Origin of the sequence: Bradyrhizobium sp., from assembly GCF_022844465.1 — a bacterium.
Classification (GTDB): domain Bacteria; phylum Pseudomonadota; class Alphaproteobacteria; order Rhizobiales; family Xanthobacteraceae; genus Bradyrhizobium.
Map to the genome: position 1 here is coordinate 54572 of NZ_JALHLP010000008.1, position 113295 is coordinate 167866.

Genomic DNA, 113295 nt, shown 5'->3' on the forward strand with positions numbered 1-113295 from the left:
CAATGGCGCCGTCATTAGCGACATCGATCGGCAGTTCCTGGCGTTTCGGCGCTATGCCGGCGAGACGTCGGAAAATATGGAAGAGAATTTCGCCGCCGCCGACAAGACGCGCAAGATCGTGCGCGAGCGGCTTGACCAGGCATTGAAATCCGTCAAGAATCCCGAGCGGCTCGCAAAAGTGAAGGCAATCTCCGATCAGTTCAACGTCTATTCAAAGGATTTTGACAAGGTCGTTCCGATGCAGCGTGAGCAGGCAAAACTGGTCAAGGAGGTGCTCGATCCGGTTGGGCAGAAGTTGCGCATCGACCTCGAACAGTTGCAGAAGAACGCTGCCGCGCAGGCTGGCAACAGCAATATGATGATTCTCTCCGGCGAAGCCATCAAGCTGGTCATGCAGGTCCGTCTCAATGCCGACAAGGCGCTTGCCCGCCATGACGAGGCCGCCGTCAAGATCGCCGAAACCGCGTTTGCCAATCTCAAGTTGGTCCTTGCATCGTTCGACAAGGCAATCCCGATCTCGGATGCACGCAAGCAGTTTGATGATGTCAAGTCCGGCGCCGACAAGTTCCACGACGCCTTCGTCAAGGCCATGCACGACTCGAGGGAAGTCAATGAGCTTATGAATGGCGAGATGCGCAAGGCGGCTCGGATGATCGCCGCCGAAGCGGCGGCGATCAAGGAGAGCGAGACGGCAGAAGAGCATAAGATCGAGCATGAGGTGACCAGCCTGATCGCCTGGGCCAACACCTTGATCGTTGTTATCGCGCTTGGCGGGATGATTCTCGGCCTGGCCCTCGCATGGCTGATCGGACGTGCGATTTCGAAGCCGGTCGTCGGGCTGTGCGCCGGTATGCGCGAACTCGCCGAAGGCAATTTCCAGGTCGTGCTGCCTGGTCTCGGCCGCAAGGACGAGGTCGGGGACATGGCGCAGGCGGTCGAAACCTTCAAGCTCAAGGCGGCCGAGAAGGCGCAGCGCGAGGCCGAGGAAAAGACCGAGATCGACCGCAAGCTCGCGGCCGAGCGCAAGGCCGACATGCACAAGCTTGCCGACCATTTCGAGAGCGCGGTGGGCGAAATGATCGAGACCGTCGCCTCGGCGTCCACCGAGCTGGAGGCCTCCGCCGGCACCCTGACCAAGACCGCGGAGACCACCGAACAGCTTTCGACCGCGGTGGCCGCGGCCTCCGAGGAAGCCTCGACCAACGTGCAGACCGTGGCTTCCGCCAGCGAGGAGATGGCGGCGACCGTCAGCGAAATCAGCCGGCAGGTGCAGGAAGCCGCCAAGATCGCCGGCGAAGCGGTGGTCCAGGCGCGCGAGACCAACGAGCACATCAACTCGCTGTCGCAGGCGGCGACCCGCATCGGCGACGTGGTCGAGCTGATCAACACCATCGCGGGCCAGACCAACCTCTTGGCGCTCAACGCCACCATCGAGGCGGCGCGTGCCGGCGAGGCCGGTCGGGGGTTCGCGGTGGTCGCCTCGGAAGTCAAGACGCTGGCCGAGCAGACCGCCAAGGCGACCGGCGAAATCAGCAGCCAGGTCGCTGGAATCCAGGAAGCGACCCGCGGCTCGGTCGCCGCGATCACCGGGATCAACACCACGATCGGGCGAATCTCCGAAATCTCGGCCACGGTGGCCTCGGCCGTCGAGGAGCAGGGTGCCGCCACCCAGGAGATCTCGCGCAACGTGCAGCAGGCGGCGCAGGGCACCTCGCTCGTCGCCTCCAACATCACCGACGTGCAGCGTGGCGCCAGCGAAACCGGATCGGCGTCGGCGCAAGTGCTTTCCGCCGCGCAGTCGCTCTCGGTCGAAAGCACCCGGCTCAAGACCGAAATCGCCAAGTTCCTGGCGACGGTGCGCGCCGCGTAAGGCAAACCAGCGGCGACGCAGGACGGCGCAAGTCAGCGCCGCCTGCGTCGGGCGGCGTGAGTTTCGTGCCGCATCAAATCCAGGGGGGCTTCCCGTTCGGGTAGCCCCGAGTTGTGTCGTGTAGCCGGAGTAGGTCGATGACGTTGCGTCAACAATCAAAATCGATGAGCGGTTGGGCGCCACCCGGATAGCACCGTAGGACCCGCCGCTGGCTGAAGGCGGGGGCCATGACCACAGCATTTTCACGCAAGAGAAATATCGCCGCGGCGATCGCCGCCGGTTTGATCGCCTGAATAAGCCTGTCGCCGGAGCGCGCAGGGGCGCAGGCGAAGGAAGACCCGGCAAAAGCCGGCATGCCCGAGCAGTCGATCGGCCACAGCCTGCCGCCCGCGTTCGGCTCCACCATGGGGTTGCGGCCGTGGCTGGCGTCGAAGGGCATCACCTATCAGTTTGCCTATGTCAGCGAGGTGCTCGGCAATCCGACCGGCGGCCCGCAACAGAAGGCGGTCTATGGCGGCCGGCTCGAAGCCGCTGTCGACGCCGACCTGGAAAAGCTGACGGGCTGGAAGGGCGCGACCGCGCGCGTCAGCGGCTTCCAGCTTCACGGCCAGGGGCTGACGACGCATTATCTCGGCAACATATTTCCGATCAGCAACGTCGAGGCGCTGCGCGGGACAAGGCTGTTCGAGGCCTGGATCGAGCAGAAGCTGTTCAACGACACGCTGTCGGTGAAGTTCGGGCAGATCACCGCCGACTCCGACTTCCTCGCCGGCAGCGTTTCGGGAATCTTCATGAACGCCGCGTTCGGCTGGCCGGCGATCGCGGCGGCGGACATGCCGAGCGGCGGCCTCGCCTGTCCGCTCGCGGCGCCGGGCATCCGGTTCAAGTATGACGCGACCCCGAACCAGTCGTATCTGGTCGCGGTGTTCAACGGCGATCCCGCCGGAAGGGGCCCGGCCCACCTCAACCCGCAGCTGCGCAACCCGCACGGCCTGATCTTCCCCGTCAACGACCCGCCGGTGGTGATGACGGAGGCGCAGTTCAAGCACAGCGCGATCGGCCTGCCGGGCATGCTCAAGCTCGGCTGGTGGACCCATTTCGGAACCTTCGACGACAGGCGCTTCGACGGCAACGGCGTGTCGCTGGCCGATACCACGCTCAGCACCGGCAACCCGCGCCGCCACAGGTTCGATCACGGTATCTACAGCGTGGTCGACCAGCAGCTCTGGCAGTTGCCGGGCGGCCAGCCTGACCAGGGCATTTCATCGTTCTTCCGCGCCTCCTGGAGCCCGCCGGACCGCAACCTGATCGATCTCGACATAGATGTCGGGCTCACTTTCAAGGGGCTGGTCCCGCGCCGCCCGGACGATGCGTTCGGCGTCGCTATCGGCTTCGCCCGCATTTCCCCCGCGGTCCGGGCGTTCGACATCGACACCGCGCTGTTCACAGGCGTCCGCACCCCGTTCCGCGACTTCGAAGCGGTGATCGAGGCGACCTATCAGGCGCAGGTGTCGCCGGGCTTCACCATCCAGCCGGACTTCCAGTACATCTTCCGCCCCGGCGGCAATGTCGCCGATTCCACCGGCCTCCGCCCGGTCCGCAACGCCGCCGTGTTCGGCCTGCGCGCGATCATGCGGTATTAACCTCGCTTTCCGGAGGAACTTGCGACCGGCGTGAAGTCGGAACGAAGCGGGCTTCCATCCGTTGCTCCGCGGCATCACCCCTTGCCGTGTCGAGACATGCCGATGACCCGTCGTCACCTGACCATCCTTCAATGCAACGACACGCACGGCTATCTCGAGGCGCATCCGGAGGTGATGTGGGACGGGGCCGAGGTTCGAACCGAGATCATGGGCGGCTATGCGCGCATCCAGGCGGTCTTCCGCGAGGCGCGCGCGGAGCATCCCGGCGCGGTGCTGGCGTTCGACAATGGCGATACGCTGCACGGCACCTTCGCCGCTGTTCATTCCAGGGGGCGCGACTTGATTCCCTTGCTCAACGCGCTCGAGTTCGACGCCATGACGGCGCACTGGGATTTCGCCTATGGCCCCGATCGTCTGCGGCAGCTGGCGAGCGAGTTGCACTATCCAGTGCTTGCCGCCAACGCCACCCACAAGCAGTCCGGAGCGCCGGCGTTTCCCGCCTTTCGCGTGCTGGAGCGCGGCGGTTTGCGGATTGGCGTCATCGGCATCGCCGCCGTCGTCGACAAGATGATGCCGCCCGAGCATGGCAAGGGCCTGGCCTTTAGCTTCGGTGAAAAGGAATTGCCGGTCCTGATCGACCAACTGCGACAGCAGGAGCGCGTCGATCTGGTCGTGGTTCTCTCACATCTGGGCTTTCCGCAGGACATCAAACTCGCCTCTGCGGTTGACGGCATCGACGTCCTGCTCAGCGGGCATACCCACAACCGGCTCCATGAGCCGGTGCGGGTGAACGGCGCGATCCTGATCCAGTCCGGCTGTCATGGCTCGTTCGTCGGCCGCCTCGACCTCGAGGTCGAGGCGGGCAGGGTCATGGGCTGCCGGCACCGGCTGATCGCGCTCGACCAGGCCGTGCAGCCCGATCGCGAGATGCAGGCGCAGGTCGAGGCGGTCCTGGCCCCGCATCGCGAGATGTTGCAGGCCGTGGTCGGAACCACCGACCGCCTGCTGCACCGCGCTACCTGTCTTTCCGCGCCGATGGACGACTTCCTGCTCGCGGCGGTGGCGCGCGCCCCCGAAACCGGGGTGGCGTTCTCCAACGGCTGGCGTTACGGCGCTCCGGTCCCGCCCGGCAAGGTGACGATGAACGACCTCTGGAACATCGTGCCGGTCAATCCGGCGATTACCACGCTGGAAATGACGGGAGAGGAAATCTGGACGATGATGGAGGAGAACCTGGAAAGCGTGTTCTCGCCCGATCCCTTCAAGCAGATGGGCGGCTATGTGAAGCGCTGCTTTGGCGTCAGCCTGGGCGTCAAGATCGAGAACCCCGCCGGCCGCCGCATTCAGGATTGCTTTGTCGAGGGCCGCTTGCTGGACCGATCCCGCCGCTATCGCGTGGCCGCGATCACCGCGCAGAGCGTCCCGGCGAAATTCGGCACCGGCCGAACCGATCTGTCGACGGACGCGGTAGGCGCCATGCGGCACTATCTGCGCGGTTCATCGACGCCGGCAATCGGCTCGGAGCGGACGGTAGTGGCGGTCTGATCGCCGGTGGCGTCGGCGGCTCGATCGGTGTAGGAAGACAAACTCGCGCTGTCAGCGTGACGCATCTGCCTCCGTTGAAAGCAATCCGAATGAGCGAGCGACTTGAAACGCTGAAGAAGGCGCGCGAGCGCATGATCGAGGACCGGGACGCCCATGCCAAGGTGCTGGCGGCGCCGTTTGACCGCGACAAGGCCGAGCGCGCCCGCGTCAAGTTCCTCGAGATTCAGGTGCTGATCGACGCGCTCGACCGCGCCATCTGCGGCGCCGACCTGATCGCGTCACAGGACTGAACCGGGAGCGGAAGCGCCGCGCGACATTTGCGCCGTGCCGTTGCCGCTGTTCTTTGCCTCCTTCGGCCCGCACGTCAAGCGCATCGGCATTCTGAAGGCGATCTACCCGGGCCTGGTGGCGGCCGCAGTTTCGGGACGGGGCGGACTGCGGCGCTGACCTTTCTCTCAGGCGCGGTTGTCGCTGTGCTCATGCGCGAGCGTGCGGGCGCCCCCTTGATCTTGCGCAAGCGGCCAAACCGCTGGGCCGGTTAGAATGAAAATTCGGTGATCGGCCAACATTGGGGCGCGCCAGTGCAAAAAACTCTGACCAGAATCGTTGCGAGGGGATCCGCTCTGGCGCTTTTATCGAGCGCGGCATGGGCGCAGGCACCATCAGACGCCGACAGATACGCCTGTGGGCCACACATGATGTGGTGGGGCGGAGGAGGGTACGCGATGATACTCGGTCCGCTGTTCATGATCCTTGTACTTGCGGTGTTGATTGCTGCTGCAGCCCTTCTTGTGCGTTGGGTCGGCGGGCCATGGCAGGGCACTTCCCCATCGCATCACGCGCCGCCTGGCCGCACAGCCATCGATATTCTCAAGGAGCGCTTTGCGCGGGGCGAGATCGACAAGGACGAGTTCGAGCAGCGGCGCCGTGTGCTCGGCGATTGAGCTGTCTTCATTGGATGGTTGGTTGATGCAGAAATCCCATGCCAACCGAGCGCCCTCGGGCTGCGCCTGGCCATGCCCAGGGAACTGAATGGGTCTCAGGCCCGGCCTCCGTCCATGGCCGTTCCGCCAGCGGCAGCGGGTTCCATCGTGCGCGCGCCAAGCCTCAGAAAAGGGATGAAATCGTCGTCACGATCACGGCTCGTTCCTCGTTTCGACAATGATGGTTCGGGCTGGTTCGATTCTTATTCTGTCGGCGATGTCCCACGGCCCCACAATGTTTTCGGTTGGTCTCGTAATCTAACCACCGCGATCGATCTCGCAGACGAAGTCCTCGAACTTTCCGGCAGCGGTCCGGGGAATCTCGTCAAAATAAGCAAAGACGACACCGAAAGGAGCGTCGAGCTTTGTGCGAACCCATTCGGTCAACCGCGCTTCCTCGTCGGCCGCGAGCGGCTGCGGGACAGCTAAGCGAAATTCGATCAGATCGGGCGCCTTCTGGGCAAACTGATATTCCCTGATCGCGGGAGCGATCTCCAGCATGGTTGCAATGTTCGCCGATGACAGCAGCGGCCAACGTCGTTCGCCGGATGGCATGACCAGCATGTTCTGCGTGCGGCCGAGGATCCGCTGGATAACCGGTAATCCGCGCCCGCAAGGGCAGGGTCGGCCGACTTCGACGTAGTCACCTATGTCATAACGAATGAGCGGCATGGCGAGATTGTGCAGTGAGGTGACCAGAAGCTTGCCGACCTCGCCGGGCGCACAAGGTTGGCCCTCCTCATTCAAAACCTCAACCAGGACGTGCTCGGACTGGATATGGTAGTGCTCGTGATCAGGGCACTGCAACGCGATGTACCCGATCTCGCGTGTCGAGTAGACGTCGACGAGCGGCACCCCCCAAGCGTCGTGAACGGCGCTTCGGACCTCCGGCTTGAGGTTCTCCGCAATGGTGATGACCTGCTTGAGCTGCGGCAGCCGAACTCCGTGGTCACGACAATGATCAGCCAGCCGACGCGCGATGGTTGGGTGCGTCAACAGGTAGTCGGGATTCTGACGCCGCAGCCATTCGACCTGCTGTTCGACGGGTGTTGCAACATTAAGGCTGACCATCGGACCCGTCTTGAGGATCGTGGCGCTCGAATAGCCCCAGCTCTCGGCGCGGAGTCCGTCAGGATAAAGCGCTTTGCCCTGGCCGCTCTCGCGCAACGTCGCGAAGACCCCCTGAAGGTCGCGCCGATGCCAAAGATGGTCGCGAACCGTGAAGGCGCTCCACATCAGCTCCCAGAGTTGCGTGCGAACCGAGCGGATCGGCTTGCCGGTCGAACCCGACGTGTAGATCTCCCGCAACTCCCCGTGTCCCGGCGGCAGCGTTTCCGTGACCATGGTCTCTGCGGCGTCGGCCGCCTGAATCTCCGCCCGGGTGAGCGGAGCGATGCGCCGCCATACTTCTGGCCAGGTCTCGTCAGCGGGAAGGTCGCCGAGGCCCTGCAGTCGCTCGCGGTAGAACGGAACGTGGGTGCGGGCGTGGTCGAGGAGCGCATTGAGCTGGTTGCGCTGTCGTTGCGAAAGCTCCTGCGCAGACCACCACTGGCTTTGCTCGAGCTGGAACAGGATGGCCAGGAGGCTGGCGCCGTTCTGGGCCGGAAGCCCCGGCCAGGCGATCCCGCCGATCGCCGAGTTGACGGAAAGGGGAGGTATCATCGTACGACCTCTAGCGCCAATTCATTTTCGGTTCAGCCTGTCGCGGCCATTGTCAGCTGGTTGGGATGTTCAGCGGCCGGCTGGGGAACCGTCAACGCCGTGTTCCGTTATTCGGTTCGAGGTGGCGGAGCAGCGGAGACCACTATGAAGACCATACTCGTTAGCGCAACGCTGCTGAGTGTTCTCACGGCCAGTGCATCCGCGACACCTGCTGCGATGGGTCCTGATGCGCAGCTTGATCCTCCGGCGACGGGAGAAGGGGGCAACGGGGCGGGATCGGTCAAGCTCGCGAGCCTCGTCACCTCGACGTTCCTGTTCGTGCCGGATTCCGCGCAATCTCTGCTCGTCACGGTCGGTGAGGGCGGAGAAGGGGGGCGGGGACGCCGCTTCCGTCATCACCGCGGCTACAAATTTCACTATTACAAGCCTCATAGCTATCGGCTCGATCGGGGCTATCGACCCTACTATGCGCCGCGCCGCTACAAGCAGCCTTACTATTACTACCGGTACTAGGGACCGCGGCTGTACTTGATTCATAGTGAACTCGGACACACGCTCAGGTAGCTGTAGTGGCTGGGAACGGAGAGTCCCGCCCCGTGCTCGTGTTCTTGGCTGAATGGCCAGACAGCCCTGAGGATTTCGAGAGCTTGTCGCGATAGAGGCATGTTGTGCGGCTCGCGCATTTTCATTCGTCTGCCGGAGTTCGCTTTTTCAGGTCAACTTCGGTCCCGCGTCATCGCGCGTACGTCGCCTGGCCGCGCCATCGTGAGGATTAGAAATTTGAAGGCGGCTTGGGCGGAAGACAGCTCCAATAGCGGAGCGGAGGCGGTCAGCGGTGTCTCGCCGGCCGTTCGTCTCATTTCTCTTGAGGCCGTCAAGCATTTCGACGGGCTTAGGTTCTGTGCGGCCGCATCGTTCCTCTTCAAGTTGGCAAGGTACTCGTCTGCGACCGCGCCGAACGTGGTTTGAGCCGGCGGCTGAGTTGGCCAGCTTTTCGGGCTTCCTGCTCGGTGACGGGTTTATCCCCGCCGCGAGTTGTTCCTTGATCCGGTCGCGTTTTCTTCGTGCCTGCAGCAGCAGACGGAGAAAGCAGTGGTTTTTGAGAAACTATGAGACGCTATGCGAAGCGCTTCTGGTGCCCCTGGCCGGAATCGAACCAGCACTCCTTGCGGAACTCGATTTTGAGTCGAGCGCGTCTACCAGTTCCGCCACAGGGGCCCTCGGGAAAAGGCCGTGAAGCCCTGTCGCGAAGCCGGCGGAATATAGCGGGCGGCGCTCGCCCGTCAATGGCCGCGGGTCAGGTTGTCCTGCGTTGAGGGCGCGCGTCACGATACCGGGATTTCGCCTTCGTCGCTGCCATCCCAATAGTGGATGCGGTCGGCATGGACGTGGATCATCACCATGCCGTCGGTGTCGATCCCTTGCGGAAACCAGCGCTCCAGATCCGCCGTCCAATGATCGGCGAACGCCTGCTTGTCGCGGATGATGCGGGCCGTTCCCTGAACCGCTACGAACGGCGGCGGCTTGCCGAGCAGCCCCGCGCTGCCCTGGAACGACAGGGCGACCTGCGGATCGCGCGCGATATCGCTCAAGGTACGCGCGCTGTCCCAGCTGAAATAGAAGGAATCGCCGTCATATTCGACCTCGCCATTGTTGCTCATCGGCCGGGTCGCGAACCGGCCGCCGTCGGTGCGGGTCGTCAGCATCGTAAAGTCGATCTTGCCCATCGCCTTCGCCAGGTCTTTCAGGGTCATGTTGCTCATTTCTTGTCCTCGTCCTCTTGGGAAGGGCGATTGCAGGCTAGGATAACGCGGGAGTGGGCGCGGGGTTGCGAAGCGATCAGCCGGCGGGGCTTGCCGGTCCACCCCCGCGGATGTGATGGTGGTGCGCCTCGACAGGCCGGCGGCGGCGGGATAGGACGCTGTGGCCTGTTCTGAGCCTGCAGGGTGATGCGGAGAACGACCCGTGACGTCAGATGCCGCCGCCTATCCGCCGCACGCGCGCCATGCCGACGATCCCGTGCGGGTTGCCGCGCTGGCGACCGCGCTGGTAGCCGCCGTGACGCTGGCGGGCGTCTGGTTCTTCGAACTGGTGCTGGATATCCGCCCCTGTCCGCTCTGCCTCCAGCAGCGCTACGCCTATTATCTGGCGTTGCCGCTCGCGCTCGCGATCGCGTTCGCGGCTACCCGTGGCGCGCCGCGGTCGCTGCTGATCGCGGGTCTCGCCATCCTTGCGCTGGCGGCCCTCGCCAATAGCTCCCTTGGCGCCTACCATGCCGGCGTCGAATGGAAATTCTGGCAGGGCCCGACCGATTGCTCCGGCCCCGTCGTCGATCTCGGCAGCGCCGGCAACCTGCTGGAGCGTCTGGACACCGTCAGAGTGATCCGCTGCGACGAGGTGCAGTGGCGCTTCCTCGGCCTCTCGCTCGCCGGCTACAATGTGCTGATCTCGCTGTCGATGGCGGCGATCGCCGTGTGGGGCATGGCTGCGCCGCGGCGGGCGTAGCTTGCCGAGGCGCGCAAGCGCCGTTCACCGGGGAGATCACGTTACAAGCCGTCAACCCACTGCGCAGGGAAGGCCGGGTGCGAACGAAAGCAAACCTCGGGCGAAACATGCGGCGAGAATACGAACCCATATCCATCCGTCATCACCCGCGAAAACGGGTGATCCAGTATTCCAGAGACGCTTGTGATTCAATCGAAAAGCCGCGGCGTACTGGATCGCCCGCCTTCGCGGGCGACGACGACCTCTCTGTTTCGACAATTGTGGTTTACTTCGCGGAGCCTGCAATCGAACGCGCATTTGGGTTCGGTAGCTCGCCGTGATGGCCGTAGCCGGTCACTTCAAACCCCAGCCTCTCAATTCCGCGATACAAGCCATGCGCACATTTAGTTTCCTCCTCCCTCCATCGCGATCTATGGTCGGCGCCGATCAACCCAGGACTTCCCGGAGGAAACGAAGCCCGATGGCCGATGCAGCAAAATCACGTGACGAAGCGCCGGCGGCGCTGCCGACCTGGCCGGACGAAATCTACCACGTGCTCAAGGAAGCCGGCATCCGCCAGGTCGCCATGGTGCCGGACGCCGGCCATAGCCGCCTGATCCGTCGCTTCGAGGACGATCCGCAGACGCGCGTGGTGACGCTGACCACGGAAGAGGAGGGCGTGGCGATGCTGGCCGGGGCGTGGCTCGGCGGCGAGCGCGGAGTGCTTCTGCTGCAGTCCAGCGGCGTCGGCAACTGCATCAACATGCTGTCGCTGCCGGTGATCTGCCACATGCCGCTTTTGATGATCGTGACCATGCGCGGCGACTGGGGCGAGTTCAATCCGTGGCAGATCCCGATGGGGCAGGGCACGCGGCCCTCGCTCGAAGCCATGGGGGTGATCGTGACCAAGGTGGACGAGCCCCACCTCGTTGCGTCAGCGGTGCAGGGCGCGGCGAACCTCGCCTTCAACAGCTGGAAACCGGCGGCGGTCCTGATCGGCCAGCGCGTGCTCGGCGCCAAGAACTTCAAGGAGCTCGCCCGCAAATGACCAATCCGAACGCGCTTCTGCATCGCCGCGACGTCGTCAACGAACTGGTGCGCGACCGCGGCGACCTGCTTGTGATCGCCGGCCTCGGCGCGCCGAACTGGGACGTCTCGGCCGCCGGCGATCATCCCAACAATTTTCCGCTCTGGGGCGCCATGGGCGGCGCCTCCATGATCGGGCTCGGCCTGGCGCTGGCGCAGCCCAGGCGCAAGGTGCTCGTCATCACCGGCGACGGCGAGATGCTGATGAACGTGGGCTCGCTCGCCACCATCGCGGTGGAAGCGCCGAAGAACCTGACCATCGCGGTGCTCGACAACGAACGCTTCGGCGAGACCGGCATGCAGAAGACCCCGACCGCTTCCGGCGTCGACCTTGCGGCCATCGCTGTCGCTTGCGGCATCCGCACCTCGCGGATCGTTCGCACCATGGCCGAGGTGACCGAGCTGCGCGACCTCGCCCATGCGGGAAGGGCCACGGCCTTTGCCCAGATCAAGATCAGTGCCGAGGCGCTGGTGTTCGTGATGCCTCCGGCCGATGGCGTGATCCTGACCTCGCGTTTCCGGCAATCGGTGCTGGGTGACGAGGCGCTGTTCAATTGAGGGCCGCTGTCGCCATCGTCGGTGTGCCGTAATGGGCCTGCCGTCCGTCACGCCCCAACAGGTTCGCCGCGCGCTGTTGCTGCGCGAAGAGATCGCGCTGCTCGATGTCAGGCACGAGGCCGCCTTCGCCACCGGCCATCCGCTGTTCGCGGCCAACATGGCGACTGAGCGGATCGCGCTCGAAGCCGCCGCCCGGCTGCCGCGCAAGGACGTGCCGATCGTGATCTACGACGCCGGCGAGGGACTGACATCCGTGGCGGCCGGACGCCTCGCGGCGATGGGCTACCGAGACGTCCGCGAACTCGACGGCGGGCTGCAGGCCTGGGCGTCGGCGGGCTTTGAGCTGTTCCGGGACGTCAATTCCTACGCCAAGGCCTTTGGCGAGCTGGTGGAGGCGCGGCGGCACACGCCTTCGCTGGCGGCGGAGGATGTCGCCGGCCTGATCGAAAGCTGCGCCAACATCAGGATTCTCGATGTCCGGCGCTTCGATGAATACGCCACAATGAACATCCCGGGCTCCATCAGCGTGCCCGGCGCGGAGCTGGTGCTGCGCGCGGGCCGCGCCGCGCCGGATCCCGCGACCACCATCATCGTCAATTGCGCCGGCCGCACCCGCTCGATCATCGGGGCGCAATCGCTGATCAACGCCGGGGTCGCCAACAAGGTGGTGGCGCTGCGCAACGGCACGATCGGCTGGACCCTGGCCCGGCAAGACCTCGAGCACGGCGCCGGCAGGCGCGGCGAGATCGGCGCGTTCGAAGGCGCGGAGGAAAAAGCCCGCGACGTCGCCTATCGCGCCGGCGTTCGCCACATCGCCATGGCCGACATGGCGGCGCTGCAGGCGCAGGCCGGCCGCACGCTCTATCGCTTCGACGTCCGTTCCGAGGAGGAATACACCGCCGGCCATCTCGCAGGCTTTCGCCATTATTCCGGCGGGCAGCTGGTGCAAGAGATCGACATGGCCGCGCCGGTGCGCGGCGCCCGCATCGTGCTGACCGACGACCGGCGCGTCCGCGCCGACATGACCGCGTCCTGGCTGGCGCAGATGGGATGGGAGACTTACGTGCTCGAAGGCGGCTATGACGGCGCGCTGGAACGCGGGCCGCCGCTGGCCATCCCGAAGCCCGACCCCGCGCACCGCTACCGCCGCCCTTATGAGGGCACCGACGTCAAGGAAAGCGCCATGCAGGCCTATCTCGACTGGGAGTACGGCCTGGTCGAGCAGCTCCGCCGCGACGCCAGCCATGGATTCTTCGTCATTTGACCGGAAAGCAGCGGTGAGCCGGTCCACTGGCCAGGAATCACCGCCGGCCCACGCAAATAATGGGTGGTGCGCCGGCTGGTTTTCGCCTACAGCATCCCCATCTCAGTCAAATCCGTCAGGCCGCACGGCTGCGCTTTGTCGATCGCGCAAGCTTCGAGCCGTTCGGTTGGGATTCTGTCCCTTTTTCCGGCCGAAAGCGCCAACCCCAAGGTTTTCATCCCGTGACATTCCTGATCGCAAGTCCGCCGCTCGCCCGAGCCTTGGCGGAACGCAACTTCGACCGGCTGACCCAGGTTCAGACCGCGGTGTTGGCCGATGACGCCGCGGGCCGCGACCTGCTGGTTTCGGCGCAGACCGGGTCGGGCAAGACGGTCGCCTATGGCCTGGCGATCGCAACCAACTTGCTCGACGCCGCCGAACGGTTCGAGCGGGCCGCGGCTCCCCTGGCGCTGATCGTCGCGCCGACCCGCGAGCTTGCGCTTCAGGTCCATCGCGAACTCTCCTGGCTCTATCAACATGCCGGGGCGCGCGTAGTCTCCTGCGTCGGCGGCATGGACCCGCGCCGCGAGCAGCGCGAACTGGCGGCAGGGGCGCATATCGTTGTCGGCACGCCGGGGCGGCTGTGCGATCATTTGCGGCGCGGCCGGCTCGACGTTTCGGAACTGAAGGCGATCGTGCTCGACGAGGCCGACGAGATGCTCGATCTCGGCTTCCGCGAGGACATGGAATTCATCCTCAAGGCCACGCCGGACGATCGCCGCACGCTATTGTTCTCGGCGACATTGCCGCGCGGCATCGTCGCGCTGGCGAAGGCGTATCAGCAGGCCGCCTTTCGCGTCGAGGTCGCCGGCGACGAGGGCGGCCATGCCGACATCGAATATCGCGCCGTCAGGATCGCGGCCGGCGACGTCGAACACGCCGTGGTCAATACCTTGCGCTTCTACGAATCGCCGGGCGCGCTGGTGTTCTGCAATACGCGGGACGCCGTCCGACATTTGCAGGCGACGCTCTTGGAGCGCGGCTTCTCGGTGGTGGCGCTGTCAGGCGAACTGACGCAGAACGAGCGGACGATGGCGCTGCAGGCGTTGCGCGACGGCCGCGCCCGCGTCTGCGTGGCGACCGATGTCGCCGCGCGCGGCATCGACCTGCCGAACCTCGACCTCGTCATCCATGCCGATATCCCGAACGATCCCGAAGTGATGCAGCATCGTTCGGGCCGCACCGGCCGCGCCGGCCGCAAGGGTGTTAGCGTGCTGCTGGTGCCGCCGGCGCGCCGTCGCCGCGCCGAAGTGCTGCTCAATCTGGCCGGCATCGATGCCGCCTGGGGTACCGCGCCGCAGCCGGACGAAATCCGCCGGCTCGACCAGGAGCGGATGCTGAAGGACGCGCTGTTCTCGGAGGAGACGACCGCGGAAGATCTGATGCTGGCGCAGGCCTTGCTCGCCGAGCGCTCGGCGGAGGACATCGCCGCCGCGCTGGCGCGGCTTTATCGGGCGCGGCTGCCGTCGCCCGAGGACATTCTCGATCCCGCGCAGGGCAGCGGCCGCTCGCGCGAGGATCGCGGCCGGGACCGGGAGGGCCGCCCGCCGCGCGGCGAGGACCGCAGCGCCGCCCCGCGACCCCGGAAGGGAAAATCATCGCCGCGTCACGTCATGAGCGATGGCAGCGTCTGGTTTCGCGCCTCGATCGGCAGCCGCAAGAATGCCGAAGCGCGCTGGCTGTTGCCGATGATCTGCCGCCGCGGCGGCATCGAGAAGTCGGACATCGGCGCCATCCGCATCATGGACACGACAACCGAATTCGAGATTTCCGCCCGCGCCGCGGAATCCTTTGCGGTCAAGATCCGCCGTCCCGACAAGGAAGACAATATCCGCCTCGAGGCGCTCGAAGGCGGCCCGTCGCGCGAGGAGGTCCGCGAGCCGGCGTGGACACCGAAGCCGCACGGCAAAAGAACTGAGGGCTCCGACCGGGCAGGGTTTGACAAGAAGGCGCGTTACGATACGAAGAAACCGCACAAGCCGGCTTATGCCGGCAAGCCGCTGCGCGAAAACGCGGCGCCTGCCAAGGCTGCATTCGGCAAGAAGAAAAAGAAGTTCCGCACTTGACTGGATCATGACCTGAACGGCGCGGCCCGACACGTGAGATGAGGACCGTCATGAGCGTCTACCTTATCGCCCAGTTGAAGTTCACCCGCCGCGAACTCTATGACCGCTATCAATCGCGTTTTATGGGCGTGTTCGAGAAATTCAGGGGGAAGCTGCTGGTGGCGGACGCACACCCGATCGTGCTGGAAGGCGATTGGCCGCGCGACAAGGTCGTGATCATGGAATTTCCCGACGATGCCGCGGCGAAGGAGTTTCAGAACTCGCCGGAGTATCAGGAAATCTCGGTCGATCGCAAGGCGGGCGCCGACGCGATCGTTCTGACGGTGAGAGGTTTGTGAGATGTCCGCTTTTCCGACCTCCACCACCGTGTTCGATTCGATCCTGTTCCGCGATGCGTTCGGAACGCCTGAGATGCGCGAGGTGTTTTCGGATTTCAGCCTGATCACGCGCTATGCCGAGGTCGAAATCGCGCTGGCCAGGGCCGAGGCGCGCTGCGGGGTGATCCCGGCGCAGGCGGCGGAAGAGATCGCGAAGCGGACAGATGTTTCGGCGCTCGATTTCGACCTGCTGCGAAAGGAGACCGATATTGTCGGCTATCCGATCCTGCCGCTGGTGCAGCAGATCGCGAAGCAGTGCGGCGACGCCGGGCGCTACCTGCATTGGGGCGCGACCACGCAGGACATCATGGACACCGCCCTGGTCCTGCAGCTGCGCGCCGGTTTGAGCATCATCGAAGCCGACATCGCCGCGCTGCGCGGCATCCTCGCCGGGCTCGCCCAACGCTATCGCGATACGCCGATGGCGGGCCGCACCCATCTGCAGCAGGCGCTGCCGGTGACGTTCGGCTACAAGGCCGCGATCTGGCTGGCGATGTTCGACCGCCACGCCGCGCGCCTCGCCGAATTGAAGCCGCGCGTCCTGGTCGGCCAGTTCGCGGGCGCCGCCGGCACGCTGGCGTCGCTCGGCGGCAAGGGGTTCGAGGTCCAGCAGGCGCTGTGCGAGGAGCTCGGTCTTGGCGTCCCTGTCGCCACCTGGCATGTCGCGCGCGACGGGCTGGCGGAAACCATCAATTTCCTCGCGCTCGTCACCGGCTCGCTCGGCAAGATCGCGCTCGACGTGATGCTGATGGCCTCGACCGAGTTCGGCGAAGTCTATGAGCCCTTCGTCAAGGGGCGCGGCGCGTCCTCGACCATGCCGCAGAAGCGCAACCCGATCTCGTCGGAATTGATGCTGGCGGCGGCCAAGGGCGTGCGCCAGCACGCCGGCCTGATGCTGGACGCGATGGTGCAGGATTTCGAACGCGCCACCGGGCCCTGGCACGCCGAATGGATGGCGATCCCGGAAAGCTTCGTGCTCACCGCCGGCAGCCTGCATCAGGCGAAATTCGCGCTCGGCGGGCTCATCGTCGACGAGAACAAGATGGCTGCGAATCTCGATATCAGCCGCGGGCTGATCGTCGCCGAAGCTGTGATGATGGGGCTGGCGCCAGACCTCGGCCGGCAAGAGGCGCATGACGTGGTCTATGACGCCTGCCGCCTCGCCAACGAGAAGGGCAAGACGCTGGCGGACGCGCTTTCGGCGGACCCGCGGGTTTCACAACGCATCGACCGCGCAACCATCGACCGGCTGACCTCGCCCGGCAATTATCTCGGCCTTGCGCCTGAGATGGTGGACCGGGTGATCGCCTCCTGCGGGCGTTGAGAAGTCCGGCCGGTTCGCCTATCTCTCTGCCAACGACCGATCCAAGGAATTGCCATGACCGCTCACGCCCGCAATATCTCGACGCCGATCGATCCCGCGAAACTCGACCGCCTCGCCGAGGTCGCCGTCAAGGTCGGCTTGCGGTTGCAGCCGGGGCAGGACCTGCTGCTGACCGCGCCTTCGGCGGCGCTGCCGCTGGTGCGCCGGATTGCCGAGCACGCCTACAAGGCCGGCGCCGGCCTGGTGACGCCGTTCCTGTCGGATGAGGAGGTGACGCTGGCGCGCTACCGCCACGGCCGCGATGAGAGTTTCGATCGCGCCGCCGGCTGGCTCTATGACGGCATGGCGAAGGCGTTCAGCGCCAACACGGCGCGGCTCGCCGTCGTCGGCGACAATCCGATGCTGCTGTCGGGCGAGGACCCGGTGAAGGTCGCGCGCGCCAGCAAGGCCAATTCGATCGCCTACCAGCCGGCGCTGGAGAAGATCGTCAATTTCGAGACCAACTGGAACATCATCGCCTATCCGAGCCCGGCCTGGGCCAGGCAGGTATTCCCCGACCTCCCGGAGGATGTCGCGGTGGCGAAACTGGCGGATGCGATCTTCGCGGCCTCCCGCGTCGACCAGGAAGGCGCCGTCGCCGCATGGGAGAAGCACAACGCGGTCTTGCGCGAGCGCACCGACTGGCTGAACGGGCAGCGCTTCCACGCGCTGAAATACTCCGGTCCGGGCACCGACCTGACGATCGGTCTCGCCGACGGCCACGAATGGGAAGGCGGCGCGTCCATCGCCCGCAACGGCATCACCTGCAACGCCAACATTCCGACCGAGGAAGTTTTCACCACGCCGCATTGCCGGCGGGTCAGCGGCCACGTCGTCTCGTCCAAGCCGTTGTCCTACCAGGGCACCCTGATCGACAACATCCAGGTGAAGTTCGAGGAAGGCCGCATCGTCGAGGCAAGGGCGTCGCGCGGCGAGGAAGTGTTGAAGAAGGTGCTCGACACCGATGAGGGCGCGGCCCGTCTCGGCGAGGTGGCGCTGGTGCCGCATTCCTCGCCGATCTCCAAGAGCGGATTGCTGTTCTTCAACACGCTGTTTGACGAGAACGCCGCCTGCCACATCGCGCTCGGCCAGTGCTATTCGAAATGCTTCGTCGGCGGCGACAAGCTGACGCCGCAGCAGATCGCGGCCCAGGGCGGCAACAAGAGCCTGATCCACATCGACTGGATGATCGGCTCCGCCGAGACCGACATCGACGGCGTCCACGCCGACGGCAGGCGCGTCCCGGTGTTCCGCAAGGGCGAGTGGGCGTGAACACCAATCAGTCGAGCTTGAGCCGGTAGAAATCCGTCGCGGTCTTCGAGAACAGCGCCGTCTTCTCGGCTTCGCTGTAAGGCGCGGCGATCCGCTTGAAGGCGTTGAAGATCACCTGGTAGCTGCACTGGCCCTTATCGGGCGGAAAGTTGCTCTCGAACATGCAACGATCGGGCCCGAACGCCTCGATGCAGGTTTCGATATAGGGGCGCCATGCGGCGGCGGCTTGCTCCGAAGATGGCGGCTTCGGGCGCAGATGAAAGTCATAGCCGAGCAGGCACATTGCGAGCCCGCCGAGCTTGACGACGACATTCGGGCATTGCGCGATGTCGCGGATCGAGGCCTTCCAGAGCGGGAAGATTTCTTCGCGCCGGCCGGCATAGCCGCCGATGCCGATCGGTCCGCCGCAATGATCGAGCACGATTCTGGTTTCGGGGAAGGTGCGGGCGAGGTCGGCGAGTTCGCCAATCTGCGGGTGAAACAGCCAGGCGTCGAAGCTCAAGTCCAGCGGCGCGAGGCAGGCAAACCCCTTGCGGAAGCTGCTGTCGAGCAGCAATCCCTTCGGCCGCGTCGCATACATGCCGGCCACGTCAGGATCGGCGTCCCAGGCCGAGGAGTGCCGGATGCCGCGAAAGCGGCCGTTGCCGGCGACGATCTCGGCTTCCAGAACGGCCTTCGCGCCGTCGCCGAGCAGGAGGTTGGCGTGGCTGACGATGCCGGCGCAGATCGCGGCCTTGCCGTAGCCGCCGCTCGCGGCCATTGCCGCCACGCCATTGGCGAACTCGACCTCGCCGACAGGACGAAACGCTTCCGGCCCGTGCGCGCGGTACATCGAGCGGCAGTCGACATAGACGGTGGCGATGACGTTATGGCCGGAGGCGATATCGGCCACCATCTCCTCGATCAGGTAGCGCAGGCCGCCGCGGTCCCAGAGATGGTGGTGCGGATCGACGATCGGGCGCGCGGGATCGATGATCGCCTCGGCATGTTGCGCGAGCCAATCCTCGCGCGGATCGGCGTAGAGGCCGCTTCTGGAGGCAGGTGCAGTGCTGGCGGCCATTGGTTTCGCTCCCGTGATTACTGTTCTTGCGTCCCGTCACTGCGAGCCAACAGGTCGCACGAATGCGCGCCCGATGACAGGCTTCGCGAAGCAATCCATTCCTCCGCTTGCCGCGCGGTGGATTGCTTCGCTGCGCTCGCAATGACGGTATTATCGACGCAGTCGATTACACCCCATCCAGAATGATCACCGTCGGCGTGCCCGGCAGCGTGTCGCGTGAAATCTTCAACGTCCGCTCGGTGCGCTGGTCGATGACGAATTGCTGACCGATCAGGCGCATGAATTCATCGAGCGGGGTGGCGAAGCGGTGCATCGGCAGCACGACGGCCGAGCGCAGGCGCCTGGTGATGTCGGAGACGCCGTCGAGCGACATGGTGTAGGTGCCGTCGATCGGCACCATGACGATGTCGAGCCGGCCGATCGCCGCGAAATGGGAGTCGTCGAGCTTGTGGTGCAGGTGGCCGAGATGGCCGATGCACAGGCCCGCGACCTCGAAGATGAAGATCGAGTTGCCGTCCCGGATCATCTGGCCGGAGCCCTCGCCAAAGTAGCGGCGGATGTCGGTGGTCACGTTGCGGACAAAGACGTCGCCGACGCGGGTGGAAACCAGCGCCGGCTGTCCGTTGTCGCCCCAGCCGTGCAGGACGTGGGGAATCTTGGGATCCGGAAACAGCGTGTAGTGGGTGGAGTGCGCCCGGTTCATGGTGACGATGTCGGGCAGGCGGCCGGTCCGGTAGGCGCCGCTGAAATCGGTCGAGATCCGCACGCCGCCGGGCGTGTCGATATAATAGGTGGAATGCCCGGCATAGGTGATGGCGACCTCTTCCGGCCTGGCCGAGGCGTGCCGCAGGCTGACCGGCAGCGCGCGCGGGACGAGGTTCGCCATCGCCAGGCAGTCGCTGCGCAACGGCTGCTGGGCGGTCGCCGGAACCATCAGCGAACCGAGGAAGGAAAAAGCGACGGCAAGAAATCGCAGCATGACATGCCTCGTCTGCGGCAAAGGACGCGTCCGGCACCTTATCTTCGAAATTCGTGGACGTCATGATGACATTCACGCACCGCACCGGATGTACTTCATCGCGGGAGCAGCATGCCGTAGTGTGGGATTCAACCGAGGAGTGGGCTGTGGTCGAGAAAAACCCCGTGGCGGCAGCGTCCCGAGCTCCGTCGTCGAAACGGCTGGAACCGCTGCGTCAGGTCGATGCCGGCGCGCTCCGCATCGCCTATTACGAGGCCGGCCCGGCGGATGGTCCTGTGGTGATGCTGATGCACGGCTTTCCCTACGACATTCACGCCTATGTCGATGTCGCGCCGCAACTGGCCGTGCAGGGTTGCCGGGTGATCGTTCCCTATCTGCGCGGCTACGGCCCGACCCGGTTTCGCGACCCGGCGACGCCGCGTTCGGGCGAGCAGGCGGCGATGGGCATGGACCTGATGGCGCTGCTGGATGCGCTTGGTGTCTGGCGCGCGGTGTTCGCGGGCTATGATTGGGGTGGCCGCGCGGCGTGCGTTGGCGCAGCATTGTGGCCGGAGCGCTGCATCGGCCTGGTGTCGGGCAATGGCTACCTGATCCAGGATATAGCCCACGCCATGGCGCCGCTGCGGCCGGAGCGTGAGGCGCCATTGTGGTACCAGTATTATTTCCAGCTTGAACGCGGCCGTGCCGGCCTCGCCGCCCACCGGCGCGAGATCGCCAGGCTGTTGTGGCGGCAATGGTCGCCGAGCTGGGAGTTCGACGACGCCTGCTTTGAGCGCAGCGCGGTAGCCCACGACAATCCGGACTATGTCGAGGTGGCGATCCACAGCTATCGCCATCGCTTCGGCCTTGCCGAAGGCGATCCGCAATATGCCGATGTCCAGCGCCGGCTGGCGGCGCTGCCTGCCATCACCGTGCCGACCATTACGCTGGACGGTGCGGCCGATGGCGTCACGCCGGCGACCGACGGCGGCGGCAGTGCGCCGAAGTTCACCAACCGCAGAGCCCATCGCGTATTGCCGGGCGTGGGACACAATCTGCCGCAGGAAGATCCGCAGGCTTTCGCGGCGGCGGTGATGGAGTTGATCAAAGCGTAGACAATGTCCGATTCCGCCGTCATGGAACCGATCAGGGCGTAGGTCGGCTTTCCCGCACCTGCAGGATTTACTAAGGCAACAGCCGAGCAGACTGACCTTGTGCTTCCATCAACTTGACAGCTCGCTTGTCGAACGAAACGAAAGTGTCTGCGCCGAGCCAGCTTCCCTCGTAGGCGATAACGCCATCGGCGAAATCGCCGCCCGCGTCCAGGAAAGTCAGCCCGGCCTCTGCCGCCGGACGGTTCACTTCGACATTCTCGACATTTATCAGGTGCCGGATCGCGGTCGCAATGTCCCTTGATGGAATTTCATAACCCTGTGAAAGAACCCAAACCAACTCGCAAAGCGCCGGGGCGGAAATCGCAACCAGTTCAGCTCGCTTCAAGGCCGATTGCGCCGCTTTGCTCTGTGACTCATGGTCTTCAGTGATGGCTCGAACCAACACGTTGGTGTCGGCGGTGATCTTCATCGCTTGCCGGCCCACCCTCGCGCGGCGATCTTTCTCATTTCCTCGATCGTCAGCGATGGCCCACCTTTTCTCTTCAGGAGGCCGAATACATCCGAAATCTTGCCGGTTGGCCGGGCGGCCCTCACTTCTATCTTGCCGTCGGGGAGTTTGTTCACGGTAATTTTCTCGCCAGGATGTACGCCCAGATGTTCCAGCACGTCCTTGCGCAGTGTGACTTGACCCTTTGCCGTGACGGTAAGTGTGCTCATGGCAGACCTCAGGTTTCTCCGCTGGAAAATGTAAGGCAAAAGCGCCTTACATTCAAGCCCCTGATCAGTTGGTCGGCGGCGCGGTCGATGCTGATGAGGGGGTGTGCCGAGAAAACCATCGGCCGCGGATAGAGGATCACCGGCTTGGAGGGTGTGCGCTGGCCTGCACCCGTTCCCAGCGGTCGGCGTGCTGCAGGACGCACTGTTAACTTTTGTCACATTCTTGGCGGGCTGATCTTCCACGTCGCGGCCAGGATGGCGGCGGTCAGGGCGCCGCTGACGATGGCGGCGACCGGGATGGTCATCGCCAGCGCTGCGGTGGCGGCCCAGCCGATCGAACAAAACGCTTCGGCGAATGTCGCCAGCCGTGACGAGGTCTGGCGGCGGCGGAACTGGCTGCGTCTGGCCTGGACGCGGAACCAGAGCTGGATCGCGGCGGCCGAAACCGTCGCCACGATGATGCCGAGCGTGGTGACGGTCGCCTGCGTCACGGATGCAAAGGCAAGCGCAGCGACCAGCGGTGCAAAGATCACGCCGATGGCGATCAGCACCACTTCGATCTTGGCGCGGGTGAGGTGTGACGACGGAATCGGCGCGCTCGCAACCAGGTCGGCGGCGTCCTCGCCCGATATCGTCAGCCAGGCGAGCCCGCCGGCGAGTTGGCCGGCCGCCATCACGATCACAGGCGTGATCAAGACGATGGCGCCCGAATTGTCGGAAAAACTCACCCACAGCATCAGCGCCGGCGGAACCAGGTAGAGCAGTTGCATCAGGCTCTGCGACACCAGCCAGGGGTCGCGCCACAGCAGCATGAATTCCTTGGCGCGCAGCGTCCGTTGCCGCGAGCCGCCCCGGAAGGCCGTCGCTTGTGTCCCCCGCCGGGCAGGCCGCGCGGTCGCGGCGACGCTGACGACGGTGTCGGCGAATTTCGGCGAGCATACCGCCATCACGACGCCCAGCAGCACCAGGCTGCCGGCCAGCAGCAGCGACAGAATCTGTCCGTCGCCGATCGCCGCCCGCGCCGGCCACCACAGCGGACTGTCGGTCGCGGGGGCATAGGCGGCCGCCGCGTCCGAGGTCAGCACGGCAAAGCGCGACAGGGTGCCGTAGGAAAGGATCGCCGCGACCTGGAGCGCGATGACGAAGCCGGCGCCGATCACGGCGGCCACGATCTGGGCGACCAGGCGGGTGCGGCCGGGGCCGATCAGGCGAAACAGCAGCACCGTGATCGCGATCGCCACCGCTGCGGCGGAAACCCCGATCGCGATGACCACGCCGAACGCCGAGAACCATCGGATGCCGCCGCCGAACGCGAGGACGTCGATAAAGGGGGTGGACAGCAGCAACGCCATGCCGGTGACCGCGAGCGCGATGGCCGCGATCCGCACCGAGAACACGTTGGCGAGCCGGGCCGGCGACGACATGATCAGGTCGAGGTCGGCGCGCGCGTAGAACACCCGCGTCACGGATTCGATGGCCTGCGACAGCATCAGGGCCCAGGCCAGGAAAATGCTGGCTGTGATAATGACAAGTTCGGGCTTGGCGAGCGGAAGCTCGAGGTCGGCGAAGCGACCGATCACCGCATAGGCCGGCAGGTGCATGACGGCGGCAAACACGATCAGCGCGACGATGGCGCGCTTTCGCTTTCCACGCCCGCCGGTCATCATCGCCAGCCATTCGCGCCAGGCCAGCCGAATCTCGTGCCGGGCAAACCAGCTGAGCGCCGTGGCCGAACTCATGCGGCCGCCGCGCCGGCATCGACCAGCGAGATGAACACGTCTTCGAGGCTGGTGTCGGTGCGGCCGTTCTGCCGGCGCAGTTCGGCGAGCGTGCCTTCGGCCACCAGCCGGCCCGCGGCGATGACGCCGATGCGGTCGGCCATCCGCTCGGCGACCTCCAGAATGTGCGTCGTCATGATGACGGTGGCGCCGCAACGGACGCGTTCGCCGAGCAATTCCTTGACGCGGCGCGCCGACAGGGCGTCGAGGCCGGTGAGCGGCTCGTCCAGGATGATCAGCCGGGGGTCGTGGACCAGCGCGCCCGCCAGCGCAACCTTTTGCCGCATGCCCTTGGAAAACCCCTCGCATCGCTCGTGCAGATGCGGCTCAAGCCCGAGTGAGGCCAGTAGCGCGCGCGCCGAAGGTTCGGAAACCGCGGGATCGATGCCCCATAGCCCGGCGACGAATTCGAGATACTCAAGCGGCGTCAGCTTGTCGTAGATCATCGGCTCATCCGAGACCCAGGCCGTCACCTGCTTGGCGGCGACGGGATCGGCGAGCGCATCGATGCCCAGGATCGAGATCGAGCCGGCATCGGGCCGCATCAGGCCGGCGACCATCCGCAATGTCGTGGTCTTGCCGGCGCCGTTGGGGCCAAGCAGGGCGTAGAATTCACCGCTGCGAACCGTCAGGTCCAGCGCATCGACCGCGGGGCGGTCAAAACGCTTCGTTAACCCTGTCACATCGAGGGCTGAAACATCTGAGGGCATGATGACGGGGCGTTCCGGTTTCGCTGGTCGATGGCGCAACATGGACCGAAGAACTTTCGGCGGGGTGAATCCAGCGGCCCAAATCCCGCCGAACCGGCAACTTCCCGGGCTGCGGCTTTGTTGAAATTCTCAACAGGGCGGCAACCAGCGCTTTATTGACAGGCGTCGGCGCTTTGGGCTCAATGCAATCAGGACATGAGCGAGTTCGGCGTTTGGCGCCCGCCAGCGTGTAGACACAAGATGCGGTAGAGGCGATCGACAGAATCGCCCGGCATCGGGGGAGGGTTATCATGCTGGACTTCGTTCAGCAGCTGGTGAGTGGTATCGCGCTCGGCTGCGTTTACGGCCTGATCGCGCTCGGCTTTGTGCTTGTTTACAAGGCAACCGAGGTCGTCAATTTCGCCCAGGGCGACTTGATGATGCTGGGCGGGTTCTTCGCCTTCACGTTCATCGGCATACTTGGTCTCAACTACTGGCTTGGGTTCGCCGCCGCCGTCATTGCCATGGCCGGGTTCGGCATGCTGGCCGAGCGCGCGGTGGTTCGCCCGATTCTGGGCTACCCGCAATTTTCCATCATCATGGCGACGATCGGGCTTGGATACTTCCTGCGCTCCATCGTCGGAATGATCTGGGGCACCGACGATTTCAAGATCGAGACGCCGTTCAGCGACGGCGTGCTGCGGATCGGTGCGCTGGTGCTGGCCCATGACAAGCTGTCGGTGATCGCGGCGACCATCATCCTGTGCGCGTTGCTCTACCTGTTCTTCAACCGCACCACGCTCGGCACCGCGATGCGCGCCAGTTCGGAGAACATGCTGGCCGCCTACTACATGGGCATTCCGGTCAAGCGCGTGGTGTCGATCGTGTGGGCGATCAGCGCGGCGGTGGCGACCGCCGCCGGCGTGCTGCTGGCGCCCATCACCTTCATTCACTCCAATGTCGGCCTGGTGCTGGGATTGAAGGCGTTTCCCGCCGCGGTGCTCGGTGGCTTCGGCTCGATACCCGGCGCCGTGGTGGGCGGGGTGCTGATCGGTGTGATCGAAAGCATGGCCGGCTTCTACCTGCCGCAAGGCTGGAAGGACGTCGCGCCCTATATCGTTCTTCTGGTGGTGCTGCTGCTCAAACCCGAAGGCCTGTTCGGTGTCCATATGCGGAAGAAGGTCTGATGCGTTTCCTATTCAAGACGGATTACGAAGACGACATCCGGCTGTTTCCGCACAGCGGCCATTTCGTTTCATACGGCATCCTGCTGGCGTTTCTGGTGGTGGCGCCCTTCGTGCTTTCCAGCTACCTGGTCAGCCAGCTGGTGTTCGTCTGCATCTACGCCACCGTGGGCGTGGGGCTGATGATCCTCAGCGGCTTCACCGGCCAGGCCTCGCTGGGACACGCCGCCTTTCTGGCCATCGGCGCCTACACGGCGGGATATCTGCAGCAGTACGATGTCCCTTTTTTAGTCTATTTCCTGGCCGCCGGGTTGCTGACGGGTACGATCGGCGCGCTGGTCGGGTTCCCGGCGTTACGGCTGCAAGGCATCTACCTCGTCATTGCGACGATCTCCTTCGCCTTTATCGTCGAGGAAGTGCTGGCCCGCTGGGAAAGCGTCACCCACGGCAATGAGGGCATGCGGGTCAAGACCCTGAGCATGTTCGGCTTCACGGTGCCGCGCGACGGCCCGACCTTCTACTTCCTGTGCCTGGGGGTGTTGATTCTGGCCATCATCGGCACCCTCAATCTGCTGCGCTCGCCGACCGGTCGCGCCTTTCTCGCGATCCGCGACAGCGAAACGGCGGCGCGCAGCATGGGCGTCAACGTCTCGCTCTACAAGGTGAAGTCGTTTGCGATCAGCGCGGCGATCACGGGGTTCGCAGGCGTCCTGTTCGCGCACAAGCTGTCGTTCATCAGCCCGGAAATGTTCACGCTGCTGCTCTCGATCGAGTTCATCATCGTGATCCTGATCGGCGGCACTTTCAGCCTGCACGGCGCGGTGCTGGGTGCGATCTTCCTGGTCATGATCGATCCGTTCCTGACCTATCTCAAGGACGACCTGCCCGGCATCATCGCCGGCGTCGCCGCGGCGTTCGGCGCCGGCAGCGCGACCGTGGCGAAGATCCAGAGCAACGTCGCCGCCGTCGCATCCGCCAATGGCCTCAAGGGCGCGATCTATGGAGTGATCATCGTGCTGTTCGTGCTGTTCGAGCCGCTCGGCCTGTACGGGCGCTGGCTGAAGATCAAGTTGTTCTTCCAGCTGTTCCCGCTCTACAAGCGCGCCACCTTCAAGCGCCAGAAGATCTACGTGAAATCGGAGCGGAACCGATGAGTTACTTCCGCGCCGACAATTTGTCCCTGCACTTCGGCGGCCTCAAGGCGGTCGACTCGGTCAGTTTTGCGGTGGAGAAGGGCGAAATTCTCTCGATCATCGGCCCCAACGGCGCCGGAAAGAGCTCGATCTTCAACCTGATCTCGCGCATTTACCCGCCAACCTCTGGCAGGATATTCTTTGAAGATCAGGACATCACCCAGCAGCCGGCCTACGACATCGCGAAACTGGGCATCGCCCGCACGTTCCAGAACATCGAATTGTTCGAGAACTCGTCGGTGCTGAGCAACCTGCTGGTCGGCCGCCACCGGCATTCCACCACGCAGTTGTGGCAGGAATTCCTGTTCCTGCCGAGCGTGCGGGCGAGCGAGAAAGTCCACCGCCGCCGCGTCGAGCAGGTGATCGAATTCCTTGACCTCGAAGCCTATCGCGACAAGCTGATCTCCGGGCTGCCCTACGGCGTTCGTAAGGTGATCGAGCTGGCGCGGGCGCTGTGCTCCGAGCCGAAGCTGATCCTGCTGGACGAGCCGTCGTCCGGGCTCAACGTCGAGGAGACCACCGACATGTCGTTCTGGATCCGCGACATGAAGACCGAACTCGGCATCACTGTGCTGATGGTCGAACACGACATGTCGCTGGTGAACCGGGTCTCCGACCGGGTGATTGCGCTCAACTACGGCCGCGTCATCGCGATGGGGACGCCATCGGAGGTGCAGCGCCATCCCGACGTCGTTGCCGCCTATCTCGGCGCATGAGGATGATGCCATGAGCGCTGCCGACATCATCCTGAAGCTCAGCAATATCGAGAGCTATTACGGGCCGATCATGGCGATCCGCGGCATCAGCCTCGAGGTGCCGCGCGGCCGCATCGTCACCTTGCTCGGGGCCAACGGCGCCGGCAAGACCACCGTTCTCAAGACCATTTCCGGCATTCTCGATCCCCAGAAGGGCTCGATCGAATTCATGGGAAAACCGATCCAGAGCATGGAGGCCGACAAGATCGTGCGGCTCGGCGTCAGCCATGTGCCGGAGGGACGCGAGGTGTTCCCGTTCCTTTCGGTGCGCGAGAACCTGATGATGGGCGCCTATCCGCGCCGCGACCGCGACGGCGTCGCCGAGGATCTCGAGCGCGTCTATGGGTACTTCCCGCGGTTGAAGGAGCGGATCAACCAGCCGGCCGGGCAGCTTTCCGGCGGCGAGCAGCAGATGCTGGCGATCGGGCGGGCGCTGATGAACCGTCCGACCCTGCTTTTGCTGGACGAGCCGTCGCTCGGCCTGTCGCCGATCCTGGTGAGGGAAATATTTACCATCATCAAGCGCGTCAACGAGGAGCAGGGCATGTCGATCCTGCTGGTCGAACAGAACGCCAAGGTGGCGCTGGAAACCGCCCATTACGGCTATGTACTGGAAATCGGCCGGGTCGTCATGAACGACACCTGCGAGCGGCTGATGGGTTCCAAGGACATCCAGGAGTTCTATCTCGGCGCCAAGGAAGAGGGCGCCCGCGGCGAACGGCGCTGGAAAAAGAAGAAAACCTGGCGCTAACGGTCGCAGGCAAGAGCATGGCGTTCCCGGCGACTTCGAGCTAAATTCAGGCCCTGCTTCGAGAAAAGACCGGTTGGTAAGCTGGCGCCTGAGGCAGGCGATAGAGGGAGGAAGACAAGCATGGCCGGACCGGCAGTTGTGACGGTCGCCGACACGATCGCGAAGAGTTTTCTGCTCGCCGTGGAAACCCGCGGCGACCGCCCCGCGATCCGCGAGAAGAAATTCGGCATCTGGCAGCCGACCAGCTGGCGCGAATGGCTGCAGATTTCCAAGGACATCGCCTATGGCCTGCACGACATAGGCTTCAGGCCCGGCGACGTCGCCTCGATCATCGCCAACGCGGTGCCGGAATGGGTTTATGCCGATATGGGCATCCTGTGCGCCGGCGGCGTTTCGTCCGGAATCTATCCGACGGACTCGGCTGTGCAGGTCGAGTATCTGATCAACGATTCCGCGACCAAGGTGGTCTTTGCCGAGGACGAGGAGCAGCTCGACAAGATCCTGTCGTGCCGCGCGCGTTGCCCGACCCTGCAGAAGATCGTCGTGTTCGACATGGAAGGCCTGGGCGGCTTCATCGACCCGATGGTGCTGTCGCTGGCCGAATTCACTGCCCTTGGGCGCAACCACGCCCAGGGCAATGAGGCGCTGTGGGACCGGATGATCGACAGCCGTGGCGTCAACGACCTCGCCATTCTGGTCTATACGTCGGGCACGACGGGGCCGCCAAAGGGTGCGATGCATTCCAATCGCAGCGTGACGTACCAGATGCGCCATGCCAACGACCTGTTTCCGTCCACCGACGCCGAAGAACGGCTGGTTTTCCTGCCGCTCTGTCATGTCGCCGAGCGGGTCGGCGGTTACTACATATCGCTGGCGCTGGGGTCGGTGATGAACTTCGCCGAAAGCCCGGAAACGGTGCCGGACAATTTGCGCGAGGTGCAGCCGACCGCCTTTCTCGCGGTGCCGCGAATCTGGGAGAAGTTCTATTCCGGGACCACGATCGCGCTGAAGGACGCGACCGCGTTCCAGAACTGGATGTACCGCAAAGCGCTCGCCATCGGCCATCGCATGACCGAGTACAGGCTGCAGGGCGACACCCCGCCATGGTGGTTGCGGCTGGCCAATGGCGCCGCCTATTATCTGGTGTTCCGCAATATCCGTCGCATGCTCGGGCTCGATCGTTGCCGGGTCGCCTTTACCGGCGCGGCGCCGATCGCCCCGGATTTGATTCGCTGGTATCTGGCGCTCGGCCTCGACATGCGCGAGGTCTACGGCCAGACCGAAAACTGCGGCGTCGCCACGTTGATGCCGTCCGAGCGCATCAAGCTTGGTTCGGTCGGCAAGGCCGCGCCATGGGGCGAGGTCGCGATCTCACCGCAGGGCGAAATCCTGATCAAGGGCGATTTCCTGTTCATGGGCTACCTGAACCAGCCGGAAAAGACCGCTGAAACCATCGACAGCAGGGGATGGCTCCATACCGGCGATGTCGGCTCGATCGACAATGAAGGCTTCGTCAAGATCACCGACCGGATGAAGGACATCATCATCACGTCAGGCGGCAAGAACATCACGCCGTCGGAGATCGAGAATCAGCTCAAGTTCTCGCCCTACGTCTCCGACGCCGTGGTGATCGGCGACAAGCGGCCCTATCTGACCTGCCTGCTCATGATCGACCAGGAAAATGTCGAGAAGTTCGCGCAGGACCACGATATTCCGTTCACCAATTACGCCAGCCTGTGTCGGGCGCCGGCGATCCAGAGCCTGATCCAGCGCGAGATCGAGGCGGTCAACGTCAACTTTGCGCGGGTCGAGACCATCAAGAAGTTCTTCCTGATCGAACGCCAGCTGACGCCCGAGGATGAGGAACTGACGCCGACCATGAAGCTGAAACGCAGTTTCGTGAACAAGCGTTACGCGGCCGAGATCGAGGCCATGTACAGCGAACGGGCGGTGGCGTAGCCAAGCGGAACTTGAAGCAGTGTTTTCGGAAGCGGCGAAGGACCGAGACGGCCCCCCCTTCGCCCCACACGGGCCAACAAGGAGGATGTTGCAATGTCGAAATCGTTAAGGGCGTTGGGCCTTGCGGTGAGCGCCCTTGCGCTGACCCAGCTGCCGGCCGCAGCCCAGACCAAGATCACCAATGAAGGCATCTCGGCGACCGAGATCGTCATCGGCACCCACCAGGACCTGTCCGGTCCGATCAAGGTCTGGGGCGTTCCGGTGTCCAACGGCATGAAGATGGCGGTGGAGGAAATCAACGCCGCCGGCGGCATCCACGGCCGCAAGATCCGCATGATCCTGGAAGACAGCGGCTACGATCCGAAGCGCGCGGTGCTGGCGTCGCAGAAGATGGTCGAGCGCGACAAGATCTTCGCCATGGTCGGTCCGATGGGCTCGCCCACCGTGCTGGCCGCCCAGGACATCCTGTTCGACGCCGGCGTGATGCAGCTGTTCCCGCTGACGGCCGCCGAATTCACCTTCAAGTTCGATCCGGCCAAGCCGCAGGAAAGGCTGAAGTTCAACAATTTGCTGCCCTACGTCGAGAGCACGCGCGCGGCGGTCAAGTACATGATCGAGGGAAAGAACTTCAAGAAGCCCTGCATCATGCACCAGGACGACGAATACGGAAAGAACGTGCTTGACGGCTTCAACCAGCAGGTTGCGGCGATGAAGCTGACGGCGGCCTCCATCACCAGCTACAAGCGCGGCGCCTCCGACTTCAGCGCGCAGATCGCCAAGATGAAGGCCGATGGTTGCGACATGGTCGTGCTCGGCACGGTGATCCGCGAAACCATCGGCGCGATGGGCGAGGCCAAGAAGCTCGGCTGGGACGTTACCTTCCTCGGCGCCACGCCCACCAACGTGCTGGAAGTGCCGGCGCTCGGCAAGGATGCGGTCGAAGGCCTCTACGCGGCTTCCGGCTTCGAAATCCCCTACGAGGATACGGCGAAGGGCAAGGTCAAGGATTGGCTTGCCAACTACAAGAAGATGTTCGGCACCGACGCCAACACGCAGGCGATCATCGGCTACAACGCCATCATGACCTTTGCCTTCTACGCCAACAAGGCCGGCAAGGACCTGACCGGGCAGAAGATGATGGATGCGCTGGAATCCGGCGACAAGTTCCTCGATATCTTCAACTCGCCGCCGACCAAGTTCTCCAAGACCGATCACCTCGCCAATACCATTACCCAGGTCCAGCAGATCAAGAACGGCCGCTGGGTGCTGGTAAAGGAAGGCTTGATGTTCTGACGGAGCGTCTTGCTCCCAGGGCGAAGGGCTAACGACAGAGACTGAAACGACAAAGGGCTGCGCGACGATCGCGCAGCCCTATTGCTTTTGCGCTGTCATTCCGGGGCGATGCGAAGCATCGAACTATGGTGCGCAATTGCGCACCTGAGAATCTCGAGATCCCCCGATGCGCAATTGCGCATCTGAGGTCTGGTGCTTGCGCACCATCCCGGAATGACGCTTCGCGTCACTTCGGCCGCACCGCGTCCGCGGTGCCCTGGATGAAGGCCTGCAGCTTGGGAATGTCCTCCTCCTTCAGCTTGCCGGTGAAATCCGGCATTCCCTTGTCGCGGAACGGGCCGTTGAAAACGAAGTTCTTCAAATTGGCGATGGCCTCGGTCGAGACATAGCCGAGATTGCGGACATTGCCGCCCTTGTCGACGCCGGGCACGCCGTGGCATTGGGCGCAGGCGGCGACATAGATCGCGGTGCCTTCGGGAACATCCTTCGGGTCATACTTGATCCCCTTCAACAGCCCCTCGGTCTGGTACTTCACGAAAGTCGGCAGCGGCCCCTTGCCGCCGATCGCGAAAGTGTAGACCGTGCCCGGACTCTGCAATTCGGTCGCGCGTTGCGACATGCCGAATACGCCGCCCCAGCCGACCGCGATCGACACATATTGCTCGCCGTCGATCATGTAGGTCGAGGCCGCCGCGACCACGCCGGTGCCGGTCGGAGATTCCCAGAGCTTCTCGCCTGTGGTGGCATTGTAGGCGATGAAGCGCCCGTCGGCGGTGCCCTGGAACACCAGATTTCCGGCCGTGGTCAGCGTGCCGCCGTTCCACGGCGCGACGTGTTCGACGCGCCAGGCCTCCTTCTGCTTGATGGGATCCCATGCCAGCAGCCGTCCGAACGCCGGCGCCTTCGGCGGCGTGCCGTTCAGCACGAAGCCAACGTTCCATCCGGCCGCGGAAGCGAATTTGCCCGGCGCCTGGGCGTTATGGGTCAGGCTTTTCTCTGGCGTCAGGTTGACCGGCACGCCCTGCGCCGGCAGGTAAACCAGGCCGGTCTGCGGATTGAACGACATCGGGTGCCAGTTATGGGCGCCGTACGGGCCGGGAATGCTGTCATAGGGGGCGTCCCCGCGCGCCTCCTTGACTTCGATCGGGCGGCCGTTGGCGTCGTAGCCGGTCGCCCAGTTCACATCGACGAAGTTCTTGGCCGAGATGAACTTGCCGTTGGTGCGGTCGACGACGAAGAAGAAGCCGTTCTTTGGCGCATGCAGGATGACCTTGCGCGGTGCGCCGTCGATGGTGAGGTCGGCCAGGATCATCGGCTGGGTGGAGGTGTAATCCCAGTGATCGCCGGGGGTTTGCTGATAGTGCCAGACATACTTTCCGGTGTCGGCGTTCAGCGCGACCAGCGACGCCAGATAGAGATTGTCGCCGCCCGCGGGGCTGCGCAGGTCACGATTCCAGGGCGAGCCGTTGCCGGTGCCGATATAGACGAGATTCAACTCGGGATCGAAGGTGATGGTGTCCCAGACCGTTCCGCCGCCGCCGTTGATCCAGTACTTGCCGGCGGGATCCCAGGTCTTGGCCGCGGCCGCCATCGATTCATCCTCGAACGGCTTTGCGGGGTCGCCGGGAACGGTGAACCAGCGCCATGCCTGGTTGCCGGTCTCGGCGTCGTAGGCGGTGACATAGCCGCGCACGCCGTATTCGGCGCCGCCATTGCCGATGACGACCTTGCCGTTGAACACGCGCGGCGCGCCGGTGATGGTGTAGGCGGGTTCCTTGCTGATCAGCGTGTCCTTTTCCCAGGCCACCTTGCCGGTGACCGCGTCGAGCGCGACCAGCCGCCCGTCATAGACGCCGACAAAGACCTTTCCCTTCCACAGCGCGACGCCGCGATTGACGACATCGCAGCACCCCTTGTAGCCCTTCTCGCGGTCGATCTTCGGATCGTAGGTCCACAGCCGTTTGCCGGTGCGGGCGTCGATGGCATGCACCACGCTCCATGACGCGGTCAGATACATGATGCCGTCGACCACGACCGGCGTCGCTTCGACCCCGCGGGACGATTCGAGCGGATAGCTCCACACCAGCCCGAGATTCCTGACGTTGTCGGCGTTGATCTTGTTGAGCTTGGAAAAGCGGGTTTCGGCATAGTCGAGGCCGATGGTCGGCCAGTCATTCGACGTGGCGGTGTTGGCCTTGATCGATGCACCATCGACAGCGGAGGTAACGCTTCTGATATGGTCGGGCGAACCCTTGGCGGGAGCCTGCGCCAGCGCGCCGCCGCCGCATAGCGTAAAGCCTACGCCGATGGCGATCGCGGTCCGCGCCAGGCGATGTAGGGACAAGAAGGTTTCAGGAAAAAAGCGGCAAAACGAATCGACGCGCAACGATTGTGTCATCTCATTCCTCCCCTGATCTCTGTCGGATCTGGCGGGATGGTATGTCGGTGAGAACGACGACGTCAATCAAGGCGACATGCGCAAGCGAAAAGAGAAAATGGGCACCGTCATTTTTTTGCCAAATGGAAGGCCTGTGCATTTTCGGCTGCACCGCACCATGAACCCTCGCATCGAAGCGTGGCCCGCCAGCAATCGACCGACGCCCGCTCAATCAGGCTTCCGCGATTTTTCTCAATCGGTTGGTGCGGCTGTCGCGGGCAGGTCGGGGAGAGAACTTACGACGATTGGCGCCTCGGCCAGCAGGGGCGGGTCGGCGTATCGCATCACGCCGTGCTGATCGATGACGAATGTCGGCCGGAAGTTTCTGACGTCGGAATCCTCGACCATCGCCATGCGACGGTTGTCGAGCGTCAGCCAGCGTCCATCGAGGCGCGCGGCGGCCACCGCATGGTCCTCGCCGTGGATGGTGTCGTGCATCACCACAATCCGCACGTCTTCGGCGGCGATGCCGACCCGGCGCAGCGCGACGAATTTTGCAATCGCATAGTCTTCGCAATCGCCGCCACCGCGCGCCAGCGTGGCCAGCGGCGAAGTCCAGACGTCGATCTGGCCGTGCTGGGCGATGTCGCTTATCGGCCGGATGGCCAGATTGACCGCGCGGTTGATTTCGCCAAGCCGGGCGCGGCCGTCGCGGAGCCGCGCGGCCTCGACGATATCAAGGAATTTGAGCGCGGCCGGAGACACACAGCCGTCGCGGTCGCCCTCGCACAGCGCAAGCTGAACCATTTCGTCGTCAAGGCGGCGCTGCACGCCCAGCCATTTGTCGCGCAATCCGCCGCCGGCGAGGGAGAAAGCGGGAAGCCCGAACGGCTGGCTCGACCGCTGCACCAGGACGGCCGATGCGGGGCGCTCCGGCGTTTCAGCCCGGAGATTCGCCGGACCGAACCAGGCCAAACCACACACGACGATGCCCGCGCGCAGTGCGCGCGAATAGACCGAGAACCCCATCTGACACCCCTTGTCCGGGCATCGGCGGGCTGGTCATGCCTGCTCGTGACCGGATCATATCGCTAGGGGCAGGATGGCGGGAGGGGGCTTTTGAAGGGCTTAAAGGCAGGCGTTTCAGGCCCTAAAGCGCGAAACAGCGCCAATGACGCATTACTGCAACGTTGAAGATTTTATTGACCTGTTGCGCGCCGGCCCTAACTGCGCTTTATCCTTAACGTCCCGGCTGGTGACGAATAGTTTGCCGGCGCGCTCACGCTTCCAAGGCGGGGAATGACGTCTTACGCCAGCCATGGAGCTTGAACTAGAGTTTAGACAAGTATAAAATTTCTATTTATGCTTCATGTGTTTGTTTTGTACTTATTGGACTGCCGAATCAGGGGGTTTTTGACATCCTTTGGAAGTCAATACTATATTTTACTTTTCACTGTCCGCGCCGATTGATCAGGCAAGCGCCATACTCCGCAGAATTCACAAGCAATGGATGGTTCCGTGCGGGACCTTCTAGTGATATGCAAGCTTAGACCTTTGAATATTGTATAAATATTAACCTTAGCAGAAATGGTGCCAATTTGAGCTTGGCCGGCAAATTTACCGACCTGCTGTCCGATGGCCAAGGCGCTCAGCCGCTTGGAAGCCTGAATATCGGCAGTGTCTCGACGCACGCGCCGGCTGGCGCCATCATCGTTCCCGACGCCCAGCTTCTGTTCTCCGGGGATTTCAAGCGGTCGGGCGTCGACCTGATCCTGTCTCGAAACGGCCGCGAGCTGGTGCTGGAGGATTACTTCAAGGGCGAGAAGCGGGCGACGCTCGCCTCGCCGGATGGCGCCCACCTCACCGGCGAGATCGTCAACGCGCTGACCGGGCACACCCAGTTCGCGCAGGCCGACGGCAGCGCCAGCGTGGCGCCCCAGATGATCGGCCATGTCAGCAAGCTGGCGGGCTCGGCGACCGCGGTTCGCAACGGCGTCTCGATCATGCTGAACCAGGGCGACACCGTCCACAAGGGCGACGTGGTGCAGGCCGGCTCGGATTCGACGCTCGGCATCACCTTCATTGATGGCACCGTGTTCGGCCTCGCCTCCAACGCCAGGATGGTGCTGAACGAAATGATCTACGACCCCAACGGGTCGGACAACAAGTCGCTGCTCAGCCTGGTGCAGGGGACGATTTCTTTCGTCGCCGGCGCCACCGCCAAGAAAGGCGACATGAAGGTCGACACGCCGGTTGCGACCATGGGCATCCGCGGCACCGCGGTTCTGGTCGAGATTGATTTCGAGGTGCCGGGTCAGGGCGGCGCGCCGCCGGCGAAGTTCCAGGTGCTGGTCGAGCCTGATGGCACCACCGGCTCCTACATCCTGTACGACAAGACCACGCTGACGCCGATCGCGACCGTCAACCGCGCCGGCACGCAGACCATTATCAACGGCCAGGGCGGGGTCAGCTTCCAGTCGTCCGTGCAACTTTCGCCTGACGCGCAGAAGATCATCACCGACGTCTTTTCACTGAAGTTCAGCGACCTCAACAACCCGAACACCAAGCAGACGAACAACTTTACCGACACGGTCGTTCCCGAAAACATGCTCGTCAAGCTGGCCGGCGGCGACATCGTCCCGGTGACGGTTCAGTTGGTCAGCGTTCCGGACGGGTTCGTCTCCGCCGCGAGCCAGGGGCCGCCCACCACGCGAGATCGCATTCCGGGGCCGCCGTCCGCCGATGCGTCCGGCGGCGCGCTGGCCGAAGTGCTGGATACAACCGGCAGCGCGGCCCTCAACACCGCGTCCGGCGGCGTCAGCTATCTCTCCCTCAATCAAGGCGACGTTCCCAGCGTCAGTGCGGCGTTTTCCAGCTTCACCTATCAGGACGCAGCGCAGGCCGATCTCACCGCGTCCTTGACGGCGGAGCAACTGGCCGCGATCGCGGCGGTGGATGTGCCGCTTTCGGTCATCCAGGATCCCGCCGGCAAGAACGTCGGAACCGCGACCTGGACCTACAGCGTGCCGGATGGCGCGTTCGACTTCCTCGCCGTCGGCGAGACGCTGGTGCTGACCTATCTGGCGCGGGTCGACAACAATTTTGCGCCGAACAACGAAACCACATTTATCCCGCTCACGATCACGATCACCGGCACCAATGACAAGCCGACGATCTCCGCGACCGGCGGCCAGATTACCGAGCAGATCGACAGCACCGGCAATCCCGACATCCACACCGTAACCGGCACCGTCGTCTTTACCGACCCTGATTTGACCGACCGTCCGGTCGTCAGCGCCGCTATCTCGACCGTCGATCCGTTTCGTTATTACGACGCTGAAGGCAACGACGTCACCTTGACGCTGACGGCGGCGCAGAAGGCCGCAATCGGCGCACTTCAGGTGCCGTTGACCGTGGTGCAGGCGGCGACCAATACCCATGACGGCGTCGCGACCTGGACCTACAGCATCGCCGACAGCGCCTTCGACTTCATCGCCAAGGGCGAGACGCTGATACTGAACTACGTCGCCCAGGTCGATGACGGCCATGGCGGCGTCATCTCCACGCCGATCACGGTGTCGATCGAAGGCGACGACGTCGAGGTCATCGGCACCAACGACATACCGACCATCGCGGCGACCAGCGCCGCGTTCGCCGAGCTGTCGAACGAGAACCAGCCGAACCCGACGGGATCGACGGATCTCGATACCGTATCCGGCACCATCAGCTTCACCGATGCGGACTTGACGGACCGCCCGGTGGTGAGCGCGGCCTTTACCTCCTACACCTACCTGAGCGCGGCGGATGTTAGCTTCACGCTGACGGCCGGTCAGCTCGACGCGGTTGATGCGCCGCTGACGGTGGTTCAGGCGCCCGGCAATACCAACAACGGTTCGGCAAGCTGGACCTACAGCGTCGCCGACAGCGCATTCGATTTTCTCGCCGACGGCGAGATCCTGACGCTGACCTACACCGCAACCGTCGACGACGGCCACGGCGGCATCGTCACCAAGCCGTTTACGGTTGAGATAACCGGCAGCAATGACACGCCGTTTATCTCCAGCAGCCCGCAGGTCGGCACGATCACCGAAATCGCCGATACCCAGGGCGCGCTGACGCCGGATATCGCCGATGGCGCGATTACATTCACAGATGCCGACTGGACCGATACGCATGCGGTGAAGATCCTCAACAGCGTCAGCGCATCGGGCACCGTTGCCGGCCTGGCTAGCGGCGCGGTCCAGCTCACCTGGCTGTCGCTCGGCGTGCTGACCGACTCCACCAATCGCGCGTCGGGTTCGCAGGCCTGGGCCTTCTCGGCGTCCGATTCCTGGTTCGACTATCTCGCCGATGGCGAGGCGGTGACGCTGACCTATACGGTCGAGATCGACGATAATCTCGGCGGGGTCGCGCCGCAGGATGTCGCCGTCACCGTGAACGGCAGCAACGACGCGCCGATTGTCGATGCGATCGGACCGCTGAACTTGATCGAGCGGACCGATGCGGCTGCGCTGACGGCCCTTGTCGCTGTCACCTTCACCGATCTTGACCTGACCGACGTCGGCCATACCGCTGCGATCACCCACGCTGCGGCTACGGACAAGACGGTGGGTCTCGCGCTCAGCGAAGCGCAACTGATCGCGCTGCTGAGCGTTGGTACCCCAAGCAAGACGTCCGGCTCGTCGGCCGGTTCGCTCAATCTGTCGTTCTCCGCGGCCTCGACCGTATTTGACTACCTGGCCAAGGACGAGAAGCTGACGCTGACCTACACGCTCGCGGTCAACGACCATGACGGCGGCGTGACGGAGAAGACCTTCGTCGTCACCATCACCGGCACCAATGACTACCCCGTCGTCGCCTCGGCCGATGTGACGGGCGCGGTGACCGAGCAGGTTGCGCCCGCCGACCTGACCGACAACGGTACGATTGCGCTTTCCGACGTCGATCTCACCGACACCCACAGCATCAGCCCGACGGTCACGGCTTCCGCCGGCGCGCTGGGCTCACTGAGCGCATCGGTCGATCCGGACACCGTCAACGGCGTGGGCGGCGTCATCAACTGGACTTACAGCGTTGAAGGCTCGGAGGTCGAGTACCTGGCGAAGAACCAGACCAAGGTCGAACAGTTCACGATCACGGTCGGCGACGGCAAGGGGGGCACGGTCGACCGCACGGTCGCCGTCACCATCACCGGCACCAACGACGCCCCGGTCATCGATGCGATTGCGCCGCAGGTCTTCGACGAAGAGGCCGATAGCGAGCCGCTGACCGCGACCATCGCGGTGACATTCACTGACCTCGATCTGACCGATACCGGTCATGCCGCGACGATCACCGGCGTCGCACTCGACGGGGATATTGATGGGCTGGGCCTGACCGATGAGGACCTGATCGCGCTGGTGACGGCGGGAGCGGTGACGAAGGATTCCGGTTTGTCGGATGGGTCGGTCGATCTCGATTTTTCCGCGGCCTCGACCGCGTTCGACTACCTGTCGGAGGACGAGTCGGTCTCGCTGACCTACACGGTCGAAATCGACGATGGCGACGGCGGTATCACGCCCAGGACCTTTACGGTCACCATCGAAGGTACCAACGACGCGCCGGTCCTTACGGCTGCAACTCCAACACTGCCGACGATTACCGAAGACGATGCCGAAAACACCGGGCAGACGGTTGCCTCCCTGCTCGGAACCAGCATGTCCGACGTCGATCACGGCGCGCTCGAAGGCATCGCGATCACCGCCACGACGGGTTCGCATGGGCACTGGGAATATTCCACCGACGGAAACAATTTTATCGACTTCCCGGAATTACCAACCGGCTTCGCCCTGCTGCTGGCCGCGACCGACAAGGTCAGGTTCGTTCCGGACGGACAGGACGGCGGGACCGACACGCTCACCTACGTGGCGTGGGATCAAACCACGGGAGTCCCGGGCACGACGGCCGATGTCTCGGCATCGGGCGGCTCAACGGCTTTCTCGGTGAGTTCGGATACCGCAACGCTGACGGTGACCGCCATCAACGACGCGCCGACCTTCACGATCCGAACCGACCAGTTCGTGGTCACAGAGTACGGCGACGCTGGGGAGGTAACGGTGTCCGGTCTCTACCTCTCGGCTGCCAACGAAACCGCCGCTTTTGATATGACGGTGACAACCGCCGACCCCGCCAGCAGTGTGGCGCCTGCGGACGGCGGCGACCTCGATGACCTCGATTTCGAGGACATCAGCGAGACGCTCGACAACGGTTTTACCTACGATCCCGGCGACGATCCGCAGCCGGAGACCGACAGGGTCACGCTCACGGTCGAAGATGACCTTGGCGGCACCGACACCGTCAATTTCATCTTCCGCCAGGCCGGCGAAGGTCCGCTCACCCTGATCGGCACGGACGACAAGGACGTCATTTTCGCATCCGGCGACGACGACACGCTGACCGGCGGCGCCAGCGCCGATCAGTTCGTCTTCACGCCGGAATATGATTCGTCGAGCGCCGACGAGATCACCGACTTTAAGCTGCTGGGTGCGGATCGTATCGATCTCCGGGCGTATTCCGAGTTCGTCCACAACGGAAACATCGACGACTGGCTGCCTGCTCACGCAAGCCAGGTCGAATTGGACGTCGTAATCACGCTCGATAATCAAGACAGCATCACCCTCAGGAATTTCGCCGTCGCCAATCTGCAGGCGAGCGACTTCATCGTGGCGAACCTCGTCTAAGTAGAGCGGCCCGCCGCTTCGGGCTGTTTTCGCTGTATCAGCGCCACCTTCCGGCTTGTCTGCCGCCGCCAGTTCGGCGAACAATCGAACGTGATGAAACAAGTCCGGCTATGGCGAAAATGGTTCGAGCGGCGCTTCGGGTATGCCCGGCTGGCGTGCCTGGCGCTGCTGATCGGGTTCGCCGCGTTGCGCATCCTCGATCCGGCTCCGGTCGAGGAAATTCGCGTCCGGACCTTTGATTTCTTCCAGCGGCTCGACCCCCGCCAGAAGACCGCGCGGCCGGTCACCATCGTCGATATCGACGACAAGAGCCTGGAAAAACTCGGGCAGTGGCCGTGGCCGCGGACCCGGATTGCAGAGCTGGTCACCGAGCTGACGCGCCTCGGCGCCGTCGTGATCGCCTTCGACGCGGTATTCTCCGAACCGGACCGGCTTAATCCCGCCGCTGCGGCCGATACTTTTCCCAACCTTGACGAGGAAACCCGCGCCAAGCTGCGGGCGTTGCCGAGCAATGATCAGATACTGGCCGACGCCATCCGGAAGTCGCGGGTGGTGCTCGGCGAATCCGGGTTGCCGGAGGAAATCGCAACCCTCGACAAGACCCTGCCGGTGACGGGGCTCGCCATGCTAGGCGAGGAGCCGCAACGCTTCATGTTCGATTTCCCCGGGCTGTTGCGCAACGTGCCGGTGCTGGAGCACGCCGCCGCCGGTCGCGGCCTGTTCACGATCCGGCCGGAGCGCGACGGCATCGTGCGGCGGGTGCCGATGATGATGCTGGCGCAGGGCCAGACCATGCCCTCGCTGACGTTCGAGATGCTGCGCGTCGCCACCGGTTCGGGGACGATCCTGATCAAGGCGGAAAAGGCCGGCATCAAGAGCGTCGGCATCAAGGGCCTTCAGATACCGACCGACCATAACGGCCAGCTTTGGGTTCACTATGCCCGCAACGACGCCTCGATCTACGTCCCTGTCATCAATGTGCTGGAGAAGAACGTCGCGCCCGACATGATCGCCGGCAAGCTGGTGCTGATCGGCACCTCGGCGGTCGGCCTCAACGACATCAAGACCACGCCGGTTTCGCGCGCGATGCCCGGCGTCGAGATTCACGCCCAGGTGCTCGAGAGCGCATTGACCGGGGCCTTCATCTCGCAACCGATCTACGGCATCGTCATCGAATTCAGCACCGCGCTGGTGTTCGGGCTCCTGGTGATCGTGTTCGCGCCGCTGTTCGGGCCGGTGACGCTGGTCGCGCTTGGCGCTGCGTTCGCGAGCGGGCTGGTCGGCACGTCGGCGTATTTCTACGCGCAGCACCGGCTCTTGATCGATTTCACCTATCCCCTGATGTCGACCATGTCGATCTACCTGACCCTGATCTTTTCCAGCTTCGTGCGCGAGCAGGCGCAGCGCCGGCAGATCCGCTCGGCCTTCGGCCAGTATTTGTCGCCGGCCCTGGTCGAGCAGCTGGCCCAGTCGCCGGAAAAGCTGGTGCTCGGCGGCGAGGAACGCGAGATGACCATCATGTTCTCCGACATGCGCGGCTTCACCTCGATTTCGGAGACCTACAAGAACGACCCGCAAGGCCTCACCGCGCTGATGAACCGCTTCCTCACCCCCCTGACCAACGCGATCCTCAACCGCAAGGGTACCATCGACAAGTACATGGGCGACGCCATCATGGCGTTCTGGAACGCGCCGCTCGACGACAAGGACCATCAGGTCAATGCCTGCGAGGCCGCGCTCGATATGCTGGAGCGCGTCGACGAGATCAACCGGGTGCGCGAGCAGGAGGCGCGGGAACAGGGGCGACCCTTCATCCCGCTCAATGTCGGCGTCGGCCTCAACACCGGTACCTGCGTGGTCGGCAACATGGGGTCCGACATGCGCTTCGACTATTCGGTGTTCGGCGACAGCGTCAACCTCGCCTCGCGCCTCGAAGGCCAGTCCAAGGAATACGGGTTTCCGATCATCGTCGGCTCCAGGACGGCACTTGCGGTCAAGGAAAAATTCGCGATCCTCGAACTCGACTTCATCATGGTGAAGGGCAAGAAAGAGCCCGAGGTGATCTATGCCATCGCCGGGCGCGAGGACACCGCGCAGTCCGGCCGGTTCCAGCGGCTGCGCAACCTGACGATCGAGATGCTCGCCTGTTACCGCGGCCGAGACTGGGACGGCGCATTGGCCGCCATCGAGCGCGGCCGCAAGACCGACGAGGCGAATTCGCTGGAACTGCTTTATCATCTGTACGTGGCGCGGATCCGCGGCTACCAGGAAAATCCGCCGCCAGAAGACTGGAACGGCGCGTTCGCGCTGCTGACGAAGTGACGAACCGTGTCATGCGCGTCCCACGCATCCATCACGCTTCAGAACGTAGGATGGGTGGAGCGAAGCGATACCCATCGATTCCAGCGAAAGCGTGATGGGTTTCGCTGCGCTCTACCCATCCTACGAGATGCTGATTGTCCCTTGCGTTCGCAGCGACGACGGCGTGATCACTCCAGCCCGATCGTCGTCAGATCCTGAAACCAGTGCTGCGCCTGCACGAACTTTTTCACCTTCGGCGACAGCGCGTGCGGGTTGGTATCATGCACCACCCATACCAGCGTGGCGTCGTCGACGATCAGCGCGTGCGCCTGCGCCAGCAACTCGTCCTGCCTCGTGACGTCGAAGGTCTGCTTGGCTTCGTCGATCAGCGCGTCCACCTTCGGGTTCCTGTAGCCGCCCCAATTGACGCCGACCGGAGCGATCTGGCCGGAATGGAAGAAACGGACGATCGCATAGAGCGGGTCCGAGGTGACGTAGGCGACGTTATTGGCGGTGATGCCGGCGTTGAGCTCGTCGGCCGCGCCCTTCCGCCAGGCCGTGTAAAGCGTCTCCAGCTCGACCACCTTGAAGTCGATCTCGATGCCGATTTCCTTGAAGCTCTGCTGCAGGAATTCGTTCATCGGCAGCGAGAGCATTTGTCCGGTGCCGCCTTGCGCGATGACGAAGGTGGTCTTTAGCGGCTTTTCCTTACTGTAGCCGGCTTCCTGGACCAGCTTCTTCGCCGCCGCGACATTGTATTTCAGCTCGAAGCCGGGTTTGCCGAACCACGGGCTCGACGGGTCGACCTGGCCCTTGGCGGGTTTGGCGAGGCCGTTCATCAGGCCGACCACGGCGTCGCGGTCGATCGCGAGGTTGAGCGCCTTGCGCAAGCGGATGTCGGTCCAGGGCGAACCGGGCAATACGCTGAGATGATAATTCCAGACATGCGGCGTGACGTTGTCGACGATCTTCATGCCGGCGGATTTCAGCTGCGGCACCGCGTCGGGCGCCGGCGTCTCGATCAGGTCGACCTGGCCGGCCAGCAGCGCGTTGGTGCGCGTCAGCGCCTCCGGCATCGGAATCAGCACGATCTTGTCGGCCTTCGGAAGCCGCTTCTTGTCCCAGTAGTCGGCATTCCTGGTGAGTTCGGCGAGTTCGCGCGGCACCAGCTTGGTCAGCCTGAACGGACCGGTGCCGGAGGGCTGGCTGGCGAATTTGTCCCAGTCCTTCCCGAGTTTTTCGTACTGTGCGGGGCTTGAGACCAGAAACCACAACATCTGGTAGGGGAAGAAGGAATCGACCGCCTTGGTCGTGATCTCGATCGTGGCGTCGTCGATCTTGGCGTAGCTCGCCACCGAAGGCAGGCGGGTCTTGACCTGGGCGCTCTGGCGCTTGTCGAATTGCGGTGCCTTTTCGTTGAGCACCTTGTCCAGATTCCAGATCACTGCGCCGGCATTGAACTCGCTGCCGTCGTGAAACCTGACGCCCTTGCGCAAGGTAAAGCGCCATTTCTTCCTGTCGCTGTCGTCGACCTTCCATTCGGTGGCGAGTCCGGGCACCAGCTTGCCCGGCCTGTCGGACACGTTCATCTCCCACGCAATCAGCGGATCGTAGATGGTGTAGGCCGAGAACTGGTAGGCGCCGGCGCCGCGATCCGGCTGCCCCGTGGTCAGCGGAATATCCGCCATCGAAATGCCGTAGCGCACCACCTTTTCCGCGTTCGCGGAGACCGGGGACAGGCCCAGCGAAACGCCGAGAGCCAGCGCCGCCGCAGCAACAAGAGTCGAATTTCGGGTGCGCATGAACTAAGCTCCATCGGGTGGGGTTGGAGCATTCGATGCAAGCTTGGTGCCAGACGGAACGCCTGCTGCATACCCGTTCGCGGGGAATGGTGCGGCTAATCGCACCAGCTTTCACCAAAAGCCGTCTCTGGCACAGGTGTTGCATATGTTGCATAAGAATTAGTCACTCTTGCTTGTCGAAGGGGAATTGCTGCAATGCGTAAATCTAACATGACGGCCACCGCGTGGCTGATTGCAACGGCGCTGGTGGCGGGACTGCCGCAGTTGGCGAGCGCCCAATCCGTGCTCCGGATCGGCATGACGGCCGCCGATATTCCACGCACGCTCGGGCAACCCGATCAGGGTTTCGAGGGCAACCGCTTCACCGGCCTGACCATGTATGACGCGCTGACGATGTGGGACCTGTCGTTGGCGGACAAGCCAAGCGTGATGATTCCGGGACTGGCGACCGAATGGAAGGTTGACGACGCCGACAAGACGAAATGGACCTTCAAGCTTCGCTCCGGCGTCACCTTCCACGACGGCGCGCCGTTCAACGCCGATGCGGTGGTCTGGAACGTCGAAAAGGTGCTGAAGCAGGATGCGCCGCATTTCGACGCCAGCCAGGTCGGCGTCACCGCCTCGCGCATGCCGACGCTGGCCTCGGCCCGCAAGATCGACGACCTGACGGTGGAATTGACCACCAAGGAGCCGGACAGCTTCCTGCCGATCAACCTGACCAACCTATTCATGGCCAGCCCCTCGAAATGGCAGAAGCTCTATGAAGCCGCCGAAGGCGCGGACGCCAAGGCGAAATCGCAGGCCGCCTGGGCGGCGTTCGCCAGGGACGCGTCCGGCACCGGCCCGTGGAAGATGTCGAAGTTCACGCCGCGCGAGCGGCTCGAACTGGTCAAGAACGAGGGCTACTGGAACAAGGCGCGCGTACCCAAGATCGACAGGATGGTGCTGCTGCCGATGCCGGAGGCCAATGCCCGCACCGCGGCCCTGCTGTCCGGTCAGGTCGACTGGGTCGAGGCGCCGGCGCCGGACGCGGTCAAGGAGATCAAGGCGCGCGGCTTCCAGCTCCAGGCCAATGAATCGCCGCATGTCTGGCCCTGGCAGTTCTCGCGCGTCGAGGGCTCGCCCTGGAACGACATTCGCGTCCGCAAGGCCGCCAACCTCTGCGTCGATCGCGAGGGCCTGCGGGACGGCCTGCTCGCCGGTCTGATGGTGCCCGCAACCGGCACGTTCGAACCCGGCCATCCCTGGCGGGGCAAGCCGACCTTCCAGATCAAGTATGACAAGGCGGCCGCCCAGAAGTTGATGCAGGAAGCCGGATATGGTCCGAACAAGAAGCTGACGGTGAAGACCCAGACCTCGGCGTCCGGATCCGGCCAGATGCAGCCGCTGCCGATGAACGAGTATCTGCAGCAGGCGCTGGCGGAATGCTATTTCGACGTCCAGCTCGACGTCATCGAGTGGAATACGCTGTTCACCAACTGGCGCCGCGGCGCCAAGGATCCCACCGCCAACGGCGCCAACGCCACCAACGTCACCTATGCGGCGATGGATCCGTTCTTCGCTTTGGTGCGCTTCCTGCAGTCGTCGATGGCGCCGCCGGTCTCGAACAATTGGGGCTATATCAACAATCCCAAGTTCGACGAGCTGGTGACCAAGGCGCGCCAGACTTTCGACCCCGCGGCGCGTGACGCCGCGCTGGCCGAACTGCACGCGGCCTCGGTGGACGACGCGGCGTTTCTATACGTCGCCCACGACGTCTCGCCGCGCGCCATGAGCCCGAAGATCAAGGGCTTCGTGCAACCGAAGAGCTGGTTCGTCGACTTCTCGCCGGTGTCGATCGCGCCGTAGCCGGCATCGAACTCGCTTCCCCTCTCCCCTTGTGGGAGAGGGTGGATCGAATGAGCGAAGCTCATTCGAGACGGGTGAGGGGTATCTCTCCGCGGATAGAGATCCCTCATCACCGACTTCCATCTCCGCGGATAGAACCCCTCATCCGGCGCGCATGAATGCGCGCCACCTTCTCCCACAAGGGGAGAAGGGAAGAAGAAAAAGTCATCCGTGCTCGTCTACATCCTCAGGCGCATCGTCTACGTCATCCCGATCGTGCTCAGCGTCGCGCTGGTGTGCTTTCTGCTGGTGCATATCACGCCAGGCGATCCCCTGGTCGCGGTGCTGCCGGCGGATGCGTCGCAGGAGCTTGCCGCGCAACTGCGCACCGCCTACGGCTTCGACCGGCCGCTGCCGGTTCAGTTCGGCCTCTGGATATGGCGGGCGCTGCATGGCGACCTCGGCAACTCCATCGCCACCGGCCGCCCGGTGCTGACGGAAGTGTTGCGCGCGGTCGGCAACACCGTGACCCTGGCGATTGCCGCAGCCCTGATCGGCTTCACGCTCGGGTTGATGTTCGGCCTGATCGCCGGCTATTTCCGCGACACCTGGATCGACAAGGTCGCGACCTCGATCGCGATCGCGGGCGTCTCGGTGCCGCATTACTGGCTCGGCATGGTCATGGTCATCATTTTCTCGGTGCAGCTGAACTGGCTGCCCGCGGTCGGCGCCGGTCCCGGCGGTTCCGGCGCCTGGGGCTGGGATTGGGAGCACATGCGCTACCTGATCCTGCCGGCGATCACGACCTCGGTGATTCCGATGGGCATCGTTACCCGCACCGTCCGCGCGCTGACCGGCGACATCCTTTCGCAGGATTTCGTCGAGGCGCTGCGCGCCAAGGGCCTGCGCGAAACCGGCGTGTTCGGCCACGTCATCAAGAACGCCGCGCCGACCGCGCTGGCGGTGATGGGGCTGCAACTTGGCTACATGCTCGGCGGCTCGATCCTGATCGAGACCGTGTTCTCCTGGCCCGGCTCGGGCCTGCTGCTCAATTCCGCGATCTTCCAGCGCGACCTGCCGCTGCTGCAGGGCACGATCCTGGTACTGGCGCTGTTCTTCGTGGCCCTCAATTTGCTGGTCGACATCGCGCAAGCCTCGATCGACCCGCGCATCAAGCGGGGCTAGTGCATGATCATGCTCCATCCTGAAGCATCCATGAGCACCCTGCCATGACCGTGATGTCGGATACCGCCCTGCAGGCCGCGCCCGCCACCAGGGCGCGCGGCTACTGGGCCACCGTCGGCCGCCGCATCGGCCGCGACAAGGTCAGCATGGTCTGCGCCTTGGTGCTGGCGCTGATCTTTCTTTCGGCGCTGTTCGCGCCGTGGCTCGGCCTCGCCGATCCCTACCAGGGCTCGATGATCCGCAGGCTCCGCCACATCGGCACGCCGAACTACCCGCTCGGCACCGACGAACTCGGCCGCGACATGCTGGCGCGGCTGATCTATGGCGGCCGGCTGTCGCTGATCATCGGCATCCTGCCGGTCATCCTCGCCTTTATGATCGGCACCACGCTCGGGCTCGTCGCCGGCTATGTCGGCGGCAGGCTCAACACCGCGATCATGCGCACGATCGACGTGTTCTACGCCTTCCCCTCCGTGCTGCTGGCGATTGCGATTTCCGGCGCGCTGGGCGCGGGCATCGTCAACTCCATCGTGTCGCTGACGATCGTGTTCGTGCCGCAGATCACCCGGGTGGCGGAAAGCGTCACCACCGGCGTGCGCAACATGGATTTCGTCGAGGCCGCGCGCGCGTCCGGCGCCGGGCCCTTCACCATCATGCGCGTGCACATGCTCGGTAACGTGCTCGGCCCGATCTTCGTCTACGCGACCGGGCTGATCTCGGTTTCCATGATTCTCGCCGCCGGGCTGTCGTTCCTCGGCCTCGGCACCAAACCGCCGGAGCCGGAATGGGGGCTGATGCTGAACACGCTGCGCACCGCGATCTATCTCAATCCCTGGGTGGCGGCGTTGCCGGGTGTGATGATCTTTGCGGTGTCGATCTGCTTCAACCTGTTGAGCGACGGCCTGCGCAGCGCCATGGACATCAGGAATTGACCCATGAGTGAAACCAACCCGCCCGCTGCGCTGGAACCGGTCGAGGACGTCGGCGGCGCGGCGCAGCCGCTGTTGCAGGTCGTCGGCCTTACCAAGCATTTCCCGGTGCGGGGCGGGCTGTTCAGCGCGCGCAAGACCGTGCGGGCGGTCGATGATGTTTCTTTTGCCATCGCCAAGGGCGAAACGGTCGGGATCGTCGGCGAATCCGGCTGCGGCAAGTCGACCACCGCGCGGCTTCTGATGCACCTGATGAAGCGCGACGCCGGCGATATCGTCTATGACGGCATGCAGGTCGGCCGCGCGCTGTCGCTGCGCGAACTGCGCCGCGGCATGCAGATGGTGTTTCAGGACAGCTATGCCTCGCTCAACCCGCGCCTGACCATCGAGGATTCGATCGCGTTCGGCCCCAAGGTCCACGGCATGGCGGATGCCGAGGCGCGCGGGCTGGCGCGCGAACTGCTCGGCAAGGTCGGCCTGCGGCCGGAAACCTTCGCCAACCGCTATCCGCACGAGATCTCCGGCGGCCAGCGCCAGCGCGTCAACATTGCCCGCGCGCTGGCGCTGTCGCCGCGGCTCGTGATCCTGGACGAGGCGGTGTCGGCGCTGGACAAGTCGGTCGAGGCCCAGGTGCTTAACCTGCTGGTGGACCTCAAGCGCGAGTTCGGCCTGACCTACCTGTTCATCAGCCACGATCTCAACGTCGTGCGCTATATCAGCGATCGCGTGCTGGTGATGTATCTCGGCGAGGTGGTCGAACTCGGCCCGGTCGACAAGGTCTGGGACGCGCCGGCGCATCCCTATACCCGGGCGCTGCTGGCGGCGATGCCGTCGTCCGACCCCGACAACCGCACCGAAACACCACCGATCACGGGTGATCCGCCCAATCCGATCGACCCGCCGTCCGGCTGCCGGTTTCACACCCGTTGTCCGTTTGCGGAGCCGCTCTGCGCCAAGGCGACGCCGAAACTCAGCGATCTCGATGAGACGGGTCATCAAGTGGCATGCTACATGGCCATGCCGGGCTCGGGGCACAGCCGCGCACCGGCCAAGGAAAACGGCAAGAAGGTCGACACGAAGCACAAGGGAGCTAACGCCGCATGACCAGACCCGGCCCCAAGGAAATCAAGGTAATGACCGACATCGCCGGCGTGCCGCAGGATTCGGAAGTCTCCGCGCGGATCGCCAATTCCATCGGCCCGGCCTTTGACGGCTTCGCAGCCGTCGCCGGCACGCTGCCGTTCGATCTCGAGCCGGCGAGCTTTCTCCTGGTGCAGGCCGCGCAGGTGTCGAAGTGAGCGGCGAGCCGGCGCTGATGTCGCTGGTGTCGGTCGCGAAAGCGATCGCCGCCAGGAAGCTTTCCTCGCGCGAGGTGACGCAGTCCTGCCTGGAGCGGATCGCGCAATGGCAGCCGCGCGTCAACGCCTTCATGGCGATCGAGGCGGACGCGGCGCTCGCCGCGGCCGACGCCGCCGATGCGTCGCTCGCCAGCGGCAAGCCGGCCGGCGCGCTGCATGGCGTGCCGATGGCGCACAAGGACATGTACTACGACAAGGGCAGGGTGGTGACCTGCGGCTCGAAGATTCGTCGCGAGTTCGTCGCGACCACGACCTCGACCGCCTTGCAGCGCCTCAAGGACGCCGGCTCCATCAGGCTCGGCTCGCTGCAGATGGTCGAGTTCGCCTATGGGCCGACCGGCCACAACGCGCATTACGGCGCGGTGCGCAACCCCTGGAATGTCGATCACATCACCGGCGGCTCGTCGTCGGGTTCAGGTTCGGCGGTGGCGGCGCGCCTGACCTTTGCCGCGCTCGGCTCCGATACCGGCGGCTCGATCCGGATGCCCGCGCATTTCTGCGGCGTCACCGGCTTCAAGACCACGGTTGGCCGCGTCAGCCGCGCCGGCGCGATGCCGCTGTCGCAGTCGCTCGATACCGTGGGCCCGCTGGCGCAGACGGTCGAGGACTGCGCGCTGCTGCTGGGGTTGATGGCGGGGGCCGATCCCGAGGACCCCACCGCCTCGCTGCTGCCGGTGCCGGACTACATGGCCGCGGCCAAGGGCTCGCTCAGGGGTCTGAAGATCGGCGTGCCCGGCGCGTTCTATGTCGAGGATCTGGATGGCGAAGTGGCGCGCGTGCTCGACGAGACCATTGCCACCCTCAAGAAGGAGGGCGCTGAAATCGTCAAGGTCAACCTGCCGGATCAACGCCAGCTTGCCGCCGCCTGCCAGATCGTGCTCGCCGCGGAAGCCGCCGCCTTCCACAAGCGGTGGATGATCGAGCGGCCGCAGGATTACGGCCCGCAGGTCCTGATGCGGCTGCAGAACGGCCTCGCGATTCCCGCCGTGACCTATCTCGAGGCGCTGCGCTGGCGCGGGGCGGCGCTGGCGGCGCACCTGGCGGCGGTGGCGGGCACCGACGCCGTGATCGCGCCGGTGGCGCCGATGCCGGCGGCGACCATCGTCGAGAGCGATGTCGGCAACCGGCCGGACGCGGAGGCCGTGATCCAGCGGATCACGCGGTTCACCCGTCCGGTCAACTATCTCGGGCTGCCCTCGCTTTCGATACCCGCAGGCTTCACCGGGAGCGGCTTGCCGGTCGGCATGCAGTTGATCGGCCGCTCCTTTGACGAGGCCGGGCTGGTCCGGATCGGCGCGGCGTTCCAGCGCGCCACCGATTATCACCAACGGGCGCCGAAGCTGGCGTGAGCAATGGCGGCATGAGCAACCTCGTCGAAATCCGCGACCTCAGCATCCGCTTCACCGGCGAGCGCACGGTGCATGCCGTCAACGACATCTCGCTCACGCTTGGCGAAGGCGAGGTGCTCGGCCTGCTCGGCGAATCCGGTTCCGGCAAGAGCGTCACCCTGCGGGCGCTGATGCGGCTGTTGCCGAAGAAGCGGACGCAGATTTCCGGCAGCGTCAAGGTGCTGGGGCGCGACGTGCTGGCGATGAACGACGAGGAGCTTTCGGCGTTCCGCGGCCAGACCGTCTCCATGATTTTCCAGGAGCCGGCGCTGGCGCTCGATCCGGTCTACACGATCGGCCGCCAGATCGCGGAAAGCGTCATTCGCCATGAAGGCGTGAGCGAGAAGGCGGCGATGGCGCGCGCCCTGGAAATGCTGGAGGTGGTGCGAATTCCCTCCGCCAGGCGCCGGCTTGCCGCCTATCCGCACGAGATGAGCGGCGGCATGCGGCAGCGCGCGATGATCGCGCTGGCGCTTGCCTGCAAGCCGAAGATATTGCTGGCCGACGAGCCGACCACGGCGCTCGACGCCACCGTGCAGATCCAGATCCTGCTGCTGCTGCGCGAATTGCAGCGCGAGTTCGGCATGTCGGTGATCTTCGTGACCCACGATATCGGCGTCGCCATCGAAATCTGCGACCGCGTCGCCGTGATGTATGCCGGCCAGATCGTCGAGCAGGGCCGCTTGCGCGACATCGTCCGCACGCCGATCCACCCCTATGCGAAGGGATTGCTGGCCTCGACCGTCCACGGCGCCAAACGCGGCCAGCGGCTGGAGACCATTCCCGGCACGCCGCCCTCGCTGGACAAGGCGCCGGCGAGCTGCTCGTTCGCGCCGCGTTGCTCGTTCGCCCAGCCGCGCTGCACCGAGCGTTTGCCGCCCAATGTGCAGGTAACGCCGGACCGGATCGCCCGCTGCGTGCTGGCCGAGCCGGCCCGAATTCCCGCCGTAACCTAGTCGCCGCACAGTCGCTGCGCTCCCTCTCCCGCTTGCGGGGGAGGGAGCGCAGCTGTTCACTATCCACCTAACCCCTGATCGGCCCAGCGCTCGATCTGCGACGGTCCCACGACCTGCTTGGGTTGATGGGGGTTGAGCGTGCCCGCGCTGGCGGTCCAGCCCTTGGAAAGAATTTGCAAGGCAAACAGCTTGGCATCTACCTCCGACCTGAAGGTACGGGTCGAGCGGGCCCTGGCGTCCGCTTCCTCGTCCGCCCGGTGCGGGCCAAAAGTCACATACCAGATATCGCCTTGTTTCATGTCAGCATAACGCAAATAGCGGCAACAAGTTCCATTTTGACAGTCCGCAAGAGGCTTGGGCCGAGGGTTGGCCCGAACTTGCCGATTGAGTGTTTGCGCCCCACCAAGGCTCGGCGTCAGAGCCGAGTTGCTCTTCCCAGCGCGAATTCAACAACCGAATCGGCGTTAACGCGCGTTAACTGCAAATCGACGGCCGAAATGTCCGCTTCCGGTGTTGAGCCGCCGGCCGCGCCATGAACCGGATTCAGGTTAACGTGACATAAATGGACGATGTCCCAAAACATCGGTAAAACCACCGCGTCACCTGATCCTTTTGAAGAGACAAGCATTTATGGCAGCCGCTCCCGGCGTCCGGCGATCCGAACTCGGTGAGGCGTTGCGCGCCTGCCGCCATGCCCTGATCGGGGTCGGCGTCATGAGCTGCATGATCAACCTATTGTATCTCACCGGCTCGATTTTCATGCTCGAGGTCTACGACCGGGTGCTGCCGAGCCGCAGCGTGCCGACCCTGGTCGGCCTCGTGATCCTGGCCGCCGGGCTCTACATCGCCCAGGGCGGGCTCGACCTGATTCGGGGCCGCATTCTCGGCCGCATCGGAACCGCGCTGGACGAGGCCCTGCACGCCCGCGTGTTCGACACCGTGGTGCGCATGCCGCTGAAGGTGGGCGGACGCAACGAGGGCCTGCAGCCTCTGCGCGACCTCGACAATATCAGGTCGTTTCTCGGCAGCATGGGGCCGGGCGCGTTCTTCGATTTGCCCTGGCTGCCGTTTTACCTTGCGATCTGCTTTGCGTTCCACTGGCTGATCGGCGTCACCGCGCTGGTCGGCGCCATCATCCTGGTGACGCTGACCCTCATCACCGAATTCATGTCGCGCGCGCCGGCCCGCGAGGCGATGTCGTTGTCCGCGCGGCGCAACGACCTTGCCGCCACCAGCCGCCGCAACGCCGAAGTACTGGTAGCGATGGGCATGTCGGGACGCCTCACCAAACGCTGGAGCGAGGCCAACGAGACCTATCTGGCCGGCAACCAGCGCGCCAGCGACGTCGCCGGCGGGTTAGGGGCCATCGCCAAGGTCCTGCGCATGATGCTGCAATCGGCCGTGCTTGCGGTCGGCGCCTATCTCGTGATCCACCAGGAAGCCTCCGCCGGCATCATCATCGCGGGCTCGATCCTCAGCGCGCGGGCGCTGGCCCCGGTCGATCTGGCGATCGCCCACTGGAAAGGCTTCGTCGCCGCGCGCCAGAGCTGGCATCGCCTCAACAAGCTATTGGAGCAGATGCCGCCGGCCAACGCGCAGACCCTGCTGCAGAGCCCGTCCAAACGGCTGTCGGTCGAGGCCGTCAGCATCGGACCGCCCGGCGAGCAGCGGGTGGTCGTGCAGGACGTGACCTTCGCCGTCGAGGCCGGCAGCGGCGTCGGCGTCATCGGTCCGAGCGGTTCGGGCAAGTCGTCGCTGGTGCGGGCGCTGGTCGGGGTCTGGACACCGTTGCGCGGCAAGGTACGGCTCGACGGCGCGGCGCTGGACCAGTGGTCCTCCGACGTGATCGGCCGTCACATCGGCTATCTGCCGCAGGACGTCGAACTGTTCGCCGGCACGGTCGCCCAGAACATCTCCCGCTTCGATCCCGAGGCGACGTCGGACGCGATCATCGCCGCCGCCAAGGAAGCCGGCGTGCATGATTTGATCATCAAGATGCGCGACGGCTACGACACCCAGATCGGCGAGCAGGGCGGCGCGCTTTCGGCGGGACAGGCGCAGCGCGTGGCGCTGGCGCGGGCGCTCTACGGCAATCCGTTCCTGATCGTGCTCGACGAGCCGAACTCCAACCTCGACAGCGAGGGGGACGAGGCGCTGACCCGCGCGGTGCGCGGCGCGCGTGAGCGCGGTGCGGTCGTGGTCGTGGTGGCGCACCGACCGATCGGCATCGAGGCGGTCGATCAACTGCTGGTGCTGAAGGACGGCCGGATGCAGGCGTTCGGTCCGAAGGAAACCGTGCTCGGGCAGGTGCTGCAACGCGTCGCGCCGACGCCGATCAAGATCGTTTCCGACGCCAAGGGCGCCAAATCATGACCGCGGAACTGAAGGGCGCGCACCGTTCGATCCGCGCCCATCTCATTTTGGGTCTCGCCTTGATGCTGGTTCTGGTCGGCGGCTTCGGCGGCTGGGCCTCGACGGTGCAGATTTCGGGCGCGCTGATCGCGCCGGGCTCGGTGGTCGTCGATTCCAACGTCAAGAAGGTGCAGCATCCGACCGGGGGGGTGGTCGGCGAGGTGCGGGTGCGGGACGGCGACGTCGTCAAGGCCGGCGACATCGTGGTGCGTCTGGACGAGACCGTGGTCAAGGCGGGCCTCGCCATCGTCGTCAAGACCCTGAACGGATTGTGGGCGCGCGCGGCGCGGCTGGAGGCCGAGCAGCGCGGTCTCGACAAGATCAGGTTTCCGGCGATGCTGACCGATCGCGCCGACGATCCCGATGTCCGCGATATCATCGCCAGCGAAACCAAATTGTTCGAGGTCCGGGTGTTCGGTCGCGCCGGGCAGAAGTCGCAGTTGCGCGAGCGGGTGTTGCAGCTCAACGAGGAGATCGCCGGCCTGACCGCGCAGGAGCAGGCCAAGGAAAAGGAACTGGCGCTGGTGGAAAAGGAACTGGTCGGCGTTCGCCAGCTCTACGAACAGCGCCTGATCCAGATCTCGCGCCTGACCACGCTGGAGCGCGACCTGGCGCGGCTGGCGGGCGAACGCGCGCAGTACATTGCCGCGCGCGCGCAGGCCAGGGGCAAGATCACCGAGACCGAACTGCAGATCATCCAGGTCGACAAGGACGTGGTCAGCGAGGTCTCCAAGGATTTGCGCGAGACCAACGACAAGATCGGCGAGTTCGTCGAGCGCAAGGTCACCGCCGAGGATCAGCTTCGCCGCATCGACATCCGCGCGCCGCAGGACGGCGTCGTCCTGCAATCGACGGTTCATACCGTGGGCGGCGTGATCACCGCCGGCGACGCCATCATGATGGTGGTGCCGCGGGCCGACGACCTCTCGGTCGAGGCCAAGGTCAATCCGCAGGACATCGACAAGCTGCAGATCGGCCAGAAAACACTGCTGCGGCTGTCGGCCTTCAACCAGAACACCACGCCGGAATTGAACGGCGTCGTCACCCGCGTCTCCGCCGACGTCACCACCGACCAGCGCACCGGGCAGAGCTATTACACCATCCGCGTCTCGATGCCGCCGAAGGAAGTCGCCCGCCTCGGCGAGAACGTCAAGATCATTCCGGGCATGCCGGTGGAAGCCTTCGTGCAGACCGGCGACCGCACCATGCTGTCCTATCTGATGAAGCCGTTCAGCGACCAGCTGATGCGCTCGTTCCGGGAGCGGTGAGGCGCGGCGGAGTTATGGCGGCGCTCTGCGCAAATCCCAGTTGCCATCAGCCGCGGCGGCGCGTCTGCGGCTGGAGCAGAGGCCGGGATCGGTTCTATCAATCGGGGATGATGCAAAAATACCGGTGATTTGCCCGACGTGTCAAAGTGTTTTCGAACCGGGAGCATCCACGTCAAACGCCCTGCGGGCTCCTTTGCATGGGGTTGTTTTCGATATTTTGGCGGGATCGCTCGTCCGTCCCATCGTGGCCCAACGTGACAGGCCGGCTACTTCGACACGTTCTCCAGCAACAACCCCAGTGCGGTCCTCGCAAACGCATGCATGTTGGCGTGCCGGTCCGCGCTTCCCGTCTCCAGCGTGAACACCGCCTGCGCCGGTCCCGCCACCGCCATGCAGCTATGGCCGGCGGCGTCGCCGTAGCGGTTGCCGGTCGGTCCGGTGGCGCCGGTCTCCGACAGGCCCCAGTCGGTCGCGAAACGCTGGCGGATCTGGCCTGCCAGCAGCTTCGCATAGGGCTCGGATGCCGAGCGGATGCCCTTCATGGCCTCGTCCGGAATGTCCATCAGCAACCGACGCGCGTCGCGGGTGTAGACCACCGCGCCGCCGAGGAAATAGGCCGATGCGCCCGGCACCGACAGCAGCGCCGCCGAGATCAGGCCGCCGGTCGAGGATTCCGCAACCGCAATGGTCTGCTTCCGCGCGACCAGTTGCGCGGCGATCTGTTCGGCAAGGGCAACGAGATCTTTCATGTCAACTCCTGAAAAGCGCGCCAAGTCCGGCACACCAGCGGCGCCAGTCATGCCTTCCTAGCACGGGAGGGTCACGCCTGCCGAGTTGCGGCGTGGGAGCTGCCCTGATTGAATGGGACTGGACAACGCGCCCTCGCCGGCGGAGAGGAAACACCATGACGTCGCCGCTTCCCGGCGGCGTGGATTGCGATCTGCATCCCGCCGTTCCGCATTTGACCAGCCTGTTGCCCTACATGAACGACTACTGGCGCGACCAGGTGACGACGCGCGGCATGACCGACCTGGTGTCGCAATCCTATCCGACCCAATCGCCGATCTCCTCGCGGCCGGACTGGCGGCCGGGGCACGGCAAGCCGGGCTCCCGGCTCGAAGACATGCAGAAGCAGGCGCTGGACCGGTTCGATGTTGCCTACGGCATCTGCAATCCGCTCTACGGTGTGCAGATGGTGTTCTCCGAGGACATGCAGGATGCGTTCTGCCGGGCGCTGAACGACTGGCTGGTCAAGGAGTGGCTCGACCGCGATCCGCGGCTGCGCGGCTCGATCGTGATCCCGACCCAGAGCATCGAGAAATCGGTCGCCGAGATCGAGCGTTGCGCCAAAGACAAGCGCTTCGTCCAGGTGCTGATGCTGGTCATGGGCGACATGCCGCTCGGCAAGCGCGCCTACTGGCCGATCTACGCCGCCGCCGAACGGCTGGGCCTCGCGGTCGGCATTCACGCCGGCAGCGCCTATCACAATCCGCCGACCTCGGTCGGCTGGGGCTCCTATCATGTCGAGGACTATGTGGCGCAGGCGGCCGCGTTCCAGACCCAGCTCACCAGCCTGATCGTGGAGGGCGTGTTCGCCCGTCATCCGAAGCTGAAGATGGTGATGCTGGAATCCGGCTTCACCTGGCTGCCGGCCTATCTGTGGCGGCTGCACAAGTTCTGGCGCGGGGTGCGGATGGAAACGCCCTGGGTCGACCGCGCGCCGCTCGAGATTGTGCGCAGCAACATCCGCTTTTCGCTGCAGCCGGTCGATGCGCCGCCCGATCCGGCGACGTTAAACCGTCTGTTTGACCATATGCAGTCGGATGAATTGCTTCTATTCTCGACCGACTATCCGCACTGGCAATTCGACGGCGACGAGGTGCTCCCGGAAGGGATTTCGCAAGATCTGGTCCGCAAGATCATGATCGACAATCCGCTCGCGACCTATCCCCGTCTGAAGCAGGTTGCCGTCAGGGAGACGACGCCATGAATGTGCAGTTCCGCACCGATCCGTCCGCGTCCGTGAGCGTCAAGACCGCGATCGCCGATTGCGATATCCACCCGGCGCGCGCCACCGCGACCGAGCTCTATCCGTTTCTCGCCAAACGCTGGCACGCGCATCTGGAGACCTACGGCAAGCAGGCCTATCAGGGCATGATGGAGGGCCCGCCCTATCCGAAGGCGCAGCCCAATGCCTCGCGCCGCGACGCCTGGCCGCCGGAGGGCGGGCCGCAGGGGTCCTCGCTGTCGTTCATGCAGAAGCAACTGCTCGACCCGAACAACGTCGCCCTTGGCGTGCTCAATCCACTGAACACCGGGCAGGGGCTGCGCAACCATGATCTGAGCGCGGCGCTGGCGGCCGCGATCAACGACTGGCAGATCGAGAAATGGACCAGCAAGGATTCCCGCCTGAAAGGTTCGATCGTCGTCGCCAACGAGGACGGCCCGGCCGCCGCCGCCGAAATCCGCAAGCGCGCCGGCGATCCGAATTTCGTTCAGGTGCTGCTCTTGAGCCGCAACGTCGAGCCGCTGGGCCAGCGCCGTTACTGGCCGATCTACGAGGCGGCCCAGGAGATCGGCCTGCCGGTCGGCGTCCACGCCTTCGGCTTCGGCGGCAATCCGATCACCGCCTCGGGCTGGCCGAGCTTCTACATCGAGGAAATGGTCGGCCATTCCCAGTGCCAGCAGAGCGCGCTGGCGAGCATCGTGCTCGAGGGCGTGTTCGAGCGCTATCCGAAGCTGAAGATGGTGATGATCGAGGCCGGCTTCGGCTGGGCGCCGTCGCTGGGCTGGCGGCTCGACCGAGGTTTCGAGCGGCTGCACAGCGAAGTGCCGCATCTGAAGCGCAGGCCCTCAGAGTATATCCGCGACCACGTCTGGTGGACCACGCAGCCGATGGAAGACCCGGAACGCCGCGATCACCTGTTCGAAGTGATCGAGTGGATCGGCTGGGACAAGCTGCTGTTCGCGACCGACTACCCGCACTGGGACTATGACGACCCGTCGCGCGTGCTGCCGGCCGGCGTCAGCGACGCCAACCGCGAGGCGTTTTACCTCGGCAACGCCAAGAAGCTGTACGGTATTGCCTGATGGTTCGTCACGTCATAGCCCCGGTGGACGAGTTGCCGCCGGGCACGCGCAAATTCCTCACCATCGACGAACGGCCGATCGCGATCTTCAACATCAAGGGCGAGTTCTTTGGCCTCTTGAACCGCTGTCCGCACCAGGGCGCGGCGCTGTGCGAGGGACCATTGATCGGGCTTGCGCAATCCTCCGATCCCGGCGAAATCGAATATACCCGGCTCGGCGAAATCATCCGCTGTCCCTGGCACGGCTGGGAATTCGACATTCGCACCGGCCAGTCCTATTGCGACCCCAAGCGCTTTCGCGCCCGCGCCTATCCGGTCCACGTCGAACCGGGGTCAAACGTGGTGAAGGGGCCGTATGTGGCGGAAACCATCGCCGTGTCGGTGGAGAGCGATTACGTCGTGGTGGATTTGTAGCCGCCCTGGGCATGCCGATCGGCCTTCCTTGCCCATGCCCGAGGTGATAACCCTTCCCAACGCTCCTGCATGCGGGAGGCGGGAACCCGTTCATCCCGGGGACTAGCGATGAAGAAATCTGGACGGGTTTATCTTGCTGTTTCCGACCGACCTGACCTCGTTCCTCGACCTCATGCGCCAGCACGGCGACGTGGTCTACAGTTTCATGTTTGCCTTTGCGGCGTCTCATAGTCTGCTGCTGACGCTGTTCGCTGGCTACGCGGCGCATGCGGGCGAACTCAGTCTTGGTGCGCTCATCATGGTCTGCTGGTCCGGCAGCTTCACCGGCGATGTGATCCGCTTCTGGATCGGGCGGCGCTATGGCGCCGGCCTGCTCGAGCGGGTTCCGCGGATCGAGCGCCCGGTCCAGACCGTCATCCGCCTGACCGACCGTCACTATGGCTGGATGGTGATGTTGCATCGCTTTCCGCACGGCATCCGCGGGCTCGCGGGGTTTGCCTACGGGATATCAAGGCTGCCGTTGTCTACTTTCCTCGCGCTCAACTTCGTCGCGGCGGGCTTCTGGGCCGGCGCCGTGGTCTCGACCGGCTATGCCTTCGGTCAGTTCTCGGAGAAATCGATCAACAGTGCCTCTTCGGGGTTGGGCATCGTGATGCTGGTCGTGTTCCTTGGCCTGTCCTGGCTGCTGAGCAGGAAGCTCGATCGGATCATGGAGCGGTATTGAGGCGCGCCACGACCGCGAGCACCACGCCCTGCGCGTGCTTGATGAGCTGAACTATTCCGCCGCCCCTTGCGCCAGCGCCTTTCGTTCCATGGCATAGCGTACCAGCGCCGCGAAGCGGTAGATGCCGTGGACGAACTTGCCATAGGGCATGGTGACGAACAGCGCGAACACCACGCCCAGATGCAGCGCCAGCAGCGGCCCCATCGCGGCGGTCTCGCGCCACAGCAACAGCGCCATGCCGGTCAGGCTGGTGAAGAACAGCATCACGATGAAGGCGACGTCCATGCCGCGGCGCGCTCCGTCCGTCAGTTCTGGATCGCGCTGCCATCGCTCGGCGAGGAGGCCCGCCGGTCCGATCAGCAATCCGATGCCGCCGAGCGTGCCCAGCACCACCGGCAGGTCCCACCACGGATAGGGCGCCTGCCGCGCCAGCAGATAGTGATACATCGTGGCGACGCTGGTCGAGGCAAAGCACAGCGCGAAGCCGTAGAATGTCAGGTGATGATAGAGCCTGCGGCGATCGGTCGGGCGGTCGTCCTCGTTGAAGCAGCCGTCGCCGCCGCCGTCGAGATAGCGCAACGTGCCGGCATCGCGGATCGCCTGGAACAGCTCGGCTACGCCGGTCTTGATGCCGGCGGGCTCGCCGATGTCGCGCCAGAACGCGCGCACGCCCATCACCAGCGCTACGATCGCGTAAAGAAAGGCTGCGCCGAACAGGACCACCATCGCATTGTGCGGCATCAGCCTGTAGAACGCGCCCGGACCAATGTGGACGCCGAACAGGACCTGCGGGTCATGCCAGGCGGCAAAGCCGAAAATGAACGCGGCGACGCTGAACGCGGCGATCAGGCTGATGACAAGCCCGTTGCGCGCGAACGCGCCGGCGAAAGCGCGGGGCCAGGCATAGGCCGCATAGGAATCCGCGCGCGCCAGCGCGAGCGTCTTCGGCACATTGACGTTGAATTCATGCGGCGGCGCAAACTGGCAATCGGTGTAGCAGGCGCCGCAGGAATGGCACAGATTGGCCAGATAATTCAGGTCGCCGTCGGAGAACGAGCGTCGCATCTCCATTGCCGGAAACACCGCGCAGAGACCCTCGCAATAGCGGCAGGAATTGCAGACCGTCATCAGGCGGTCGGCTTCTTCCAGGATTCGTGTTCCGTGCATTGCTATGCCGCTTTCTGTTCCAGCTAGTTCCTGGCATTCTTGGCCGCCTCGCGCCCCGCCACCCGTCCGAACACGCTGCCGATGGTCATGCCGATGCCGGCGGCGTAGCCCTTGCCGAGCACGTTGCCGGCCATGATCTCGCCGGCCGCGAACATGTTGGCGGCAGGCGTGCCGTCCTTCATCACCAGGCGCGCCTGCCTGTTCACGCGGGTGCCGAGATAGGTGAAGGTGATGCCGGGCCGCACCGGGTAGGCGAGGTAGGGCGGCGCTTCGATCCGGCGCGCCCAATGCGTTTTCGGCGGCGTCACGCCTTCGGTGCGGCAATCGTCAAGGATGGTGTGGTCGAAGGTGCCGGGGCGCACCGCGGCGTTGAAATCGGTAACGGTCTTTTCCAGCGCCGCCGGCTCGAGCCCGAGCTTGCCGGCAAGCTCGGCGATGCTGGCGCCCTCGATCGGCGGAAACAGCGTCGGCATGAAGCTGTTGCGAACGGACGCGTCGAAGATGATATAGGCGATCTGGTCCGGCTGCGCCGCGACCAGCCGGCCCCAGATCGCGTAGCGCTTCGGCCAGATGTCCTCGCCCTCGTCGTGGAAGCGCTGGGCGTGCTTGTTGACGACGATGCCGAACACCACCGAATCGTGCCGGGTGATGATGCCGCCGTCGAATTTCGGCGCGCGGGCGTCGATGGCGACCGCGTGGCACTGTGTGGGATCGCCGACCTCCTGCACGCCCTTGTCGAGCAGCAGTTTTAGGATCGAGCCGCGGTTGTAGGGCGTGCCGCGGATCAGGAAATTGTCGGCGGCCTCGCCCCAATACTGCTTCAGCCATTCGATGTTGGCTTCAAAACCGCCGGCGGCGGCCACCAGCGTCGAGGCGCGGACCTCCGTGACGCCATCGACCGGCTGGCCGAGGCTGGCCGACAGGAATACGCCGCGCTCGATCTGCAAGTCGGCGACCTCGGCGTCATAGACGATCACGACGCCAAGTTTCTCGGCCGTGCGATAGAGCGCGTTCAGCATCGCCCGGCCGCCGCCGAGGAAGAACGAGTTGGTGCGGCCGAGGCTCAGCGTGCCGCCGAGCGAGGGCTGCCAGCGCACGCCCTGTTCGACGATCCAGTTCAGGATGTCCTTGGATTCCGCGATCATGAACTTCGCGAGTTCCTCGTCGGTCTGCCCGCCGGTCAGGCGCAACAAGTCGTCCCAGAACTCTTCCTCCGTATAGGGGCCGGTGAGGATGTCGGTCGCGGCGTCGTGCGCGCAGCGCATGTTGCGGGTGTGGCGGGTATTGCCGCCGCGGTAGAACTTCGGCGCGCCTTCCAGCACCAGCACCGAAGCGCCCGCGCGACGGGCGCTGATGGCGGCGCACAGCGCGGCGTTGCCGCCGCCGATGACAAGCACATCGAATTTCTGGGAGAGATCGACCATGCACTCTTGTTATCGTTGTTGGCATGGAAATCAAACCGGCGCCCGGCCAGGCAAATCCATGCGCCCAGGCGATTCTCTAGCCTGCTGCAGCGGCCGCGTCACGCGTCTCGTGCGCCTTCGCTGGCGATGAACGCAGCATTATGCGGCGATGTCGCATGAGTCTCGTCGCGCGAAATATCTGCCGGGTCAGGGTTTGCTCTGCACCGAGCCCAGCAGCCATTGCCGGAAGGCCGACAGCTTCGGCGGATCGGTTCGCGCCATCGGCGAGACCAGATAGAATCCGGCGTCGGTCGGCAGCGTCATCTTGAAGGGAACCACCAGCCGGCCCTTGGCGATGTCTTCCTGGACATAGGCGGTGCGGCCCATTGCGACGCCGACGCCGTCGATCGCCGCCTGCACGGTCATGAAAATCAGGTCGAAGGTGACCCCCGGCTGGCGGGAAAAATCGGCCGGCAGTCCGGCGGCCCACAGCCACTGCCGCCAGTCGTCGCTGTTGAAGTTGCTGGTGTGCAGCAGCACGTGATCCCTGAGGTCCTCAGGGCATTTCAGCGGCTTGCTTCCGTTCAAGAGCGCGGGGCTGCAAACCGGGAAAAGCTCGTCCGCCATCAGCCAGTCGGCGCGGACGCCGGGCCACTGGCCGCGACCGTAACGGATCGCGGCGTCGACGGCGTCGCGCTGGAAGTCGACCAGGCTGGTCGAGGTGGTGATGCGCACGTCGATGCCGGGATGGGCCTCCTGAAATGCGGTCAGCCGCGGCAGCAGCCACTTGGCCGCCAGCGACGCCAGCGTCGAGACCGTCAGCACATGGTCGTCATCTCTGCGCAGCAGCCGGTCGGTCGCGAGCCTGAGATCGTTGAAGGCGGCGCGGATGCCGGGGAGGTAGTCCTGCGCCTGCGGCGTCAGCGCCAGTGATCGGTTCTGGCGGACGAACAGGCGGACGCCGAGTTCCTGCTCCAGCCGCTTGATCTGATGGCTGATCGCGGTTTGCGTGACGTTCAGCTCGGACGCCGCCTGCGTGAAGCTCAAATGCCGGGCGGCGGCCTCGAAGGCGCGCAGCCCGTTCAGCGACGGTAGCCTGGCGGTCATCCCCCAAATCCCGTTAGTATGACTTTATATCATGTGAAGTGGTGAGAAGTGTCGTTTGTGGAAGGCGCAATGCAGGCCAATACTAGCATTATATCCTAGATACAGGAGCTAACGATGTCAATTTACACCCATGAATCGATGATATCAAGTCATGAGTCGGGGATTTGGTCCCGGCTGGCCGACACCCTTCAGGTCTGGCTCCAGCGCTACCAATCGCGCCGGGAACTGGCCAAATATTCCGAACGCGAACTGCACGACGTTGGCCTCTCCTGGAGCGATGTCGCCCATGAGGCCAGCAAGCCGTTCTGGCGGGCGTAAGGCCGCACGGCGCCGCTTCCATGGAGCGGCGCCGGCCAACCTCTTTGTGACGGGGACCGGCCGATGACTCCATTCCGTTTCGACGATCTCCGGCAACATTCTGACCTGCTGCGCGTGCGCAGCGGAGCCCAGGTCTCCGTGCGCTTCGTCGAGCCGAGCGACGCCGGGGGGCTGCAGGACTATTTCCGCTCGCTCACGGTCCGCTCCCGCTACAACCGCTTTCTCGGCGCGACCAATGCATTGCCGCCGTCGCTGCTTCAGGATTTCATCCGCGTTGGTGAGGCGGATCGGTTCAGCGTGGTCGTCACCATGGCGGTGAACGGCCATGAGACGATCGTCGGCGAGGCGCGATATGCGTTGGACTTTGACGGCGATCTCGCCTCGATCGAATTCGGGATGTCGATCGACGACCGCTGGCAACGCCACGGCATTGGAACGGCGTTGCTGAAAAATCTCGAATGCCGCGCCGCTTCCCTCGGCGCCGAACTTGTTTTCGGCGACACGCTACGCACCAACGACGCCATGATCACGCCCGCCCGTCGATCCGGCTACGCTTTCAGCGCCACGCCCGGCGACTGGAAGCTGGTTCGCTTCCGCAAGCACATCCAGGTCGAGCCGCAGGACATTCCCTGCGCCAGCGGGCGGCTTGCCGCCTCCCGCGGCGTACAGCCCCCACTTGCGGCTTGACCAGACTGAGCCCGGTTCTGGTGAGCCAGAACCGGGCTATTCTCTCACTGACCCGCAAATACCGGCTTGCGCTTGTCGATGAAGGCTTGCACGGCCTCCTTGTGGTCGGCGGTCGTGGTCAGGCGAACCAGGCGCTCGGCCTCGTGGTCGCGCGCGGTGGCGAAGTCGAACAGCATTGCCTCGTCGAGATTGTCCTTCATGTAGCGCAGCGCCAGCGTCGGGCCTTCGGCGATGGACTTGGCAAGCGCAAAGGCTTCCGCCTGCAGCCTGTCGTCCGCCACCACCCGGTTGACGAGGCCGATGGCCTCGCATCTGTCGGCATCGACCTTCTCGGCGGTGAACATCAGTTCGCGCGCCCGCGACGTCCCCACCAGCCGCGTCAATAGCCAGGCGATGCCGTAATCGCCGGAAAGCGCCACCCGCAGGTAACCGGTGGAGACGAAGGCCGATTGCGCGGCGATCCGGATGTCGCAGGCCATGGCGAGCGCGAGGCCGGCGCCGACCGCAGGGCCGGGCAGCGCAGCGATGGTCGGCTTGCGCACCGAGACCAGCGCGCCGGTCAACAACCGTTGCCGCTCCTGCAGGTCGGCGACCTTCTCGTCGTAGGACATTTCGAGTTTCTTCTTGTCGCGATGCGCGCCCATGCCCTTGACGTCGCCGCCGGCGCAGAATGCGGTGCCGGCTCCGGTAATCAGCAGCACGCCGACATCCGGATTTTCGCCGCAGGCCTTGATCATGCTGCGCAACGCCGGCGTCAGCCTGTCCGACATCGCGTTGCGGACTTCGGGGCGGTTCAGCGTGATGACGGCGACGCGGTCGCGGATCACGCAGAGCAATTCGTCGGTGCCGGTGTCGATCCTGGTTTCGGTGGTCATGGTTCTCCCTTTTCAATTTTCCGTCATTCCGGGATGGTGCGCCAGCACCAGAGCTCAGATGCGCAATTGCGCATCGGGGAATCTCGAGATTCCGGGTCTGGTCCTTCGGACCATCCCGGAATGACGACGACGGCTAAAACTTCTCCACCCACGGCCGCAGCTCAACCTCCCAGGTCCATGCGCTGCGCGGTTGCTGCAACACGTTCCAGTAGCTCAGCGCAATCGCGTCGGGATCGAGCATCGAGTCAGGCTTGTCGGCGGGTTCTGCCCGTTGTGCGCTGCGGATTCCGCCATCGATGACGAAATGCGCGACATGAATGCCCAATGGCGACAATTCACGCGCCAGGCTCTGGGCCAGCCCGCGCAACGCGAACTTCCCCATCGCGAACGGTGCTGATTGCGGATAGCCCTTGACGCTGGCGGAAGCGCCGGTGAACAGGATCGCGCCGTGCTTGCCCGGCAGCATGCGCTGCGCCGCCTGCTGCGCCACCAGGAAGCCGCCGAACGCCGAGACCGCGATCGCCTGGGCGACGTCTGCTGCGACCAGATCGGTGAAGGCGCCGCGCGCCCGGCCGCTGGCATTGTAGACGACGATGTCGGGGGTGCCGATCTCGCGCTCGACCAGGCCGAACAGCCGCTCGACCTCTTCGGGCTCGGTGGCGTTGCAGGCAAAGGCGCGGGCGCCGGTTTCGGTGCAGAGCGCGCCGAGTTTCTCCAGTCTGCGCGCGGCCAGCGCAACCTTGATGCCTTCGCGCGCGAACAGCCGGGCCAGCGACGCGCTCAAACCTTCGCCGGCGCCGACGATCAGGGCGGTGTTGTACTTTGGAATTTCCATGAGCGCGGTCCTCGGATGGTGGGAAGTTGGTATCTAGGCGCGCAATCCCGCAAGGCAACCCGCGGCCGCGAGGATCAGGTCGAGCTCCCGCTTGTCGGCGACTTCAGCATACTTGGCGCGGAGCATGCCGAGCGAGCGGGCGTGATATTTTTGCGGCTTCTGTATCCAGACCTTGTCGCCAAGCGTGACGCTGAATTCCTCCCGCGCCTCCGCCAGCGCTTTCTCGTTGGCAAGTGTCCAGGTCCAGAAATGCCGCCCGACCTGTTTGGTCAGGATCGGCATCATCGTCGGCGCCAGCGTCTTCCACGCCTCGAACACGCCCTCGGCCCGCGGCCACAGCATGCGGTGGATCCAGTCGAGCACATGCGGTGCGTTGCCTTCGATCAAGGCTCCCGCGGTCGGGTCGGTCCACAGTTCATAGAGCTGTCCCCAAAGGCCGAAGTCGCCGAACGCCGGCCTGCCGCCGAAGAGATATGGACGGGTCGAGAGGTGATCTTCGAGCATGCCCAGCGTGTCCTGGAAGCCCTCTTCGATCTGCGACGCCGTCAGCTCATTCGAGCCGACAAACCAGACCCGCTCCACCATGCGGGTGCGAACCTGCTCGGCAAGCGCGGCATGCTCCTCCTCGCTTGCCTTGGGCGCGCGCATGCGGGCGAGGCGACCGGCGGAGCAGTGCTGGTCGATCGCGCGCGCCCAGCGATAGTGAAACATCCATTTGTTGCCCCATTCGTCGCCGAATTCCTCGATCAGCGTTGATATGAAGTTTGTAACCGGTTCGGCCGGATGAATCGACGGCTCGGGGTGAAGCTTCTCGATCTGTTCGATGATCGGCGTGGAATCCTGGATGCCAGTACCTTCGGGCGTCACCACCAGCGGGATGATCGGCATCCTGGCGTGTTTCTCGAACTCCGCCTGGCTCGCCGCGTTGCGCGGAATCCACACGTGCGGAATAGCCTTGTAGCGGAAATAGGAGCGGACCTTGACCGAGTAGGGCGACATCTCGGCGCCGATGATGCGGTATCCGTTCGCCATGGATTGGTCCTCCAATTATGCCTGTTGACGGCGCGACCGCCTGCGCTATCGGTAGATGATCAAGATCGGGCGCAACGGACAAGGCATAAAAATGCAGCCACTCAAGCAGGATCGCGTGACGGCCTCGGCCAGCCAGCCGGGATTGCTGGCGCCGGACACCACGGGGATGAACTTTTACCGGGCCGATCCGGCGCTGGCGGATCTGCTTCGCCTGCATCTGCCCGATGCCCTGTTCCGCCATATCGAGCCGCATCTCGACCGTCTCGGCGCACTTGCCGGCGGTCATCTCGACGAGTGCGCGCGGCTTGCCGACCGCCACCCGCCGGTGCTGCACCCGCGCGACCGTTTCGGCCGCGATATCCAGCATATCGAATATCACCCGGCCTATCGCGAACTGGAGAAGGCCGCGTTCGGCGAATTCGGCATCCACGCGATGTCGATCCGCAAGGGCATCATGGGCTGGCCGGACAAATACCCCGTCGTCGCCAAGCACGCTTTTACGTTCCTGTTCAATCAGGCCGAGTTCGGGTTGGGCTGTCCGATCAACGTCACCGACGGCTGCGCCAAGCTGCTCGACAAATTCGGCAGCGCCGCGTTGAAGGCGAAATATCTGGACGGACTGACCCAGACCGACATAGGCAGATTGACCCAGGGTGGCCAGTTCATGACCGAGAAGGAAGGCGGCTCCGACGTCGGCACGCTGACGACCTCGGCCGTGCAGGAAGGCGACCACTGGCGGCTGTACGGCGAGAAATGGTTCTGCTCCAACGCGGACGCCGAGGTGGTGATGCTGCTGGCGCGGCCGGAAGGCGCCGGGCCGGGAACGCGCGGGGTCGGCCTGTTCCTGATGCCGCGGCGGCTCGATGACGGCTCGCCAAACCACTACCGGATCGTTCGCCTGAAGGACAAGCTCGGCACCCGCTCGATGGCCTCGGGCGAGATCAAGCTCGAAGGCGCGATCGCCTATGCGGTCGGCAAGCTCGACCGCGGCTTCGTGCAGATGGCCGAAATGGTCAATTCCTCCCGGCTTTCGAACGGCGTCAAATCCACCGCGCTGATGCGCCGGGCCCACCATGACGCGATGACGGTGGCGAAAAATCGAATCGTGTTCGGCCAGCGCATCATCGACCTGCCGCTGGCGCAGCGGCAGTTGATGAAGATAGCGCTTGCGACCGAACAGGCGCTGTCGATGAGCTTTCTCACCGCCGACGCGCTCGACCGCGCCGAAGCCGGCAGCCAGGATGCCGCGGCGCTGCTGCGCATCCTGACGCCGACGCTGAAATTCCGCGCCACCCGCGACGCCCGCAAGGTCTGCGGCGATGCGCTGGAGATGCGCGGCGGCATCGGCTACATTGAGGAATTCGCAACCAGCAGGCTGTTGCGCGACGCTCATCTCGGCTCGATCTGGGAAGGCACCGGCAATATCGTGGCGATCGATGCGCTGAAGCGGGCGGTCGGCCGGCACGGCGCCGACGCCGCGCTGGCCGCCGACCTGCATGCGCGTCTCGATGACAGCCCCAACGTACCGCAGGCCTGGCGCGATCGCTTGCGGGCATTGACGGACCGCGCCATCGGCTTCGCCCGCGAGGTCGCCGGCCGTACCGATCATGAGGGCGACGCGCGGCGCGCCACCAGCCTATTATACCACGTCGCCAGCGCGGTCGCGCTGGCCTGGGAGGGCGGCCGGATTCACGAGATGCGCGGCGATGCGCGGCGACTGCTGCTGTCGCGCCTGGTGGTTGACCATCGCATATCGCCTGGCGATCCGTTCCGGCTAACGGAAAATGCCGGCCAGCGCGCGATATCGGGCCATCTGCTCGGCGAGCGTAGCGTCGGGATGGCCGAGGTTGGCGAACTGCTCGTCGAAGCGTAGGCTTCTTACCTCTCCCAAGGGGAGAGGTCGGATCGCGCCAGCGATCCGGGTGAGGGGGAGCGCTCTATCGATAGACCGGAACCCCTCGCCCGGACCGCATCGTTGATGCGCTCCGACCTCTCCCGTTCGGGAGAGGTAAGAAAGCGCCGCGACACAAAGATAAACAATAGGGAGCACCCGATGAAGGCCGCCGTTCTGTTTGAAGTCAACAAGCCGCTGGTGATCGAGGACGTCAGCCTGCCGAACCCCGGCCCGCGCGAAGTCCTGATCCGCACCCGCGTCGCCGGCCTCTGCCATTCCGACCTGCATTTCATGGAAGGGTTGTACCCGCATCCGCTGCCTGCGGTGCTGGGCCATGAATCCGCCGGTGTGGTCGAGAAGGTCGGGTCCGACGTCACCTATGTGAAGCCGGGCGATCACGTCGTGACCTGCCTGTCGGTGTTCTGCGGCACCTGCGACAACTGCACCACCGGCCGCACGGTGCTGTGCACCGATACGACGGTGAAGATGCTGCCCGGCCAGTCCAACCGGCTGTCCTGGGCGCGCTCGGAGAAGCTCAATCAGTTCCTTAACCTGTCCTCGTTCGCCGAGCAGATGCTGGTTCACGAGAACGCCATCGTCAAAATCCGCAAGGACATGCCGCTCGAACTCGCCGCGCTGATCGGCTGCGGCGTCATCACCGGTTATGGCGCGGTCGTCAACACCGCAGGCGTCAAGGCCGGCGAGACGGTCGCGGTGATCGGCTGTGGCGGCGTCGGCATGGCCGCGATCAACGGCGCGGCGATCGCCGGCGCCGGACGCATCATCGCGATCGACACCAATCCGGCCAAGCTGCAGCTTGCCACCAAGCTCGGCGCCACCGACATCGTCGATCCCCGCAATGGCGACGTGGTGCAGCAGGTCCGCGACCTCACCAATGGCGGCGTGCAGCATTCATTCGAGGTGCTGGGACGCAAGGAAACCGCGGAGCAGTCGTTCGCCATGCTGGCGCCCGGCGGCACCGCGACCATCGTCGGCATGATTCCATTCGGCCAGAAGATCGAGCTGCACGGTTTCGACTTCCTGCGCGAACGCCGGATCCAGGGCTCCTCGATGGGCTCCAACCATTTCCGCGTCGACATGCCCCGCCTGGTCGAGTTCTACATGCGCGGCAAGCTGCACCTTGAGGACTGGATCTCGGCCAAGCTCAAGCTGTCGGAGATCAACGAAGGCTTTGCCGCCATGAAAGCCGGCAAGACGCTGCGCAGCGTCATCATGTTCGACAGCTGAAGACAACGTCGTCATCCCGGGGCGATGCGAAGCATCGAACTACGGTGCGCAATTGCGCACCTGAGGATCTCGAGATTCCGGGTTCAGCCCTGTCGGGCTGCCCCGGAATGACGGGCTCATCTCACCGTGACACATGCGCTGACACCGCGAGCCACTTGCCGTCCTGTTTCGCCCAGCAATCGGTATATCGCCCTTGGGCCGGCTGGCCGTCCGCGGTCGTGTAGCTGGTGGCGGCGTGGATGATGGCGAAGTCGCCGAGCAGGCGGATTTTGACGTCGCGCGCCGTCAGATTCCTGATCGTCACGGGAATTGAGCTCTGCTTCAGAAACGCAGCGCGATCGACCAGCGTCTTGTCGGGATTCGAGCAGTAGAAGTCGGCAGCAAGGATCTCGTCGAAGCGCTTGACGTCGGAGTGTTGTACCGAGGCGACGTAGTCGCGGTTGAGCGCGGTGAGTTCGTCGATATCGTTGTTCATTGGTTTCTCCCCTCGTCATTCCGGGGCGCGCGCGGAGCGTGCGAACCCGGAATCCAGAGATGATCAGCTCCAGATTCCGGGTTCGCGCATTGCGCGCCCCGGAATGACGAGGCTGAGAGGCTAATCATCAAACATCGGCGGCGGCTTGAAGCCGCCGAATTCGTGCTCGATCAGTTCGGCCAATTTCAGGGGTGTACGGTCTTCCAGCCAGGGACCGACGATCTGTACCCCGATCGGCAATCCATCGGGCGCAAAGCCGGTCGGGATCGCGGTAGCGGGCAGGCCGGGCAGGGTGGCGATGCCGGGCCAAGCCAACTGGTCAGGGTAGACATAGTCCTTGCCGTCGATATTGACGCGGCGCTTTTCCTGGTCGTCCGAATGATCGTGCGGATAGGCCGGCGTCGGCATGATCGGACAGATCACCGCGTCGTAGGTCCGGAACAGCTCGCGCCATTGCGCGCGCAGGCGCGAACGTCCGCCGTCGGCCATCAACCAGTCGCGATGACCGAGCGCGATGCCACGCAGGCGCTCGGCGGCGAGGCTGTTGTCCTCGGCCGGCAGCGCCGCGGCGGCAGCTTGCGCGCCGGCATAGACTTCCTGCGCGAACGACGCGGAGAGGAACGACATCAGCATCCGCATATAGAGCCGGCTCGACGCGGCGAAGTCGGGCAACAAGGGACTGCTGCGGTCGACCTTGACGCCGGCCCCGGCAAGGTTCGTCGCGAGTCGTTCCAGCGTACCGCGCACCACGCCGTCGGTCGGCATGACCGGATCGGTGTCGATTAGCAGCACGCGAAAGTTCTTCAGCACAGTATGCCGCGCCGCCGGCAGCGAGAGATGATAGGCCTTGCCGGCCTCCAGCGGATCGGGTCCGGCGATGACGTCCAGCAGCAGCGAAAGGTCGGCCGCACTGCGCGCCATCGGCCCGATCACGCTGAGGTCGCGGTTGGACGGCAGTGGCGGCAGCGGCGGCGGGGTATGGCCGCGCATGGCGACGAGGTCGAAGGTCGGCTTGTGCGCATAGACGCCGCAATGAAAGGCGGGCACGCGCAGCGAACCGCCGATATCCGAGCCGAGCGACAGCGGGCCATACCCCGCCGCGAGCGCCGCCGACGACCCGCCGGAAGAGCCGCCTGGCGTGCGGCCGAGATGATACGGGTTGTTGCTGGTGCCGTAGATCTCGTTGTAGCTCTGCCAGTCGGCGAGCCCGATTGGCACGTTGGTCTTGCCAAGGATGACGCCGCCGGCGCCCTTGACCCGCGTGATCGGCAGCGCGTCCTCCGCGGGCTGGAAATCCTTCTGCGCCGGATTACCCCAGGTCGTCGGCAGGCCCGCGACGTTGTAGGATTCCTTCACCGTCATGGGGATGCCGAGCAGCGGCTTCTTCTCACCGCGCGCCAGTTCAGCGTCGGCGGCGCGGGCGGCGGCAAGGCCGCGCTCGAAGTCGCGAACGCAGATCGCGTTTATCTTCTCGTCGTGCCGCTCGATACGGCCGATCGCGTCCTGCGCCAGTTCGACGGCGGAGACTTTCCTGGTCGCCAGCGCGGACGACAGTTCGACCGCGGTCTTGAAGCTCCATTGCGATCTGGTCAAGTCGTTCTCCCGTCGTCCGTCGGCGGCGCGGATGATGCTCAGTTTGCGCGCGGGCCGCAAGACGGGTGCGTCGGGCATCAAGTCATCGTACCGCCGTCGCGGCCCTATCAGTATGATTTAGGCGAAGGCGGCGCGCTTGACAGCGATTGCGGGCGGCTACGCCCCGCCGATCAGGATGCCCACGGCGAGCACGATGGCGCCGCCGAGCACGATCTGGAACGCCGCCTGCAGGAACGGGGTGTCCATGTATCGGGCGCGAACATAGGCGATCACCCACAGTTCGAAGAAGACGACGATGCTGGCGATCGCGGTTGCAATCCAGAACGCGTTGCTCCAGGAATCCGGAACCAGGTAGGGAAGCGTGTGGCCGACGCCGCCTAGCGTCGTCATCAATCCGCAGATGAACCCGCGCATCCATGGCGAGCCGCGCCCGGTCAGCGAGCCGTCGTCGGACAGGGCTTCGGCGAACCCCATGCTGATGCCGGCGCCGATCGAGGCGGCCATGCCGACCAGAAACGTTGGCCAGTTCTGGTGGGTGGCAAAGGCGGCGGCGAACAGCGGCGCCAGCGTCGAGACCGACCCGTCCATCAATCCGGCAAGCCCCGGCTGCACATATTGCAGCACGAACATGCGCCGGCGCGTCTTGTCTTCCTCCTCGCGCACGTCGGTGCTGATATTGTCGGTCAGGCGGGCCGCGAGGCTTTCGTGGCCTTTCTCCGCTTCTGCAAGGTCGCCAAGCAGGCGCCGCACGTCGACGTCCCGGCTCTGCTCGGCGGCCCTGATGTAGAAGCGCGCGGCCTCATACTCCATCGTCTCGGCTTCCTTGCGGATGGTGTCGAGAGACAGATTCTTGGTCAGCCAGAGCGGGCGGCGGCGCAGGAAGCCCTTGACGTTATCGCGCCGGATCGGCGGCAAATTCTTGCCAAAGCGTCGCTCGTAGAGTTCAAGCAGCATGTGCCGATGGCCGCGTTCCTCCTCGGCCATCTCCTCGAACACCTTGGCCGACTCCGGATAGCGCACCGCAAGGTCTTCGGCGAAGCTCATGTAGATGCGGCTGTCTTCTTCCTCGGCCGCGATGGCAACGGCCAGCACCTCACGCTCGGACAGATCGGCAAAATTCTTCACGGCAGGACCTTTTGACAATTTAGAATCATTCTAAATTGTTGTCCTTGCGTGGTCAAATAGATTGGCCACCACGCTTTGCTTCTTTGAGGAACGCCAGCAACAGGCGGTTCACTTCAGCGGGCTGTTCCTGCTGCACCCAGTGTCCGGCGCCATCGACGAGGTGACAGCCGATCATGGCGGTACAGGCCTTCGACTGCATCGCCTCATAAACGCCGGGACGCTGATAAGTTCCCCAATCCTGCTTGCCCGAGATGAAGGCGGAGGGCACGTCGATGGTGCGGCCCGACCATATCTGCAACTCCGGCACGAAGGCGCCCGAGGTGCCGCAGCGATACCATTGCAGGCCGCCCTGGAAACCGGTGCGGCCATATTCGGCGCTGTAGAAGGCAAGCTCGCGGTCGGGCAGCCACTGGTTGGCGGCGATCTCCGCCGCCGCCGGCATTTCCTTCGCCACCGTCGCGGCCATGTCCTTGTCCAGATCCATCACGTAATAGGTCGGCAGCTTCGCGATCTCGCCGGCAGACCAGGAATTCAGCCGATATGGCTTGTTGGCTTTCCAGTCCGCGCTCTTGTGGTGGTAGTAGGCGCGCAGGAAATCATGCACGCCCTGCGGCGCGCGGTGCATGTCGGCGTTGGCCTCGCGCGTCGAGTAGTACCACTGGTAATGCTTGCGCGGCCGCGGCAATGCTGCGAGGTCGCGGTGGATCGGGTCGGCGACCGCCGGCCTGGCCGGACTGTCCAGCGTGTTGAAGGGCAATGACGGCGGTCCGCCGAACGGCGCGCTCATCAGGACCACCGAGCGAAACACGTCGGGACGGATCAGCGCGCACCAGGCCGCGACCGAGGAGCCGAAATCGTGCCCGATCACGGCATCGACGTGGCGATAACCGAACGCCGCCACCAGCCCGAGCGCGTCGCGCACCAAATTGGTGAGCCGGAACGAAGCGAGGTCGCCGTCGTAGTCGGCGTCCCAGCCGGTGGTGCGGCCATAGCCGCGCTGGTCCGGCGCGATCACGTGGTAGCCGGCTTCAGCAAGCGCCGGCATTACCTTGCGCCAGGAGAAGGCGAGTTCGGGGAAGCCGTGCAACAGCAAGAGGCAGGGCCGGCCGCTTGTCTCGAAGCCGGCCTCGAGCACGTGCATGGCAAGGCCGTTGATGCCCTCGACGGTGCGCGAGCGAATGGTCGGGGGAAGCGGGATGGCGGGCAGGGCGGTCATGGCGTCGCTTTCTGCCAGTATCTGTCGCGCAGGTGCCGCTTCACCAGCTTGCCGGTCGGGGTGCGCGGCAACTCCGCCTCGAAGTCGATGCTTTTCGGGCATTTGATCGGTGACAGATGCTTGCGGCAGAACACGATCAGTTCAGCCTCGAGTTCCTTGCCGGCCTTTGCCATGTCGTGCGGCTGCACCACGGCCTTGACCTCTTCGCCCATCTCTTCGTTCGGCACGCCGAACACGGCGACGTCGGCGACGCCGGGATGGGTGATCAGCACGTCCTCGGTTTCCTGCGGGTAGATGTTCACGCCGCCGGAGATGATCATGTAGCTCTTGCGGTCGGTAAGATAGAGGAAGCCTTCGGCGTCGAGATAGCCGACGTCGCCGAGCGTCGACCATCCCCTGGCGTTGTAGGCCTTCTTGGTCTTCTCGGGATCGTTGTGATAGGTGAAAACAGGCGCGTCGGCAAAATAGACAGTGCCGATTTCGCCCACGGGTTTCTCCTCGTCGTTCTCGTCCAAAATCTTCAGCTTGCCAACCACCGCGCGGCCGACGGTGCCGCGATGGGTGAGCCATTGCTGCGAGGTCGAGACGGTGACGCCGTTGCCTTCGGAGCCGGCGTAGTACTCGATCAGGATCGGACCCCACCACTCGATCATCTTCGCCTTGACGTCGATCGGGCAGGGCGCGGCGGCGTGGATCGCGCCTTTCAGCGACGAGACGTCGTAGCGCTTGCGCACCTCCTCCGGCAGCTTCAGCATCCGCACGAACATGGTCGGCACCAGCTGCGACTGCGTCACCTTGAATTGTTCGACCAGCTTCAGGAACTGCTCGGCGTCGAAATTCTCCATGATGATCGAGGTGCCGCCGAGCGTGATCGCCATCATGTTGAAGCGCAGCGGGGCTGCGTGATAAAGCGGCGCCGGCGACAGGTAGATGCTCTCGGACGACATGCCGCACATGTCGGCGCAGAGAATCTTCAGGAACGGGTTCGGCAGGTCGATCGGATTGTTCTCGGACTCCCGCTTGATGCCCTTGGGCCTTCCGGTCGTGCCCGACGAATAGAGCATGTCGTAGCCGGCGACTTCATCTGCGATCGGCGTCGTCGGCATCGCGATCGCTTCGCGGTCGAAGGAGCGAAAGCCCGGCTCCGGCTCGTCGACCATGAAGAACATCGGCTCGCCCGGCTCGCCCCTGACCAGGTTTCTGACCTGATCGGCGCATTTCGGCGAGGTGATGAAAAGCTTGGCGCCGCAGTCCCTGACGATGTAGGCGATCTCGTCCTCGGTCAGGTAGCGGCTGATCGCGGTGTAGTAGAGCCCGGCGCGCTGCGCCGCCCAGCAGATCTCCATGAACGCCAGCCGGTTTTCCATCAGGAACGCGATGTGGTCGCCGGCCTTGAGGCCGAGCGCGCGGAACAGCTGCGCGCCCTGGTTCGATAGCTGGTCGAGCTCGCGATAGGTGATCGCCTTGCCGGTGCCGGCCATCTGATAGGCGATCTTGTTCGGCTGGGTGCGGGCGTGGACAGACGGATGGGTCATGGTGTTTCCTCAAGAGGCGAATGGCGAGCAGCGAATGGCGAATAGGCAAGACGGGCGGCAATCGCCCCTTCACCTACTCCCCATTCGCTATTCGCCACTCGCTATCCGCGTTCCTTACAGTCTTTCCACGATCGTCACATTCGCCATGCCGCCGCCCTCGCACATGGTCTGCAGGCCGTAGCGCTTGTTGCGCTGCTTGAGCGCGTTGACCAGCGTGGTCATCAGCTTGGTGCCGGAGCCGCCGAGCGGATGGCCGAGCGCAATCGCGCCGCCATTGACGTTGAGCCTGGCCGGATCGGCGCCGGTGGTCTTCAGCCACGCCACCGGCACGGCCGCGAATGCCTCGTTGACCTCGAACAGGTCGATGTCGTCGACCGACATGCCGGCCTTCTGCAGCGCCCGCTTGGTGGCGTGCAGCGGCGCGTCCAGCATGATCACGGGATCGCCGCCCATCATGGTCATGTGATGGATGCGCGCCATCGGCTTCAGGCCCAGCGACTTCAGGCCGCGTTCGTTGACGACCATGACGCCGGAGGCGCCGTCGCAGATCTGGCTGGCGCTGGCGGCGGTGTGCTTGCCGTTTTCGGCGATCAGCTTGACGCCCTTGATGCCCGCGAGACTGGCGTCGAAGCGGATGCCCTCGTCGATGTGGTGGGTGTCGGTCGAGTTGTCGGCGCGGGTGATCTGCAACGGGACGATCTCGTCCTTGAAGCGGCCGGCCTGGGTTGCGGCGATCGCGCGCTGATGGCTCTCATAGGAATAGGCGTCGAGTTCGTCCTTGGTGAGCCCGTATTTCTCCGCCATCATTTCCGCGCCGGTGAACTGGCTGAAGATGATGTTCGGATACTTCCTCTCCATCGCCGGGCTCTTGGAAATGCCGAAGCCGTTCTTGGCCGGCAGCGACGAGGCGAGGCCCATCGGCACCCGGGTCATCGATTCCACCCCGGCCGCGATCACGATGTCCATGGTGCCGGACATCACCGCCTGCGCGGCGAAATGCAGCGCCTGCTGCGAGGAGCCGCACTGGCGGTCGATCGAGGTGGCGGGCACGCTTTCCGGAAGCTTGGAAGCCAGCACCGCGTTGCGCCCGACGTTGCTCGACTGCTCGCCGGTCTGCATCACGCAGCCCATGATCACGTCTTCGATCTGGGCGGGATCGACCTTGGTGCGATCGACCAGCGAGTCCAGCACTGACGCGGCGAGATCGGCCGGGTGCCAGCCTGCAAGCCGTCCTCCCTTGCGGCCACCCGCGGTGCGGGCGGTGGCGACGATGTAGGCTTCGGCCATGTCTGTTCTCCCTGATTGTTGTTGGACGGCGGCTGAAAGATCGCGGGATTTAAGGGACGCGGCGGGATTTAGTCAATCAATCAATTAACTCTTGAGGTCAGCCGCGGCATGCGCTTATGTGCGGCCGGGTTTCCCGGCCATGCAGTGATGGGATAGCCGTTGAATATCAGCGTACCGACCAGGCTTCCGGCCGGCAAAAACACCACCGCCGAGAAGCTGCTTGTCGCAGCCAGCGAACTGATGATCGAGCGCGCCTCGATCGAAGTGTCGCTGTCCGACATCGCGCAGAAGTCCGGCGTCAACGCCGCCCTGGTGAAATATCATTTCGGCAACAAGGACGGGCTGTTGCTGGCGCTGCTGGCGCGCGACGCCGCGGCCGAGATGTCGCAGCTGGAGTATCTGATCCGCCAGCCGATCTCGCCGACCGCGAAACTGCGCCTGCATATCGGCGGCATCATCCGCGCCTATCACCAGTTCCCCTACATGAACCGTTTGATCCATTACTTACTGCACGAGAGCAGCGCCGAGGCGGCTGCCGAGGTGTCGAAGTTCTTCGTCGCGCCCTTGCTCGACTTTCATCGCCGGCTGCTCGCCGAAGGGGTCAAGGCCGGCGAATTCCGCAGCATCGACCCGGTGCTGTTTTACACCAGCCTGATCGGCGCCTGCGACCACCTGTTCTTCGGCCGGCACGCGATCTCGCGCGCCAGCGGCGTCGGCCCGGTCACCGATGAAGTCTGTCGCCAGTACGTCAAGCACATGGAAGCGCTGATCTGCGGCGGCATATTGAATGGGCGAGTAGCGAATAGCGAGTAGCGAATGGATCGCATCTAATCCATTCGCCACTCGCTATTCGCCATTCGCCATCTTAGAGAAGAAACGCCTAAGGAAGGAAAGGTATCCAAAATGCAGTTGAAAGACGTTGCGGTTCTCATCACCGGCGGCGGTTCGGGTCTCGGCGCCGCGACCGCCCGCGCCATGGCCGCCAAAGGTGCGAAGATCGGCGTGATCGACCAGAACAAGGAGAACGCCGAAAAAGTCGCCGCCGAAGTCAAGGGCATCGCCCTCCACGCCGACGTCACCGACGAGGAGGCGATCAAGGCGGCGATTGCCAAGGCGGAAGCCGCGCACGGCATCGCGCGCGTCTTGATGAACTGCGCCGGCATCGGCGGATCGCAGCGCACCGTCGGCAAGGACGGCGTCTATCCGCTGGCCAAGTTCGTCCGCATCATCAACGTCAACCTGATCGGCACCTTTAACGTGCTGCGCCTGTTTGCCGAACGGCTGGCCACAGCGCCGCCGATCGGCGAGGAGCGGGGCGTCATCATCAACACCGCGAGCGTGGCGGCCTATGAGGGGCAGATCGGCCAGATCGCCTATTCGGCGTCGAAGGGCGGCGTCGTCGGCCTCACGCTGCCGGCGGCGCGCGACCTCGCCACCCTCAAGATCCGCGTCAACACCATCGCGCCCGGCCTGTTCCTGACGCCGCTCTTGATGGGCCTGAACGAAGAGGCCCGCAAGAGCCTGGGGGCGCAGGTGCCGCATCCGGCGCGGCTCGGCGACGCTTCCGAATACGGCAGTCTCGCGGTCCACATCGTCGAGAACCCGATGCTCAACGGCGAGACCATTCGTCTCGACGGCGCCATCCGGATGGCGCCGCGGTAGTTGGCGCTGCGCTTCCTTCTCCCCTTGTGGGAGAAGGTGGCGCGGATGCAATCCGCGCCGGATGAGGGGTTCTCTCGGCCAGCAACCCCTCACCGCATTGAATGCGCGGCTAATGCCGGCGATGCCCTCTCCCACAAGGGGAGAGGGCGCAGCAATGAGCGCCGCAATCCGCGGATGCAGGGAGCGCTTCATGACTCAACCGCTGCTGATCGAACACAATGACGGGGTCGACCGGGTGACGCTCAATCGCCCGGACAGCCTCAATGCGCTCAACCCCGACATGATCGACGCGCTCAACGCCTATTTTGAGGGCCTGCAGCGCAACCGCGCAACCCGTGTCGTGGTGCTGAAGGGTGCGGGCGCGTCGTTCTGCGCCGGGCTCGACCTCAAGCACGCGATGCAGCGCCGCGCCGGCCAGCAGGAGCCGCCCGGCGTCACCGAGTCGCTGGATTCGCAGCGCCGCATCGCCGACATCGTGATGCTGATGCGGCGCTGTCCGCAGCCGATCATCGCGCTGGTTCAGGGTGCGGCGGCCGGCGGCGGCTTTGCGCTGGCGCTGGCCGCCGACATCCGCATCGCCACCCGGTCCGCGCGGATGAACTGCGCCTTCATCAAGCTCGGCCTCGGCGGCTGTGACATCGGCACCTCCTATTTTCTGCCGCGGCTGGTCGGCGTCTCCGTCGCCTCCGAACTGATCCTGACCGGGCGCTTCATCGGCGCCGAGCGCGCGCTCGCCGTCGGCCTCGTCTCCGAGGTCGTCGAGGAAGGCGGGCTTGACGCGGCCGCCGAGCCCTTTGTCGATGCGATGATGACGGCCTCGCCGGTCGGTCTGCGGCTGTCCAAGGAATGTCTCAATATGAGCGTCGACGCCGGCTCGATCGAGGCCGTGATCGCCATGGAAGACCGCAATCAGGTGCTGTGCAGCCGCTCGGAGGATTTCAACGAGGGCATCAGGGCCTTTCTCGAAAAACGAAAGCCTGTCTATATCAGGCGCTAGCGACCGATCAGAACGAAAGAGCTGCAAAGGCCGAATTCCGGGAGACGCAATATGAGTGGGAATGCCGCCGAGGTGCTGAGCAAGCCCGGCTTTCGCAAGATCCAATGGCTGGAGCGCGATATCGCGGTCGAGCGGCGGCCCGATGGCGTGATCGTTCTGAAGTCGCGGATTCCGCTCAAGCAATACGAGCGGCATGTTCCGGCCGCGCTGGCGAAGTGGGCCAGGCAGGCGCCGGAGCGCATCTGGCTGGCGCAGCGCAGCGGCGCGGACCGGCAATGGCGGAAGGTATCTTACGGCGAGGCTAAGAAACTCGTCGATGGGTTGACGCAAGGCCTGCTCAACCTCGGCCTCGCCGAGGGCAGCCCCGTTGCGATCCTGTCGGGCAATTCGATCGAGCACGCACTGATGACGCAGGCCGCGATGCAGGCGCGTCTGCCGGCGGCGCCGGTGTCGCCAGCCTATTCGCTGATGAGCCAGGATCATCTCAAGCTGAAATATCTGTTTGCACTGATCAAACCGGCGGTGGTGATGGTGCAGGACGGGCCGACCTTTGAGAAGGCGTTGAAGGCGCTTGATCTGGCCGGCGTTACCGTCGTTCACGTCGCGCGCCCCTGCGAGGGCATCAAGAGTATCTCCTTTGCCGAGCTGGCGGCGACGCCTGTTACCGGCGATGTCGAAGCCTCGATTGCCAGGATCACGCCCGATACCGTCGGCAAGCTGTTGTTCACCTCGGGCTCGACCGGGATGCCGAAGGCCGTCATCAACACGCAGGCGATGATGTGCGCCAATGCGGCGATGATGATGCAGGTGCGGCCGCGCGACCCCAACGCGCCGATTGCAACCTACCTCGACTGGATGCCGTGGAACCATACCATGGGGGGCAACGCGCTGTTCAATCCGGTCCTGATCGAGGGCGGCACGCTCTACATCGACGACGGCCGCCCGATGCCCGGGCAGATCGAGGAGACCTTGCGCAATCTGCGCGAGATTTCGCCGACCTACTACGCCAACGTGCCCGCGGGCTACGCCGCGCTCGCCGCCGCCATGGAAAAGGACGACGCGCTGTGCCGTTCCTTCTTCAGGAATCTCGGCCTGATGGCCTATGGCGGCGCGCGGCTGCCCGACGACCTTTATGACCGGATGCAGGCGCTCGCGGTGCGCGCCACCGGACAACGCATCGTGTTCTACACCGGCTGGGGTTCGACCGAGACCGCGCCGACTTCCACCGGCACCTATTGGGATACCGAGCGCGTCGGCCTGATCGGGCTGCCGTTTCCCGGCGTCGAACTGAAGATGGTGCCGGTCGGATCGAAGTACGAGCTGCGCCTGCGCGGCGTCAACGTCACGCCCGGCTATTTCGGTCAACCCGAACTCACCCGCAACGCGTTCGACGAGGAAGGCTTTTACTGCATCGGCGACGCCGGCGTGTTCGTCGATCCCGAGGATCCCGTGCAGGGTATCATCTTCGCCGGCCGCGTGGTCGAGGACTTCAAGCTCACCACCGGCACCTTCGTGCATGTCGGCTCGCTGCGTACCGACGCGATCGCTGCCGCAACGCCGTTCGTGCAGGACGCGCTGGTGGCGGGCCAGGATCGCCCGTTCGTCGGCCTTCTGGCCTGGCCGAACCTCCACGCCTGCCGTCAGATCGTCGGCAATCCCGAGGCGACCTATGAAGAAGTGGTCAGGCATCCCGCCGTGATTGCCTGCCTGAAGCAGGGCCTGCAGGCGCACAACGACGCTTCCGCGGGCGCCAGCAGCATGCGGATCGCCCGTGCCATGCTGATGGTCGAGCCGGCCTCGATCGACGGCAACGAGCTCACCGACAAGGGCTACATCAACCAGCGCGCCGGGCTGGAGCGTCGCGCCGCGCTGGTGGAGCGGCTCTATGCCGATCAGCCCGACGAAGACGTGATCGTGCTGCAATGAGAACGACGCGCTCTCCATCGGCCGTCATTCCGGGATGGTCCGAAGGACCAGACCCGGAATCTCGAGATTCCGGGTTCGCTTCGCGTCCCGGAATGACGGTTTCCCTTTCCATCCTCAAAGCCGAGTAATCCGCCATGAACTTCGATTTCTCCGACGAACAAAAGCAGATGCGCGACGCGGCGCGAAAGTTTCTGGCTGAAAAATGCCCGCCGAAAGCCGTGCGCGCGGTGCTGGACGGCAAGGCGAGCTATGACAAGGAACTGTGGAAGGGGCTCGCCGAGATGGGCTTTCTCGGCGTCGCGATCCCCGAAGCGTTCGGCGGCGCGGGCGCCGGTCATCTCGAACTTTGCGTGATCGCGGAAGAAATCGGCCGCGCGCTGGCGCCGGTACCGTTCTCATCCACCGTCTATCTCGCCGCCGAGGCGCTGCTGCTGGCGGGCTCCGAGGCGCAGAAGCGGAAATGGCTGCCGAAGATCGCTTCCGGCGAGGCGATCGGCACGCTGGCGCTGTTCGAAGGCAAGGGCAATCCGTCGCCGAAGGCGATCAAGCTGCAGGCCTCCGGCGGCACGCTGAACGGCGTGAAAAAGCCGGTGCCGGATGGCGCGGTCGCCGATTTCGCCATTGTTGCCGCGCGCACCGGCTCCTCCGGGCGCGATTCCGATATCTCGCTGTTCCTGGTCGATCTCAAGGCTGGCGGCGTCGAAGTAAAGTCGCTGACCAATATCGATCCGACCCGGGGGCAGGCCGAACTCACCTTCAAGAACGCCAAGGCCGAACCGCTCGGAACGGCCGGTGAAGGCTGGGGCCTCCTGACTCAAGTGCTCGACCGCGCCGCCGTTCTGCTGGCCTTCGAGCAGGTCGGCGGCTCCGATCGCGCGCTCGAAATGGGCCGCGACTACGCGCTCGACCGCATCGCTTTCGGCCGGCCGATCGGCTCGTTCCAGGCGGTCAAGCACATGCTGGCCGACATGTATGTGTCGGCGACGCTGGCGCGCTCGAACTGCTATTACGGCGCCTGGGCGCTCTCGACCAACGCGGCGGAACTGCCGGAAGCGGCGGCCTCCGCGCGCATCAGCGCAACGCAGGCGTTCCAGCACTGCTCCAAGAACAACATCCAGGTTCATGGCGGCATGGGTTTCACCTGGGAGTTCGATTGCCACATGTACTACCGTCGCGCCAACGCCACCGCGCTTTCGCTCGGCAGCCTGTCGTATTGGGAAGATCAGCTGATCGACCGCATGCGCCAGAAGAACGCGGCTTGAAGGTGGCAGTCATTCCGGGGCGATGTGCAGCATCGAACCCGGAATCTCGACGTAATAAATAATCTCCAGATTCCGGATCGATCCGCGAGGCGGATCGTCCGGAATGACGAGCAAGGATCACGCGCATGAATTTCGACGACACCCCGCAGGAAGCCGCGTTCCGCGCCGAGGCCAGGGCGTGGATTTCCGCCAACGCGCCCAAGCAATACGAGGACGAGCTTCGCAAATCCTCGCTCGGCCGAACCGCGCTCAAGGGCGCCGACATTCTTGCAGTGGCGAAAGCCTGGCAGAAGAAGAAGGCTGATGCCGGTTGGGCCTGCCTGCACTGGCCGAAGGAGTATGGCGGACGTGGTGCCACGCCGATCGAGCGGGTGATCTGGCAGCAGGAAGAGGGTCCGTTCGGCAAACTCAGCGGCATGTTCATCATCGGCCATGGCATGTGCGGGCCGACCATGATGGCGTTCGCCGGCGAGCAGGAGAAGCGCAAATACCTGCCGCCGCTGGCGTCGGGCGAGAAGGTCTGGTGCCAGTTGTTCTCCGAGCCGGCCGGCGGCTCCGACGTCGCGGGCCTGCGCACCCGCGCCGAGAGGAAGGGCGACGGCTGGATCGTCAACGGCCAGAAGATCTGGACCTCGGGCGCGCATTATTCCGATTACGGCATTCTGCTGACCCGCACCGACCCCGATGTCGCCAAGCACAAGGGCCTCACCATGTTCTTCCTCGACATGAAGAGTCCTGGCGTCGAGGTCCGGCCGATCAAGCAGGCCAACGGCCAGTCCGACTTCAACGAGGTTTATTTCACCGACGTGAAGATTCCGGACTCGCAGCGGCTCGGCGCGGTCAACGACGGCTGGAACGTATCGCTGACCACGCTGATGAACGAGCGGATGTCGATCGGCGCCGGCGTTTCGACCGGTTTCCCCGAACTTTTCGAGTTCTGCAACAGCCTGATGCTGGAAGACGGTCCCGCGATCGAGGACCGCAATGTCCGCGCCAGGCTGGCGGACTGGGCGGTGAAGGCGAGCGGGCTGAAATATACCAGCATGCGCGCGATCTCGGCGCTGTCGAAGGGCGAGCGTCCGGGTCCGGAGAACTCCATCGGCAAGCTGGTGGCGGGCTCGATGGTGCAGGAGGTCGCGATGTACGCGCTGGACCTGCAAGGCGCCGCCGGCGCGCTGAGCGGGCCTGACGATGCCGAAGTCGCCGGCAAGTTCCAGGCAATGCTGCTGCGCGCGCCGGGCACCCGCGTCGAGGGCGGCACCGACGAGATCATGCGCAACATCATCGCCGAGCGCGTGCTTGGCCTGCCCGGCGACATCAGGGTCGACAAGGACGTGCCGTTCAACAAGATCCCGACCAGGGGAAGAGCATAGGTGTCGTTCCGGGGCGGCGCGCAGCGGCGAACCCGGAACCTCGAGCAACATAACCTCTAGATTCCGGGTTCGCGCTGTGCGCGCCCCGGAATGACGTGAAAAAAGGAAGCCGCCATGAACTTCGACGACACGCCGCAGGAAGCCGAGTTTCGCAGCACCGCCCGCAAATGGATCGACGCCAACGCGCCGAAGAAGTACGAGGCGGAGCTTTCCAAGTCCTCGCTCGGCCGCATCCGGCTGGAGAAGGAGGAGATCGTCGACGTCGGCAAGGCCTGGCAAAAGAAGAAGGCCGACGGCGGCTGGGCCTGCCTGCACTGGCCAAAGGAATATGGCGGCCGCGGCGCGACCCCGATCGAGAAGGTGATCTGGCAGCAGGAAGAGGGCGTTTACGGCAAGCTGACGCAGCCGTTCCAGATCGGCGAGGGCATGTGCGGCCCGACGGTGATGGCGTTCGGCAGCGAGGCGCACAAGCGCCACTATTTGCCGAAGCTCGCCTCCGGCGAACATATCTGGTGCCAGTTGTTCTCCGAGCCGGCCGGCGGCTCCGACGTCGCGGGCCTGCGCACGCGGGCGGAAAAGAACGGCGACAATTGGATCGTCAACGGCCAGAAGATCTGGACCTCGGGCGCGCATTACTCCGACTACGGCCTTCTGATCACGCGCACCGATCCCAATGTGCCCAAGCACAAGGGGCTGACGATGTTCTTCCTCGACATGAAGAGCAAGGGCGTCGAGGTCAGGCCGATCAAGCAGGCCAACGGAATGCAGGAATTCAACGAGGTCTACTTCACCGACGTCGTGATCCCCGATCATCAGCGGCTCGGCGCGGTCGGCGACGGCTGGAACGTGTCGCTGACCACGCTGATGAACGAGCGAATGTCGATCGGCTCGCGGCTCGCGACCGGATTCCCCGAAATGTTCGAGTTCTGCTCCAGCCTGATGACCGAGGACGGGCTCGCAATCGACGATCCCGCCACGCGCTCGCGGCTCGCCAGCTGGGCGGTGAAGGCGAGCGGGCTGAAATACACCAGCTACCGCGCCATCTCGTCGCTGTCCAAGGGCGAGCGGCCGGGTCCGGAAAATTCCATCGGCAAGCTGGTCTCGGGCACGATGCTGCAGGACATCGCAAGCTATGCGATGGATCTGCAGGGCGCGGCCGGTGAACTCGCCGGCGCCGACGAGGAAATGGCGCGCGGCCAGTTCCAGCAGATGCTGCTGTCGGCGCCATCGATGCGGATCGCCGGAGGCACCGACGAAATCCTGCGCAACATCATCGCCGAACGCGTGCTCGGCCTGCCCGGCGATATCCGCGTCGACAAGGACGTGCCATTCAACAAGATTCCGACCAAAGGAAGAGTCTAGCCGTCATTCCGGGGCCCGCGCAGCGGCGAACCTCAGATGTGCAATTGCACATCGGGGAATCCAGAGGTTTGGGACCGAGATTCCGGGTTCGCGCTGCGCGCGCCCCGGAATGACAGAAAGAGGAAGTTCTATGGATGCGAAAGCGCCGAACCCACGCTATGCAACCGCCGATCGAATCGGCGTGCTCGAGGAGCTCTTGAACGAACGGTATTCGGTGCGCGCGTTCCTGCCGCAGGAGGTGCCGCGCGAAACCATCGAGCATGTCTTGCGGGTTTCGCAGCGCACGGCGTCCTGGTGCAACAGCCAGCCCTGGCAGGTCTTGATCGCGAGCGGTGAAGCCAAGGAGCGCTTCCGCAAGGCGATCTACGCCGAGGCGGCTTCCGGCGCCGGCGACGATCACGACTTCACGCCGCCGCGCGAATATCTCGGCGTCTATCTCGAACGGCGCCGCGAGAGCGGATTCCAACTCTACAACACGCTCGGCATCGCCAGGGGCGACAGGACGGCCTACGCCAGGCAGGCGCTGGAGAACTACAATTTCTTCGGCGCGCCGCATGTCGCTATCATCCATACCGATGAGCCGCTCGGCGTCTACGGCGCGGTCGATTGTGGTGCCTATGTCGGAAACTTCATGCTGGCGGCGCAGGCGCTCGGCCTCGGCACCATCCCGCAGGCGGCGCTGGCGCGGCATTCCGGGCTGATCCGGCGGCACTTCAAGCTGGCGGACGACCGCAAGGTGGTTTGCGGCATTTCATTCGGCTTCGCCGACAACGCGGCCAGGGTCAACAGCTATCGCACCTCGCGGGCGAGCGTCGCCGAGACCGTGACGTTCGTAGATGAGTAGAGGTCCCTTCTCCCCTTGTGGGAGAAGGTGGCGCGAAGCGCCGGATGAGGGGTATGTCTCCGCGGAGAGAACCCCTCACCCGTCTCGAATGAGCTCCGCTCATTCGATCCACCCTCTCCCACAAGGGGAGAGGGAAGAGGTCAGAATTTCGGCGGACGCTTTTCCGCAAACGCCTTGATGCCTTCCTTGATCTCGGCGCTGCGCATGCTCTGACGATGACGAATGTCGGCGGCTTCCGCGTCGAGCTTGCCGCGGCCGAACTCGTTGATGGCGCGCTTCATGCCCCGCATCGCGGCCGGCGCGTTGCCGGCCAGAACGATGGCGAGCCGGTTCACTTCCTCGTCGAGCAAATCCTCCGGCACCATGGCGGTGAGGTAACCGATCCGCAGCATTTCCGGCGCGGCGATCCTCTCGGCGGTCAAGAACAGCTTCTTCGCGTTGTCGACGCCAAGCCGCGACACATAGCGGACGATACCGCCCGTGTAGTAGTGGAGGCCGAGCCGCGCCGCCGGCATGAACATGTCGGCGGTGTCGACGCCGATGCGGAAATCGCACGCCAGCGCCAGGTCGGTCGCGCCGCCATAGACGCCGCCGTTGAGCCGGCAGATCGTCGGTATCCCGAGATCTTCCAGGCGATCGACCACCGCCTCGAACGCGGACCCCGCGCTCTGCTGCTCGCTGGCGCTGGTGGCGCGCTCGGCGACCGAGTTGAGATCGTAGCCGGCGCTGAAGGCGCGGCCGCTGCCGGTCAGCACCAGCACGCGGATGGTGGCATCGGCCTCGATCCGGTCGAACAGCCTCACGAGTTCGCCGAGGTCCTCGCTTTGCAGCCGGTTGAGGTGCTTCGGCCGGTTCAGGCGGATCGTGGCGCGCGCGCCGCTGATTTGAAGGACCGGCGTGCTGGCGGCCTCGGACATCCCGTTCTCCATGATTCTTGAATGCTCTCGCTATGGGTTTTCCTGCGTCCAACCCCGGTCGGTTCCGGCAAGGTGCCTGCCGGGGGAAGCGCCGTCAAACAAGAGCCCTGTGGCCGGACTGACCGCGTCGCCAATGGGCTGAAGCCAAATTTTACCGGGGGATAGTGAGAATCCCGACAAAACGTCGCCTTTTCCTCGTATACCAACAGCATCCTCCCGATATTGCGTGAGCGGGCACCGCAACAGAATCGTGAAAACCTTCATTTCCTGAATAAATTGGCTGGCCTCCCATGGATACGACTCATCTGGCACAACACGCGGGAACCGCCGGGGCGCTGTTCGCGACGATCTTCGTGGTCGCCACCACCACGATGCGGACCATGATCCCGTTGCGGGTGTTCGGCATTCTCGCCAACGTCATCCTGATCCTGACCGCGATCCCGGCCCGCAACTACCTCGTGATGGTGGTGCAGGTGCTGATGCTGCTGGTCAATTCCTATCGCCTGCACCAGATGCTGCAGCTGGTTCGCGACGTGAAGAAATCCGTCAACAGCGACCTGTCGATGGAATGGCTGAAGCCGTTCATGACCGAGCGCGAGTGTGTGGCTGGCGAGATATTGTTTTACAAGGACGAGAAGGCCGAGGACATGCTCTACATCGTCAGCGGCAAGTTCAAGCTGGTCGAATCCGGCATCGTGCTACCGGTGGGCGCCATCGTCGGCGAACTCGGCATGCTGTCGCCGTCGAACATGCGAACCCAGACGCTGGAATGCGTCGAATCCGGCCTGATCCTCAGCGTAAGCTACAGCAAGGTCGAGGAGCTCTACGTACAGAACCCCGCCTTCGGCTTCTACTTCCTGCGTCTGGCAAGTGCCCGGCTGTTTCAGAACATCGAAACGCTGGAGCGGCGGCTTGCCCAGCAGACAGCGTCCGTGGCCGAGCCAAAGCCCGCATAGTGGCCGGGAGAGGGAGCGTGTCAGACCGCGGGATATCGTCGTCGTTGCGCTACCTGTTCGCCGATTTCATCGGTGAGGATGACGGTGCGCCACCGTTCCTGCCTGAGGGATTGCCCAAGCCCGTGGCGGCGGTGGCGAGCGAGGCCATCCACCTTCTGATCGATTACCAAAGCGCCGGCTACGCCCAGCTTTACATCGACAGGCTCAAGCGCTTTGTCGGCAAGAACGGCGTCGACGAGGCAATGCTGACCGACATCGCGCGGCTGATGGCGGCGCGAATGAGTTATGAGGATCCGATCCGGATCGCGCAGCTCAAGCTCTTCGCGCTGGCCGACCTACCCGGCCCGCAGGCGAGGACCGTCGACGTCAGGAAGTTCCGGCTCGATGAGTTGGTCGAAGCACTCCCCGCCGCGATCGCCGAGCTGCCGCTCTATGTGCTGGAATCGGCGGGGTGGGCGCACAAGAACGTCTCGATCCGCTTCAGCGCGGCGAGCTGGTTCGGTATTGCCAGGCTGAAGCTGGAAGCGGGCTTGCGGCGATGGCGGCGGTACTCCGTGCGCTACGCCAGGGAACGGGTTTGGGTGGAGCGCTGGCTGCACATGATCGACCGCAGCCTGACGAGGCAACCCGGCGCGGCGAACGAGATCGTGCGTACCGCGACCATGATCCAGGGCTATGGCGACGTCTATCGCCAGGGCATGGCCGACTGGAACGCGATCATCGACGGCCTTGCCAAGCCGACTTTCGACGGTGTGCTGGCGCTGCCCGATCTCGCCGGGGCGGTGGCGGAAGCCCGTGCTGCGGCGCTGCCGGATCGGCGGCAGGCCGCGCTCAAGCGCAAGATCGCCGAGATCCGTGCGCGGGCTCTCGCGGCTCCGAACGCGGCCTGATTCACGCGCTGTGCGCGGCCTTCACCGCCACGACCTTGTCATCACGGGAAGGCTCGTTTGCCGCAACATCCTTGACGGCGATCTCCTTGGCGGCGTGCCGTTTGAGATGGTCGCGGCGCATGCCGATCTCGTCGCGCACGAATTCATAGCCGAGCTTGAAGGTGTCGAGCCCGTCGCTGGAGAGGGTGCCGTCGCGCAGGCCTATCACCACCCGCCGCAGGGTGGTTTCCAGTTCGTCCTGGAGCTCGTCGAGGGCGTCGAGGGAGGTGGCGTACTCGACGCGTTCGCCGATATCGAGGATGGCGGTCGCAAGCCCGCTCGCCTTCTCCGGCGCGACCCGCGTGATCTTGGCGTAGATGGCGGCAAAGATCGAGCCGATGATGCTCAGCGCCGCCAGGCCGACATACATCAGGTCGCTGTATCGCTCCAGGAACGATTTGATGTCGTCGTTGATGTATTGGGTCGCGCCGGGATGCGCGACGATGAAGGCGTCCTTGTCGGTCGCGGCCGGTTCGATCCTGGAGGCGAAGCCGCTGTCGAGCGCGAGATCGGCCTTGTTCTCGTAGATGATCCGCGCCAGGTCGCTCACGGTCGTGGTCGAAAGCTTGGATTGTGCGACCAGGAGCCATTGCAGCCCGACCGTGTCGAGGTCCTCCTCGGGCACCGCGGGTGAGGCCGACAGCAGGCCGGCGGCCACCGTCTCCTCCGACAAAGCTGGGTATTTTCTCGCGATCGCCTTCGCCGAATCGATCGCGTTCAGAGTGAAGCCGCCGCGCCGGGCGAATTGCTCGTAGCTTCTGTCCTTCACGATCCGCGAGGCGTGCGCGACCTTGACCACGGCGCCGTAACCCGACGCGAACAGCTGGTCGAAGCTGGCGGCGGGCGGCGCCATCTGCACCCGCGCCGCCGCGTCCGGGTTGTCCGACAGGCCGATAATGTTGCGGACCAGCGCGACGCTGCTGTCGCTGTCGGCCTGGACCGCGATCCTCTTTTTCTTCAGCTCCGCAATGGTCTTGATTTTCTTGCCGCCGGGGCTGATCAGCAGAAACACATCGTGCTCGAGGACCGCGAGCGCGCGGGCGCGGGGCGGAATCCTGGCGTCGGTTCGCAATACCGCGAGGTTGGCTTGCCCGCGGTCAAACTGCTGAAGCGCCTTTGCGTTGTCGCCGTTGGGTACGATCTTGAGCAGCAGCCGCGACGAATTGTTCTTCAGCACGGCGGCGAGCCGGGCCGCGAAGCGTGCTTCGGGGCCATGGGCTTCGCCGACGGCAAATACCAGCGTCTCGGAATGACGCAGCCAGGTCCGGCCGCCCCATACCGTCGCGGCGGTCAGCAGCAATGTCAGGATCGAAAACAGCAGGATCTGTGAGCGGTTGTTCTTGACCACCGGCAAGCGTCGGTGCGGTGTTCGCGGATGCGGCGTTGGGGCTCTAGCACTCATGGCTCGTACCCGCGGTATCAGGGACGTTTTGGCCGCTCAACCGGCGCCGCAGGCCGTCCGAATAAACTGGTAAATACCTAGAAAAGAACCACAATTTGCCTGCCGGCGAATAATATCCAGCCCCGGCCGGATTGCAAACCGCCACTTGCGGGTAACCCTACCCCGCTCGGCGGATGGGCGCGTCGTGAGCCCCCGGTATTACCGTTCCGCCACACCGAGGGATTTTCGGGCGGTCCACAGGTGCATTCCGTGCCACGGGGTGTCATAAATGCCGGCATTGTGAATCTTCCGGGTATGACAACAACAATTCGCTGACGGCCCACAACCCGGTTTTTCGCGCATCTTCTGTCCCAGCAAAGGGCGTCAGCTTTGTTGTTTCCTTCGATGTCCTCGACGGTCGCGGTTGGTGCGCTGGTGGGATGGATGTTGCTTCTCACCGTGAAGCACGTCATCGCCGACTTTGTGCTGCAAAACTCCTGGATGGCGATCGGCAAGGACCAGAAGACCGGCTGGGCGCTGCCGCTGCTGGCGCATTGTCTGGTTCACCTCGCGGTAGCGATGGTTCTGATCCTGGTCGTTGCCCCGCGGTTCTGGTTCGTCGCATTGATCGATTTCGTCATTCACATCATCATCGACCGCCTCAAGGGAATCATCGCGTCCTCGTTCGGCGTGACGCTGGAGCAGGCGCATCCGTGGTTCTGGACGCTGATCGGCGTCGATCAGGCGCTACACCACCTGACCGGTTTCGGCCTGGCGATCTTCATGGCGGCGAACTGAGGCCTGAGCGGCCGAATCCGGGTCGGATTCGGATGGCAAGAGCGCTCGAACTCTACCGCCGGCTGTGGTTAACCCTTCATTAGAGACTTGCACGGCATCTTCCGCAAAGGGAGAACCCGTAATGTTTTCAAGTCGCGACGCCTTCGAGAATGATTTCTGCCCGGTCAGGGACGAGTTGCTCGGCGAGATGTACCGCGCCAACGCCAATGGCCTGCCGGTCCTGGTGGAAAGCGTTCCTTCCGAGGTCCGCGCCATGCTGGCGCTGTTCTGCTACCGCCGCAGCCATCTGCACGCGCTGGCCGTCGCCATCGCGGCAAGCTGTGTCGAACGCGAGCTGATTGAGATCGGCGGCCGCGTCGGCTCCACGCTCTACGCGCTGTCGCGCGAACCGGCCGCGCATTCCACCTCGGCCTCCTACGGCGGGCGCAAGCCGATCACGCTTTCGACCAGGCCGCTTTCGTCCTTCAAGCTGATTGAGGATGAAGTCGAGGACGAGGATCTCGCCGAAGCGGTGACGGCGTAAGGGTTAGGTAAATCTCTCGTCGTCGCGGCCAAGCCAACGGGTCGGCGCGAAGCGCCGCCCGATGACAGGCGAAGCGCGAGCTCAGATGTGCAATTGCACATCGGGGGACCCATAGCCACCGGCCTTGGTTGCTACAGAAGGCGGGAGCCACACTGCCTTATCGATAGGTCACGCGGTATGGGTTCCTGCGTTCGCAGGAACGACAGCCAGCGCCGGCAACCCGTGCCGCCTCCGCGCCATGGCGCATTCGGGATCGCCGGGCATGCAGGTGCGACACACCTCGGGCCGCACCGCGTAGATCTGGCACGACGTCATCTCGCCGACCTTGCCGGAGAGCGCCGCGCAGCGGTCGCCCTCGCAGCGCATTCCCGACAGTCCTTCGTTGACGAACTTCTCCGGAATCAGGTCGAGCGCCGTATCGCTTTCGGTGGTGAAGCGCGGCCAATTGGCCGAATAGCTGCAGCAGGCGCCGCAGGCCTGGCAGGGGCTTTCGGCCATGATGGTCGCGCTCATGGGAATAGTGTAGCCGGGAAAGCGTCGGTGCGCGAGAGGGTAGCAGGCTCCAGCCAGAAAGGTCAGGCGTCCTTTGGCGCCTCCCAGACCAGGCTGCGCCGCCATTTCGCCCGCAACAGGTCGCGCCGCTCCGGGTATTTCTCGTCGTGGTACACCGCGTCGATGACGCGGTCGGTGCGAAAGCTGCGGAAATCCTTGCGCAGTTCGCACCACGCCGCCAGCAGCCGCACCGCTTCGAGGTAGCCGATCGCGATCGGCCAGATCGTGCGCCGGCTCTCGCGCCCCTGCTCATCGCGATAGTTCATCGTGATCTTCTTGCCCTCGTGGATCTGGGTCCGCGTCCGCACCATGTCGATTCGGTCGGGCTCCCTTCTCCAACCGGGCCGGGCACGGCTTGCGGGCTCGAGCACGAACGGCCGCAGGCGTTCGGGGACGGTGTCGGCGATTTTCGCCATCAGGTCCTCGGCGGCGCGGGCGAGCACGGGATCGGCATGGCCGGCCACCCATTGCGCGCCGAGCACGCAGGCCTCGATTTCATCGGGGGTGAGCATCAGCGGCGGCAGGTCGAATCCCTTTTCCAGCACATAGCCCATGCCGGCCTCGCCGCGGATCGGCACGCGCTGCTCGATCAGCGTGGCGATGTCGCGATAGATGGTCCGTTTCGAGGTTTCCAGCTCGGCGGCGATCGCATCCGCCGTCAGCGGCTTTCGGGTCCGCCGGAGCACCTGAATGATCTGAAACAGCCGGTCGGCCCGCCGCATCGCTTGTCTCTTTCTAACGGCCAACTGACAGATGCTGACAACATGTTGGCAGCAGGCGTTCTGTATATCCGGACATCACCTCAACTGAAGGGAGTTTGTCCATGACAAATCTCGGCGAAGTTAGCCGCCATCGGCGCCGCCTGCGGCTTGTGAATGTCTGGAGCCTGGCCTCTGAGCAACTGCTTTGTCTTCATAGCGTCAACGCCGACCTGCGCTGGGCGATGTTGGATCTGGCGGTGCGATCGCTCGCGGCAACGTGGTTATTCGCGCAAGCGAAGTTGGTCGTGCTGGTTCGCAGGATGATACGCGACGAGAAGGCACCTTGCACGCCCGGCATTACCGCTGCTGACACCATGGTGGCAGCAGGGAGGCAATAGGATCGGGCGCGTGTTCGGGAGATCGGGATATCCAGCATGATAGTCCTCTATGGCTTTGGCGCCGGCTTCGGCCTGCCGGAGATCAGCCCTTTCGTGACCAAGACCGAGGTCCATCTGAAGATGGCCGGCATTGCCTATCGCAAGGAGAGGGCGAGGCCACCGGCCTCGCCCAAGGGGCAATTGCCCTACATTGTCGACGCCGCCGAAACCATTGCCGATTCAACCTTCATTCGTGCGCACATCGAGGCCAAATACGGTTTCGATTTCGACGCGCCATTCAGCTTGCAGGCGCGCGCGCAGGCCTGGGCGTTCGAACGGATGGTCGAGCACCATGTCTATTGGGCAATGGAGGGCGCGCGCTGGGCCGATGGCGAGAACTTCGCCAGGGGGCCGGCGCATCTCTTCGATGAGGCGCCGGCGCATCTGCGCGAGAAGCTTCGCGAGGACGCGCAGTTTCGCATGGCGGAGAACTATCTGCTCAGCGGGCTCGGCCGCCATGCGCCGGAAGAAGACGTCGATCTTGCGGTTCGCTCGCTGTTTGCGCTGTCGGTCCAGATCGGCGACAAGCCGTTCCTGATGGGCGATACGGCGTGTGGCGCCGACGCCACCGCCTTTGGCGTCCTCGCCGGAATCCTGACGCCGTTCTTCGATTCTCCGCTGCGGCAGCGGACCGAGCAGTTCACAAATCTCACCGCCTATGTCGACCGGATGATGCTGCGATACTATCCGGAGTTCGCCTGGGCGCCGCTGCAGCAAGCCGCCTAGCTCTGGTCCGCGGGAGCGGCCCTTTCCTTCAATGCAGCCAGTTCCGTCTCGAGTTCCGCGATGCGGGCGTCGCGCGAGGCCAGCGCCTGCGCGACGTCGGCGGCGTCGAACTTCTGCGGGATATGCTGCGGGCAATTGGTGTCCCATGCCGAGATCCTGAACAGGATGGCCTGCTCGGGCCGTGCCTTGTAGCCTTGCGGCATCAGCGATTTCACCAACGCCGGATCGTCCTCTATCACGCGCGCATCGCCCCAGATCTTCACGCGCCGGCGATGCGCATAGTCGATCACGAAGATGTACGCTCTCGGGTTCTCCGTGAGGTTGCCTTGCGTGATGTACTGCCGGTTGCCGCTGTAGTCGGCAAACGCGATGGTGTTCTGGTCGAGGATTTTGACAAAGCCCTTCGGCCCGCCACGGTGCTGGACATAGGGCTGGCCGTCCGCCGCGGCGGTCGCGAAGAAGAGGCTGTCGGCTTCGGCGAGGAAGCCCGCGAGATTGTCGTCGATTTTGGTGCGCCAGCCGCCGCCCTGCTCGACGCGGGCGTAGGCGTCGCGCGAGCCCTTGCGGGCCTGCACGGCTTTCACCGCCGGCGTGAACGCGACATCGCGGGAAAAAGGGTGAAGGTCTGACATTCGGGCCTCCCGAAGTCCGGTCGCGCCTGCGGCCGTCCCGGCTCTCAGATAGCCCTATCCGTGAAATCGAACAATTGCGGGGATTGACACCTTACTGTTGCAATATATGAAATAATAACATGGACCGGATCGATGCCATGCGGGCGTTTGTCGCCGTCGCCGACCTCAACGGGTTCGCGCCGGCGGCGCGCAAACTCGGCCTGTCGCCGTCGAACGTGACCCGGCTGATCGCGGCGCTGGAGGGGCGTCTCGGCGCGCGATTGCTGCAGCGAACCACGCGCCAGGTCGCGCTGACCGATGCCGGCGCACGCTACCTGGAGCGCGCCCGCCGCATCGTTAGCGATGTCGAGGAAGCCGAAAGCGCGGCCGAAGGCGAGCGCATCACACCGGGCGGCCGTCTGGTGGTTTCGGCCCCGAACGGGTTTGGCCGGCTTCACGTCAGCCCGGTGATGTCGGGCTATCTGAAACGCTACCCGGACGTCTCTGCCGACCTCAGGCTGTCGGACCGGGTCATCAACCTGGTGGAGGATGGCGTCGATCTGGCGGTTCGGATCGGCCATCTTCCGGATTCCACGCTGGTGGCGCGCCAGGTCGGCCGGATGCGGCGGATCGTGGTGGCCTCGCCGGACTATCTCAAGCGGCGCGGTGAGCCGAAGGCGCCGTCCGCGCTCGCGTCCCACGACACCATCCAGTTCGGCGCCATGACCGCCGCCCCCGACTGGCGTTTCGTCGAGAACGGTCGCGAGGTCCGGGTCGCGATCGCGCCGCGTTTCTCCACCAACAGCGCCGACGCCGCGATCCAGCATGCCGAGCAGGGCGGCGGGCTGACGCGGGTATTGGCCTATCAGGCGGCGGGATCGCTCAAGGCGCGAAGGCTCAGGATCGTGCTCGCGACGTTCGAACCGCCGGCGTTGCCGATCCACATCGTCTACCCGACGTCACGGCTGCTCTCGGCCAAGGTGCGCACCTTTGTCGATCTCGTGACCGAGACGGCCGATTGGCGTTTTGGTTAGGCTGTCATTCCGGGATGGTGCGCCAGCACCAGACCCGGAATCTCGAGATTCTCAGGTGCGCAATTGCGCACCATAGTTCGATGCTTCGCACCATCCCGGAATGACATCATTGCTTCTTCGGCACCACGCGAAACGTCGCGTTGGCCCGTGCGATCACGACCTCGTCCGCCTTGACCAGGCTTTGCGCGAAGCAGATCGTCCTGCCGGTCTTGACCACCTCGCTCTCGACCGCAAGCCATTGCCCGATTTCGGCGGTGCCGACGAAATCGACCGCGAGCCCGATCGTCACCAGCGAGAACGCTCCGCCCATCCGGTGCGCGCAGCTATGGCCCATGGCGTTGTCGGCAAGTGCTGCAATCAGCCCGCCGTGAATCAGGCCGCGCCCGTTGGTATGGGGCCTGGCAAGGCGCAGTCCGATGATGACAGCGTTGTCGGTCCGCTTCGAATACAGCGGCTCCCAGGGGTCGGTCAGCGGGCTCTTGCGGTCGTGTCGCGCGAAACCTTCGGGGATGTCGGTGGCGGACATGTTTGCCTCGCGAGTTTCTCGGCTGCCTCAAACGCCGCCGGGGCCAGCATTTTGCCTTGAACATATAGACCAGTCTATATAGAATTGCGGTGCTGGATCAACGGAGGAACAGATGGCGGCTCCGGCGGGGCATCGCGGCGCGATCGTGCGGGCGGCGGCGACGCTGTTCCGTCGCAACGGCTTTGCCGCGACCGGGATCAACGAGATCGTCGCGGTCAGCGGCGCCCCGAAGGGCTCGCTCTATCACTATTTTCCCGACGGCAAGGACCAGATCGCTGAGGCCGCGATACGTTTCGCCGGCGCCGGCCTCGTCGCGACGCTGGAGAAGCTCGAAAGCGAGCACGACACCGCGGCGTCGATGATCCGGGCCTATTGCAGGCTGCTGGCCGGCTGGATGGCGAAATCGGGCTTTCGCGATGGCTGTCCGATCTCCACCACGCTGCTCGAATCCGCGCCGCAATCGGTCACGCTCACGGCCGCCGGCCGCGAAGCCTTCGCCCTCTGGCGCGCGGTGATTGCCCGTGCGCTGGTTCGCGACGGCTTTGGCAAGGCCGAAGCCAAGCGACTCGCGACGCTCGCGGTGTCGGCGATCGAGGGTGCGCTGATCCTCGCGCGGGTGGAAGCCAGCGCGAGCCCGATTGACGACGTGGCTGGATCGCTCGCCAAAGCGTTTTCGAGCGATCGGGCGGCGGGCTCGCGTCGAGAGAACGGGTCAACGCGAAAGCCGGGAGCCCGAATCTGATTGAATCAGGAAGTTTGCGCGCCGCATGGCGGGCAGGGAGGGGTAGAAATGGCAGATCTGCGCGACCACCTCGATCAAGCCGAACTGGAATCCTTCATCGGCGCCCTGGCGTTCGTGCGGGAATACTCGATCAGTGTCGCCTCGGCGGCGCCAGGACAGGTCGTGATTGAACTGCCGTTCGATGACCGCTTCTCGGGGCCGCCTGGTCAATTCCCGGCATCGCTGGTCGGCACCGCAGGCGACGTGGCGGCGGTCTCGTCCTGCCTGTCGCTGTTGCCGCGGGGCTGGGCGACATCGACGATCGACTTCACGATCAAGATGACCGCCGTCGCCAGGGGCGAGAAGCTGCGGGCGAAGGGGCGGGTGCTGCAGGCCGGCCGCACCAATTCCGTCGGCGCGGCGGATGTCTATATCGTATCGGCGGAGCGGGAGACGTTATGCGGCGCGGTGCTGGCCACCACTCGCAACTTCCAGATCAAGTGAGGGGAAAGCCGGATCGGCTCGCACGGCGGCGTTGTCCGCTACAGTGGCAGCCCGACATAGTTCTCCGACAGTGAAGCCGATGCGGCTTTCGAGCTGACGAGATACTCCAGCTCGGCAAACTGGATGCGCGCGCCGAATTCGCCCTGGTCGGGGAATTTGTGCAGCATCGAGGTCATCCACCAGGAGAACCGCACCGCCTTCCAGACCCGCGTCAGCGCTCTTGCCGAATAGGCGTCAATACCCGCCTCGGATTTCTCGTCGTAGAATTCGCGCAGCGCCTGCGACAGGTAATGCACGTCGCTGGCGGCGAGGTTCAGCCCCTTGGCGCCGGTCGGGGGCACGATATGGGCGGCGTCGCCGGCCAGCAACATCCGGCCGAACCGCATCGGCTCGGCGACAAAGCTGCGCAGCGGCGCGATGCTCTTTTCGATCGAGGGACCGGTGACGAGTTCGTCGACCGCCTTCTGGTCCAGCCGGCGCTTCAGTTCGTCCCAGAAGCGGTCATCCGGCCATTGCGCGATGTCGTCGTCAAGCGGGCACTGCAGGTAGTAGCGGCTGCGGCGCATCGAGCGCATGGTGCAGAGCGCAAAGCCGCGCGCGTGGTTGGAGTAGATCAGTTCGCGGCTGACCGGCGGGGTCTCCGACAGGATGCCGAGCCAGCCGAACGGATAGATCCGCTCGAACGTCTGGATCGCAGGCGGCTTGACGCTGGCGCGGCTGACGCCGTGGTAGCCGTCGCAGCCGGCGATGAAGTCGCAGGCGATCTCGTGGCCAACGCCGTCCTTGCGATAGGTGAGGCGCGGGCGGTCGGTGTCGAAATCATGCGGTTTGACGTCGACGGCCTGGTAGACGGTGGTAAGTCCGGCCGCCTGGCGCGCGTTCATCAGGTCGAGCGTCACCTCGGTCTGGCCGTAGATCATCACGGTCTTGCGGGTGGCGGCGTGCATGTCGATGCGGTGCCTGGCGCCGCCAAAGGCGAGCTCCACGCCGTGGTGAATTAGTCCCTCGCGATGGGCGCGTGCGCCGGCGCCGACCTCGTCGAGCAGCGCCACCGTGCCCTCCTCGAGCAGGCCGGCGCGGATGCGGCCGAGCACATAGTCCGGCGTCTGCCGTTCGACGATGATGTTGTCGATGCCATGGCGGTGAAGTAGTTGCCCTAGCAACAATCCGGCCGGACCTGCGCCGATGATGGCCACCTTTGTCCTCAAGGCCTGCTCCTCTGAAGTGTTGTTGGCCCAAAACCCGACGCGCCACCCGCGGGCTTGCAATGGTGACCGGTACATATCACAGTTTGACAGGTGGGTCGGCGCGAAAACCATGCATCGTCGCTCCGCGACGCGGCGCAGGTTGCGGGCTGGAAATCACCGACGAAGGCCGCTGCGGGCGTATGTTGGCCTTGAAAACGCGGACGATCCAGCTAACAAGGCAAGTAACAATGGCGGGGACCGAAACAGCCCGCATGCCAAGGGGAGGAAGCCCATGAAGAAAGCGTTTCTGGCGCTGCTGCTGGCCGCCGCCGTGACACCGGCGCTGGCGCAGGAAAAGACCTTCGAACTGAAGCTCTCACACTGGGTCCCGGCGTCGCATCCGCTGCAGAAGGCGCTGGAGGACTGGGGTTCGGCGGTCGAGAAGGAATCCGGCGGCACGATCAAGTACAAGGTCTTTCCCGCCCAGCAGCTCGGCAAGGCGTTCGACCATTACGATATGGCGCGCGACGGCATCGCCGACGTCACCTATGTCAATCCCGGCTACCAGCCCGGCCGCTTCCCGGTGATCGGCGCCGGCGAGCTGCCGTTCCTGGTGTCGGACGCCAAGGGCGGCTCGATGTCGCTCGATGCCTGGTACCGCAAATATGCCGACAAGGAGATGAAGGACGTCAAGTTCTGCCTTGGCTTCATCCATTCGCCCTCCTCGTTTCATTCTCGCACCAAGAAGATCGTGGTGCCTGACGACGTCAAGGGCATGAAGGTCCGCCCCGCCCACGCCACCATGGCGAATTTCGTGACCTTGCTCGGCGGCACTAATGTCCAGTCGTCGGCGCCGGAAGTCCGCGACATCATCGAGCGCGGCGTCGCCGACGCCGTCACCTTCCCATGGGGGTCGCTGGTGCTGTTCGGCATCGACAAGGTGACGAAGTTCGACATGGACGCGCCGCTCTACGTCACCACCTTCGCCTTCGTGATGAACAAGGACAAGTACAACCAGATGTCCGACCGGCAAAAGAAGGCGGTAGACAACAATTGCAACACCGAGGCCGCCGGCCGGGTCGGCGAACCCTGGGGAAAATTCGAGGACGCCGGCGTCGAAAAGATCAAGGCGCAGTCCGACCGCGAGGTCTACAAGCTGACGCCGGAGCAGATCGCGCTGTGGAAGAAGGCGGCCGAGCCGCTGGTCAAGACCTGGGGCGAGAGCGTCAGGAAGAACGGCGTCGATCCGGACGCGGCCATGGCGGAGCTTCGCGCATCGCTGACCAAGTACAACGCGCTCGCGCAATGAGAGCGCCGGCTGCGCTCCCTCTTCCGCTCTTGCGGGGGAGGGTCGGGGTGGGGGTGGTGCCGCGAGTCACCCTGTTCGAGCGAAGAGAGCTCCCACCCGCTGCGCCTCGCGCCCGCAAGCGGGAGCGGTAAATTGAGTTTGCGGCTGACACGGTATCACGCTTAGGAACCTCCGGGATGAACCGCGCCTCCATGGATCGCTTCATCGACACCATCGAATGGATTGCGGCCGGATTCGTCGGCATCGTCGCCATCAACATCTTCATCGCAGTGATCCTGCGCAATACGCTGAATTATGCGATCCCGGACTCGTTCGACATCGGGCGCATGCTGCTGGGCATCCTGATCTTCTGGGGCATCGCCGCCACCAGCTATCGCGGTGGCCATATCACCGTTGACCTGGTCTGGGCCAATGTCGGCCCGAGATACCAGCGCATGATCGACGTGTTCGCGACGCTGGTGCTCCTGTTCGTGGTGGCGGTGCAGACCTGGACGCTGTTCGACAAGGTGCGCGGCACCTATAACGACAACGTGCTCACCTTCGACATGCACATGCCGACCTGGCCGTTCTTTGCGGTCGCCTGGGCCGGCGACGCCGCCGCGGTGCTGCTGATCGCGATCCGCACCTGGCGGCTGATCTTCTATCCGGAGCTGATGGACGACGCCAAGATCAAGTCCGTGGAGTAGGCGATGAGCACCGATGCCGTCGCCATCCTGGGGTTTGTCGCGCTGTTTGCGCTGATGCTGCTGCGCGTGCCGGTCGGGATGGCGATGGGCCTCGTCGGCGTCACCGGTTTCGGCTATCTGGTCGGCTTCTCGCCGGCGCTCAAGATGGTCGGCCAGACCTCGATGCGCACGGTGACTGACTATACTTTCGGCGTGATTCCGATGTTCCTGCTGATGGGCGCGTTCGTCAGCAATTCAGGCATGAGCCGCGAATTGTTTCGCGCCGCGAACGGTTTTGTCGGCCATCTGCGCGGCGGGCTCGGCATCGCCACGGTCGCGGCCTGCGGCGGCTTTGCCGCGATCTGCGGCTCGTCGGTGGCGACCGCCGCAACCTTCTCCGCCGTGGCCTATCCGGAAATGCGCCGCTTCGGCTATCCGCAATCCTTTGCCACCGGGGTGATCGCGGCCGGCGGCACGCTGGGGGCTATGTTGCCGCCATCGACCGTGCTGGCGGTTTACGGCATCATCACCGAGCAGGACATCGGCAAGCTGTTCATCGCCGGCATCATTCCCGGCCTGCTCGCCATGCTGATGTACATGGCCACGATCGCCCTGATCGGCTATTTCCGGCCGGGCTTCCTGCCGGTCGGCCCGCAAACCAGCTGGCGCGAACGGTTTGCCGGCGTGAAGAACATCTGGGCGCCGGTGCTGCTGTTCGTCTTTGTGATCGGCGGCCTCTACGGCCTGCCGTTCCTGCCGCGCTTCACGCCGACCGAGGCCGGTGGCGTCGGCGCGTCAGGCGCGCTGCTGATCGGCCTGCTGACCGGGCGGCTCGACCGCGAGAAGATCCTGAACTCGCTGCTGCAGGCGACCCGTACCGCGGCCGCCGTCTTCACCGTGCTGATCGGCGCGCTGATCTTCGGATATTTCCTGACAGTGACGCAGACGCCGCAAAAGGTCACCGAGCTGCTTACCGGCCTCGGGCTCGGCCGCTACGGCATTCTCGCCTTGATCATGGTGATGTATCTCGTGCTCGGCTGCCTGATGGATGCGATGGCCATGATCATCCTGACGGTGCCGATCATCTTTCCGGTGATCGTGCATCTCGGCTTCGACCCGATCTGGTTCGGCATCATCATCGTGATGACGGTGGAGCTTGGCCTGATCCATCCCCCGGTCGGCATGAACGTCTTTGTCATCAAGAGCGTCGTCAAGGACGTCTCGTTCTCGACGATTTTCCGCGGCGTCATCCCGTTCGTGGCCACCGACCTGATCCGGCTGGTGATCCTGATCGCATTCCCGATGCTGGCGCTGTGGCTACCGCAACGGATGGGACATTGATCCAATGATGCCTGTGCTTTCGACCCGATACGTCTTCACCATCACCGCGCGGATCGGCGAGGTGACCTCGGCCGGCGAGATCGGCAGCGGCGTGCGCCGGATCATTCCGATAACCGGCGGCGAAGTGACGGGCGAGGGCATCAACGGGAAGGTCTGCCCCTTCGGTGCGGATTTCCAGATCGTCCGGCCCAACGAGTTGATCGAGCTGGAGGCGAAATATGCCTTCGAGACCGATGACGGCGCGGTGGTCTATGTCGAGAACAAGGGCCTGCGCTTCGGTCCCGTTGAACTCTTGCAGAAGCTCAAGCGCGGCGAACCTGTTGACCCCAGGCTGATCTACTTTCGCACCGTGCCGCGGTTCGAGACCGGGGCTGCGAAGTACCGCTGGCTGATGGAAAACCTGTTCATCGGCTCCGCCGCCCGCCACGCCGACCGCGTCGTCATCGACGTGCATCAGGTGCTGTGAGACGGGGCGCTGTATGCTGCCATATTGACTCCGCTCGAGATCGTTATAAAACATAACTATTCTGGACAGGAAGCAATGTCGTCCATGGGAAACGCTGCCGCAGACCCGCCCGTGGAATCCAGGAGGCGAAGCGCCGCACTCGCGCCTTTCTGGATCGCAAGATTGCAAAAGGCGGAAGCCGAACTGACATGAGCGCCACGCCTGACATCTCAGCCTCGATCGCATCAGCCGCGCCCGGCGCGCCGCCGCTGCGCCCGATTTCGTTCGGCCCTCCCGCCGTGTCGATCGAGCGACGCGGCGACGGCGTCATCTATCTGCGGGCCAAGGCGCGGCTGGGTGACTATCCCGCGCGCCTCACCGACCGGCTGCATCACTGGGCAGAGGTCGCGCCCGATCGCGTCTTCATGGCGGAACGCGATGCCGCGCGCGGCTGGCGGCGGATCACCTATTCGCAGTTGCTGGTATCATCGCGGCGCATCGCATCCGCGCTGCTGGCGCGCGGTCTCTCGGCCGAGAGGCCGGTGGTCATTCTCTCCGGCAATTCGGTCGATCACGCGCTGGTCGCGTTCGGCGCGCTCTATGCCGGCATTCCGTTCTGCCCGATCTCGCCGGCCTATTCGCTGCTGTCGCGCGACTACGGCAAGCTGGGCTATCTGATGAAGCTGTTGACGCCCGGCCTGGTGTTTGCCGACGACGCCGAAAAATTCGCCGATGCGCTGACCGCCACCGTGCCCGGTGGAATCGAGATCGCGGCTTCGCGCGCCGCGGTAGGCGGGCGTGAAGTAACAGGCCTGGCGGACCTGATGGCGACGCCGTTGCATCCACGGCTTGACGCGGCGCACGCGGCCATCGGTCCGGATACGATCGCAAAATTCCTGCTGACGTCGGGATCGACCGGCAACCCCAAGGCCGTGATCAACACCCAGCGCATGCTCTGCGCCAACCAGGTGATGATCCGCGAGACGATGGCGTTTCTCAAGGACGTGCCGCCTGTTATCGTCGACTGGCTGCCATGGAACCACACTTTCGGCGGCAACCACAATATCGGGCTCATCTTGTATAATGGCGGCTCGATGTACCTCGACGACGGCAAGCCGATGCCCGGCGGCATCGAGGAGAGCGTGCGAAACCTGCGGGAGATTTCGCCGACGGTCTATTTCAACGTGCCCAAGGGCTATGAATCGCTGCTGCCGTACCTTCGCGACGACCAGGCGCTGCGCGCGAGCTTCTTCGGCCGGTTGCAGGCGATGTTCTTCTCCGGCGCGGCGATGTCGCCTTACGTCTGGAACAGCTTTGACGAACTGGCGGTCCAGGAAACCGGCTATCGCGTGCCTGTCCTGACCGGCCTTGGCGCCACCGAAACCGCGCCGTTCTTCATGTCGGTCAACCCGCTCACCAGCCGCTCCGGGCATGTCGGACTGCCGGTGCTTGGCAATGACGCCAAGCTCGTTCCCAACAACGGCAAGCTGGAGGTTCGCGCCAAGGGGCCGAACGTCATGCCGGGCTACTGGCGTCAGCCTGACATGACCGCCAAGGCGTTCGACGAGGAGGGCTTCTACCGGCTCGGCGACGCGCTGCGTCCGGCCGATCCCGACAATCTGGATGCCGGGTTCGATTTCGACGGCCGCATCGGCGAGGACTTCAAGCTTGCCAGCGGCACCTGGGTCAGCGTCGGCCCGCTGCGGGCGCGCATGGTCGCGGCCTGCGCGCCCCTGGTGCGCGACGCCGTGATTGCCGGCATCAACCGCGACGAGATATCGGCGCTGGTGGTGCTCGACCTCGATGGCTGCCGCCTGATCAATCCGGCGATTCCGCCCGATGATATCGCCGCCGCCGCCGCGGATCCGCTGGTCCGCGCGGCGTTCCGCGAGCGGCTGCAGAAGCTTTCGGCGGACGCCACGGGTTCGTCGACCCGGATCACGCGGGCGGTTCTGCTTGACGCGCCGCTCTCGATCGACCGCGGCGAGGTCACCGACAAGGGCTCGATCAACCAGCGCGCGGTGCTTGAGAACCGTAGCGGGCTGATCGAGCAGATTTATTCGCCGTCGCCGCCGGCGACGGTGATCACGCCGCAGTGAATTCGAACCAGCGCTCGACCAGGGAGGAGACCATACCCTTGTTCATCAACCGGCGCGACGTGCAGATCCAGTGGGGCGATTGCGACCCCGCCAACATCGTCTACTACCCGCGATACTTCGCGATGTTCGACGATTCGACCTCCATCATGTTCGAAGCCGCCGGCTTCTCCAAGCAGGACATCATCCACAAATATGGCCTGGTCGGCATCCCCATGGTGGATACGCGGGCCAGATTCCACATCCCCTCCACCCATGGCGACTGGATCAGGATCGAAAGCCGGATCGAGGGTTTCAAGCGATCGAGCTTCGAAGTGATCCATAACGTGTTCAAGGCCGAGCGGCTCGCGATCGAGGCGTTCGAGACCCGCGTGCTGGTCGGCCGTCATCCGGACGATCCCGCCCGGCTGAAATCGGCGCCGATGCCGCCGGAGATCGTCGAGCGGTTCATGCGGGGCTGACTCAACCCTCCGCATGACCTAAAGAGAAGGCTGATTTGCATCGCCGACCGCGAATCCGACAAGAACCGACAAGGGAGGAATGAATGAGGAAATCTCTGCTGTCCGCCGCCGCCATCGTCGCGGCCCTTGCCCAGCCGGGCTCGCCGGCCATGGCGCAGGCCAATGAAATCACGATCGGCATCACCATTGCCACGACGGGGCCGGCGGCCGCGCTCGGCATCCCCGAGCGCAACTCGCTGGACTTCGTGCCGAAGGAAATCGGCGGCGTGCCGCTCAAGCTGATCGTGCTCGACGACGGCGGCGACCCGACCGCGGCAACCACCAATGCGCGGCGGTTCGTCACTGAATCGAAGGCCGACATCATCATGGGTTCCTCGACGACGCCGCCGACGGTCGCGGTCTCCACCGTGGCGAACGAGGCCGGGATTCCGCATTTCGGGCTGGCGCCGTTCCCGATCAACGAAGCGCGGGTCAAGTGGTCGGTCGCCATGCCGCAGCCGATCCCGATCATGGGCAAGGTGCTGTACGAGCACATGAAGGCGCACGGCATCAAGACCGTCGGCTATATCGGCTACTCCGATTCCTATGGCGACCTCTGGGCCAACGACTTCAAGGCCCAGGCGGTCCCGATGGGCCTGGCCATGGTCACCGAGGAGCGCTTCGCCCGTCCGGACACCTCGGTCGCCGGCCAGGTTCTGAAGCTGGTCGCCGCCAATCCCGACGCCGTTCTGGTCGGTGCTTCCGGGACCGCGGCGGCGCTGCCGCAGACCACGCTGCGCGAGCGCGGCTACAAGGGCCTGATCTACCAGACCCACGGCGCCGCCAGCATGGATTTCATCCGCATCGCGGGCACGGCGGCGGAAGGCGTGATCATGGCCTCGGGCCCGGTGATGTCGCCGGAATCCCAGCCCGACAGCGCGCTCACCAAGAAGCCGGGGCTGGCGCTCAACACCGCCTATGAGGCCAAGTACGGCGCCAACAGCCGCAGCCAGTTCGCCGGCCATTCCTACGACGCCTTCGAAGTGCTCAAGCGCGTGGTGCCGGTGGCGCTGAAGACCTCAAAGCCGGGCACGCCCGAGTTCCGCGAGGCCATCCGCCAGGCGCTGATCACCGAGAAGGACATCGCCGCCAGCCAGGGCGTCTACAACTTCACCGAAAAGGACCGCTACGGCGTCGACGAACGCGCGCGCATCATCCTGACGGTGAAGGACGGAAAGTACGTCCCGGCGAAGTGACGGCGGGCGCTACGCAAGATGTCCCTTTCGTCATGGCCGGGCTTGTCCCGGCCATCCACGTATTCTCCGGGTGATCGAAGCAAGGAAGTCGATGCCGGCACAAGGCCGGGCATGACGGGAGGGCTAGACCCCGCCCCCCTCGCGCTGAAATCCGAGATAGCTCGCCACCACGCGCGGGTTGGCGGCGATGTCGCTGGCCGGACCCGACAGGATGAACCCGCCGAGCTCCATGACATAGGCGCGGTCGGCAATGCGCAGCGCGGCTTGCGCGTTCTGCTCCACCAGCAGCACCGCGACGCCGGCGGCGCGCAGTTCGCCGATGGTGCGGAAGATGTCGGCGGCGATGATCGGCGCCAGCCCGAGGCTCGGTTCGTCCAGCATCAAAAGCCTTGGCGCGCCCATCAGCGCGCGGCCCATCGCCAGCATCTGCTGCTCGCCGCCGGAGAGCGTGCCGGCGAGCTGCCTGCGCCGCTCCTTCAGGCGCGGAAACAGCGCGTAGACTTTCTCGAACGATGTCGCCGCAACGGCCTTCGGAATCCGGAATGCGCCGAGCTGCAGATTGTCCTCGACATTCATGGTGGCGAACAGCTCACGGTGCTCGGGCACCAGGCTCAGGCCCGCCACGACGCGGTCCTCGATGTCGAGCGGGGTGATGTCGAGGCCGGCGAAAGCGGCGTTTCCCTTCAGCGGCAGGATGCCCATGATCGCGTTCAGCAGCGTCGACTTGCCGGCGCCGTTGGCGCCGATGATGGTGACGATCTCGCCGTCGGCGACCTCGAGCGCAACTCCGCGCACCGCTTCGACCTTGCCGTAGGCGACATGCGCGTCGGCGATCGACAGCAGCGCGCTCATGTGCTCGCTCCGAGATAGGCCTTGATCACCTCGGGATTGGACTTGATCGCCTCCGGCGTGCCTTCGGCAATTCCAGTACCGAAATCCAGCACCACCACGCGGTCGGCCAGGTTCATCACGAATCCCATGTCGTGTTCGACCAGCAGCACTGACATGCCGCCGTCGCGCAACTGCCGCAGCAGGGCGGCGAGCCGCTGCTTTTCCAGGTGCCGCAGGCCGGCGGCCGGCTCGTCGAGCAGCAGCAGCAGCGGGTCGGCGCACAAGGCGCGCGCGATTTCGACGATGCGCTGCTGGCCGAGCGACAGGCTCCCCGCCGGCTGGTCGATCTGGTCGCCAAGGCCGACGCGCTCGATCTGGCGCGCGGCTTCCGCCAGCAGCTTCGCCTCATCGGCCCGGTCGAGCCGCAACATGCTGGCGAGCGCGCCGGCGCTTCCGCGCAGATGCGCGCCGATCGCGACGTTCTCCAGCACCGTCATGTCGGGCACCAGCTTGACGTGCTGAAAGGTTCGGCTGACGCCAAGCCTGACGACTTCCTGCGGCGGCGCATTGTCGACCTTGGTGCCGAGCACGGAGATGCTCCCGCCGGTCGTGGTCAGCACCCCCGTGATCAGGTTGAAGGTCGTGCTCTTGCCGGCGCCGTTGGGGCCGATCAAGGCGACGATCTCGCGCGCCCGGACCTCGAAGGAGACGTCGTTGACGGCGATCACGCCGCCGAACTGCTTGCGCGCCTTTTCGACCCGCAGCAGCGGCGCCGGCGATTCCGCCGCGCGCGCGCGCCGGGCAAGGGCAAGCGAGGTGTCGGGAATCTTGCGCGCCGGCCTGATCGGCAGCCGCGCCATCAGCCACGGCCAGACGCCGGTCGGCGCCAGTTGCAGCAGCACCACCAGCAGGATGCCGAACACGATGGTTTCGAGCTGGCTCTGGCCGCCGAACACCAGCGGCAGATAGCTCTGCAGGATCTCCTTCAGGATCACCACAATGCCGGCGCCGAGCACCGCGCCCCAGACGTGGCCGGCGCCGCCGACCACGGCGATGAACAGATATTCGATGCCGGCATGGGCGCCGAACGGGGTCGGATTGGCGGCGCGCTGGAAATGCGCATAGAGCCAGCCCGACAGGCCCGCCAGCACCGCGGCGTAGATGAACACCAGGAGCTTGGCGCGCGGCGTTTGCACGCCGAAGGCTTCGCCGGCGATGTGGCCGCGCCGCAGCGCGCGGATCGCCCGCCCGGTGCGGGAATCCAAGAGGTTCATGGTCAGCAGCGCCGACACCAGCACCGCGATCCAGATCACAAAGTAGATCGTGCCGGGATCGAGCATCTTCAGGCTGCCGATCGAAAGCGGCGGGATGCCGGAAATGCCGTCGTTGCGGCCAAGGAATTCCAGCTTGCTGAACAGATAGAACAGCCCGATGCCCCAGGCGATGGTGCCGAGCGGCAGATAGTGGCCGGACAATCGCACCGTGACGATGCCGAGCACGACGGCAGCGAGGCCGCTGACCAGCAGCGAGAGCGGCAGCGTCAGCCACGGCGAGACGCCATAGGCGGTGGTCAGGACCGCCGTGGTGTAGGCGCCGAAGCCGCAGAAGGCGGCCTGGCCGAACGAGGTGAGGCCGCCGACGCCGGTCAGCAACACCAGCCCCATCGCCACCAGCGCGGCAAGGCCGATATTGTCGAGCAGCACGATCCAGAACGGCGGCACGCCCGGGATGAACGGAATCGCCGCCATCACCAGCGCGAAGACGACGAGGGGAAGTCGCTGCTGCATCGCCGTCAGTCCTTCTCTTCCTCGACCGCGGGCGCTGCGAGCGAACGCAGCACCAGCACCGGGATGATCAGCGTGAAGACGATGACCTCCTTGAAGTTGCTGGCGTAGAACGAGGAGAACGCCTCGACGCCGCCGACCACGAGGGCCGCGACCGCGGTGAGCGGGTAGCTGACGAGGCCGCCGATGATCGCGGCGATGAAGCCTTTCAGGCCGATCAGGAAGCCGGTGTCGTAATAGAGCGTGGTGATCGGCACGATCAGGATTCCCGAGATCGCGCCGATCAGGGACGCGAGCAGGAAGGCGATCTGTCCCGACAACGTGGTGCGGATGCCGACGAGGCGCGCGCCGAGCCGGTTGACGGCGGTGGCGCGCAGCGCCTTGCCCATCAGCGTGAAGCCGAAGAACAGCCACAGCGCGACGATGAAGGCGATGGTGAGCCCGTAGACGGCCAGACTCTGGCCGGTGAAGCGCAGCGGGCCGATCGTCAGCGCCGCGTTCGACAGCGCCGGCCCGCGCAGGCCCTCGGCGCCGAAGAACACCAGCCCGAGCCCCTGCAGCGCCAGATGGCAGCCGACCGACGCGATCAGCAGCACCAGCACCGAGGTATGGGCGAGCGGCTGGAACGCGATGCGGTAGAGGAACAGCCCGATCGCGGCGACGATCAACAGCGACAGCGCGATGTTGACCGCGATCGGAGTCTTCGGGCCGGCCAGACCGTAAGTCAGGGCCAGGATGACGGCCGGCAAAACGAGGTTGAGGGCAAGCGAGCGAGCGAGCAGCTTCAGCCGCAGCGACCGCCTGTTATCGAACAGATCGAGGGCAAACGACACCGCGCCCATGGCAAGCGCCAGCTTGGCGGTGCCGGGCACCTGGCCGGTCGCCAGCATGGCGTAGCTCAGCGCGCCGTAGGTGACGAACTCGCCCTGCGGAATCAGGATGACGCGGGTGACGGCGAACACCAGCACCAGCGCCAGCCCGAGCAGCGCGTAGATCGCGCCGTTGGTGATGCCGTCCTGCAGCAGGAACAGCATGATCGTCGTGTTCAAGACCGGCGCTCCCCTCGGCGTCGCCGGTCTGAACTCGCGCGGCCGGCGGACCAGTATCTCGGCGGTTGAACAACGCCGATATTTGATATATTCAATAACAATTACCAAATATAACAGCAAGCCCGGGACGCAGGCGGGGCCTTGGGCGCGATGGCGGACTTGAAAGCGATGGCAGTTTCCAGGGCAGCGGCCAATGCCGTCAAGCGTTCGCGAGCGGCGGCCAAGGACCTCGCCACCGATGGGTCGGGAGAGGCCGGGCTGCAGCCGGGTGAATTGGCTGAATTTATCGGCTACCCGCTCAAGCGCGCGCAGCTCAGGATATTCGAGGATTTTCTGCGCTGCGTCGCGCCGCTGCAGCTGACGCCGGCGCAATTTTCGGTGCTGATGCTGCTCGACCGGAATCCCGGCCGTAACCAGACCGAGATAGCCCACACGCTGGGCATCCTGCGGCCGAACTTTGTCGCGATGCTGGACGTGCTGGAGAGCCGCGGGCTCTGCGCCCGGATGCGTTCGGCCAACGACCGTCGCTCCCACATCGTGGTTCTGACCGACAAGGGCAGATCGGTGCTGTCTCGCGCCAGGAAGCTCGCCGCCAAGCACGAGGCGCGGCTCACCGAACTGCTGGGCTCGGCCAACCGCGCGGCGCTGCTTGCGATGCTGTCGAAGATCGCGACGGAGTTTTAGACGACTATTAACACCGTCATTCCGGGATGGTCCGAAGGACCAGACCCGGAATCTCGAGATTCCGGGTTCGATGCTTTGCATCGCCCCGGAATGACGGTGTGTAAAAATCAGGCCGCCGCGATGCGGCCGGGCGAGATTTGCGGCTAGCCGGAAACCCGGACGGGGTCCACCAGCACAACCCTGACGTCGTTGACGTTGGTCAGCGTCGGACCGGTCAGCAGCAGATCGCCGGTGGCGGCAAAGAACGCGGTGGCGTCGTTGTTGGCGAGAAAGGCCGCGGCGTCGAGGCCGAGCGATTTCATCTTCGCAAATGTCGTCTGGTCGATCAGGGCGCCGGCCGGGTCAGCCGCGCTGCCGGCGCCGCCGTCGGCGCCATCGGTATCCGCAGCCAGCGCCGCGATCCCCGGGGTTTCCTTCAAGAGATCCGCGAGCGCCAGCGCATATTCCTGGTTGGGGCCGCCGCGGCCGTTGCCGCGCACGGTCACCGTGAGTTCGCCGCCGGACAGGATCGCAATGCGCTGGCCTTCGCGGTGCGCCTTCAGCGCCAGCCGCGCATGATCGGCGGCAACCTCGCGCGCCTCGCCCTCGAGATCGGCGCCGAGATCGACGATCTGGTATCCCGCATCGCGTGCGACCTTGGCCGCGGCGGCCAGCGAAGCCTTCGGCCGGGCGATGATCTCGAACTGCGCGCGGGCGAAGGCGGGATCGCCGGGCTTGCAGCTCTCGTTGCGGGGATCGTCCAGCGCGCGGCGGACGGCGTCATCGATCGCAAGGTCGTATTTGGCGACCAGCGCGCGGGCGTCGGCCAGCGTCGAGGGATCCGGCACCGTCGGTCCGGATGCAATCGCGGAAGCATCGTCACGCGGCACGTCCGAGATCGCCAGCGTGACGATTTCGGCGCGTTGGCCGGCCCGGGCCAGCCGGCCGCCCTTGATCCGCGACAGATGCTTGCGGACGATGTTGATCTCGCCGATCGGTGCGCCCGAACGCAAAAGCGCGCGGGTCACCTGCTGCTTCTGCGCGAACGAAACCCCTTCGACCGGCGCGGTCCAGTTGGCGGAGCCGCCGCCGGACAGCAGCACCAGGAGCAGGTCGTCCGCGCTCGCCTCGGAGGCGAGACGCAGGGTGTCGTCGGCGGCTTTCAGCCCGGCCTCGTCGGGCACGGGATGGCCGGCCTCGATCACCTTGATCCGCCGTGTCGGCACGCCATGGCCGTGCCGGGTGGTGGCGATGCCGGTCAGCCGCGCCGGGTCGAG

103 protein-coding genes and 1 tRNA gene (2 of these 104 only partly in view) are annotated in these 113295 nt (G+C 64.7%); 66 read left to right on the top strand and 38 right to left on the bottom strand.

Going from position 1 to position 113295, the window contains the following annotated elements; translation table 11 throughout:
* The 6 genes from Q0D31_RS14700 to Q0D31_RS14725 all read left to right on the top strand — a co-directional run.
* On the top strand, window positions 1–1870 hold the 3' portion of the coding sequence (locus tag Q0D31_RS14700) for a HAMP domain-containing methyl-accepting chemotaxis protein (RefSeq protein ID WP_291852135.1). It extends 194 nt beyond the left edge of the window; the window shows 1870 of its 2064 coding nt (coding positions 195–2064); its start codon lies off the left edge, out of view; the stop codon is at window positions 1868–1870.
* 353 nt (window positions 1871–2223) lie between these two features.
* The gene (locus Q0D31_RS14705; RefSeq protein WP_291852138.1) at window positions 2224–3513 is read left to right on the top strand and encodes a carbohydrate porin; all 1290 of its coding nucleotides are present in this window, start codon (window positions 2224–2226) and stop codon (window positions 3511–3513) included.
* 102 nt (window positions 3514–3615) lie between these two features.
* Entirely contained in the window at window positions 3616–5058 is a 1443-nt protein-coding gene (locus Q0D31_RS14710) for a bifunctional metallophosphatase/5'-nucleotidase (protein WP_291852140.1), read from the top strand.
* An 89-nt stretch (window positions 5059–5147) separates the two neighbouring features.
* Window positions 5148–5348 carry a hypothetical protein gene (locus tag Q0D31_RS14715; protein ID WP_291852143.1) on the top strand — a complete coding sequence of 67 codons (201 nt, stop codon included), beginning with the start codon at window positions 5148–5150 and terminating at the stop codon, window positions 5346–5348.
* Window positions 5349–5382: 34 nt separating this feature from the next.
* Window positions 5383–5505, top strand: coding sequence for a hypothetical protein (locus Q0D31_RS14720; RefSeq protein ID WP_291852145.1), 123 nt, complete (start codon window positions 5383–5385; stop codon window positions 5503–5505).
* Between the two features lie 278 nt (window positions 5506–5783).
* Complete coding sequence (locus tag Q0D31_RS14725) at window positions 5784–6002, top strand: SHOCT domain-containing protein (protein ID WP_291842515.1); 219 nt, start codon at window positions 5784–5786, stop codon at window positions 6000–6002.
* A gap of 297 nt (window positions 6003–6299) precedes the next feature.
* Here the strand turns inward: Q0D31_RS14725 and Q0D31_RS14730 are convergent, their stop codons facing one another.
* Complete coding sequence (locus Q0D31_RS14730) at window positions 6300–7703, bottom strand: AMP-binding protein (RefSeq protein WP_291852148.1); 1404 nt, start codon at window positions 7701–7703, stop codon at window positions 6300–6302.
* 144 nt (window positions 7704–7847) lie between these two features.
* Here Q0D31_RS14730 and Q0D31_RS14735 point away from each other — a divergent pair, with 144 nt between their 5' ends.
* Entirely contained in the window at window positions 7848–8216 is a 369-nt protein-coding gene (locus Q0D31_RS14735; RefSeq protein ID WP_291852150.1) for a hypothetical protein, read from the top strand.
* A 620-nt stretch (window positions 8217–8836) separates the two neighbouring features.
* Here Q0D31_RS14735 and Q0D31_RS14740 read toward each other — a convergent pair.
* Window positions 8837–8921 (bottom strand) — tRNA-Leu (locus Q0D31_RS14740).
* A 107-nt stretch (window positions 8922–9028) separates the two neighbouring features.
* On the bottom strand, window positions 9029–9466 hold the full coding sequence (locus Q0D31_RS14745) for a pyridoxamine 5'-phosphate oxidase family protein (RefSeq protein ID WP_291852153.1): 438 nt from the start codon (window positions 9464–9466) through the stop codon (window positions 9029–9031).
* A 256-nt stretch (window positions 9467–9722) separates the two neighbouring features.
* Between Q0D31_RS14745 and Q0D31_RS14750 the strand changes: the two genes are divergently transcribed.
* From Q0D31_RS14750 to Q0D31_RS14785, 8 genes are all read left to right on the top strand, one after another.
* Window positions 9723–10208 (top strand): disulfide bond formation protein B, encoded by a 486-nt coding sequence (locus tag Q0D31_RS14750; RefSeq protein WP_291852433.1) that lies wholly within the window; start codon window positions 9723–9725, stop codon window positions 10206–10208.
* Between the two features lie 460 nt (window positions 10209–10668).
* Entirely contained in the window at window positions 10669–11235 is a 567-nt protein-coding gene (locus tag Q0D31_RS14755) for a thiamine pyrophosphate-binding protein (RefSeq protein WP_291852156.1), read from the top strand.
* On the top strand, window positions 11232–11831 hold the full coding sequence (locus Q0D31_RS14760) for a thiamine pyrophosphate-dependent enzyme (protein ID WP_291852159.1): 600 nt from the start codon (window positions 11232–11234) through the stop codon (window positions 11829–11831). Before Q0D31_RS14755 ends, Q0D31_RS14760 begins: the two co-directional genes overlap by 4 nt.
* Window positions 11832–11862: 31 nt before the next feature.
* On the top strand, window positions 11863–13095 hold the full coding sequence (locus tag Q0D31_RS14765; protein WP_291852163.1) for a rhodanese-like domain-containing protein: 1233 nt from the start codon (window positions 11863–11865) through the stop codon (window positions 13093–13095).
* A gap of 221 nt (window positions 13096–13316) precedes the next feature.
* Window positions 13317–15200 carry a DEAD/DEAH box helicase gene (locus tag Q0D31_RS14770; RefSeq protein WP_291852166.1) on the top strand — a complete coding sequence of 628 codons (1884 nt, stop codon included), beginning with the start codon at window positions 13317–13319 and terminating at the stop codon, window positions 15198–15200.
* A 50-nt stretch (window positions 15201–15250) separates the two neighbouring features.
* The gene (locus Q0D31_RS14775) at window positions 15251–15538 is read left to right on the top strand and encodes a DUF1330 domain-containing protein (protein WP_291852169.1); all 288 of its coding nucleotides are present in this window, start codon (window positions 15251–15253) and stop codon (window positions 15536–15538) included.
* Between the two features lies 1 nt (window position 15539).
* Window positions 15540–16901 (top strand): 3-carboxy-cis,cis-muconate cycloisomerase, encoded by a 1362-nt coding sequence (pcaB, locus tag Q0D31_RS14780; protein ID WP_291852172.1) that lies wholly within the window; start codon window positions 15540–15542, stop codon window positions 16899–16901.
* Window positions 16902–16955: 54 nt separating this feature from the next.
* On the top strand, window positions 16956–18212 hold the full coding sequence (locus tag Q0D31_RS14785; protein ID WP_291852175.1) for an aminopeptidase: 1257 nt from the start codon (window positions 16956–16958) through the stop codon (window positions 18210–18212).
* 7 nt (window positions 18213–18219) lie between these two features.
* On the opposite strand, the gene Q0D31_RS14790 is transcribed toward Q0D31_RS14785, so the two are convergent.
* Both Q0D31_RS14790 and Q0D31_RS14795 read right to left on the bottom strand, forming a co-directional pair.
* Window positions 18220–19272 carry an amidohydrolase family protein gene (locus Q0D31_RS14790; protein ID WP_291852177.1) on the bottom strand — a complete coding sequence of 351 codons (1053 nt, stop codon included), beginning with the start codon at window positions 19270–19272 and terminating at the stop codon, window positions 18220–18222.
* A gap of 166 nt (window positions 19273–19438) precedes the next feature.
* Complete coding sequence (locus Q0D31_RS14795; protein ID WP_291852180.1) at window positions 19439–20251, bottom strand: MBL fold metallo-hydrolase; 813 nt, start codon at window positions 20249–20251, stop codon at window positions 19439–19441.
* A gap of 209 nt (window positions 20252–20460) precedes the next feature.
* Between Q0D31_RS14795 and Q0D31_RS14800 the strand changes: the two genes are divergently transcribed.
* Window positions 20461–21345 carry an alpha/beta hydrolase gene (locus tag Q0D31_RS14800; protein ID WP_291852436.1) on the top strand — a complete coding sequence of 295 codons (885 nt, stop codon included), beginning with the start codon at window positions 20461–20463 and terminating at the stop codon, window positions 21343–21345.
* 70 nt (window positions 21346–21415) lie between these two features.
* On the opposite strand, the gene Q0D31_RS14805 is transcribed toward Q0D31_RS14800, so the two are convergent.
* From Q0D31_RS14805 to Q0D31_RS14820, 4 genes are all read right to left on the bottom strand, one after another.
* A complete protein-coding gene (locus Q0D31_RS14805; RefSeq protein WP_291852183.1) occupies window positions 21416–21814 on the bottom strand; it encodes a type II toxin-antitoxin system VapC family toxin in 399 nt (132 codons plus the stop codon).
* Window positions 21811–22062: an AbrB/MazE/SpoVT family DNA-binding domain-containing protein gene (locus tag Q0D31_RS14810; protein ID WP_291852186.1), complete on the bottom strand. Its 252-nt coding sequence runs from the start codon at window positions 22060–22062 to the stop codon at window positions 21811–21813. The genes Q0D31_RS14805 and Q0D31_RS14810 overlap by 4 nt, the downstream gene beginning before the upstream one ends.
* A 215-nt stretch (window positions 22063–22277) precedes the next feature.
* Window positions 22278–23801, bottom strand: coding sequence for a permease (locus Q0D31_RS14815; protein WP_291852189.1), 1524 nt, complete (start codon window positions 23799–23801; stop codon window positions 22278–22280).
* Window positions 23798–24550 (bottom strand): ABC transporter ATP-binding protein, encoded by a 753-nt coding sequence (locus Q0D31_RS14820; RefSeq protein WP_291852191.1) that lies wholly within the window; start codon window positions 24548–24550, stop codon window positions 23798–23800. The genes Q0D31_RS14815 and Q0D31_RS14820 overlap by 4 nt, the downstream gene beginning before the upstream one ends.
* A 290-nt stretch (window positions 24551–24840) precedes the next feature.
* Between Q0D31_RS14820 and Q0D31_RS14825 the strand changes: the two genes are divergently transcribed.
* The 6 genes from Q0D31_RS14825 (at window position 24841) to Q0D31_RS14850 (ending at window position 31664) form a co-directional block, all read left to right on the top strand.
* On the top strand, window positions 24841–25716 hold the full coding sequence (locus Q0D31_RS14825) for a branched-chain amino acid ABC transporter permease (RefSeq protein ID WP_291852195.1): 876 nt from the start codon (window positions 24841–24843) through the stop codon (window positions 25714–25716).
* A complete protein-coding gene (locus Q0D31_RS14830) occupies window positions 25716–26867 on the top strand; it encodes a branched-chain amino acid ABC transporter permease (RefSeq protein ID WP_291852199.1) in 1152 nt (383 codons plus the stop codon). Before Q0D31_RS14825 ends, Q0D31_RS14830 begins: the two co-directional genes overlap by 1 nt.
* A complete protein-coding gene (locus Q0D31_RS14835) occupies window positions 26864–27622 on the top strand; it encodes an ABC transporter ATP-binding protein (protein WP_291852202.1) in 759 nt (252 codons plus the stop codon). The genes Q0D31_RS14830 and Q0D31_RS14835 overlap by 4 nt, the downstream gene beginning before the upstream one ends.
* 10 nt (window positions 27623–27632) lie before the next feature.
* Window positions 27633–28412: an ABC transporter ATP-binding protein gene (locus Q0D31_RS14840; RefSeq protein ID WP_291852205.1), complete on the top strand. Its 780-nt coding sequence runs from the start codon at window positions 27633–27635 to the stop codon at window positions 28410–28412.
* Window positions 28413–28532: 120 nt separating this feature from the next.
* Window positions 28533–30371 carry an AMP-binding protein gene (locus Q0D31_RS14845; RefSeq protein WP_291852208.1) on the top strand — a complete coding sequence of 613 codons (1839 nt, stop codon included), beginning with the start codon at window positions 28533–28535 and terminating at the stop codon, window positions 30369–30371.
* A 93-nt stretch (window positions 30372–30464) separates the two neighbouring features.
* Complete coding sequence (locus Q0D31_RS14850) at window positions 30465–31664, top strand: ABC transporter substrate-binding protein (protein WP_291852212.1); 1200 nt, start codon at window positions 30465–30467, stop codon at window positions 31662–31664.
* A 226-nt stretch (window positions 31665–31890) separates the two neighbouring features.
* Here the strand turns inward: Q0D31_RS14850 and Q0D31_RS14855 are convergent, their stop codons facing one another.
* Together Q0D31_RS14855 and Q0D31_RS14860 are read right to left on the bottom strand one after the other, a co-directional pair.
* Window positions 31891–34062 carry a PQQ-dependent dehydrogenase, methanol/ethanol family gene (locus Q0D31_RS14855; protein WP_291852215.1) on the bottom strand — a complete coding sequence of 724 codons (2172 nt, stop codon included), beginning with the start codon at window positions 34060–34062 and terminating at the stop codon, window positions 31891–31893.
* 231 nt (window positions 34063–34293) lie between these two features.
* Window positions 34294–35070, bottom strand: a complete 777-nt coding sequence (locus Q0D31_RS14860; protein WP_291852218.1) for a transglutaminase-like cysteine peptidase — start codon at window positions 35068–35070, stop codon at window positions 34294–34296.
* Between the two features lie 569 nt (window positions 35071–35639).
* On the opposite strand from Q0D31_RS14860, the gene Q0D31_RS14865 reads away from it, so the two are divergent.
* Window positions 35640–40760 (top strand): VCBS domain-containing protein, encoded by a 5121-nt coding sequence (locus tag Q0D31_RS14865; RefSeq protein ID WP_291852221.1) that lies wholly within the window; start codon window positions 35640–35642, stop codon window positions 40758–40760.
* A gap of 93 nt (window positions 40761–40853) precedes the next feature.
* Window positions 40854–43082, top strand: coding sequence for an adenylate/guanylate cyclase domain-containing protein (locus Q0D31_RS14870; RefSeq protein ID WP_291852226.1), 2229 nt, complete (start codon window positions 40854–40856; stop codon window positions 43080–43082).
* Between the two features lie 167 nt (window positions 43083–43249).
* Here Q0D31_RS14870 and Q0D31_RS14875 read toward each other — a convergent pair whose 3' ends face one another.
* On the bottom strand, window positions 43250–44863 hold the full coding sequence (locus tag Q0D31_RS14875; protein WP_291852230.1) for an ABC transporter substrate-binding protein: 1614 nt from the start codon (window positions 44861–44863) through the stop codon (window positions 43250–43252).
* A gap of 210 nt (window positions 44864–45073) precedes the next feature.
* On the opposite strand from Q0D31_RS14875, the gene Q0D31_RS14880 reads away from it, so the two are divergent.
* The 7 genes from Q0D31_RS14880 (at window position 45074) to Q0D31_RS14910 (ending at window position 52506) form a co-directional block, all read left to right on the top strand.
* Window positions 45074–46711: an ABC transporter substrate-binding protein gene (locus Q0D31_RS14880; RefSeq protein WP_291852440.1), complete on the top strand. Its 1638-nt coding sequence runs from the start codon at window positions 45074–45076 to the stop codon at window positions 46709–46711.
* Window positions 46712–46921: 210 nt separating this feature from the next.
* Complete coding sequence (locus Q0D31_RS14885; protein WP_291852233.1) at window positions 46922–47875, top strand: ABC transporter permease; 954 nt, start codon at window positions 46922–46924, stop codon at window positions 47873–47875.
* A 26-nt stretch (window positions 47876–47901) separates the two neighbouring features.
* Window positions 47902–48807, top strand: coding sequence for an ABC transporter permease (locus Q0D31_RS14890; protein ID WP_291852443.1), 906 nt, complete (start codon window positions 47902–47904; stop codon window positions 48805–48807).
* Window positions 48808–48810: 3 nt separating this feature from the next.
* Window positions 48811–49908, top strand: a complete 1098-nt coding sequence (locus tag Q0D31_RS14895) for an oligopeptide/dipeptide ABC transporter ATP-binding protein (RefSeq protein WP_291852236.1) — start codon at window positions 48811–48813, stop codon at window positions 49906–49908.
* Window positions 49905–50102: a hypothetical protein gene (locus Q0D31_RS14900; protein ID WP_291852239.1), complete on the top strand. Its 198-nt coding sequence runs from the start codon at window positions 49905–49907 to the stop codon at window positions 50100–50102. Before Q0D31_RS14895 ends, Q0D31_RS14900 begins: the two co-directional genes overlap by 4 nt.
* A complete protein-coding gene (locus Q0D31_RS14905) occupies window positions 50099–51511 on the top strand; it encodes an amidase (RefSeq protein WP_291852242.1) in 1413 nt (470 codons plus the stop codon). Before Q0D31_RS14900 ends, Q0D31_RS14905 begins: the two co-directional genes overlap by 4 nt.
* 11 nt (window positions 51512–51522) lie before the next feature.
* The gene (locus Q0D31_RS14910) at window positions 51523–52506 is read left to right on the top strand and encodes an ABC transporter ATP-binding protein (RefSeq protein ID WP_291852245.1); all 984 of its coding nucleotides are present in this window, start codon (window positions 51523–51525) and stop codon (window positions 52504–52506) included.
* Between the two features lie 59 nt (window positions 52507–52565).
* Here the strand turns inward: Q0D31_RS14910 and Q0D31_RS14915 are convergent, their stop codons facing one another.
* Both Q0D31_RS14915 and Q0D31_RS14920 read right to left on the bottom strand, forming a co-directional pair.
* Window positions 52566–52805, bottom strand: coding sequence for a hypothetical protein (locus tag Q0D31_RS14915; protein WP_291852248.1), 240 nt, complete (start codon window positions 52803–52805; stop codon window positions 52566–52568).
* 116 nt (window positions 52806–52921) lie between these two features.
* Window positions 52922–53134, bottom strand: a complete 213-nt coding sequence (locus tag Q0D31_RS14920) for a hypothetical protein (protein ID WP_291852251.1) — start codon at window positions 53132–53134, stop codon at window positions 52922–52924.
* Between the two features lie 2 nt (window positions 53135–53136).
* On the opposite strand from Q0D31_RS14920, the gene Q0D31_RS14925 reads away from it, so the two are divergent.
* A complete protein-coding gene (locus Q0D31_RS14925; RefSeq protein ID WP_291852254.1) occupies window positions 53137–54879 on the top strand; it encodes a type I secretion system permease/ATPase in 1743 nt (580 codons plus the stop codon).
* Window positions 54876–56186, top strand: a complete 1311-nt coding sequence (locus Q0D31_RS14930; RefSeq protein WP_291852256.1) for an HlyD family type I secretion periplasmic adaptor subunit — start codon at window positions 54876–54878, stop codon at window positions 56184–56186. The genes Q0D31_RS14925 and Q0D31_RS14930 overlap by 4 nt, the downstream gene beginning before the upstream one ends.
* A gap of 266 nt (window positions 56187–56452) precedes the next feature.
* Here Q0D31_RS14930 and Q0D31_RS14935 read toward each other — a convergent pair whose 3' ends face one another.
* Entirely contained in the window at window positions 56453–56935 is a 483-nt protein-coding gene (locus Q0D31_RS14935) for a CinA family protein (RefSeq protein ID WP_291852260.1), read from the bottom strand.
* Window positions 56936–57090: 155 nt separating this feature from the next.
* On the opposite strand from Q0D31_RS14935, the gene Q0D31_RS14940 reads away from it, so the two are divergent.
* The 4 genes from Q0D31_RS14940 (at window position 57091) to Q0D31_RS14955 (ending at window position 60413) form a co-directional block, all read left to right on the top strand.
* Window positions 57091–58176, top strand: a complete 1086-nt coding sequence (locus Q0D31_RS14940) for an amidohydrolase family protein (RefSeq protein ID WP_291852264.1) — start codon at window positions 57091–57093, stop codon at window positions 58174–58176.
* Window positions 58173–59276, top strand: coding sequence for an amidohydrolase family protein (locus tag Q0D31_RS14945; protein WP_291852266.1), 1104 nt, complete (start codon window positions 58173–58175; stop codon window positions 59274–59276). The genes Q0D31_RS14940 and Q0D31_RS14945 overlap by 4 nt, the downstream gene beginning before the upstream one ends.
* Window positions 59276–59689, top strand: a complete 414-nt coding sequence (locus tag Q0D31_RS14950; protein WP_291852269.1) for a Rieske (2Fe-2S) protein — start codon at window positions 59276–59278, stop codon at window positions 59687–59689. The genes Q0D31_RS14945 and Q0D31_RS14950 overlap by 1 nt, the downstream gene beginning before the upstream one ends.
* Window positions 59690–59822: 133 nt before the next feature.
* On the top strand, window positions 59823–60413 hold the full coding sequence (locus tag Q0D31_RS14955) for a DedA family protein (RefSeq protein ID WP_291852272.1): 591 nt from the start codon (window positions 59823–59825) through the stop codon (window positions 60411–60413).
* Window positions 60414–60464: 51 nt separating this feature from the next.
* Here Q0D31_RS14955 and tcuB read toward each other — a convergent pair whose 3' ends face one another.
* The 3 genes from tcuB to Q0D31_RS14970 all read right to left on the bottom strand — a co-directional run bounded on the left by tcuB (window position 60465) and on the right by Q0D31_RS14970 (window position 64090).
* Entirely contained in the window at window positions 60465–61580 is a 1116-nt protein-coding gene (gene tcuB, locus Q0D31_RS14960) for a tricarballylate utilization 4Fe-4S protein TcuB (protein WP_291852275.1), read from the bottom strand.
* Between the two features lie 23 nt (window positions 61581–61603).
* A complete protein-coding gene (gene tcuA, locus Q0D31_RS14965; protein WP_291852279.1) occupies window positions 61604–63004 on the bottom strand; it encodes an FAD-dependent tricarballylate dehydrogenase TcuA in 1401 nt (466 codons plus the stop codon).
* Window positions 63005–63190: 186 nt separating this feature from the next.
* Window positions 63191–64090, bottom strand: coding sequence for a transcriptional regulator GcvA (locus Q0D31_RS14970; protein ID WP_291852280.1), 900 nt, complete (start codon window positions 64088–64090; stop codon window positions 63191–63193).
* Between the two features lie 114 nt (window positions 64091–64204).
* Here Q0D31_RS14970 and Q0D31_RS14975 point away from each other — a divergent pair, with 114 nt between their 5' ends.
* Together Q0D31_RS14975 and Q0D31_RS14980 are read left to right on the top strand one after the other, a co-directional pair.
* Entirely contained in the window at window positions 64205–64408 is a 204-nt protein-coding gene (locus Q0D31_RS14975; RefSeq protein ID WP_291852282.1) for a DUF1127 domain-containing protein, read from the top strand.
* A 63-nt stretch (window positions 64409–64471) separates the two neighbouring features.
* Window positions 64472–65095: a GNAT family N-acetyltransferase gene (locus tag Q0D31_RS14980; protein ID WP_291852284.1), complete on the top strand. Its 624-nt coding sequence runs from the start codon at window positions 64472–64474 to the stop codon at window positions 65093–65095.
* A 44-nt stretch (window positions 65096–65139) separates the two neighbouring features.
* On the opposite strand, the gene Q0D31_RS14985 is transcribed toward Q0D31_RS14980, so the two are convergent.
* From Q0D31_RS14985 to Q0D31_RS14995, 3 genes are all read right to left on the bottom strand, one after another.
* On the bottom strand, window positions 65140–65970 hold the full coding sequence (locus Q0D31_RS14985) for an enoyl-CoA hydratase (protein WP_291852286.1): 831 nt from the start codon (window positions 65968–65970) through the stop codon (window positions 65140–65142).
* Window positions 65971–66103: 133 nt separating this feature from the next.
* Window positions 66104–66805: an SDR family NAD(P)-dependent oxidoreductase gene (locus Q0D31_RS14990; protein ID WP_291852289.1), complete on the bottom strand. Its 702-nt coding sequence runs from the start codon at window positions 66803–66805 to the stop codon at window positions 66104–66106.
* A 33-nt stretch (window positions 66806–66838) separates the two neighbouring features.
* Window positions 66839–67837: a glutathione S-transferase family protein gene (locus Q0D31_RS14995; RefSeq protein WP_291852291.1), complete on the bottom strand. Its 999-nt coding sequence runs from the start codon at window positions 67835–67837 to the stop codon at window positions 66839–66841.
* A 91-nt stretch (window positions 67838–67928) separates the two neighbouring features.
* Between Q0D31_RS14995 and Q0D31_RS15000 the strand changes: the two genes are divergently transcribed.
* On the top strand, window positions 67929–69710 hold the full coding sequence (locus tag Q0D31_RS15000; RefSeq protein WP_291852293.1) for an acyl-CoA dehydrogenase family protein: 1782 nt from the start codon (window positions 67929–67931) through the stop codon (window positions 69708–69710).
* A gap of 180 nt (window positions 69711–69890) precedes the next feature.
* Complete coding sequence (locus tag Q0D31_RS15005; protein WP_291852297.1) at window positions 69891–70979, top strand: Zn-dependent alcohol dehydrogenase; 1089 nt, start codon at window positions 69891–69893, stop codon at window positions 70977–70979.
* 121 nt (window positions 70980–71100) lie between these two features.
* Here Q0D31_RS15005 and Q0D31_RS15010 read toward each other — a convergent pair whose 3' ends face one another.
* The 6 genes from Q0D31_RS15010 to Q0D31_RS15035 all read right to left on the bottom strand — a co-directional run bounded on the left by Q0D31_RS15010 (window position 71101) and on the right by Q0D31_RS15035 (window position 78210).
* Window positions 71101–71454, bottom strand: a complete 354-nt coding sequence (locus tag Q0D31_RS15010) for a nuclear transport factor 2 family protein (protein WP_291852300.1) — start codon at window positions 71452–71454, stop codon at window positions 71101–71103.
* Window positions 71455–71574: 120 nt separating this feature from the next.
* A complete protein-coding gene (locus Q0D31_RS15015; RefSeq protein ID WP_291852446.1) occupies window positions 71575–73047 on the bottom strand; it encodes an amidase in 1473 nt (490 codons plus the stop codon).
* Between the two features lie 156 nt (window positions 73048–73203).
* A complete protein-coding gene (gene mbfA, locus Q0D31_RS15020; RefSeq protein WP_291852304.1) occupies window positions 73204–74172 on the bottom strand; it encodes an iron exporter MbfA in 969 nt (322 codons plus the stop codon).
* Window positions 74173–74224: 52 nt separating this feature from the next.
* Complete coding sequence (locus Q0D31_RS15025) at window positions 74225–75388, bottom strand: alpha/beta hydrolase (RefSeq protein WP_291852307.1); 1164 nt, start codon at window positions 75386–75388, stop codon at window positions 74225–74227.
* A complete protein-coding gene (locus Q0D31_RS15030; protein ID WP_291852310.1) occupies window positions 75385–76923 on the bottom strand; it encodes an acyl-CoA synthetase in 1539 nt (512 codons plus the stop codon). Before Q0D31_RS15030 ends, Q0D31_RS15025 begins: the two co-directional genes overlap by 4 nt.
* A gap of 114 nt (window positions 76924–77037) precedes the next feature.
* A complete protein-coding gene (locus tag Q0D31_RS15035) occupies window positions 77038–78210 on the bottom strand; it encodes an acetyl-CoA C-acetyltransferase (RefSeq protein ID WP_291852314.1) in 1173 nt (390 codons plus the stop codon).
* Between the two features lie 159 nt (window positions 78211–78369).
* On the opposite strand from Q0D31_RS15035, the gene Q0D31_RS15040 reads away from it, so the two are divergent.
* From Q0D31_RS15040 to Q0D31_RS15075, 8 genes are all read left to right on the top strand, one after another.
* The gene (locus Q0D31_RS15040; RefSeq protein WP_291852317.1) at window positions 78370–79023 is read left to right on the top strand and encodes a TetR family transcriptional regulator; all 654 of its coding nucleotides are present in this window, start codon (window positions 78370–78372) and stop codon (window positions 79021–79023) included.
* Window positions 79024–79113: 90 nt separating this feature from the next.
* Entirely contained in the window at window positions 79114–79872 is a 759-nt protein-coding gene (locus tag Q0D31_RS15045) for an SDR family NAD(P)-dependent oxidoreductase (protein ID WP_291852320.1), read from the top strand.
* A 190-nt stretch (window positions 79873–80062) separates the two neighbouring features.
* Entirely contained in the window at window positions 80063–80869 is an 807-nt protein-coding gene (locus tag Q0D31_RS15050; protein ID WP_291852324.1) for an enoyl-CoA hydratase/isomerase family protein, read from the top strand.
* A 51-nt stretch (window positions 80870–80920) separates the two neighbouring features.
* Window positions 80921–82795, top strand: coding sequence for an AMP-binding protein (locus Q0D31_RS15055; RefSeq protein WP_291852327.1), 1875 nt, complete (start codon window positions 80921–80923; stop codon window positions 82793–82795).
* A 134-nt stretch (window positions 82796–82929) separates the two neighbouring features.
* Window positions 82930–84057 carry an acyl-CoA dehydrogenase family protein gene (locus Q0D31_RS15060; RefSeq protein WP_291852330.1) on the top strand — a complete coding sequence of 376 codons (1128 nt, stop codon included), beginning with the start codon at window positions 82930–82932 and terminating at the stop codon, window positions 84055–84057.
* A 125-nt stretch (window positions 84058–84182) separates the two neighbouring features.
* Window positions 84183–85430 carry an acyl-CoA dehydrogenase gene (locus Q0D31_RS15065; protein WP_291852333.1) on the top strand — a complete coding sequence of 416 codons (1248 nt, stop codon included), beginning with the start codon at window positions 84183–84185 and terminating at the stop codon, window positions 85428–85430.
* A 114-nt stretch (window positions 85431–85544) separates the two neighbouring features.
* Window positions 85545–86792: an acyl-CoA dehydrogenase gene (locus Q0D31_RS15070; RefSeq protein WP_291852336.1), complete on the top strand. Its 1248-nt coding sequence runs from the start codon at window positions 85545–85547 to the stop codon at window positions 86790–86792.
* 130 nt (window positions 86793–86922) lie between these two features.
* Entirely contained in the window at window positions 86923–87636 is a 714-nt protein-coding gene (locus tag Q0D31_RS15075) for a nitroreductase (protein WP_291852340.1), read from the top strand.
* Window positions 87637–87776: 140 nt separating this feature from the next.
* Here Q0D31_RS15075 and Q0D31_RS15080 read toward each other — a convergent pair whose 3' ends face one another.
* Window positions 87777–88553 (bottom strand): enoyl-CoA hydratase/isomerase family protein, encoded by a 777-nt coding sequence (locus Q0D31_RS15080; protein WP_291852343.1) that lies wholly within the window; start codon window positions 88551–88553, stop codon window positions 87777–87779.
* Between the two features lie 290 nt (window positions 88554–88843).
* On the opposite strand from Q0D31_RS15080, the gene Q0D31_RS15085 reads away from it, so the two are divergent.
* Entirely contained in the window at window positions 88844–89509 is a 666-nt protein-coding gene (locus Q0D31_RS15085) for a cyclic nucleotide-binding domain-containing protein (protein ID WP_291852346.1), read from the top strand.
* Between the two features lie 17 nt (window positions 89510–89526).
* Window positions 89527–90399 carry a DUF6537 domain-containing protein gene (locus Q0D31_RS15090; RefSeq protein ID WP_291852349.1) on the top strand — a complete coding sequence of 291 codons (873 nt, stop codon included), beginning with the start codon at window positions 89527–89529 and terminating at the stop codon, window positions 90397–90399.
* A 1-nt stretch (window position 90400) separates the two neighbouring features.
* On the opposite strand, the gene Q0D31_RS15095 is transcribed toward Q0D31_RS15090, so the two are convergent.
* Window positions 90401–91840, bottom strand: coding sequence for a TAXI family TRAP transporter solute-binding subunit (locus Q0D31_RS15095; protein WP_291852352.1), 1440 nt, complete (start codon window positions 91838–91840; stop codon window positions 90401–90403).
* Between the two features lie 423 nt (window positions 91841–92263).
* On the opposite strand from Q0D31_RS15095, the gene Q0D31_RS15100 reads away from it, so the two are divergent.
* Window positions 92264–92617 (top strand): DUF3307 domain-containing protein, encoded by a 354-nt coding sequence (locus Q0D31_RS15100; protein WP_291852449.1) that lies wholly within the window; start codon window positions 92264–92266, stop codon window positions 92615–92617.
* Between the two features lie 121 nt (window positions 92618–92738).
* Complete coding sequence (locus tag Q0D31_RS15105; RefSeq protein ID WP_291852354.1) at window positions 92739–93140, top strand: hypothetical protein; 402 nt, start codon at window positions 92739–92741, stop codon at window positions 93138–93140.
* A gap of 168 nt (window positions 93141–93308) precedes the next feature.
* Here the strand turns inward: Q0D31_RS15105 and Q0D31_RS15110 are convergent, their stop codons facing one another.
* Window positions 93309–93653 carry a YkgJ family cysteine cluster protein gene (locus Q0D31_RS15110; protein ID WP_291852357.1) on the bottom strand — a complete coding sequence of 115 codons (345 nt, stop codon included), beginning with the start codon at window positions 93651–93653 and terminating at the stop codon, window positions 93309–93311.
* Between the two features lie 62 nt (window positions 93654–93715).
* On the bottom strand, window positions 93716–94414 hold the full coding sequence (locus Q0D31_RS15115; RefSeq protein ID WP_291852359.1) for a YafY family protein: 699 nt from the start codon (window positions 94412–94414) through the stop codon (window positions 93716–93718).
* A 101-nt stretch (window positions 94415–94515) separates the two neighbouring features.
* On the opposite strand from Q0D31_RS15115, the gene Q0D31_RS15120 reads away from it, so the two are divergent.
* Both Q0D31_RS15120 and Q0D31_RS15125 read left to right on the top strand, forming a co-directional pair.
* Window positions 94516–94791 carry a hypothetical protein gene (locus Q0D31_RS15120; RefSeq protein ID WP_291852361.1) on the top strand — a complete coding sequence of 92 codons (276 nt, stop codon included), beginning with the start codon at window positions 94516–94518 and terminating at the stop codon, window positions 94789–94791.
* Between the two features lie 36 nt (window positions 94792–94827).
* Window positions 94828–95556 (top strand): glutathione S-transferase family protein, encoded by a 729-nt coding sequence (locus Q0D31_RS15125; RefSeq protein ID WP_291852363.1) that lies wholly within the window; start codon window positions 94828–94830, stop codon window positions 95554–95556.
* Here Q0D31_RS15125 and Q0D31_RS15130 read toward each other — a convergent pair.
* Window positions 95553–96188 carry a pyridoxamine 5'-phosphate oxidase family protein gene (locus Q0D31_RS15130; protein WP_291852365.1) on the bottom strand — a complete coding sequence of 212 codons (636 nt, stop codon included), beginning with the start codon at window positions 96186–96188 and terminating at the stop codon, window positions 95553–95555. The two genes, Q0D31_RS15125 and Q0D31_RS15130, sit on opposite strands and share 4 nt — an antisense overlap.
* Before the next feature lie 119 nt (window positions 96189–96307).
* On the opposite strand from Q0D31_RS15130, the gene Q0D31_RS15135 reads away from it, so the two are divergent.
* Complete coding sequence (locus tag Q0D31_RS15135; RefSeq protein WP_291852367.1) at window positions 96308–97201, top strand: LysR family transcriptional regulator; 894 nt, start codon at window positions 96308–96310, stop codon at window positions 97199–97201.
* A gap of 106 nt (window positions 97202–97307) precedes the next feature.
* On the opposite strand, the gene Q0D31_RS15140 is transcribed toward Q0D31_RS15135, so the two are convergent.
* The gene (locus Q0D31_RS15140; RefSeq protein ID WP_291852369.1) at window positions 97308–97727 is read right to left on the bottom strand and encodes a PaaI family thioesterase; all 420 of its coding nucleotides are present in this window, start codon (window positions 97725–97727) and stop codon (window positions 97308–97310) included.
* Between the two features lie 112 nt (window positions 97728–97839).
* Between Q0D31_RS15140 and Q0D31_RS15145 the strand changes: the two genes are divergently transcribed.
* Entirely contained in the window at window positions 97840–98469 is a 630-nt protein-coding gene (locus Q0D31_RS15145) for a TetR/AcrR family transcriptional regulator (protein ID WP_291852372.1), read from the top strand.
* Between the two features lie 48 nt (window positions 98470–98517).
* A complete protein-coding gene (locus Q0D31_RS15150; protein ID WP_291852374.1) occupies window positions 98518–98952 on the top strand; it encodes a PaaI family thioesterase in 435 nt (144 codons plus the stop codon).
* 38 nt (window positions 98953–98990) lie between these two features.
* Here Q0D31_RS15150 and pobA read toward each other — a convergent pair whose 3' ends face one another.
* The gene (gene pobA / locus Q0D31_RS15155; protein WP_291852376.1) at window positions 98991–100160 is read right to left on the bottom strand and encodes a 4-hydroxybenzoate 3-monooxygenase; all 1170 of its coding nucleotides are present in this window, start codon (window positions 100158–100160) and stop codon (window positions 98991–98993) included.
* Between the two features lie 271 nt (window positions 100161–100431).
* Between pobA and Q0D31_RS15160 the strand changes: the two genes are divergently transcribed.
* The 7 genes from Q0D31_RS15160 to Q0D31_RS15190 all read left to right on the top strand — a co-directional run bounded on the left by Q0D31_RS15160 (window position 100432) and on the right by Q0D31_RS15190 (window position 107691).
* Window positions 100432–101448, top strand: a complete 1017-nt coding sequence (locus Q0D31_RS15160; RefSeq protein ID WP_291852377.1) for a TRAP transporter substrate-binding protein — start codon at window positions 100432–100434, stop codon at window positions 101446–101448.
* Between the two features lie 176 nt (window positions 101449–101624).
* The gene (locus Q0D31_RS15165) at window positions 101625–102134 is read left to right on the top strand and encodes a TRAP transporter small permease (RefSeq protein ID WP_291852380.1); all 510 of its coding nucleotides are present in this window, start codon (window positions 101625–101627) and stop codon (window positions 102132–102134) included.
* A gap of 3 nt (window positions 102135–102137) precedes the next feature.
* Window positions 102138–103454, top strand: coding sequence for a TRAP transporter large permease (locus Q0D31_RS15170; RefSeq protein ID WP_291852383.1), 1317 nt, complete (start codon window positions 102138–102140; stop codon window positions 103452–103454).
* 4 nt (window positions 103455–103458) lie between these two features.
* Window positions 103459–103920 carry a DUF3237 domain-containing protein gene (locus Q0D31_RS15175; RefSeq protein ID WP_291852386.1) on the top strand — a complete coding sequence of 154 codons (462 nt, stop codon included), beginning with the start codon at window positions 103459–103461 and terminating at the stop codon, window positions 103918–103920.
* 188 nt (window positions 103921–104108) lie between these two features.
* A complete protein-coding gene (locus Q0D31_RS15180; protein ID WP_291852388.1) occupies window positions 104109–105998 on the top strand; it encodes a feruloyl-CoA synthase in 1890 nt (629 codons plus the stop codon).
* A gap of 38 nt (window positions 105999–106036) precedes the next feature.
* The gene (locus Q0D31_RS15185; protein ID WP_291852452.1) at window positions 106037–106456 is read left to right on the top strand and encodes a thioesterase family protein; all 420 of its coding nucleotides are present in this window, start codon (window positions 106037–106039) and stop codon (window positions 106454–106456) included.
* Between the two features lie 83 nt (window positions 106457–106539).
* A complete protein-coding gene (locus Q0D31_RS15190) occupies window positions 106540–107691 on the top strand; it encodes an ABC transporter substrate-binding protein (RefSeq protein ID WP_291852391.1) in 1152 nt (383 codons plus the stop codon).
* A 123-nt stretch (window positions 107692–107814) separates the two neighbouring features.
* Here the strand turns inward: Q0D31_RS15190 and Q0D31_RS15195 are convergent, their stop codons facing one another.
* Genes Q0D31_RS15195 through Q0D31_RS15205 form a run of 3 tightly spaced genes read right to left on the bottom strand, consistent with a single transcriptional unit; the run spans window position 107815 to window position 111355 of the window.
* Complete coding sequence (locus Q0D31_RS15195; protein WP_291852395.1) at window positions 107815–108543, bottom strand: ABC transporter ATP-binding protein; 729 nt, start codon at window positions 108541–108543, stop codon at window positions 107815–107817.
* Entirely contained in the window at window positions 108540–110309 is a 1770-nt protein-coding gene (locus Q0D31_RS15200) for a branched-chain amino acid ABC transporter ATP-binding protein/permease (RefSeq protein WP_291852398.1), read from the bottom strand. The genes Q0D31_RS15195 and Q0D31_RS15200 overlap by 4 nt, the downstream gene beginning before the upstream one ends.
* Window positions 110310–110314: 5 nt before the next feature.
* The gene (locus tag Q0D31_RS15205) at window positions 110315–111355 is read right to left on the bottom strand and encodes a branched-chain amino acid ABC transporter permease (RefSeq protein ID WP_291852402.1); all 1041 of its coding nucleotides are present in this window, start codon (window positions 111353–111355) and stop codon (window positions 110315–110317) included.
* 168 nt (window positions 111356–111523) lie between these two features.
* On the opposite strand from Q0D31_RS15205, the gene Q0D31_RS15210 reads away from it, so the two are divergent.
* The gene (locus tag Q0D31_RS15210) at window positions 111524–112039 is read left to right on the top strand and encodes a MarR family transcriptional regulator (protein ID WP_291852404.1); all 516 of its coding nucleotides are present in this window, start codon (window positions 111524–111526) and stop codon (window positions 112037–112039) included.
* 143 nt (window positions 112040–112182) lie between these two features.
* On the opposite strand, the gene Q0D31_RS15215 is transcribed toward Q0D31_RS15210, so the two are convergent.
* Window positions 112183–113295 carry the 3' portion of a DUF4147 domain-containing protein gene (locus tag Q0D31_RS15215; RefSeq protein WP_291852407.1) on the bottom strand. Its footprint extends 186 nt past the window's final position, so the window shows 1113 of its 1299 coding nt (coding positions 187–1299); the start codon falls outside the window, past its right edge — the gene reads right to left on this strand; it ends in the stop codon at window positions 112183–112185.

What these genes read in the sequence shown, in the direction of transcription:
- Q0D31_RS14705 (WP_291852138.1), top strand. Translation starts at nt 2,224, where the DNA reads ATGCCCGAGCAGTCGATCGGCCACAGCCTGCCGCCCGCGTTCGGCTCC.
- Q0D31_RS14710 (WP_291852140.1), top strand. Translation starts at nt 3,616, where the DNA reads ATGACCCGTCGTCACCTGACCATCCTTCAATGCAACGACACGCACGGC.
- Q0D31_RS14715 (WP_291852143.1), top strand. Translation starts at nt 5,148, where the DNA reads ATGAGCGAGCGACTTGAAACGCTGAAGAAGGCGCGCGAGCGCATGATC.
- Q0D31_RS14725 (WP_291842515.1), top strand. Translation starts at nt 5,784, where the DNA reads ATGATACTCGGTCCGCTGTTCATGATCCTTGTACTTGCGGTGTTGATT.
- Q0D31_RS14730 (WP_291852148.1), bottom strand. Translation starts at nt 7,703, where the DNA reads ATGATACCTCCCCTTTCCGTCAACTCGGCGATCGGCGGGATCGCCTGG.
- Q0D31_RS14735 (WP_291852150.1), top strand. Translation starts at nt 7,848, where the DNA reads ATGAAGACCATACTCGTTAGCGCAACGCTGCTGAGTGTTCTCACGGCC.
- Q0D31_RS14745 (WP_291852153.1), bottom strand. Translation starts at nt 9,466, where the DNA reads ATGAGCAACATGACCCTGAAAGACCTGGCGAAGGCGATGGGCAAGATC.
- Q0D31_RS14755 (WP_291852156.1), top strand. Translation starts at nt 10,669, where the DNA reads ATGGCCGATGCAGCAAAATCACGTGACGAAGCGCCGGCGGCGCTGCCG.
- Q0D31_RS14760 (WP_291852159.1), top strand. Translation starts at nt 11,232, where the DNA reads ATGACCAATCCGAACGCGCTTCTGCATCGCCGCGACGTCGTCAACGAA.
- Q0D31_RS14765 (WP_291852163.1), top strand. Translation starts at nt 11,863, where the DNA reads ATGGGCCTGCCGTCCGTCACGCCCCAACAGGTTCGCCGCGCGCTGTTG.
- Q0D31_RS14775 (WP_291852169.1), top strand. Translation starts at nt 15,251, where the DNA reads ATGAGCGTCTACCTTATCGCCCAGTTGAAGTTCACCCGCCGCGAACTC.
- pcaB (WP_291852172.1), top strand. Translation starts at nt 15,540, where the DNA reads ATGTCCGCTTTTCCGACCTCCACCACCGTGTTCGATTCGATCCTGTTC.
- Q0D31_RS14785 (WP_291852175.1), top strand. Translation starts at nt 16,956, where the DNA reads ATGACCGCTCACGCCCGCAATATCTCGACGCCGATCGATCCCGCGAAA.
- Q0D31_RS14790 (WP_291852177.1), bottom strand. Translation starts at nt 19,272, where the DNA reads ATGGCCGCCAGCACTGCACCTGCCTCCAGAAGCGGCCTCTACGCCGAT.
- Q0D31_RS14795 (WP_291852180.1), bottom strand. Translation starts at nt 20,251, where the DNA reads ATGCTGCGATTTCTTGCCGTCGCTTTTTCCTTCCTCGGTTCGCTGATG.
- Q0D31_RS14805 (WP_291852183.1), bottom strand. Translation starts at nt 21,814, where the DNA reads ATGAAGATCACCGCCGACACCAACGTGTTGGTTCGAGCCATCACTGAA.
- Q0D31_RS14810 (WP_291852186.1), bottom strand. Translation starts at nt 22,062, where the DNA reads ATGAGCACACTTACCGTCACGGCAAAGGGTCAAGTCACACTGCGCAAG.
- Q0D31_RS14815 (WP_291852189.1), bottom strand. Translation starts at nt 23,801, where the DNA reads ATGAGTTCGGCCACGGCGCTCAGCTGGTTTGCCCGGCACGAGATTCGG.
- Q0D31_RS14820 (WP_291852191.1), bottom strand. Translation starts at nt 24,550, where the DNA reads ATGCCCTCAGATGTTTCAGCCCTCGATGTGACAGGGTTAACGAAGCGT.
- Q0D31_RS14825 (WP_291852195.1), top strand. Translation starts at nt 24,841, where the DNA reads ATGCTGGACTTCGTTCAGCAGCTGGTGAGTGGTATCGCGCTCGGCTGC.
- Q0D31_RS14830 (WP_291852199.1), top strand. Translation starts at nt 25,716, where the DNA reads ATGCGTTTCCTATTCAAGACGGATTACGAAGACGACATCCGGCTGTTT.
- Q0D31_RS14835 (WP_291852202.1), top strand. Translation starts at nt 26,864, where the DNA reads ATGAGTTACTTCCGCGCCGACAATTTGTCCCTGCACTTCGGCGGCCTC.
- Q0D31_RS14840 (WP_291852205.1), top strand. Translation starts at nt 27,633, where the DNA reads ATGAGCGCTGCCGACATCATCCTGAAGCTCAGCAATATCGAGAGCTAT.
- Q0D31_RS14845 (WP_291852208.1), top strand. Translation starts at nt 28,533, where the DNA reads ATGGCCGGACCGGCAGTTGTGACGGTCGCCGACACGATCGCGAAGAGT.
- Q0D31_RS14850 (WP_291852212.1), top strand. Translation starts at nt 30,465, where the DNA reads ATGTCGAAATCGTTAAGGGCGTTGGGCCTTGCGGTGAGCGCCCTTGCG.
- Q0D31_RS14855 (WP_291852215.1), bottom strand. Translation starts at nt 34,062, where the DNA reads ATGACACAATCGTTGCGCGTCGATTCGTTTTGCCGCTTTTTTCCTGAA.
- Q0D31_RS14860 (WP_291852218.1), bottom strand. Translation starts at nt 35,070, where the DNA reads ATGGGGTTCTCGGTCTATTCGCGCGCACTGCGCGCGGGCATCGTCGTG.
- Q0D31_RS14870 (WP_291852226.1), top strand. Translation starts at nt 40,854, where the DNA reads ATGAAACAAGTCCGGCTATGGCGAAAATGGTTCGAGCGGCGCTTCGGG.
- Q0D31_RS14875 (WP_291852230.1), bottom strand. Translation starts at nt 44,863, where the DNA reads ATGCGCACCCGAAATTCGACTCTTGTTGCTGCGGCGGCGCTGGCTCTC.
- Q0D31_RS14880 (WP_291852440.1), top strand. Translation starts at nt 45,074, where the DNA reads ATGACGGCCACCGCGTGGCTGATTGCAACGGCGCTGGTGGCGGGACTG.
- Q0D31_RS14895 (WP_291852236.1), top strand. Translation starts at nt 48,811, where the DNA reads ATGAGTGAAACCAACCCGCCCGCTGCGCTGGAACCGGTCGAGGACGTC.
- Q0D31_RS14900 (WP_291852239.1), top strand. Translation starts at nt 49,905, where the DNA reads ATGACCAGACCCGGCCCCAAGGAAATCAAGGTAATGACCGACATCGCC.
- Q0D31_RS14910 (WP_291852245.1), top strand. Translation starts at nt 51,523, where the DNA reads ATGAGCAACCTCGTCGAAATCCGCGACCTCAGCATCCGCTTCACCGGC.
- Q0D31_RS14915 (WP_291852248.1), bottom strand. Translation starts at nt 52,805, where the DNA reads ATGAAACAAGGCGATATCTGGTATGTGACTTTTGGCCCGCACCGGGCG.
- Q0D31_RS14920 (WP_291852251.1), bottom strand. Translation starts at nt 53,134, where the DNA reads ATGCTTGTCTCTTCAAAAGGATCAGGTGACGCGGTGGTTTTACCGATG.
- Q0D31_RS14925 (WP_291852254.1), top strand. Translation starts at nt 53,137, where the DNA reads ATGGCAGCCGCTCCCGGCGTCCGGCGATCCGAACTCGGTGAGGCGTTG.
- Q0D31_RS14930 (WP_291852256.1), top strand. Translation starts at nt 54,876, where the DNA reads ATGACCGCGGAACTGAAGGGCGCGCACCGTTCGATCCGCGCCCATCTC.
- Q0D31_RS14935 (WP_291852260.1), bottom strand. Translation starts at nt 56,935, where the DNA reads ATGAAAGATCTCGTTGCCCTTGCCGAACAGATCGCCGCGCAACTGGTC.
- Q0D31_RS14940 (WP_291852264.1), top strand. Translation starts at nt 57,091, where the DNA reads ATGACGTCGCCGCTTCCCGGCGGCGTGGATTGCGATCTGCATCCCGCC.
- Q0D31_RS14945 (WP_291852266.1), top strand. Translation starts at nt 58,173, where the DNA reads ATGAATGTGCAGTTCCGCACCGATCCGTCCGCGTCCGTGAGCGTCAAG.
- Q0D31_RS14950 (WP_291852269.1), top strand. Translation starts at nt 59,276, where the DNA reads ATGGTTCGTCACGTCATAGCCCCGGTGGACGAGTTGCCGCCGGGCACG.
- tcuB (WP_291852275.1), bottom strand. Translation starts at nt 61,580, where the DNA reads ATGCACGGAACACGAATCCTGGAAGAAGCCGACCGCCTGATGACGGTC.
- tcuA (WP_291852279.1), bottom strand. Translation starts at nt 63,004, where the DNA reads ATGGTCGATCTCTCCCAGAAATTCGATGTGCTTGTCATCGGCGGCGGC.
- Q0D31_RS14970 (WP_291852280.1), bottom strand. Translation starts at nt 64,090, where the DNA reads ATGACCGCCAGGCTACCGTCGCTGAACGGGCTGCGCGCCTTCGAGGCC.
- Q0D31_RS14975 (WP_291852282.1), top strand. Translation starts at nt 64,205, where the DNA reads ATGTCAATTTACACCCATGAATCGATGATATCAAGTCATGAGTCGGGG.
- Q0D31_RS14980 (WP_291852284.1), top strand. Translation starts at nt 64,472, where the DNA reads ATGACTCCATTCCGTTTCGACGATCTCCGGCAACATTCTGACCTGCTG.
- Q0D31_RS14985 (WP_291852286.1), bottom strand. Translation starts at nt 65,970, where the DNA reads ATGACCACCGAAACCAGGATCGACACCGGCACCGACGAATTGCTCTGC.
- Q0D31_RS14990 (WP_291852289.1), bottom strand. Translation starts at nt 66,805, where the DNA reads ATGGAAATTCCAAAGTACAACACCGCCCTGATCGTCGGCGCCGGCGAA.
- Q0D31_RS14995 (WP_291852291.1), bottom strand. Translation starts at nt 67,837, where the DNA reads ATGGCGAACGGATACCGCATCATCGGCGCCGAGATGTCGCCCTACTCG.
- Q0D31_RS15000 (WP_291852293.1), top strand. Translation starts at nt 67,929, where the DNA reads ATGCAGCCACTCAAGCAGGATCGCGTGACGGCCTCGGCCAGCCAGCCG.
- Q0D31_RS15005 (WP_291852297.1), top strand. Translation starts at nt 69,891, where the DNA reads ATGAAGGCCGCCGTTCTGTTTGAAGTCAACAAGCCGCTGGTGATCGAG.
- Q0D31_RS15010 (WP_291852300.1), bottom strand. Translation starts at nt 71,454, where the DNA reads ATGAACAACGATATCGACGAACTCACCGCGCTCAACCGCGACTACGTC.
- Q0D31_RS15025 (WP_291852307.1), bottom strand. Translation starts at nt 75,388, where the DNA reads ATGACCGCCCTGCCCGCCATCCCGCTTCCCCCGACCATTCGCTCGCGC.
- Q0D31_RS15030 (WP_291852310.1), bottom strand. Translation starts at nt 76,923, where the DNA reads ATGACCCATCCGTCTGTCCACGCCCGCACCCAGCCGAACAAGATCGCC.
- Q0D31_RS15035 (WP_291852314.1), bottom strand. Translation starts at nt 78,210, where the DNA reads ATGGCCGAAGCCTACATCGTCGCCACCGCCCGCACCGCGGGTGGCCGC.
- Q0D31_RS15045 (WP_291852320.1), top strand. Translation starts at nt 79,114, where the DNA reads ATGCAGTTGAAAGACGTTGCGGTTCTCATCACCGGCGGCGGTTCGGGT.
- Q0D31_RS15050 (WP_291852324.1), top strand. Translation starts at nt 80,063, where the DNA reads ATGACTCAACCGCTGCTGATCGAACACAATGACGGGGTCGACCGGGTG.
- Q0D31_RS15055 (WP_291852327.1), top strand. Translation starts at nt 80,921, where the DNA reads ATGAGTGGGAATGCCGCCGAGGTGCTGAGCAAGCCCGGCTTTCGCAAG.
- Q0D31_RS15060 (WP_291852330.1), top strand. Translation starts at nt 82,930, where the DNA reads ATGAACTTCGATTTCTCCGACGAACAAAAGCAGATGCGCGACGCGGCG.
- Q0D31_RS15065 (WP_291852333.1), top strand. Translation starts at nt 84,183, where the DNA reads ATGAATTTCGACGACACCCCGCAGGAAGCCGCGTTCCGCGCCGAGGCC.
- Q0D31_RS15070 (WP_291852336.1), top strand. Translation starts at nt 85,545, where the DNA reads ATGAACTTCGACGACACGCCGCAGGAAGCCGAGTTTCGCAGCACCGCC.
- Q0D31_RS15075 (WP_291852340.1), top strand. Translation starts at nt 86,923, where the DNA reads ATGGATGCGAAAGCGCCGAACCCACGCTATGCAACCGCCGATCGAATC.
- Q0D31_RS15080 (WP_291852343.1), bottom strand. Translation starts at nt 88,553, where the DNA reads ATGTCCGAGGCCGCCAGCACGCCGGTCCTTCAAATCAGCGGCGCGCGC.
- Q0D31_RS15085 (WP_291852346.1), top strand. Translation starts at nt 88,844, where the DNA reads ATGGATACGACTCATCTGGCACAACACGCGGGAACCGCCGGGGCGCTG.
- Q0D31_RS15095 (WP_291852352.1), bottom strand. Translation starts at nt 91,840, where the DNA reads ATGAGTGCTAGAGCCCCAACGCCGCATCCGCGAACACCGCACCGACGC.
- Q0D31_RS15100 (WP_291852449.1), top strand. Translation starts at nt 92,264, where the DNA reads ATGTTGCTTCTCACCGTGAAGCACGTCATCGCCGACTTTGTGCTGCAA.
- Q0D31_RS15105 (WP_291852354.1), top strand. Translation starts at nt 92,739, where the DNA reads ATGTTTTCAAGTCGCGACGCCTTCGAGAATGATTTCTGCCCGGTCAGG.
- Q0D31_RS15110 (WP_291852357.1), bottom strand. Translation starts at nt 93,653, where the DNA reads ATGAGCGCGACCATCATGGCCGAAAGCCCCTGCCAGGCCTGCGGCGCC.
- Q0D31_RS15115 (WP_291852359.1), bottom strand. Translation starts at nt 94,414, where the DNA reads ATGCGGCGGGCCGACCGGCTGTTTCAGATCATTCAGGTGCTCCGGCGG.
- Q0D31_RS15120 (WP_291852361.1), top strand. Translation starts at nt 94,516, where the DNA reads ATGACAAATCTCGGCGAAGTTAGCCGCCATCGGCGCCGCCTGCGGCTT.
- Q0D31_RS15125 (WP_291852363.1), top strand. Translation starts at nt 94,828, where the DNA reads ATGATAGTCCTCTATGGCTTTGGCGCCGGCTTCGGCCTGCCGGAGATC.
- Q0D31_RS15130 (WP_291852365.1), bottom strand. Translation starts at nt 96,188, where the DNA reads ATGTCAGACCTTCACCCTTTTTCCCGCGATGTCGCGTTCACGCCGGCG.
- Q0D31_RS15135 (WP_291852367.1), top strand. Translation starts at nt 96,308, where the DNA reads ATGGACCGGATCGATGCCATGCGGGCGTTTGTCGCCGTCGCCGACCTC.
- Q0D31_RS15140 (WP_291852369.1), bottom strand. Translation starts at nt 97,727, where the DNA reads ATGTCCGCCACCGACATCCCCGAAGGTTTCGCGCGACACGACCGCAAG.
- Q0D31_RS15145 (WP_291852372.1), top strand. Translation starts at nt 97,840, where the DNA reads ATGGCGGCTCCGGCGGGGCATCGCGGCGCGATCGTGCGGGCGGCGGCG.
- Q0D31_RS15150 (WP_291852374.1), top strand. Translation starts at nt 98,518, where the DNA reads ATGGCAGATCTGCGCGACCACCTCGATCAAGCCGAACTGGAATCCTTC.
- Q0D31_RS15160 (WP_291852377.1), top strand. Translation starts at nt 100,432, where the DNA reads ATGAAGAAAGCGTTTCTGGCGCTGCTGCTGGCCGCCGCCGTGACACCG.
- Q0D31_RS15165 (WP_291852380.1), top strand. Translation starts at nt 101,625, where the DNA reads ATGAACCGCGCCTCCATGGATCGCTTCATCGACACCATCGAATGGATT.
- Q0D31_RS15170 (WP_291852383.1), top strand. Translation starts at nt 102,138, where the DNA reads ATGAGCACCGATGCCGTCGCCATCCTGGGGTTTGTCGCGCTGTTTGCG.
- Q0D31_RS15175 (WP_291852386.1), top strand. Translation starts at nt 103,459, where the DNA reads ATGATGCCTGTGCTTTCGACCCGATACGTCTTCACCATCACCGCGCGG.
- Q0D31_RS15180 (WP_291852388.1), top strand. Translation starts at nt 104,109, where the DNA reads ATGAGCGCCACGCCTGACATCTCAGCCTCGATCGCATCAGCCGCGCCC.
- Q0D31_RS15190 (WP_291852391.1), top strand. Translation starts at nt 106,540, where the DNA reads ATGAGGAAATCTCTGCTGTCCGCCGCCGCCATCGTCGCGGCCCTTGCC.
- Q0D31_RS15195 (WP_291852395.1), bottom strand. Translation starts at nt 108,543, where the DNA reads ATGAGCGCGCTGCTGTCGATCGCCGACGCGCATGTCGCCTACGGCAAG.
- Q0D31_RS15200 (WP_291852398.1), bottom strand. Translation starts at nt 110,309, where the DNA reads ATGCAGCAGCGACTTCCCCTCGTCGTCTTCGCGCTGGTGATGGCGGCG.
- Q0D31_RS15210 (WP_291852404.1), top strand. Translation starts at nt 111,524, where the DNA reads ATGGCAGTTTCCAGGGCAGCGGCCAATGCCGTCAAGCGTTCGCGAGCG.